Source organism: Bacillus timonensis, assembly GCF_000285535.1.
Lineage (GTDB): Bacteria > Bacillota > Bacilli > Bacillales > Bacillaceae_L > Ferdinandcohnia > Ferdinandcohnia timonensis.
In genome coordinates, this window is record NZ_HE610985.1 from 903,134 (window position 1) to 1,018,476 (window position 115,343).

A 115,343-nucleotide genomic window follows, 5' to 3' on the forward strand; every position below is an offset into this window, starting at 1 on the left:
CTAATTTATAAAAGAAGATGCAGCAAAAAACTGCATCTATAATAAACAAAAATTAGTACATTTTATCTAAGACTGCTTTAGCTGTCTGTTCAATTGATTTGAAGGTTTGACCCTTATCCTTTAATGCAATAACAGTTGTTAATATATCGAGTAAATGAAGTTGTGCAATCTTTGAAGCAAATGCACCGCCTTGGAGTGGAGACTCCTTGGACGCAGCTAATAAAATAACGTTTGCATACTTTGTGATGGGAGACCGTGCATGATTGGTTAAACAAATGACAAAGGCATTATTTTCCTTAGCAATTCGAATTGCGTCAACAACATCTTTTGTACTTCCTGAGGTGGATATGCCGAAAACCACATCATCCCTTGTTACGAGAGCAGCATTCATTGCCATCACGTGTGAATCGCTAGAATGGATCACGTTATATCCAAAACGCATAAACCGGTGATTTGCGTCCATTGCTGTGATACCTGATGAACCGATACCGAAGAAAAACAATCGATTTGCCGAGACAATTGCATTAGCAGCTTTCTCGAGTGCTTGTGTTTGTAATAAATTAAGCGTATTTTCAAGCGCATGCGTATTTTGGGTTGTTATTTTTCTAGAAACTACTTCAAGTGTGTCATTCTCTTCAATTTTTCCATGTACATGCTCTTCAGGACTAACAAGGTTTTGTGCAACAGCTAACTTAAACTCTTGATACCCACGAAATCCAAGCTTCCGACAAAATCGAATAACGGTTGTCTCTCCTACTCCTGATTTCTCTGCAAGATCTGTTACTGACGAATATACAGCTTCTTCCTTATCCATCATAACGAAATCTGCTACTTTTTGTTCAGCCTTTGTCAGTGATTTATAAATACTTGTTATCATTAATATTGGGTTCGATTTCGTCATCGTATTCAAATTCTACTCCTTCTTTTCGGCTTACAGGAAAAGTATAACATACATTCTATTATTCAATTATTATCGTAAGTAATATATTAAAACTGAATTTCTGTCCCCTTCTCACTAGATTCATAGATTCCACATAAGATTTTCATCATCTCGACTCCATCTTCAACAGGACTAATTGTTTCACTTCCGGTACGACAGCATTCAACAAAATAATCGATTTCGGATTGAAACGCCTTCACAAAATCAAAAGACAAATTGTCGATTTGTGGATTCAGATTCACAATTGTATCGTACTTTTCAGAAACAATGAGAAATTCAGGTTCTATTTCTGCTCCACCTTTTTCTCCAAATAATTTAACAGAAATCTCATCCTTCTTCGCATGAAGGGAAAAGCTTACATCAACAAATAATGATGCTCCGTTCTCAAATCGAATGAGAGCATTTGCAAGGTCCTCTACCGTATTTTTTGTTGCATCGAAATCTGATGCTTTGTAGTAAGATAAGTTTTCTACATTTGATCTATTTCCAAGTTTATGATAGGTATTACCAGTAATTGATTTCACTTTTGGCCGCCCCATTAGATACCAACATATATCTATCATATGAACACCTAAATCAATCAATGGTCCTCCACCTGAACGTTCTATATCAGAGAACCATCCTCCAGGATTTCCTAATCTTCGAATACAAGAGGCCTTCGCATAATAGATATCACCTAATTCATCATTCTGTATAAATTTTTGAAGAATTTGAGTGTTGCTTCCGTATCTTCGAACAAATCCAACCTGAAGAAGTTTACCCGTTTCCTTTACAGTTCTTTCAACTTCCAATGCTTCTTCAACCGTTTTACATAAAGGCTTTTCAACAAGTACATTCTTGCCAGCTTTAAGTGCAGCAATACTTATTTCAGCATGACTATTATTCCATGTACATATACTGACTGCATCAATTTCAGGATTCGCTAACAACTCATGGTAATCCGTGTATACATGTTTTGCACCATATGTCTTTGCTTTTTGCTCTGCTCTATCACGATTGAGATCACAAACCGCAACTATTTTGGCACGATCATTTTTGGCATAAGAACCAAAATGAAGATCAGAAATACTTCCTGCACCAATAACTCCAATATTTATCTTTTTCATTGTCGTCCTCCTCAATTTAACGATAAAATTGTAAACCAGTTTACTGTTTATTTACTTCTTTTATTACCTCTACATCAACTCCATACACCCATGGTTGAATGGCCGAACCTATTAATCCTGCATCATTACCGAGTTGGGTCCCTTTTATCTCAACTGGGTCCACTAGGGAACGGATACCCAATTCACCTACTCTCTCGCGTACCTTATTAATAAACCATTCCCCCTCTTGTAATACTCCACCACCTAGAATGATCAGTGTTGGATTAAAGGTATGTATCATGCTAACAATCGCAAATGAAAGGGCATTAATAGCGGTCCCTACCACTCTTTCTGCTACTTCATTTCCTGCACTCATTAATTCAAATACAAGTCTACTTGTTACTTCTTCGGGATGTTTTTGATAATATAGTAGTTCACTATTACCTTCGCTTTCATGATAAGTTATTAATGCCTCCCTCATCATTCTTGCGATTCCCGTTCCTGACGTGTACGTCTCAACGCACCCCTGAAATCCGCAGTTGCATAAAGGCCCATTCATATCCACTGTAATGTGGCCTAATTCAGCCCCGCCTCCCCATGCACCTCGAAGCAACTTACCTCCTGTGATTACCCCGCCGCCAACACCAGTTCCTAGAGCCAGGCATATCAGGTTTTCAACATTCCTTCCTACACCGAGTTGCTGTTCTGCAAGGGCAAGAACATTTACATCATTTTCTACAAAAATAGGCAAATCAGTTTTCTGTGAAAGAATATCCCTTAACGGAACATCATTCCAATCTTTGATATTTGCTGTTCCTGACAGAACTTTGCCTTTTTCAAAATCGATTTGCCCAGCAGTACCAATACCTATACCAACCAGCTTTTTCCCTTCCGTTTTCGCAGTCTCAGACAGGGAAAAAATAATATTCTCAAGTAACTGGATGATAGAATCTTTTGTTTCTTGAGGCGTTGAGAATGTTTTCTTGATTACGACACTCCCCATTTTGTTTATAATGCCCGCTGCAATCTTTGTACCGCCAATATCAATTCCAATTGAATATTCCATTATTATTACACCTCTACCCACAACTATTTATAAAGCTATTGAAAGAACTTCAATAATATCGTCACTTGAATATGAGGCAGTTAAACCGTCAATTCGTTTACTTCGTGTACCATCAAAATACCTTTGATCGAGTTGGTCTGTACTTAGAAATTTCATTACTAGTTCGTATGGTGCATCTAATGTAGTCGGCATCACATTTGTCCTAGTAGCAATTGATTCTTTTATCGACTCTTTTAATTCCCTGTATACTAACTTTGGTGGTTTAATCAAAGCTGCATGTCTTCCAAACCCTTCTTTTGTTTCGTATGTTCGTACGTTCGGAATTTCCTCAATTGCCTCTGCACACGTTTTTTTATCTCCCGTTACGATAAGGACGGGTACATTATGTAAACCAAATAAGAGGCTATCAATTCCGATTTCACCTATAGGTCTTCCATTGAGGTGAATGGATTGCCAACCGACTGATGTCATTGTATGGTCCCTAATTGCATATTCTGTTCCACCCATTGCGTGATACCCAATTAACATTGCACCGTCAAACGTTGAATCCAACCCTGGGAAGCGGTTGGATACATTTGTTGCCCCCATACAATATCTCGCCCCATGATGTAATTCAGAAGCGATAAAATTAAACCCTGTTCCATGAGCATCCTTTACATAGATGTCGTTAACACCAGCCTCAAGTAACCCCTCAATTACCACATTCACTTCAGTAGTTAAGAGTTTCCTTGCCTCTTCATAATACAATTCGCCTTTTTTCAACTGTTCAGGTAGTAAGATACCTGCGATTCCCTCCATATCGACACTTACATAAACTTTCATAACATGCCTACCTTACAAGTAAACTTCTTTTTGATTTTTAGAAGATTCGTAGATTGACAGGATTAAGTCAACAGCTTTTCTTGCTTCCTCGCCAGGTACCATAGGGTCTCGATCCTCGATAATTGCGTTCGCCATATCTTCTATAAAATTATAATGGCCAATTGACCTTACTCCTTCAATATTTTTCTGGTCAATTTTTATCTCTTTCGTAATGTCTCCTTTTTCCATGGTTATCCATTCCTGGATTCCATTATCGTCAAAGATAATTGTTCCCTTTTCCCCATAAAGCTCAATTCGTGTATTTCTCTCAGGAAAAACGGAGGTGGTACCCTCAATTACTCCAAAAGCTCCATTCTTACATTCTAAAACAGACACAGCAGTATCCTCGACCTCAATATTTCTTGATAATGCAGCTGTTCTTGCAAACACTTTCGAGACACCACCTGTTAGCCAAACAAATAGGTCAATCCCGTGAACACCTTGATTCATGAGAGCTCCTCCACCATCCATCTCCCATGTACCACGCCAACCAGCACTATCGTAATACGCTTGGTCACGGTAATATTTTAAGTAGGCATCACATAAAATCAGCTTTCCAATTTCACCAGTAGTGATGGCCTCTTTTACTGTTTGAACGATGCTTGTGGCCCTTCGTTGGTAGACACAACCTAATTTAACTCCTTGTTCACTACAGGTTTCTATCATTCGAGTCATAATGTCCGCTTTTATCTCGAGGGGTTTTTCGCAAAGTATATGCTTTTTAGCCAATGCAGCATCAATCGCAATTTGACCATGTGTTCCGCTAGGTGTACAGATTGAAACGACATCTATATCTTCCATAGCAAGAAGCTCTTTATAATCAGATACATAGGTAGAGACACTAAAGGTTTCCGCAAACTTCCTTGCTGTCTCCAATCGCAAATCAGAGACTGCAATGAGTTCAGTAAAAGGACATGCAATTATCGCCTCAGCATGTAAAGGAGAAATTACACCACAACCAATGATTCCATACCTAATCTTTCGACCCATTTTACCCTCCTCCTAAACTAGAAATTTAAATACTTCGAGTTTTTTAGAATCTACGACACAACCGATGCCATACCCTGACGGTAGTGAAATCGCTCCCGCTTCAATACTCTTTTTGTTTTGAATTGGATCATCCTCTAAGAAAAACGGGCCATTCAAATCAGATGGAATCTCGATTCCTAAATAATTGAACAAGTGAGCACTACTTGTAAGTCCTAAAGTCGATTCTGTTAACCCACCACCAAGTAATCCAAGATTGGCTTCTTTTGCAATTTCTCCTGCTAATTTAGCACCCGTAATTCCTCCCATTTTGGTGAGTTTAATCACCGCATAATCACAGGCCTCAAGTCGAATCGCTTGTAATACATCACTAGGACTCCAAATACTCTCGTCTAAAGCGATTGGAACTGACGTTTTTCGTCTCAATTCTCTAGCCCCAAGCAAATCGTTTGCTTTTAAAGGCTGTTCAAAAACGTCCACCCCTATGTTTTCCATTTTCTTCGCTGCCTTTATTGCTTCCGGAAGCGTATAACCTTGATTTGCATCCACTCTAAAAAATAAATTTGGTGCTTCTACTTTCACTGCTTCCAAAACTTCCATATCAGTATCAACATTGAATCCGATTTTTACATCAACCGCTTTATACCCATTATCATGGGCATATCTCGCTTTTTTGACAGCATCCTCAATGTTCCTTGTACTTATAAGATATGATAAATCAATGTTTTCTTTTGACTTTCCTAGCCAAATTTCTGATAAAGTTTTGTTAGAGTTTTTTCCAATTAGATCATAAAGGGCCATATCTACAGCTGCTTTACAAATGGGCTGACCCTTTGAGAAACCAGAGGAAATTTCCTTATCAATCAGTTCATGAATCGTTGTGAGATCATCAGCCTTTTTTCCAATGAGCATCGGTTTAATGTATTTTTGAATGGTTGAAACAACAGTCTCTATTGTTTCATAACTCCATCTATGACTTGGTCTAGCTTCTCCCCAGCCTTCGGAACCGTCTTCAGAAACGATTTTCACATAAACATGCGGCGCACCTTGATTACTGTCTCCTACTGTCCCACCTGAAATTTGAAAACTTTGTTTCATAGGCAATGACAAAGGAAAGACTTCGAGGTCCTTGATAATCATTTTTTATCACCTGTCATTTCTTTAGTTCTGCTTTTTGAATTCTTTCTACAAATCTCTTTGTTATGTCCTGTGGTCTTGTAATTGCAGAACCTACCACTATTGAATGTGCACCATTTTGAAAAGCTATAACTGCCTCGTCTGGTGTCGATATTCTACCTTCCGCAATAATTGGTACTTTACAAGTAGCGGTCAGGTCCTTAATTAGCTTAAAATCAGGTCCCTCCATTTTAGGACTATATGGTGTATATCCAGAGAGTGTGGTAGAGATAAGATCACATCCCTCTTCAACAGCAGCAATACCTTCTTCAACTGTAGATACGTCAGCCATGATTAGACTTGAACTATTTTTTCTGATGTACCATACCAACTCTTTAAACGTAACACCGGTTGGTCGATCCCGAAACGTTGCATCTAGTGTAATAACATCTGTTCCAGACTCAATTAGCTCAGAAATTTCCTTTAAGGTAGGTGTAATAAACACATCACTATCCGGGTAATCCCTTTTAATAATGCCAATCGTCGGCAATCCAGTTGCTTCCTGAATTGCAATGATATCTTCCTTTCCATTTGCCCGTATCGCAACAGCTCCACCCATTTTGGCAGCAAGACCCATTTTCGCCATATACATCGAACCATGTAATGGCTCATCCTCTAAAGCTTGACACGATACAATTAATTGTCTATATATTACGTCCAAAAACTCCTGTTTTTTCATCATTTCCCCTCTTTTTTATAATCGCACCAACGAAATGGAAGAATAATCCACCGGCTGAATAACAAAAAGGATTTTTTCTTCACCGCTATCCAAAAAAAATGGTAAATGAGGATCTTTTACATCATATTCTATGTGTGATTGGATACGATTTAGAATTTTTTTCTAAACTAAATTGGAATCATTACCCTTTTACGGCACTGCTATATGCACCTTTTATAAAGTAATTCTGAAATGCCACAAAAACAATTAATATTGGTATGAGGGCAATGATTGCACCTGCTGATACGAGTCGTGTATTCGTTACAAAGGCTCCTTTTAAGTCATACAAGCCTACTGTTAACGGATATGTGTTTGGATCTTGTAAAACAAGGAGTGGCCATAAGAAATTGTTCCAAGAACCTATGAAACTTAAAATCGCTAATGTCGCAAGCATCGGCTTTACCATCGGAATCATAATATACCACCAAATTTGCCAAGGTCTAGCACCATCAATAATGGCGGATTCATCAATTTCCTTAGGGATACCCATAAATGCTTGCCTCATTAAAAAGATACCAAATGCTGAAACAGCCCCAGGCAAGATAACACCAGAAAATGATCCGATTAAGTGTAGTTTTTCCAGGATCAAATATATCGGTATCATCGTTACTTCTCCAGGAATCATCATCGTTGACAGAATGACTAAGAACACAATATTTTTCCCTTTAAAATTCATTCGTGCTAACGGAAACGCAGCCAGCGAACAGAATAGTAATGGTAAGATAACTCCCCAGAAGGCTAAAATTGTACTATTCCATAAATAAAGAGGAATTGGGAGTGTATTCCATACTGTAATAAAATTATCTAAGGTAATATTTTCAGGAATAAACTTTGGAGGAAATGAAAAGATAGCTTCGTTTTGTCCCTTTAACGCAGTCGAAACTGACCACAAAAAAGGTACAATCATCACAACCATTACGACTATTAAAAAGAAATAGGATATAATCAGGCGAGTAATCTTCCTTTTACTTGGTAGATTCCGAAACTGCCCTTTTGGTTTAATGTCTGGCACTGTGCTTGTGTTTGTTTGTGTAGGCTGCATATATTACTCTACCTCCTTAAGACGGGTTATCCAGTGTTCGTTTATTTAATAAAGTCAAAATTAGGATGATAATAAATAGAATAAAAGAAATTGCACTAGCATATCCCATTTCCAGTTGTCTAAAAGCTTTTTCAAAAACAAGGAACACAACGGTTTTTGATGCCCCTATTGGTCCACCATCAGTCATTGTCAACATTAATGTAAACTCTTTGAAGGCTGACATCGTTGAGATTACGGCCGTAAAGAAAATAATCGGCTTTAACATAGGAAACGTGATATGAATATGTTTTTGCCAGAATCCGGCTCCATCTAGTTCAGCTGCTTCGTATAAATCTGTTGGGACAGATTGTAACCCGGCTAGATAAAAAAGCATATAATAACCCAAACCCTGCCATATCGTTACAATGGCAAGACTAATCATTACAAATCCCCTACTCGTTAACCAATCAATCGGATTAATTCCAATTAGGCTTAACAAGTAGTTAAAAATACCATCACTTGCAAACAACCAGTTCCACAAAATTGCTGTAATGACAACGGAAACGAGTGCCGGAAAATAATAAGTTAATCGAAACAATTTAATTCCTATTAACTGCTGATTAACAAGAATTGCCAGAAAGACTGGAAGAACAACGAGTGCAGGTGTGACTAAAACCCAATAATAAGCTGTATTTTTTAATGCATTCCAAAACTCTTCATCTTTAAATGCCCTAATGAAATTTTCTAACCCCACCCAATCTACCGTTCCCATAAATACATTGTATTCTGTAAAGCTTAGCCCCAGGGCTGCGAGGGCCGGCAGTAAGGTAAACGTGGTTAACAAAATACCGGTTGGTAAAAGAAACATCCAAGCGTGTCTTGCTTTATACATACAATCACCCCTACTATAGTCACGAATGCTAGTCTGGTTAAACATGCCATGAAGATCAACTACATTTGATAAAAGAAACTTCAACTAGTGGAGTTTTCTTTTCGAGACCCGTTTTTAGAAAAGAAGGCATTCACTATGCCTTAAGCAATCATGAATGCCATAGATAATTACTATCAATCTATTAATGAAATGCACTGTATCTTATTTTGTCTTGAGAAGCTCATTAATCTTCGCTTCAGCATCTTCAATCGCCTTCTGAGGATCTTTATCTTCTAATAAGACCTTGTGGAATTCTTCGTTAACAGCCTTATTAATCTCTGAAATATTCTCAACAGGAGCGAACATATCCTTCGCAATATCTAACTGTTTTGCCGCATAAAATTTACCTTTTTCTGCAGGATCATCCGAATTTTCACCTTGAGTGAAGAATTCATCAGCTGCAGCTTCTTTTACTGATGGGAGAATTGCAACAATCTTACTGAATGCTAGCTGGCTTTCAGCGTTTGTAACAAACTTAGCAAATTTAACAGCCTCATCAGGAGCCTTCGATTTCGCAGAAACCGCAATGTTCATAATTGATACATGTCTAAATCCTGACGAACCAACAATTGCTGGTGCTGCATCAGATTTATCATATACTTCTGGTGAAAGGTCTTTAACTTGGCGATAAAGTTGTGGACCAGTACCCCACCATGCCATTTTCTCTTGGGCATACCATTCGTTTGGTTTTGCTTGAGCTAACAAGATTTCTTTTGGAATCAAGCCTTTATCAAAACGCTCTTTAAAAGTCTTAAATACTTCAACTGCCTCAGGCGTATTAATGGCGGCACTCTTTAAGTCTTCTGAGACTAAAGGAATACCATTTTGCGGCAAGAATAAATGGATGTCAATTGGTGTATTTCCATATACCCCCAACTTTTCATAAAGAATCTCTGACATTTCCCAAGCTTCTTCCTCACTTGCAGGTGGATGGTCAATACCTGCCTTTTCTAATAATTCCTTATTGTATAAAAGACCACCAGTTGATAGATACCAAGGAAGGGCATATGTCTTGTCACCTAAATTTCCTGCTTCCCATACACCTTCAAAGAAATCATCCTTAACATCTGCCGCCTTTTCTGTAAGATCCATTACAGCTCCAACGGCCGCAAGTTTCTTAAGGTAGTCTGTGTTTAAGTTCATAACGTCAGCAAGCTGGCCAGATGCAGCAGCTGTTAACGTCTTTTGCTCAACAGTATCATATGGAATGTCTTCCCATACTACGGTAACTCCAGGATTTTCCTCTTCGAACTGGTCGACTAAACCGTTTATGTAATCATCAAATGTAGGGCTAAGTGAAATCGTCCAAAACTTAATTTCAACATTCTTTTTCTCATCTTTCTTACCTTCGTCATCATTACCTGCACTTTCATTGTTCGAACAGGCAGTTGCAACAAAAAGCATTAAAACGATCAATAACATTGAAAGCCTTTTCAATCTTTTCAATTCGATTTCCCCCTTTTTTAATTGAAGAAGATTTCACATCCGAGTGGAACTTTGCTCCTAAAACATAAGGCAATAGTGAATATATTCTTCAAATTTTATTCTATTGCAAGAAAATTACCTTGTCAATATAATTGTAGAAATTTTTAGAAATTTAAATCTACAACAATGGAGAGCACGAATCTATTGTCCTTTCAACCTTACATTATTTATAAGTTTTCTTTTATATAAGCAATTGTTCCATCGATATGCGAGATAATTCCTGGTGCATCATGTCCTGAGAATGGGTATGCAATGATAGATTTAGGTGCATCAATCTTGTTATACACCCCGTAAATGGATTGTGGAGGACAAATTAAATCCTTGAAGGCAACTGAAAGTCTCGTTTTACTCTTGATCTTCGGTGCTAAATTAAGATTGTCGAAATAGGAAAGAGTTTCAAATACCTGTTTACTTTTTTCAGGATATCTGTGCATAAAGTTTTCAACACTCATGAGAGATCCTTCGAATTTTTGCTGGATAGCAAGTTCGATATTGCACATATTTGGAACATCAGCAACTACTAATGAAGGTCGATTGTCAAGTGCAGCAACCGCTAGTGAAATTCCTCCACCTAAGCTTGCTCCGTGCAAGCAAATTCTGGATTTATCAATTTCCTCTCTCGTAAAAACAACATCGACCGCTCGTTTGCAATCCATATATATCTTTCTATAATAGTATTCATATTTATCAAGGATTCCTTGTGTAGCCCATGTTCCGGTAGCACTAACCGAATAATATGTGTCCTCGGCGCTTTCACCATGCCCTCGACAATCTACCGCCAAAACCGCATATCCTTGAATAATCCATTTCATGTAACTAGATATAGAACCTTTGTTACCACCATACCCATGAAAAGTAATGATACACGGCAGATTTCCACCTTGATTTTCAGGTAAAATGTAATAAGCATTTATGGGTGTTTGTGCAAATCCCCTATATATCAAACTGTAAGCTTCAATTTGACTGAGTGGATAATCAATCTTTTGCATTTGGATTTGGAGTGGAGTATCATTTAATTCCCTCAAGGTATCTTCCCAAAATTGTAGAAAATCCTTTTCTCTAGTCAGTTCAGGTTTATAGTTTTCAAATTCTTTGATTTGTTTTTCGTAGAATAGCATTGGCACCCTCGATTCCTTTGTTTTTCTTACCATTTTTTCAGTGATTAGATTACGTATTTTTCTTCCTGACCTATCTTGTTCTAGATAGATCTGAAACGTCAAACGTGAAGGGTTATTCCATCGTAGGCAACTTTTATACCACTAGAAGCAAAGATTTCTTCTAAATCATCGTGCATTAAGCCAATATTATGGGAAAAATGAGTTGCGATGATTTGACCTTCATTCGACATGATGTTTTTATCAAGAAATACTTTCTGTATATCCTTAACTGCCTCGATATTAAGATGATTTCTTCTCCCTGGTAAAAGCCCATTTGTACAATCCAAAATCGCTACATCGATTTTCTTAGTGGATAACCATTCCCATGTTTGTTCCGGAAACCACCCTGTGTCATGACCATGAAATATCTTTTTTCCATCCTTCTCAATGTAAAAGAGCAAACATGTTTCTAACGGGTTATGGTCTGCAGGCAACGGCGTCACCTTTGCTGTGCCAACTTCGTACGTAGTAAAGGGATGCATTAAATTAAATGTAAAATAATTTTCAGTGTGCCATAATACTTCTTTACACTTATAGATAGCTGCGTCATTTCCGTATATATGTAGTGGATACGAAAAATCATGTGCAAAGCCTGGTGTTCTCATTCCTAGGTCCTTCGGGTTAAAATGGTCCATGTGAGTATGAGTAAATAATAAGTTCTCTACTTTCGAAAGATCGAGATTATGTGTTAAGACATGGTGATAGGTGTCCGGTGGAAAATCAATTTTAATAGTATCATCGATAATAGTTGAAGAACGGGTTCTTATATTCTTTCCCCCTAGTTCTCTTGCCTTTTTACAATGTTTACAGTTACAAAATAACCCCGGAAACCCCTCTGCCGCTGCTGTACCTAAAATTTGTATTTTCATATAATCTCCCTTTCTTGTTAAAAAGTAAGAAATTTACCTCCATACTTACATGAAATGGAGATAATTTCCTGACTTTAGTATAAATTTACTTTTTATAAAATTCAATCTATTATCCAAGACAAAAGCGCCAGCGTATGATGCTCCCAACCACACGTTGGAACTAGACTTAGATACACTCATAAAACCATATCCATAGTGATAAATATTTATCATTTCCTAGACCATGAGAAAGGAGCAGGTTAATATAACCCGCTCCTCCTTCTGTATTACGTATCGCTTCGAACCATTTTTAAGAGTCCAGGAATATGATGCGGAGTTTCACTAGGCTCTGCAAATTCCTCTTCTAAAATATGCCACCAATCAAACCATTCTAGATACACTAAATCAAAGATCATCACACCATGTGTTAATTCGATATCTTTGCGAAGGGCCTTCCGGAACTGTTCTGGGTTATTCATATATTGATTGAGATATAGACTTCCGTATACAAATGTCGATTCATTAATAACATCCATCGCTAACTCAGCAGAGCCTTCGACACTATGCTCCGCAATTCTACCATTAGCAATAGCTTCTTCTTTTGTTACATGTTCAAAATACGTACCTGTCATGATGAAGTCTAATGTTTCGGCATAACCCGTTTTGTGATAATCCGGAGTAGTCCAGCTATAATCCGGTTGATACGTTTTACTTGCCCAGTTTACACCCTCACTGTAATAATCAGAATACCATGCACCGACATATGTGCTAAAATAAACATCTTCATTTAAATTATGGATTGTGTTCTCTGCCTTTTTAAAGAAGGATTGAATATTTCCTGCACGCCATTCAATCCATTTTTTGTACCAATGGCCTTCTTTCATACTTTGCTGACCATTCTCGTCAAATTTGATTTCAAAAATATCTTGTGGGAAATTCTCAACCTTTTGCCCAATATACTCTTCAAATTTTTCACGGCTTAATTCACTGAAATCTGCGTAAATATTATTGTATCTTGCACGGTCAAGAACAATACCATCCACGTCATAATTTGAAACTAATTCTTCAATGATACCTAATTCATAATTCTGGACATCGTCACGAATAGGGTTTACAAATGTTGAATGGCCAGCGGCTTGTGAGGAAGGTACAAGTTTTGTTTCAGTTGATGAAACGTCCAGCTTATCTCCAACCTTCACGTTTTCTAATAACCAAGTTCTTGCTGTACCGTGTCCAGAAAGAACGTAACCGTTTTTAGGAATTGTTAAAGCTGGAGTACCATATGTGTTACGGTCAGAAACTTGTGTGACAACACCATCTGTCACTTGAACTTCTGCACCCCAACGGTTGGCAGGTGAAACATCATACTTGTCTGGCGTATATAAAACAAGATAATTTGTATTTCTTGTTGTATTTGAACCGTCAATTTTTCTTGTTTCTCCATTTGATGCTGTTGCTACCCTTGAGCCTTCATAAATAACTGATTGCCATTCTGGATTCTCGTAAGCTGGTCCTTCTTGGAAAGTCGTGCTTCCTTCTGAGAACACATTGATGGCCGCATGTACCTTAATACCGTATTTATGTGCCTCTTCTATCACATTTTGTAATAAATCATAGTTCTCAGGGTATCCTTGAAATTTATCAATCTTTTTAGATGTACTTGCATGAGGAGCTAATTGACTATTATAAGCAACAAAACCTGTTGAATTTTTAATATCTAAAATAATCGTGTCTATATTTGCTTTTGCTGTCTTACCAACAATCTCTTTCACTTTTTCTTTCGTATTAAGGTACTCGATATTGGCTGACAAATCATACCAAAGAATTCTTCCTTTTTTATCAGGATCTTTTATGATGTTTTGTAATACATTCTTCCTGGCGGTATCATTACCGCCTTTAGCTGAAACTGGAATAACCGAAAAAGTTAACAATAAGAAAGCAGTGACAATCACAATTAATTTTTTCATAACTCGCTCCTTTTTCTCCTTTTCAATTATGGTTTCCTTTATGTATTTCAACGCTGAAAATCTGCTCGTCCTCCTTTTTTTAGAATTATCTAAATAATAGCACATTTATTGAGAATGGAGAATATTTTCTCCATTTTATTTAAATAAACAGGAAAAATTATCTAAAATTAGTAATGCTATTATAAATTTTAACAAAATTATCTACTACTAAAGACCCATCTTACTTTAGAAACTTGATTCTCCTACTCGTACTGTTTCCTAATTTCAGCACTCCCTTTTCTTTTGGTATAATATGAGCTAAGTAAGTATAGATGTTGAGGTGAATATGTCAATGGCTTTTGGGATTAAACGAAGAGAACTTCTTGAGTGGAAGAAAAAGGTTTCTGATGGAGAAATCGCTTTTCTTACACATTATTGGATTGACGAGCGTTTTCCAGGAATGACGACGGTAACAAAGGTTGGTTGTGCAGACCTTGAAAAACTCAAGAGTTGGGGTAAAAAATACAGGATTCCTTCCAAATACATCCATAACCGGGCTGGTTTTCCCCATTTTGACTTATTAGGAGACAGACAAATCGAAATACTAAAAAGTGAAAACCTACTCCATCAACTAGAAAAGTTCAAGAGTTAAGCCATTTGTACTATTTTCTTCTGATAGCTTTTCGGTAGAATAAGAAATGAATTTGAAAGGAGACAAACAATATGCTAAATGATTTTAAAAAGTTTGCCTTAAAAGGAAATGTAATTGACCTTGCTGTCGGGGTAATCATCGGAGGAGCATTTGGAAAAATCGTTACATCGCTAGTAAATGATATTATTATGCCGTTAGTTGGCTTTTTGTTAGGTGGAGTAGACATATCTAAGGCCTCTATCCCCTTTAACGGTGAGGAAATCATGTATGGTGCATTTCTGCAAACAGTTGTGGACTTTTTAATTATTTCTTTCTCTATTTTCCTCTTTATCCGCTTTTTCCAGCATTTTAAGAAAAAGGAAGAAGAAAAACCAGCTGCAGATCCAACTCCAACAAAAGAAGAACAACTTCTTACGGAAATACGTGATTTGTTAAAAGAACAACGTGGGTAATTGAAAAAAGGTTGTCCAAGTCATAATCGACTTTGGGCAACCTTTTTTTACACTTCCCATGGCAAAGCGAGGCTAAATTTCGATGCCATTTTTTCGTTTTCTTTTTTACGTCTTTTTCTATTTTCCGCACGCTCTTTTCCAGATTCGTGAAGCATCTTTTCTTCCTCAGACTTTGGTATAACTTTCGGAACGGGCTTTGATTTACCATTTTCGTCTAATGCGACAAAAGTTAAAAAGGATAAAGCACAAATATTCCGTTCTCCTGTATATAAGTCCTCAGCAATCACCTTTACAAAAACCTCCATTGATGATCGACCAGTATAAGTCACATAAGCTTCTAAACAAACCGAACTCCCTTCATGAATTGGATGAAGAAAGTCTACTGAATCCGTTGATGCTGTTACAACTGGTGAACGTGAATGGCGCGATGCTGAAATGGAAGCAACATCATCAATATACGCCATGAGTTTACCGCCAAACATTGTTCCATGGTAATTCGTATCAGGCGGAAATACATTGCTTGTCTTCACAACAAAAGATTCCCTACAATACTTTGCCTCTTCCATATGTATGTCCCCCAATCATTTTTCTTTTGTCTATTCTGCACGTTTTTCTTCAATTTCAAACTCATGAGTTTTCCCCACACAAAGTTGCGCTTACAGAAAGACCTCAACATATAATCCTAGTCGTTTGCACCATGAAATTCAATCTATTTTTTAAAAGAAAATACGCTAGCCAGTGGCTAACGCATGTTACGCAGTGAATTTTTGTTCAACGCGTTCGAACGAATATACACGGTCAACAAATAGAGCATAAATCGAAGCTAACACCTGCTGGAACAGCATTCCCACAACAACAGGAACAGCAACCTCGGATGGGAAGAATGTAATTGCAATGACAGCACCAGCACTAATATTTCGCATGCCCCCAGTAAAAATAAGGGCGATAATAATATCTGGATTTAATTTCATCAAGCGACCGATTCCCCACGCAATTAAATAGCCACAAAATGCAATAAAGAAAACGACCGCTCCTGTCATTATTAGTTTCATATTTACATTTTTTAAAAAGGGAGCAATTTCCGCACTATTGATCATGACCACCACACCAAGGCCAATTTTTGAAAAAGGGGCTAAGGTTGGACTAATTGTTTTTGTGCAATTTCCTTTTGTTAAATGATTAACAACCATACCGAGAATAGATGGAAGAACAACCATGAAAAAGAGACCTTGCATAATACTCATAACGTCCATTTCTACATTGCTTCCAACAAATAGTTTTAGGCTGTACGGTACGATAAAAGGTGATAATAAAGTATCAATCAAAATAATCGAAAGTGTCAGTGCGATGTTTCCGTGCTTCATCGCCACCCAGATAAAGCTTGAAACTCCTGTCGGAATAACTACTGCTAAAATCAAACCAGTAATTGTAAAAGTGTCACCCGGAAAGGTTAAATGGCCAACTATCCAAGCCCATGCGGGCATAATTAAATGTAATGTAAAAAGAGCAAGTATGATTGGGAATGGATTCGTGATTACTCTTTTTAATGAGCCGAAGCTTGAACTTAGCGCTCCAGAAAAAGTGATAAATGCAAAAATCCACGGTACCAAATACGAAAATGGAGCCAAGTATGCGGTCAGTAATACACCTATTACCACGCTTGTTGGTGTAATTAGTGGCATGAGCTTTTCTAATTTTTTGTTGAGTTTCTGTAACATTTCATCATTCTCCTAGTTTATGACTCTAACTCTATAAGACCATTATTCTAGTATACTACAATTTTATCATTTTTGAGGTTGTCTTATAAAGAAAATCAGAAAACTTGGGATTTTTTACCTAACAAAAAGAAGCAGTGCCACACGAAGTGACATGCCTCTTTTTTGTTTAACTCGGATCATTCTCGTCATATGCCAGGGTGGTAACTTGTGTGTAATCACCCTTCTCTATCTCTTCCATTGATGCATCCTCTCTTAGTTCGTCATCAATGTCCATTCCAACTGCAATTGTTGGGTCATCATGATTTTTACGTTTTTTCATCTAGAACCACTCCTTTCTTCTTTTTAGTATCCCCCATTATGATTTAGTTTTAGTTGGAAATGCTACAAAAAAGCAAGTAGAAATAACTGTCTTGTCAGAATAGTATTTTTATACGTTTGGAAGCATTTTTATTTAAAAATCACTCGCATTTTTATGCAAATTGTTATAAAGTATTCATTGTGACTTTTTCTGATTTAGTATTCGAGGTGAAACAACATGGAATTTCAAAAAACATCAAGAAAAACTAGCAATAGCTGATTATTTAAAATTTATTATTCCTTCCTTAATCGGAATTATTTTATTTATTGTTCCGTTTCACTATGATAATTCATTTACAATCCCCGTTGCCATTCTGGCAGGTATTGTACAAGATTTATTAGGTGGATCTATCCCTTATATAATGACTGGGTTAATTACGATTACTGGGATTATTTCTATTCTTTCAGTATTTATAAAACCTGCATTTATAACAAAGTCTCCCTTTTTATCTGGGTTATTTTATGTATCCCCAATTTGGGTCATTGCAAGAATTCTAGGGATGATTTTCGCAATTATGACTTTATTCGAACTTGGCCCATCTGCGATATGGTCAGATTCGACTGGTGGTACGTTATTATTTGATTTAATACCTGTTTTATTTTCCGTATTTTTATTTGCAGGACTCTTTTTACCCTTATTACTTGATTTCGGGCTCTTAGAGCTATTTGGTGCATTGTTGACGAAGGTGATGCGTCCCCTTTTTAGATTACCAGGACGTTCATCCGTGGATGCAATTGCTTCATGGTTAGGCGATGGAACGGTTGGGGTCCTCCTTACCAATAAACAATATGAAGATGGTTATTATACAAAGAGGGAAGCAGCGATAATTGGAACAACATTCTCAGTTGTTTCCATCACATTTACTGTTGTTATTTTAGCTCAAATGCGCTTGGAAAATATGTTTGGTCAGTTTTATTTTACGATTCTTTTCGCTGGCTTGGTTGCAGCAATCATTACACCGAGAATTCCGCCATTATCAAGGAAACCGGATACGTATTATGAAGGCACAACCCAAAAAGCAGACGAAAGCATTCCAGCGAATGTAAGTCGTTTCAAGTGGGGAATGAAACAAGCGGTAATTCAAGCGAAAAAAAGTGAAGGCTTTTCAAATGTGTTAAAAGGCGGCATGCAAAACGTACTTGATATGTGGATGGGTGTTGTTCCAGTCGTTATGGCAATTGGAACAATTGCACTTATTATTGCGGAGTTTACACCAATCTTCAAATATCTTGGGGCACCTTTTGTACCGATTCTATCCTTGTTGCAAGTTCCTGAAGCGGTTGCGGCATCTGAAACAATGGTGATAGGGTTTGCTGATATGTTCCTACCGTCCATTATTGGGGCTGATATACAAACTGATCTCACTCGATTTGTAATTGCAGGTGTATCCATTACCCAGTTAATTTACATGTCAGAGGTTGGAGGATTGTTACTCGGTTCAAAATTGCCAGTTTCCTTCTTAGACTTAGTTATTATCTTTCTAGAGCGGACACTTATTACATTACCAATTGTTGTTGGGATGGCGTATTTGTTTTTTTAAAATGTAAGTTTAATGCCCCGAAGCGAATTTCGGGGCATTTTTTATGCTAACAGCCATAAAAGCACGATTATCAGCCATAAAGTTAAAATAATGGCCATAAACCCTGAATAATCACCAAAAAACAAAAGATAACAGCCATAAAGACAAGTATTCCCCACGAGGCTATCCACCCGTGGGGCAAAACACAGTAAAATAATCAAATGCGACTTGGCGTAATTGTGCCCGATTTTTTTCGAGCAAGCTCGAAAAACTTCCCCTTAAAAATCGTGGCATCCGCCGGAGGCTTTGACTTTATTCAGCCGGTGTTTGGACCCTCTCTGGTTGGTTATTCTTATTGCATACATCCCCCACTTATTTAAGGTGGGGACTTCCGCTGAATAAAGTTAAATTTTCATCGGAACTTCTTCTTTTGTAAATCCTTCTTGATAAATCCGACTAATTATCGACTCGATTTCTGGCTCTTCTACAGTTAAATCTGTAATATTATGAGTCTTTGTGATTTGAGAAATCACATCTGAAGCCGAAAAATCATCTCGATTGAAGCGAATCCATTTTCGATTCCCTTCTTCTTTGCAAAGCTCCCCGTTTGATACATGTAAATCGATTCCATTTTCCTCAACATCGACGATTAATGTCCGCATTTTCCCGTATCGAGACTTAACCGCTGCAATATCACCATCATACACCTTTTGTCCATGATCAATCAGTACCATTCTTTTACAAAGCTTTTCAATATCCTCCATATCATGCGTTGTCAAAATAACCGTCACATTTCGAAGTTTATTGATTTCTTGTATAAACTCGCGCATCTTCTCTTTTGCCACCACATCTAGACCAATCGTCGGTTCATCCAAAAACAAGATGTCAGGGTCATGTAACAATGATGCCGCAATATCCGCTCTCATTCGCTGACCTAATGAAAGCTGCCGAACAGGTGTGTTTAAAAATTCCCCTAGGCCGAGAATATCAGTGAAGGTCTCCATGTTCTCTTTGTAACGGGCATCTGAAACGCGATAAATTTCTTTTAACAATTCAAATGATTCAATGGTCGGTAGATCCCACCAAAGCTGCGTTCGTTGACCAAATACAACACCAATACTTTTTGCGTTTTCCTTCCGATTTTCATATGGTATAATCCCGTTTACTCGAATCGAGCCACTTGATGGAACTAAAATTCCAGTGAGCATTTTTATTGTTGTTGATTTCCCAGCACCATTGGGCCCAATATATCCAACCATTTCTCCTTTTTCGATGGAAAATGAGATATCTTTAACCGCTTCTTTCGTGACAAATTGTCGGTTCACGACACTCTTTAAGGCTCCGACTAACCCTGTTTCTCTTTTTGCAATCTTAAATTCTTTCCTTAGATTTTTAACCTCAATAATGGCCATGACTGTCCCCCCCTACATCACGATCCGGCACTCTTATATCGACTCAAGCCAAGCATCCAAACATAATAAGCGATTATAAAAAATACGACTCCCACTAGCGGTGTTAAATACCCGATATAAGAAGGAAAATACGGTATGTCTTTATTTAAAATGAACGCTGCTGGAAAGTAGTTAACAAATCCAAAAGGAACGACAAATGCGGTTACCCACTGGACCACCTTAGGATAAATTGCTAGCGGATAGTTCGTTAAATTTCGGGCTGGGTACATGACAACCCAATAAAAACGCTCTGATTTTGTCGTCCAGAATGCTATCGCTGAAATAAATACAAGCAGTCCCCCTTGAATTAAAATTCCTCCGATAATGGCACCCAATAAAAACAGAATTTTACCGAACTGCCATTGAATTTCAAGGGCATTGCTCACCCAAATAAAGACAAGAATACTAAAAATAAATTGTCCGGCCGCCCCAATATCAAATTTCATTGCCATAAAATGAAAGAACGGGTTAATTGGCCGAACGAGAAACCGATCAAAGGTTCCGTTCACAATATACATATCCAAACTTCTGAAATGGAAAAAGAGGATAATACAAAATCCCCATGACAATACGGCAAGTGCAAATAGAAAGAGCAGCTCATAAAAGTTCCAATTTCCTAGCTCTTTAAATCGATAAAGCATCACCCACATTGTCACCGCAGTTCCAGTGTAGGCAGCCACCATCCCAACAATCCGCATAATGAACGCAAACCGATATTGCATCTGGGCACGGACACCTGCACCAACAAGGCGAAAATATAAACGAACATAGTCTACTACAGTTTTCATTTGTTTACCCTCCTTGCACAATTACCTTGTTGGACGCTTGATGCCAAACAAAACGGAGGATTGCATATGATACAGCTACCCAGAACAGCTGAATTCCAATTGATAGAATCACATCTTTTCCCGTCATTTCTTCTATAAAAATAGCATTTGGAATAAAATAGATTCCTTGAAATGGCAAATACCCCGCAAGCGTTTGCAACCACCCCGGGAAAAACCACAGCGGTATGACAGATCCTGATAAAAGTGAAACGGAAAAATAAAATATATCCTCAATTCCCCCTGTTTCAATGAGCCAAAACGTAAATAATCCAAATGTTAGCTCGATACAGTACCGAATTAGAAACCCTAAAAACCCTGAAATAATAAATAATACCCAGGTCATCCATGATGTTGGTAGGCTCAAATCAACAAAGAAAAATAATAGAATATATAAAGGCACGAGTGCCGTCAGCATGTAAAAAGCAACACTTCCAAAATCGGCAAATAAATAGCGTAATGGAACATCAAAAGGTCTCATTAGCTCTAGCGCGATGTCCCCTGTTCGAACTTTTTCCTGGAGTTCCCACAAAGGAGTTCCAGCACCATTTACGGCGGTTAAAAACTGGCTGACTACAACATATGTTAGCATTGCAGTTAATGAGATTCCACTTGCTTCTTCTTTTCCAGCGTAAAGTGCATACCAAATTGACATCCACATTAATAAAAAGATAATATTTGAAACCAACCTAGTCCACACGTCAAAGCGATAGGCAGCTGATTTCATAAAGGCTTTTTTCGTAAAAGCCATATACATTTTAACTGTATCCATCAGGTCACCTCTACTAAACTACGAAACGTTAGTTAAAAGCAAGGTATACGTAGGTACTTTGCTTTTAACAGATTTTTCTTTATAGTAGCACAGTTGTCTGCTTTACGACTAGGCTCTTTCTTTCTTTTTCGAACTCAACTTTGAAATAGTTTGTTCAATCAGAATAGCCACAACAGTACCAAGTACGAGACCATTATTTAAAATGGATGTTAAAATGGGGGGCACATTTTTAAATGCTTCTGATGGCACAAACATTGACCCTACCCCTACAAATAAAGAAAAAACAATGATCAACCGGGATCGGCTCTTGTTTTCTAGATTTTCAAACGCAGCCAATGCTGGTAGCATAAGGTTGGCGAAAATGATAAAAACGGTAGCGTAACCCACCGGTGCTGGTAAACCAGAAACGAAATTCATAATTCTTGGAAAGAAACTGATTCCTACCAAAATGAAACTACCAACAATGAACGGCAATCTTGTATTAATTTTTGTGGTTGCAATAAAACCCGCTGCGCCTGAGATTGGAACAGGTGCAACCGCAGAAAAGAGTCCCGCTAAAAGCTGATTAATCCCGGCCATAAATCCTGCGGGACGATACCGCGTTTTTTCTAAAGAAATATGTTGCGATTGAAGCACCTGTTCAACGACTCTCACACTGGCGATCAAGTTTGTAAGAAGCAACAGTGTAACGAGAATTGATGTTGCTATCATTCCACTATCAAAAATTGGATTCCCAAACACAAATAAGGTAGGAACTTCAATCCATTTATCCGAAGTAACTTTTGTTGGCTCAGTTAGTCCGAAGATAGCAAAAATAATCCACCCCAAGGCTAAACTAATTAACACGGAATATTGTCTAATCGCGCGTGGCCCTTTTTCTGCAAAAAGAAAGGTAAACAAAATAAGAAGAAGACAAATCACGAAGATTTTTAAGTTAACAGCTTCTACACCACGGTAACCAACACCAAAGATTCCTTTTAGAAAAGAACCGCTCAATTGTAGAGAAAGTAAAATTAAATAAGTACCTGTAACAACGGGAGTAAACAATTTTGAAAGACGATCAATAATACCGAAGATACTTAAAAGCATAAAAAGGATACCGCTCACCAAAATTCCCGCTTCTATTGCTCGGAGAGTTTCTTCACTTGATCCGTATAATGTCGGGCCCAATCCCGCATAAATAATAAACACTCCCCACCATAAACCAGCAGGTCCTTCATTGATTGGCAATCGATGTCCAAAATACACTTGTACCAAACAGGATAATCCCAACACAAGGAATGTCCGCTGGACAAAGCTAGCTGTTTGGGCTGGGTCCATGCCATAAATTGCTGCAATTGCGATGGGTGCCACAATCGAACTAGCGATAATAAAGGCTAGCCATTGTAATGAACTAAAAAAAACTTTCAATTTTCTCATCCCTATTCCATTTTGTTTGCTTTCCTATTTTAACATTTTTTTATAAATTTGCATGTTTGATATAATGATTAGATAGGATTACTTTTCACTAATGGAGGAAAATTATGATACGTTTTGGAGTTATTGGAACCAATTGGATTACAGATGCTTTTTTAAAAGCGACAAGTACGCTTGAAGATTTTACATTAACAGCCGTTTATTCACGGTCGGAGGAACGTGCCAAGGAATTCGCTGATAAGTATCAGGCACCCCATACCTTTACATCGATTGAAGTTATGGCTCAATCTGATGTGTTGGATGCAGTTTATATCGCAAGCCCTACTTCCTTTCATGCCTCGCAAGCAACTATTCTATTGAATCATGGTAAACATGTTCTTTGTGAGAAGCCGATTGCATCTAATACAAGAGAGCTAAAGGAAATGATTCAAGCTGCGAAGGCTAACAATGTCCTGTTAATGGAGGCTTTGAAGTCAGGGTTTCTCCCTTCTTATGCGAGTATTCGAGATAACATCGAAAAAATTGGCACTATCCGACGCTATTTTGCAAGTTTTTGTCAATATTCATCTCGTTATGACGCTTATAAGGAAGGAACCATATTAAATGCTTTCAAACCCGAATTTTCAAATGGTGCCCTAATGGATATAGGGGTGTACTGTATTTATCCGATGGTGCAATTATTTGGAAAACCTGAGTCGATAAAGGCAAGTGGACTTATGCTTGATTCCGGTGTTGATGGAGAAGGTGGAATTGTTGCCCACTACAAAGACATGGAGGGAATGGTGATGTTTTCGAAAATCACAAATTCCTATATCCCATCTGAAATACAAGGTGAAAAAGGCAGTATACTAATTGATAAAATTTCGGAACCAGAAAAAGTAGAAATTCGCTATCGTGATGGAAGTGTTGAAGATATTTCAATCCTCCCTGAGCACCACACCATGTACTATGAGGCAAAAGAATTTATTGACCTCATTAAAAAAGGCTTCCTCGAATCAACAATAAATACATATGAAAATTCGATTGTGGTGATGGAAATTCTAGATGAAGCACGAAACCAAATGGGGTTAGTATTCCCTGCAGACCGATGATGAAAAACGCTTGCGGGGATTTAACCGCAAGCGTTTTGTTTAATCCCTATAACTGTTTCAGTGCATCCTCAACCAGCACATCACCACTTACAAGGTCAAAAGATTGATTATATGTATGCTCCTCTGTTAAGGAAGCCACAATTACTTTTGCTACATCTTCACGAGGAATTGTGTTTCTAGTTATATTCTCTCCAAGCGAAACCTTCCCAGTACCTTCTTCATTTAACAGGCCGCCAGGTCGAACGATTGTATACGTTAAATCACTTTTTACAAGAATTCGATCAGCATAGTGTTTTGCAACATAGTATGGGCGAATTGCCTCATTCCATTTTTCTCGATTATTCGATCCTAGCGCACTTACCATAACAAACCGCTTTACATTTGTTTTTTCGGCAGCTTCAATTGTTTTCACAGCACCGTCAAGGTCAATTAACAGCGTTTGATCTGGACCCGTATGACCACCTGAACCCGCAGTAAACACAATTGCATCACAACCTGAAATAGCATCACTAATTTTATCAACACTATCAGCAATACTCGCCACAACGGTTTCTACACCTAAATTCTCAAAATAGGCTACTTGCTCTTGTTTACGTACCATTGCGAGTGGTGTATGTTCATTGCTTTCCTGTAAAAGCTTCACCACTTGTTTTCCAATTTGTCCATTAGCTCCGACTACACAAACTTTCATCAACCTAGCCCCTTTCTTTTCCATTTCTTTCATTATTACAAGTTAAGACAGAGATAGCAAATGAAAGGGCTTATGGTTCTATACGATAGATACAATCAACAAGATAAAAATTATATAAAACCGACATTTTTTGATGGGGGGTTCATACAATTCTTTTAGAGGTGATTAAAAATGCCAAGGATAAAATATACTGACAATGACGTTAATTTAATTGCAAGAATGATGAGGGCTGAAGCTGAGGGTGAAGGTCGCCAAGGGATGCTTATGGTTGGTAATGTCATTGTAAACCGGGTCAAAGCTAGCTGCTTAGATTTTAAAGATTTAAGGACAGTACGTGACGTAATTTTTCATGTTCAAGGAGGAAATTATTCTTTTGAAGCCGTCCAAAAAGGTAATTTGTTTTATAACCCAGCAAGAGAGGTTGAAAAAAGATTAGCAAAACAAACTTTAGACTACTGGAGAAATCATCCTTCCAAGTTTGCACTTTGGTATTTTAATCCATTTGGTCAATGTCCACCAACGTGGTACAGTCAACCATTTTCAGGACAATTTAAACAACATTGTTATTATGAACCACAGGCAAATACATGTGAGAGTGTTTATACTTATTAACCCCTATTCTTTGTGGGGTTTTTTTGTGTTTTCCAGATGTCAGGTAAAAAAGTTTTTAGGATATAGAAAAATCGATAAGCACTAAGTGCTCATCGATTATGAAAACTTTGTATCAACATTTCGTAAATGTTCAAGATCCTTTTCCTTAATTAGTAAACTAACCACAGTATAAGCAAGCAGTGAGAAAAGGATTGGTAAGACAACTGAATGCATACCAAATGCTTCTGGGTAAGTCGTATAGATGAGAATATAGCTTCCTACTCCAATTACGATAGAAGAAATTGCACCGTACTTATTTCCCCTTCGCCAGTACAAACCAAGCACAACTGTCCAAATAAATGCTGCCTCAAGTCCACCAAACGCAAACAAGTTTAACCAAATAAGCAGATCAGGTGGATGAATCGCAAGTAAGAAGACAAGAATTCCAATTAACCCTGTTACACTCATACTTATTCTTTTGACAACAGTTTCAGATGCATCAGGTTTAATGTAGTTCAGATACACATCCTTTACAATCGATGAGCCTACAATTAGTAATAAAGAGTTAACGGTGGACATGATTGCTGCCATCGGTGCAGATAGAACAATACCGGCTAACCATGGCGGTAATACCTCCATTGCAAGTAACGGCATAACTGTATCTGGAACTTCAATACCTGGAAGAATTACCCTTGCAAATACTCCTGATAAATGCATGCCAAGCATGATAAAACCAACAACTACGGTTCCTATAATCATCGCCTGATGCATTGCTTTTGCATGTCTATATGACATTGCTCGTACCGCAATCTGCGGCAAACCAACAACCCCCACCCCTACAAGAATCCAAAAGGAGGATAAATATAAGGGAGTGAGGGAACCATCATGTCCAAATGGAGATACGAGTTTTGGATTCTCTGCGATCAGCTCATTCATAATTGCTGGTACACCTCCACCAGCTATGATTGTTCCAATAAGAATGATAAGGGTACCCACAAACATGATAATCCCTTGGATAGTTTCTGTAAGAGCAACAGCGCGGAATCCACCAATTGTTACATAAATTAAGATAGAAACAGCAAAAATGAATAATGAACTCGTATAAGACAAGCCAGTTAACGACTCAATTAACCTGCCACCACCAACCCATTGGGCAGTCATCGAGGCAAATAAAAAGATGATAATGCTTACCGACGATAACAAAACAACCCACTTTGAATTATAACGCTCTTTTAAAAAATCTATGAGGGTAACTGCATTTATTTTACGCGCCACTATCGCAAACTTTTTTCCTAATACGGCTAGAACAAAATATCCAGTGACCACCTGAATCATCGCTAGCAATACCCAACCTAGGCCCATGTTATAGGCAGCACCAGGGCCACCAATGAAACTACTCGCACTTCCATAAGTAGCAACCATTGTCATCGCAAGAACAAATCCACCAAGTTCACGGCTCCCAAGAAAATAATCTTGGAGAAACCCTGAATTTTTCTTGATATGGCCAGCGGCATAAATGCCAACAAAAAAAATCACGACTAACAGTCCAAGGAAAGGAATCATAACTTCCCAATTCATAAGGAATCCCCTCCCTTTTCTTCTTCAAACGGAACCTCTTTAAATACATTTTTTACAAGAATAATCACTAATAAGACGACTACTAGAAAACCAACCACACAACTGTAAAAAAACCAACTTGGCAAACCAACAATATATGTATATTCATCAACAGGCTTTGATCCGAACCCATATGCAAAGCCAAACCACCATAAAAAGTTAAAGATTGCTAAACCTATTCCAATTAATGCTTCTTTTTTGGCAACCTTGTATCTACGGTCACCTTTCATTTTATTTTGATCCATTGTACTTCTCCTAACCAATGCAAATACGTTAAACATTTCCTTATTCTATATCCTACCCTAAAAATCCTTTAGTGAACACAAATGAAGGATAATCCGGGAAAGTGAAAATTGATAGCATCGTGACTACCCGTTGCCAAGACAAGTTAAGTTTTTTACTCCATCAAAAAAGCTACCTAAGAACCATGCTTAGGTAGCTTCCGTTTTTATTATTCCTCTGATTCGCCATCAATTAAATAATTGTAGTCTGAGCGATCAACCGGCTCAAATCCTGGTGGATTATAGAATCTCAACAAGTCACCATTAACCACTTTATCAGAAGTAGCCAATTTTTCTTCAACGATGTCCTGAAGCTTTTTCGCTGTGTCTAGCTGGTCTTCTGTAATTTCAGTACCAGTTGCTGAATTATAAAACTTCCCATCAACCGCAGAAATAGTTGGACTTACAAAATCACCATTACGGAATGGAACAACTTGATCATGTTGTTCAGATAGTAAATCAGATCCGAATTGCACATAATCCTTTGTATCGATTCCAAGCAAGTGTAAAAGTGTTGGAAGAAGATCGATTTGACCACCATATTGGTGACTTACCCCGCCTTCCATTCCTGGAACACGGATAAACAATGGTACTCTTTGAAGAGATGCACTATCAAATGGAGTAATTTCTTCTTTACCAAGAACTTGCGTCATGGCTTTATTATGGTTTTCAGAAATACCATAATGGTCACCATACATAATGATAATTGAATTATCGTATAAGCCTTTTTCTTTCAAGTCATTGAAGAATTGCTCTAATGCTTCATCTGCATATCGTGCAGTTTGGAAATATCTATCAACCGAACGATCACCTGTTGTATGAGGTTCTATCGTTGCATCCTCATCATCGATTCGATACGGATAGTGATGCGTAACAGTAATAAATTTTGAGTAAAATGGCTGTGGTAAAGTTTCTAATAAATCTGCTGATTGCTCATAAAAAGGTTTATCCATTAATCCATATTCAGCAAGATCTTCTGGGTTCATTTGATAATAACTTGAATCAAAGAAGTGGTTATAACCAAATGATTTATAAATTTCATTACGGTTCCAGAAGCTTCCAGAGTTACCATGGAATACAGCTGAAGTGTATCCTTCTTGGCCAAGGATTGCTGGTGCTGCTTGATATGTGTTCAAGCCTTTTGTTGTAAAAGCTGAACCCTGTGGTAAACCGTATAATGAGTTTTCAAGAATAAATTCCGCATCAGCCGTTTTACCTTGTGCTGTCTGATGGAAGAAATTATCAAAATAAAACGTACTACCTTCATTAACTAATGAATTTAAGAACGGTGTTACCTCTTCTCCATTCAACTTGTAATTAATTAGGAAGTTTTGCATGGATTCAAGATGAAGATAAATTACGTTCATACCTTTACCTGCTCCAAAATACTCTGGATTTGGTTCAGCATAATTCGCCTTCGTATAGTTAATAACTTCAATACTGTCATTACTGTCCGCTAACGCTCTTTGCGTTGACGCTTTTGTACTTTGAACAGCATCGTAAATTGTGTAGTTATACATACCTAAATATTTCACAATATAGTGGCGGTCAAATCCACGTGTTAACAACTGTGGACGATCAGCCTCTGCTAATGTAAGGTTAACTGCAGAAATTAAAATCGCAAACGCAAATAATGCAGCTACTTTTAAACCTCTCATACTTGTTGTCGTTTCAACCTTCACGACTTTAAATAGAACAAGTCCTACTAATACAAGAAAGTCAACAAAGAATAAGAAATCATATGGTTTTAAAAGTGAAACAACACTTCCACTAACATCACCAAAGTTTTGTGTTTGGAACAATGTTGGCAATGTGATAAAGTCACTAAAGAATCGGTAGTATAAAATATTCGCGTATAAAAGGAAAGACATTAGAAAATAGATAATAAGAAGTCTTCTATATCTCTTTTTTCCTTTACCTAAAAATGAAAAACCTAGAAAAAATAAAGCCGATCCCAATGGATTTAGCAATAATAAAAATGTCTGTAATGAGTTATCAATATTTAAGTTAAATTCGGTTGATTGCGAAATATATGTTTTTAACCATAAGAATACCACTGCTAATAAGTAAAAGCCAAAAAAGCCGGTGAAGATATTTTGACCACGTTTTAGAATGTTCTTTTTCATGATTGCACCTACCTTCAATCTAAACAAGAATTATTTCATTAACTAAAATCATAAAAACTATTTTACCAATCAAATATGAACAAATTATTAACAAACGTAATGAAATTTACATTTGCAACACATTCATTTACTTTACTACGTTTCTTAAAAATGTCAAGAGTCCTAGAAACCCCCGGAATTTTCTTGCAATTTTAGTATCCCTTTACATCCCTGCCTGTACACATTTTTCACAAACAATTATATGATACGTTTTAACGCTTCTAAATATGACAACTTATTTTTAGTATTGAGCAAATAAACAGACGAAATTAGGTATTCTCAATTATACTATTTTAATAGAAATGAACTTTATCAGAAAGGGCTATTGGGACTATGTTTTTTCTTGCAATTTTTTTATTTATTGCACTTTATGTCGGAATGTGTACTTTCTTTGGGTATATGGGCTGGCTCTGGCTAAAAAAGTCCTTTTCGTTCCCATATAGAAATACATACATATTAATTATTCTTGTCCTATCGTTATCCATATTTGTTGGATACTCTACTTCATCCACTATTTTACAAATTGTTGGATATTATTGGTTACTTCTAATCGGATATGGTCTAATCCTTCTACCACTTGCCTCTTTTTTCTTTTTTCTTTTTAAAAAGAAGGGAATTCGTATAATTGGATTTGGAGTGTTGTCGGTGTATGTACTTATTTTTAGCTTCGGGACTTTTTATGCATGGAGTCCTGTTTTGCGTACATTTGATATCTCCATCAACAAAAATACCAATCGGGATCATTTGAAGATTTTAATGGCTTCTGACCTTCACCTTGGGAATATTATTGGTAAAAACCACCTTGAAAAATTTGTCCATTTAATAGAAGAAACTAGGCCGGATATCATATTCATCCCTGGCGACTTAATTGATGATCACATTGAGCCATTTATGAAGGAAGAGATGGGCGACACGATGAAAAAAATGAACGCACCACTTGGTGTTTACGCTACTCTTGGAAATCATGATTACTACGGGAACGATGAGGTACGAATTGTTGAAGAAATGAAGAAGCTTGGAATCGAGGTTTTAACGGATGAAGTTACAAGGATCGAGAATGATTTCTATATTATAGGAAGGAATGATGATACAGATGAAAATCGCGCTGAAATTAAGGAGCTTGTTGCCTCTATTAATCATGCAAAACCGATAATCATGCTTGACCATCAACCAAATCAGTTAAATGAAGCAAAGGAATATGGAATCGACTTACTTCTGTCAGGACATACCCATCGAGGACAAGTCTTTCCAGGAAATCTGATTACCCACATGCTATATGAAAATGACTACGGCTTGTTGAAAAAAGGCGAATTACATTCCAAAGTATCATCTGGATTTGGTACATGGGGACCACCACTTCGAATTGGAACGAGGTCTGAGGTTGTCTTAATTAATGTAGAATTTAAAAAAGCATTACCAGATTAGGAGGTAATGCTTTCTCGGTTTATTGAACGGATGTAGTATTATTTTCGTTCCCTTTTCCAATAAACTGGTCAAGAGCAAAAGCCTTAGAACCAACAATAGCAAGCATTACGGCCATCGCAAGAAAAGCTAAGTCTAACTCATACCCTGCCATTTGACCATCCCCAAGAAAGCCTATTGGAAGTTTCACTTTTATAATTGCTCCAACCATTATGACAGCAAATAAGATTGAAACGATTCGAGTAAATAATCCAAGCACTAACATAATTCCCCCAACTAGCTCGACAGTCGCTACACCATATGCCAAAACACCTGGAATTCCAATGCTCTCAAACCAGCCAGCGGTATTCTCTACCCCACCTTGAAACTTCACAAGTCCATGAATAAAGAACGTAATACCTAAAACCACTCTAATAATGAAACTACCTAACTCAAATTTATTTTCCATTTCTATTTCCTCCATTTTTTAGATCATTCGTAATCCAATTCATAAAATCACGATAATTTTGTAATGAAACTGTATGTCCCTCCGGATACGAATGAAAACTCACATTCGCTCCTTGATTTTCGAAAAAATCTTTGCTCTCTTCTCCCCATTCAAATGGTAGAACAGGATCATATTCTCCATGGGAAATGAAGATTGAAAGGTTAGCGACTGACTGAATGTGATATTCCTCCTTTACAAAGAACGGAATATACCCACTTAATGCAACAATGCCCTTAATTCTTTCTCCTAATGTTAGCCCTAATGTCATCGAAACAATAGCTCCTTGGCTGAATCCTAATAAATAGATGTTCTCTTGATCGATTGGATAGCTTTGCGAAGCATACTCAAGAAAATTTGTGAGTTGACCAATGCTCCGGTCGAATACTTCTCTGTGGGGTTTGCCATATCCTTCAATTGTAAAAAACGCATAACCCGGTGGCTGTGCTATTGGACCACGAATACTAAAAACAAAAAATGTATCCTCCTTTCCCCTCACCAATGATAGAAGGTCCTGTTCATTGCTCCCCATACCATGCATTAAAAACAACGCAGGATATTTTCTATCAGGATCAATTGTGGAAGGAGTGCGTAGCTCATAAACAATAGGTGAATTCATGTTGTTCCTCCCTTCATCGAGTTTTTACTTATGCAGTAGTATCTCCACAGAGATTTATTTATATAAGAATAAAATATTCATACAAAGAGACTTCAAAGCAAAAAAAAAAGAAAACCTTTCGAGATTTGTTTTCTAATATGAATATTTGTTGTTTATAAGGTAACAAGATATACAGTAGATTGTCAACTCTTTTTTTGTTACTATAATCAAAGACACATTGGTTTTTTGGACCCAATTTTTTTCGAGCTTGTCTCAATAAACTTCATTTGAAAAATCGAGCATCCGCCTGAAGCTATAACTTTATTCGGTTTGGGTTTAAATTCCGCAACTAAATAAAGTTTAGTTTCCTACTAGAATACATGTGAGGTACAAATATGGATATCGGTACTAAAATTCGTGCAATACGAAATCGAAAAAAGATAACCATCGCCCAAATGTGCGAAGGTACAGGCCTATCAAAGGGATTTATTAGTAATGTTGAAAACAATAATACATCCCCATCAATCAATACGTTAAAAGCAATTGCTGATTTCCTTGAAGTCCCGCTTCCTTACCTATTATTAGAAAAGAAAGAACATATGCGGGTAGTTCGGAAGGATGAACGAACGATTACCTCTTTTAATAATTTAAAAGTGGAACATCTCACCTCAAAAGGTGGACTCCGCATGATGATTGTTGAATGTCCACCAGGCGCTTCAATGGGCGAACCAAATGCCCATGAAGGCGAAGAATGTCACTTAGTATTAAAAGGAAGCATTTTGGCTGAACAAGGGGAAGATTCCATTATTGTAAAAGAAGGAGATTCATTTAGCTGGAATGCTAGTGTCCCTCATTTTGTAAAAAACATTGGGGATACAACAGCGGTAATTTTGATTTCCGTGTATTCAGATGCAGAATTGAACGATATTTTATAGTTTCAGGCTTGCGGCAATCGCAGGCTTTTTTTCTTGGGTTAAAAACTGTTTCGAGGCAAATAATAAAAAAGCTTTGACTTACCTTTAAAAATCATGTACATTATCTAATGTACGAACATTATTAAACAACAAAGAAAATAATATTCGGTTTTAGGAGTGTTTTTAAATGGATAATGTATTTGATTATGAAGATATTCAGTTAATCCCTGCAAAATGTGTTGTAAACAGCCGTTCTGAGTGTGACACAACCGTTGAATTCGGTGGCCACACATTCAAACTTCCGGTTGTCCCAGCGAACATGCAGACAATTATAGATGAAAAAATCGCATTATTTTTAGCAGAAAATGGCTATTTCTATATCATGCACCGTTTTAACCCTGAAAAACGTGTTGATTTTATTAAGGATATGCAAGCTCGTGGATTAATTGCCTCAATTAGTGTTGGAGTTAAGCCTGAGGAATACACTTTCATCGAACAACTTGCTGAAGAAAACCTTGTCCCAGAATTCATCACAATTGATATCGCACATGGTCATGCAAACTCAGTTATTGAAATGATTAAGCATATTAAAAAGCATTTACCAAAGAGCTTCGTAATTGCTGGGAATGTTGGTACTCCAGAAGCTGTAAGAGAATTAGAAAATGCTGGAGCTGACGCAACAAAGGTTGGAATCGGACCAGGTAAAGTTTGTATCACAAAAATCAAAACTGGTTTCGGAACTGGTGGTTGGCAACTTGCTGCACTTCGTTGGTGTGCAAAGGCTGCAACAAAACCTATCATTGCTGACGGTGGTATCCGTACTCACGGTGATATCGCAAAATCCGTTCGCTTCGGTGCAAAAATGGTTATGATTGGATCGCTCTTCGCTGGACATGAAGAGTCACCTGGTGAAACAAAAGAGATTGAAGGAAAACTTGTGAAAGAATACTTCGGTTCAGCTTCTGAATTCCAAAAAGGTGAAAAGAAGAACGTTGAAGGAAAGAAAATCTACGTTGAGCACAAAGGTTCCTTAAAAGATACGTTAAAAGAAATGGAACAAGACCTTCAATCTGCTATTTCTTATTCAGGAGGAAACAAATTGGATTCCATCCGCCACGTTGACTATGTAGTAGTTAAAAACTCAATCTTTAATGGTGACAGAATCTTTTAATGAAAAAAGGATGAGCTGAAAATAAGCTCATCCTTCTTTATTTTTTAAAAACATATCAAGCATTCGCCTATTTTTCTTGATTACTTATCTTTTCTCTACTAACTCCTCGATGAACTGAAATTCAAGTGGTTTTCCAGTAGATGTGTAAAAGAATCCGTTATAACGAATTGTGTCGTTTGAATTAATAATTAATTCCTTCAAAGGTTCACCATTATGGTCATAAATTTTCGTGTTAAAACGATACCCCAAATACCCAGCAGAAAGCTTTCCTTTTTTAAAAGTAACTTCATTTAAGTTTGTAATGATGCGGTTGATCTCCTGTTTTGATGTAATTTCTAACTTATAACCCGAACTCCCATCAACAATTTGAATGCTTGACACATCTTCAACTTCAATATCAAAAATCTTGTGAGGTACATAGGTAAAACTGTATAGTAGAACAAGAAGTAAAGGGATTACAATTATTATGGTTTTTAATTTCATCATACTTCCACCTTTTTAGAATAGGAGTGTTTTCTATTGTTTATTAAGCTTACGAAAGAACAACAGCAAATGATGATTTCCGACATACAAGAATTTTTCTTGCAAGAAAGAGACGAGGAAATCAGTGAGTTTGCAGCCGAACAGGTATTTCATTTTGTAAAAGAAAAACTTGCACCACATATTTACAATGCTGCTGTCCACGATGTAAAAGCAGTGGTCGATCAACAATTTGCATCTCTTGACGACGAAATATTAACACTTGAAAGACCAGTAAGAAGGTAGATTAAATTTTCGTTTAGTTGCTTACACTACCTTTAAGGAGTGAAAGCAAATGAAAAAAGAAAAACATAATCTTTTCGACCCAAATGATACATATGGAGTATTAAAATCTGAGATGGAAGTTGATTCAGATGTCAATGAGGACATGAATCGCGAAAGATTACTAGATGACTCTGTTGAAGCGTTTATAAAATCAAAAAAGAACCTACCTCAATAGTTCTCTTTTAACTAGTGGGATTCCTTTTAGGGTGAAAGAAATTTTTCAATGGTTTCAGGGACAATTCAAGTACTGATTGTTTTCGAAAGTCATCGAGGTTTGTTCTCGCTGACATTTCGTTTCGATTCTGAGAAGGATTTGGCTCTGAGAACGGTTCTCGCGGACACATTGTTTGGCTATCTGGTATGATTTGTTTTCGAGACTCCTTCTCGCGGACACTTCGCTTCGCTATTGAGCAGGTTTTGGCTTTGAGACCTCTTCTCAAAGAAACTTTGCTTTGCTATTGAGTATGATTTGTCTCCGAGACCACTTCTCAAAGACACTTCGCTTCGCTATTGAGTATGATTTGTCTCTGAGACTCCTTCTCACGGACAAATCGTATAGTATTTTAACAAGTTGTGTCTCCGACGCCCCCTTTACAAAAAAACAAGCCATAATGCCCAGATAGCATTATGGCTTTTCCTTTACCATTGTTCCGTCCTCAACTTTTGATTTGTCACATAAAACATTCCAGGAATGATAACCAAAGAGACAGCCAACAAAATGAGGGTCATTGAATTTTTACTAGTGTCATTTAGGCCCCTTGCAAAAACAACACCATAAACGCTTGAGGCTAGAATATTTCCGATAAACCTTGAAGTCATTAACAAACCTGATGCAATTCCAGATTGAGCAACACTGATAAATGTATATAAAAGGTTTTGAAGGCTAATGTTCATCAGTCCGTTACTTATTCCAAACACCGCCAAAACCACGATGATCCATAATAGTGAAGAATTTTTCGTTGTTATAAAGAGGAATGCGACTCCTACTATTCCAAATAATGTTCCAAAAAGTAATGGAACTCGGTACCCCACTCTTTCCGCCCATCTTGTTGCAAGTGGTGTTGTCATCATCGCAAATACTGATAACGACAACATCATCAATCCTGTATATTCGGAACCTAACTCAATAACCTTCTGTAAGTAGGTAGGCGCAAACAGCAAGATTGAGAAAAATATCAATGTTGAAAGGATATACTGTGCGTAAACAACGGTAATAATCGGATTTTTTCTTAAAAACACAACATTAATCAATGGTTCGGCTTTCTTCTTTTCGTACATATAAAAAAGAACCGTCAAACCAATCGAAAGAATCAAGGACCATAAAGTAAATCCACCTTCCAATGATAGCAAAAAGAACATCCAACTTGTGATAAAAGCACTGAAAAGCAGCATTCCGATGACATCCCATGTAAAAACGGCATCTTTCGTTGGCTCATCTTTTGGGATATTAAACCATATTAAAAATGCTGACAGAAAAATAACCGGAAGATTGACATAAAAAATAACTGGCCAACCTCCATATTGAATCAGCAGTCCACTTATCGTGGGTCCAAATGCAGCGGAGGTTGTTGCAAACACCGCCAATGTACCAATGACACGATTTTGATTTTCTTTAATATACAAACGGACCATTCCTATCCCTGCTGGGTAAAGAGCGGATGTACCAATTGCTTGTATCAATCTCATGCTTAAAAGCATCAACATACTTTTCGACAATGGTGCAAGTACAGATGAAATCAAGACAAGGAATAGTCCGATGAGAAAAATCCTCTTCCTTCCATAATGGTCGCTAAGTCTTCCAACAATTGGTAAAAAAATAGCACTTACAATAAAGTAGGAAGCAATTAACCACGAAATATCAGTTGATGAAAGGTCGAAATCTTGTTGAATGGATGGTAAAGCTACTGTAATCATCGTTGTATTCAGTGGATTTAATATCGCCCCCAAGGCAATTGCCAGTATGACGAATGTTGGTTTTTTTATCGTATGAGACATTGTATATTCCCCTTTTATCTAAGTGTAATAAGTGTATCATACAAAGAATTAGGACGGAGAGAATATACAAATTCTATAAAAAAATGGATAATCTCATTCCTGTCGTAAAAGCTACAAATAGACTTTAGAAATGGGGGATTGGTATGTTAAGTAGAGCAACAAAAATTACTACACTGTTCTGGATTGCGATTCTAGGAGTTATTTTAACAACCATATACACGATTGTAATTATGATTCAGGGTAGTAAAACGATGAAGATGATTCGCTACATTTATAATCAAAATAAAAAACGTGGGGAACAAGAAAATCGCGAGGAATGACCCTCGCGATTTATTTCTCCTTTTTCATCTCCGTTTTTCGTGCATATATTTCATCCATTTTTTCTGTTTTTGAGTCACTATTATATAGCCCATTCCAGATAAAGCTGTGAGCCCAACCGCAAAGTTTACTAGCATTGAATGCAAAGTAAAAATACCTGCAGCAATTCCACCAAAACCGAGTAAGAATAACTCAAACAAATGCTTCTTATGACTTTCATAGATTCTAAATTGAAATTCTCTTCTTTGTTCAAGTTCCTTCAAATCCTCTAGTTTCTGGGGCAACTCTAAAAATTCTTGAACGGAATGAAAAATTTTAAATACGGGAAGCGCCTGAAACCATTTCCAGACAAATGACCATTTCTGATTGCCATCTTTGTTCAACCATTTTATAAACCCAGGCTTTACTGTATCTAATACCTCTTCTTCAGAAATTAGATTCAATATGATTCCTTCGACTGCTACGAAAGAGCGACCTAAAAAGACGAATCGTGTTGGGACCTGGATTGGGAGCGCTTGAACGATGTCATTCATTTCACGTTTAAAAGCAATCAGGTCAATTTCTTTTATTTGGGACAGATCAAATGACATGATTTGTCCAAGTAATTTCTCCATTGTACGATGATCAGCCTCAGGTAGTAAAAATCCTAATTGTGATAAACAATCAACCGTTCGCGAATAATTTTTTGTAAGAATACTTTCAACCAAACCTTGAAAATTCGCAGCATCTTTCTTCGAGAGTTCCCCAACCATACCGAAGTCAAGCAGAATAATTTTACCATCCTTTGATAAAAGAACATTACCTGGATGAGGGTCTGCATGAAACAAGCCTGGTTCCAGCCACTGTGGAAGGAAGAGCTCCATTAAATTCTGGGTTAACCTCTTTCGGTCAAAGAGTTCCACATCTTCAATATCCGAAATCTTAATTCCTTCTACCCATTCCATAACAAGGACATTCGTTGTACTGTACGTTGGGTACGTATTTGGAATTCTGACATTTTCCATTTCTCTAAATCGGTGCCTAAAGGACGCTAGGTTTTGAAGTTCCTTCGTATAATCCAGTTCCCGCTCAATCACTTGCTTGATTTCCTGAAACAAGACCTTAAAATTGATAAACCCCTTCGGAATCGGCGCAAAATGATCTGCAAACCAAATAATGATAGCTAATGTACGGAAATCCGTTTTAAGAATCGATTGAATATAGGGTCTTTGGACTTTTATCGCAACTGTTTCTCCGGTTTTTAATACCCCCTTATATACTTCCCCTATCGAGGCAGATGCAATTGCTTCTGTTTCAATTGAATCCAAAATTGCATAAATAGGAGACCCCCAGTTTTTCACGAGAATTTCCTCAATATCTTTCCAATTTGAAGGAGGTACCTTATCAGCAAGGTCTTGAATTTGCTTAATAAAGGGGGTAGGCAATAGGTCAGCCCTTGTTCCCAAAATTTGTCCGACTTTTATAAGTAAACCTTCCAATTCAAATAAGGTTTTACGAAACCTTGCACCGATTTCCTCCCAAAGTCTATCCCAATCAGCTTGAGGCTTTTTTCGTATTTTATACCAGTAGATTTTCATAAAAATTACAATAGCCAGCGAAAGAACCTTTGTCATCCGAACCAACTTATTTTTCGTTTTCATTTTTTAAATCACTCGTTTCACTAACGTTTCTATTACAAATACTTCAATACAAAAAGCATTTCTCCTTTAATAAAGAAATGCTTTTCGTGAACAGATTCTTTATGACGTTTTTTCTTTCTTCTGCAATAAAACAGCTGCGATTACGATAACACCTTTAAATGCTTCCCTTAAAAATGGAGGAACCCCGAAAAGGTTAAGGAGATTATTCATAACAGCTATAATTAACATACCGTAGACTGTTCCCAGGATAAATCCTCTTCCCCCCATCATATTTGTTCCACCAACAACTGCTGCAGCGATTGCATCCATTTCCATCCCTCTTCCTGCATTTGAAAAGTCCATTGAACCAATGCGAGAAACTTGGATAATTGCCGCAATCGAAACAAGCAGCCCCATTAATGCGTATACACGTAGTTTCACTTTTTCTACATTAATACCGGATAGTTTAGCGGCTCTTTCATTTGATCCAACTGCAATAATATGTCTTCCAAACGTTGTTCTTTTCGATACATAGTAAAGGATATAGGCAATGACCGCCCAATAAACAATTGGCATTATCATATAATTTCCGATTTTAAAGCTTGCAATCTGTAAAAACTCTACTGGAACAGTGGGATTATACCCTTGCATAAAGTGCTGGGTTACACTTCTAAATATCATCATTGCACCTAATGTAGCAATGAACGGGGGTACATTTCCCTTTGTAATACTAACTCCAATCAGTGAACCTAAAAGATAACCTGCTAGTAAAACCAATAGAATGGTAATGATAAATCCAGGAACACCCGTTATTCCAACTAACCCCAGGAATCCTTTTGTACCGGTATCTAGGAGCATCATTGAAAAGGCACCTGTAACGACCAGTGTAGAACCAACTGCTAAGTCAATTCCACCTGTCATAATAACAAACGTCATTCCTAAGGCAACAATGGCTGTACCTGCATTATTTCGTAAAATATTTATCCAGTTGTTGATCCACGATTGAAACCATTCCCCAAATGAATCATAATCGAAACCTAAAACAAAGGTTTGTAAAATAATCATAATGATTAACGCAATTGCGATACTAAACAATGGATCATTTGTCCATTTATATGTAAACCAACCAAAAAAGTTTTTCTTATTAGTAATCACTGTATTGTCGATACTCGGCTTCATATTAGCTTACCTCACCCTCACTTAAATCCCCACCCGTAGCAAGACTCATGATGGAATGCTCATTCATTTTCTCTCCCGTGACCTCTCCCTGTATAATCCCATGATACATAACAATTGCTCTGTCACATACGCGTATGATCTCATTCGCTTCACTGGAAAGTACTACAACTGCAATGTTTTCTTCAGCAAGCTTCAAAATGATATCATAGATGTCTTCCTTCGCTCCTACATCAACACCTTGGGTAGGATTATCCAGGATAAGAAGTTTTGGGTTAGCCGCCAACCATTTTGCGAGGACAACCTTTTGCTGATTTCCTCCAGAGAGACTTGTTATGCTGTCAGTAAGCTCCCCCATTTTTAATCGTAATGCTTTTCTTTGCTCTTCAAAAAGCTCCTGATGCTTTTTCGTGTTAATCGTTCCCCGTCTTGATAACATTGGCCACGTGACAATGGATGCATTGTCTAATATATTCATATCTTTAATAATCGCATTCTCTTTGCGATTTCGCGGCAAATAAGCTATGCCTTCCTTAATTGCTTTCGTCGTACTCGTTATTTTTACTTCTTTTCCATTTAGGAGAATTTTTCCGGACGTAGTCTGGTCTGCTCCAAAAATACATTGAAAGAGCTCACTTCGACCATCTCCGAGAAGACCTGTAAAACCTACAATTTCACCTGATTTAATTGAAAAACTAATATTTTTAAAGATATGACCAGAAGTTAACCCTTCTACACGGAGAATCTCATTTCCTAGTCTCTTTTCTCTTATTAAAGGTTCCGTTCTTACATCATGTCCCACCATATACCGAGCAAGATCTTTCGGAGTCACGTCACTCACATTTCCCTCTGAAACCAAATTACCATCTCGAAGCACAAGATAGCGGTTACAAATCTCCATAACCTCATTTAATTTATGTGAAATAAAAATGATACCGACATTATGCTCTTTAAGTGTTCTCATCATCGTAAACATTCGGTCAATTTCTTGATCTGTCAAGGAAGTAGTGGGTTCATCCATTATAATAAAGGAAGCATTTGTCATCATAGCGCGGCATATTTCAACAATTTGCTTATAAGAAGCATCAAGATCTCGTACCATTTTATTTGGATCCAAATCAATGTTCATTTTAGTAAACATCTCTTTTGTTTTGTGGTACATTTTTTCTAAATCAAGACTACCTCTTTTGGTCTTTAATTCACGTCCAAGGAACATATTTTCATAGATTGGTAAATCATTAATCAAGTTCAGCTCTTGATGAATGAAGGCAATTCCTGCATCCTGGGATTGTGCAGGTGTTGCAAATTCCACTTGTTTCCCATCTATGAGAATAGCTCCAGAATCCATCTGCAAAACCCCGCCTAAAATATTCATGAGAGTCGACTTACCTGCACCATTTTCACCAAGTAATGCACATATTTCCCCACCATTTAAGGTAAAAGAAACATCCTTGAGTACATCATTGCTTCCAAAGGATTTTCTTATATGTTGCATCCCAATTTCCATGTTATCACTTCCAAACCTTTAAAATCACTCCCAGTACTCACATAAAAACCTAAAAGAGAGAGGCTATAGCAGCATTGCCATAGCCCTCTAAAATTACGAGCACAAATCTTTAATAAGGTGAACCCTCATCAAGGAACTCTTCATAATTGTCTCTGTCAACGATGGTTGTAGGAATAATCGTTTCTAGTTCAACATCTTCACCTTTAAGAACCTTAACAGCAATATCTACAGCATCTTTCACCATGGCAGGGCTGTATAAAGCAGATTGAATCCAAATATCCTTATTTTCAGGCATCATGTTAAAATATTCCTGCATTCCACCACCACCGGTTACTACTTTAATATCTGTTCTTCCCGCTTCGTTGATTGCCTGTAATACCCCAATTGAAGTTTCATCATCCATGGAGTAAACAGCATCTATTTTATCTAGACTTGTTAAGATATCAGCAAAATCCTTTAAACCATCTTCTCTTGTAAATTGAGTTGCATATGTGTGAAGCTCCATATCTGGTGCAATCTCTTCAATTGTTTCAACAAAGCCTTTTTTACGTAGTTCGGAAACAGAACCGGCTGATGGAACTTCTAAAATAACAACATTTCCATCTTTACCAACTTTATCAACAATGTAATTTGCGCCTTGAACACCCATGTCCTCGTTATCCCCAGCAACACGATAAACACCGTCGACATCAATAGCGATATCAAAGTTAATGACTTTTATGCCCTCATCGATTGCTCTTTGAATTGGTACTTCCATACCTTCCCATTGCGGGAATGCAACAATTGCCTCTGCACCCCAAGTCATTAAATCATCTAATTGAGAAGTCATTTCAGCAGCATTACTACTTGTTTGAATTTGGTATTCAATGTCACTGGAAAGTTCTTTTGCACGTGCCTCCGCATGGTAAGCAACTGCAGCAACCCAACCATGTGTTACAGCTGGTGCTAAAATACCAATCTTATACTTATCACCTGATTCTTTTCCCGAATCCCCACTTGTTGAGTCTCCTGTTTGTTCTGAATTACTACATGCAGCCAGAACAGGAATTAGAAGTAGAACTAACAACGATAATAAACGTAAACCTTTTTTCATAAAAAAATAACCCCCTCGTTTTGAACTAGTAATCTATTACAAAATAGAATTGAAACCTAAGTTTTACACAATAAAACGCTTTCATTCAGGAGTTACAATCATGTTGTTATTTAGTTTTGGATCCCTGTTGATGTAATAATGTAGAATTTTTTCAGTATACTATTCCTTCATTTAGAATGTCGCTTTTATGAAACATGTAATTGATTACTAATAAAATTAAATAATTAGTACAACCTTTGAAATAATCACTTTTTATGATCAATAGCCTATTTGTAATCCGTTACATTCATAGTATAAGATAAATAATATTCAGTCAATTAATTTTAGGTATTTATTATCATATTTTCCAAATTAGGTATAATCTTTTATGTAACACTTATAGAGTATATGAAATCTATGCGTCAAGTAATTTCTCCACAACTCTTAGAGAAGCAACTGCCTGCTCACCAGTAACCAGAGGTTTTACGTTATTCATAATTGAATCAATAAATGCGTCAACAACACCTGTATTTGTTTGATTATCATTTGTCTGGATTGATTCTAATTCATACTTCACAATCGTGCCATCCCTCTTCTCTATTACAAGCTGCGCATCGGAATCATGGTAGATTTTCAAGACTCCTTTTTGACAGTAGATAATCGTGGAATTGTCTTCTGAACCGTAATACGTCCAGGAAAACGAAGCTGTTCCTAAACGACCTTTCTTCGTTTTGCATGCACACACAACATTATCACAAACCTCAATCGGGTTTCCATTACCATCAACTTTATCTAGAGCAGCATAGAAGGAATGAACTTCCTCGATTTCGTCATCTAATAAATAATGAATTAAATCAATTTTATGAATCCCTAAATCACCTGCTACACCTGAGTGAGAACGTTCTTTTTTAAAAAACCAAGTAGAGTTTGATTTGTTTACCCCCCAGCTCTCGGGTCCTTGATGACCAAAGGTAGTTTTAAAGGTTAATACCTCACCTAATTCCTTTTTATCCAAGATTTCCTTCGCTTTTTGATGTGCTTTAGTGAAACGTTGGTTATGATCAACCATTAATTTTTTCCCTGATTTCCTTTGTGCATCCAGGATTTTCTCAGCATACTTTACATTTATGGCTAGAGGCTTTTCACATAATACATGCTTTCCGCATAACAATGCGTTGGTAGTATTAATATGATGGGCTTCATTTGAAGAACAATCACTGATTGCAATAATTGATGGATCACCCAATAACTCCTCAACTGTTTTAACAGCGCGCCCACCAAATTCTTTCGCCAAAACTTCAGCTCGTTCGGGATTACGGTCATAAAAGATGATTTCCCCAACATGTGGATTTGCTTTATACTCTGGTGCATGTCTATACCTTGCAATGGAACCACATCCGATAATGCCCACTTTTATACCCATGGACAAAACCTCCCTCTTCCTTTTTCTTTAAAGAAAAACCTACCCCATAGTTGACTCACGTATAATAAGTTCATGTTCTAATACAACACTTTCTACTTTTTCTCCTTGAATACTATTTATTAACATGTCAGCTGCGACGCAGCCCATTTTATACATTGGCTGAGAAATTGTAGTCAGAGTGGGATTCGTCATGTTCGAAAAGCTAATATTATCAAAACCAACGATTGCTATATCATTCGGGACATGTAAACCACTTCCATTAATGCCTTTTAGCGCCCCGATAGCTAACGTATCAGAAACGGCAAAAATAGATGTCGGCTTTTCCTCTAATTTAAACAAGCTCCTCATTGCTTGAACACCATTTTGAAATTCAAGCTCTTTTGTGTGGTATATCCACTCTTCACGGATAGGAAGTTCAAATTCTTGTAAAGCTCGCTCAAACCCATTCCGACGCTGTCTAGCGTATAAATACTTTTCATCAGAATTGATGAGTGCAATTTTGTCATGACCTAATTTGATTAAATGCTTTACGGCTTGATAAGCTGCCAATTCATTATCTATCGTTACGTAGGGAATACATCCTCCTTCTTCGTACTCACTACAAAGAATGACAGAGTAATTTTCTGCTAATTCAGTAAGCTTTTGCATATTGACTGTCGGATCCATCGAAATGACACCATCGGCCAACTTATTCTTAACCATATTAAAATAAATGTTTTCTCGCTGTGGATTGGAGTCTGTTTCGCAAAGAAGAATATTATAGTGGTTGGATATTGCTGTATTTTGAATCCCGTTTATGATTTCTGTGTAAAAGGGATTTGAAATACTTGGAAGTAATACTAATAAAAGTCGACTTTCAGAGTTTCGAAGATTTCTTCCTAGCATACTAGGTTCATATTTAAGATCTTTTATTGCATGTTCAACTTTTAGTCTTGTTTTTGGACTTACAGACGTAGCATTATTAAGGACCCTTGAAACCGTTGCAACGGATACACCTGCTTTTTGTGCTACCTGTTGAATATTCGCCATATTTGGTCCCCACTTTCATTTCTATGATATTGTTTTGTAATCGATTACAAGTATGATTGTAAGTATTCTGAAAATTATTGTCAATATCTTACCGCAAGCCTAGTATTAAACAATATTGGAAGTTTGATTTTACCCTATTTATGGGTTAATTGGATGTAACGGATTACAAATTGAATTTTATTAACACTCTTCGTCTTTATGAATATGGTAATGTCTTAAGCATTGAGCAAAAGGTCGGGTTGCTGTCTATCGAAAAAGGTTTAATAAAAACTATTCAAAGCCTTAAACATGTATGGTGAAAGAATCTGTTGGGGTATATAGTAGAAGTTAACAGTAGCAAATTGAGGAAATGAATTTAAGGAGTGCATTGTCAATGAGGACGCACTCCTTGATGAACCATTTAAATTAATATCCCAGGTTTACACAATCCTTCAAATATATTTCATGGGTTTAGGTCCTTACTCGTATATACTATTTTTCCATGTTTGACAGTTTGCAGTATTTTATAGTTCATACCATCATCTTTTAATAAAATAAAATCAGCTACTCCATTTACACATAGTCCACCATTAGTTGGTAAATTCATTAATTTACTTGGTCTAATGGAAGCGGCTTCCCAAGCATCACTAAAAGAACATATCCCTTTTTGCACAAGATTTTTCACTCCGCTAATTAGCATTTGTACAGACCCTGCTAGCAAATTGGGATTATCAGCTAAATGAAGTTTGCCCTCTGCTGTTAATATAACATCTCCACCTATATGAGTTCGATACCTTCCAGGTTCTTTTCCGCTTAAAGAGACAGCATCGCTTACAAGCACAGCATGGTGTTCTTTCACCTTAAAGATCACCTTTAAAAAAGAATCAGGTAGATGGAATCCATCTGCTATACAAGAGGTCCATAAAGAATCTTGGGCTAACTGTTCCCAAATGTAATTTGGATGGCGGGGAAGGCTTAGATGAGCGCCATTTCCAAGATGTGTCGATAATGTAGCCCCTGCCTCAACTGCTTCTTTAATCTGTTCAGAAGACGCTGCTGTATGTCCAATAGAAACAACTATTCCACTAGATTTACATTTTTGAATAAACTCGAATGAGGCTGGCCACTCAGGGGATAAAGTAATGATCTTTATTCTTCCTTTAGCAGCATCCTGCCATCTCTCCAAAAGAGTCCAATCAGAGGGCTGCACATATTCTAACTGATGAGCACCTCTTGGACCATTTTCATTTGAAATAAACGGACCCTCTAAGTGAATTCCTTTGATGCAACTATTTAACCTATCATTTTCTTCACATGCACTTGCAATAATTGAAACGATTTTCTCAAGTGCTTCATTACTGTTTGTAATCACAGTAGGATAGAAAGTTGTTATTCCCTGACTCCATAACTTTTCAGCTATATCCTCTATATCCTGCCCAGTTAAGGGAAGTGTATTTAAATCAATCCCATAATATCCATTAATTTGAAGATCGACTAATCCAGGTGCAATTATGGGTAATGAGGAACAATCATTTTCATCTAAATTATCTATCCGAGCTATTCCTCCGTCTTGTACCCATACTTGGATGGGTTTCCCTGTTTTATAATGAATTCCTTTAAACATCCAAGCACCCATGATAAGCTTCGGAATCAACATACAAGGTACAGTTTGGATGCCGACGCAAAATGGTAGCAGGGCAATTCGTTGTGATGGTTTCTGTTAATGTTTCTTTTATGGCTTTTTGTTTTGTTTTTCCTGGGACTACACAAAACAAATTTGCTCCCGATAAAATGGTAGGGATTGTAAGTGTAATAGCGTGTGTTGGTACATCCTCGAATTGTTGAAAACAACCATCATTCACTTGTTGCCATCGGCATACTTCATCTAACTCAACAATTTTTGCAACCTCCTTATCTTGAAAGTCTGCAACAGGTGGATCATTGAAAGCGATATGACCATTTTCTCCGATGCCAAGGCAAATAATATCTATTGGTTCTTGGTTAATAAGCTTCCCATATCTCCTGCATTCATCTTCTGGTTTATTCGTACTGTCGATTAGAAAAACCTCACCAGGTTTTACGTGCTCAAATAAGTGCTCCATTAAAAAGGAACCGAACCTCTGAGAAGCATTTGGAGAGAGTCCAAGATATTCATCCATATGAAATACGGTAACTCGCTTCCAATCAATCTCTGGTTCTGCTATTAATGACTTTAACAATTCAATTTGCGAGGGTGCTGCTGCAAATACCATACGGACTCGTGCTTTTTTTGAGAGCAACTCTTTGATTGTTGATGCAACATCTATGGCAGCGGATGTTCCCATGTCTTCTCGATTTGCAAACACTTGAACATTCAGATGTTCTACCTGCTTCATTAAAATTACATTACTAGTTTTCACCTGGATTATTCTCTCCTTTCAAAGAATCTGAGCTTTACTCTTCAAATCATGTAAGAATGATACTTCTTTCCCAGTTGTTGAAGATTCATATGTTCCTAGAATAATTTCTAATGAATGTTTACCCTCAGTACCGGGTACGATTGGTGAACGTTGTTCTTGAACCGCAAGGGCCATATCTTTGATTTGAATTCGATGACCATCCGGAATAACTTTAAATGGTTCAAATGATGGAATTTCTATTTTTTCGCCTTCCACTTCAAGTACCGTAATTGTATCTTCTTGAATCACTAATGTACCTTTTTCACCATGAATAGAAAGAACCTGCCCTTTTCCTTCAAATGCAGTAGTTGTAATTTCTAATACACCCATTGCACCATTTTTAAATTCAAGAAGAGAGATAACGGTGTCTTCTACTTCAATATCTCGTAAGACTGCTTTGGCTTTTCCATACAAAGAGGCAACGGGTCCTACTAACCATTGGAGCATATCAACGGTATGTATGCCTTGGTTCATCATGGCACCACCTCCATCCATTTCCCACGTGCCTCTCCAGCCAGCACTATCATAATAATGCTGATCTCGATATATTTTTACATAACCAGAACATAAGCTTAATCTCCCTAACTTTCCTTCTTGAATGATTTTTCTAGCAAATTGCGCTTGAGGAGACATCCTTCTTGGGAAAACAGTTGAGATGAGAACATTATTTTCTTCGCAAGCCTCAACCATTCGACTATAATCGTCCATTTTAATTGCCATTGGCTTTTCTACTAATATATGTTTTTTAGCTTTGGCTACCTGTACCGTTTGTTCAGGGTGGATCCCGCTTGGTGTGCAAATGCAAATTACATCGATTTCATCATTATGTAGCATTTCTTCTAAACTGCTAAAGGAGATTACTTGATATTTTTTTGCAAAATCGACTGCCTTTGTCTGTATGGAGTCATAAACTCCAATTAGTCTGGCTTCATCGGTTTCAAGAATTCCTTTTGCATGCACCTCAGCAATAATCCCACAACCAATGATCCCAAATCCAGTGGTTTTAACAACTGACATCTCTATCATCCCTCTCTTTTCAATTTTCAAACATTCTCCACGTTTAATGCTCCAATTAACTCTGCCTTCTCATCTGCATCTATCGTTGCCGTTGTTGCAGCTAAAATATCATGATGTGTTACTAAGCCAACTTCTCCATTAATTCGATTGATAAAATCCCTTGTAATCGTTATCGGGGCACTCTCTTCCTTTATTTCTAGAAGGTGAGCATCATTCGTAACCTTATAACCAACTGAATCCTTACCTACTATTGGATCCCCTTCAAGTCGATATTCAGCCACTCCACTTGTTCCTACAATAAAAATGCGACCATCTCCCCAGGTCCAACTTTTATTCGGTGTGTGCCAATCTGCATATAGCTGGGCAGTTACTCCACCTTCCATTACAACATGAAGGCAAGCCACATCGTAAAAGGATGGATATTCCGGAAGGATATTTTTTGCCATATAACCCGAAATCAATTGAATCTCCTGTCCTGTTAACCATCTTAATAAATCAAAATCATGAATAAACAGGTCGACGATGATACCTCCTGATTGTTGTTTAAAAAAAGTGCCAAGACGGTCTATTTTTCCCATTCAGCAAGTGCGGCTTACGCATCGTAATACTTACAATCCGTCCAAGACTTCCTTCTGAAATTTGTTTTTGTAAAGTATAAAGGGACGAACGAAATCGTTCGGTTAAAAGCATTCCTACCTGTATCCTTCCTCTTGAAAAAAGTGCTTTAAGCCTCCCAAGGTCTTTACGATTCGTTACTGCTGGTTTATCCAGCATGACATGTTTACCATGCCTCTCACATATCTCCAAAACATCTATTTTTTCATTATTAATTGCGGCACAACCCACGATTTCTATCGAACTATCTAGTAGTATTTCCTCAACACTTTGTACGATGGGAATGGTATATGAAGCTGAGATCATTCCTGCAAGTGTGGTATTCTCTTTCTCATAAATCCCCGCACATGAATGCCCTAAGGCAAGCATTTCTTCAATAAAAATGGTAATATGGGCATGCTGACAACCTATTATTGAAAATCTCATGTTCCTCATTCCCTTTTGTATAAATGTGTTAGCTCATTTAATTGTTGTTTCACTACATGTAAATCATGAGCCATTCTTTCCTTAGCAGGGTATGGAGCTGCACATTCCAGAGTAATCCACTTATCATACCTAATTTCCTGTAGTGCTCCAAATAAAGGTTTATGATCCACCTCACCCTCGCCTAATAGACATTGCATAAAGCTTTCTTCTCCATGCCTTGTTCGGTTTGTAAACGTTCCAGCCATACCCGCTTGATTGATTCGTTTTTCATCCTTCACATGTATATGGAATAAACGATCTCCTAATCCAAAGACTGAATCCCTACCAAAATCTGTGTCTGTAATGTACATATTCCCTGCATCATGGATAAGTCCTACATTATCTTCTTCAATCATGGTGAGTATTCTTATTGCATCTTCTACTGTCTCAACTAAACTATTATTATGAATTTCTACAATTACTTTCTTATTAAATTGCTTGGCTAAGAGTGAGCACTTCTTTATCCAATAAGCGGCTTTTTCATAATGTTCGTCAATCGCAAGAAAAGCATTAGGTCCACCAGGAAAAACCCGTATCATATCCACATCAAGAATCGTAGCCGATTCCAGGATTTTTTCGAAATCAGTGAATTCTTTCTCACAATCGTAGTCACTTAAAGATGAAAAATGCCCCATATATCCTGCTAGTGCAGGTATTTCTAAATGATAGTAATTCGCAATTTGTTTTATTTCCTCCATTTGATGACGAGGTGTTTGTGCGGAGAGATGTGGTTCTCGACACGCGATTTCAATTCCATCAAACCCCAACTCCTTTGTCGTTTCCATTGCCTCTTGTAAACTAAACTCTATAAATGCCCCACTAAATGCAGCAAATTTCATTCGAAATTCTCCTTTTTTAGTTCCGCTAGAATCTGATTAAGGTCTTCTAAAAAGAGAGTATTCTCTTTTTAGAAGATTTATTTTATGTCTACTTTGGATTCAAGATTAAATATGGTTGGTTCTCTTCATTCTCACTACTATTTAGTTTTAAAACCACACTTTTTGTGTTCGGATCAACGATTCGGAAAGTAACTTTACCTGATGCGTTCTTTACAAATTGAGTTACATCAAAGCTATACCATCCCTCTTCTTTTACCAAAACCTTTCCTAAAGGAACTGCTACTCCAATATTTCTTGTATTCCACGTCAAGGTATTTTCATCCCAGTTGCCATTTTGATATCCTTCGAGCTGCATATCTAACCCATTAGCAAGACTTTCTAACACGTAAACATTAAGTCTTGCCTTTTCAATTTGCTGATTAAAGGGAGACGTTTCAAATTTTAAGTAAGCTAATCGGTCTCCACCTCCGCTTGATCGTGAAATATCCGCAACCTCTAGAACTTTTTCAGAACCAAAACCTCTATCTGGTTCATGCTCAAACACAAATGTATCGTCAGTTGCAAAGATGGTATTAACCAACGGCATTTTTTTCGTTACTTCAATTGAATACGTATCAGTAGCTCCGTCTCGATTTGTCACAATAATCGAGACACGATTTCCTCCTTCCGCTAATGGAATTTCCTGGGATACCATTCCATTTTCAACCTGTATTCCATTTACTGTAACAATACTTTCCTCATTTACCACTGTTGGTGTAACAGTTAGAGTATCTACGCGATTCGGCACGGTAATCGAATATGAAGTTTTGGAAGTAGAAAAATCAATTGTTCCTTTACTTACCCTAAGATCACGGAGCCCACTTTTTGGATAGAGTGTTGTAGTATGGGGTTGATCATAGGCAGATGCCCAATAATATCCACTTGCAATAACGCGTCGTGGCTCAAATCCTATTTGATGACCATTTGGAATATTTTCAGAAGAAAGACTTATCATTCCATTATTGTCAACTATTCCACTCGTATATTTACCACCTGCATAGGTGAATCTTCCATCGACTCGTGCTTCCGGAATAGGTTGTTTTGTTTCCATATCGATTAATTTCATTGAAACATTAGCTTTAGTTGATTGATAAGATATCCCCATCTGAGTAAGAATCATTGGTTTTAATGACGTTTTTTCAGTTGATGCATTAGTTTCTATGGATACTGGACCTATCTTTCCACTCATGTCCATTGCAGCAACCTTATAATAATAAGTCGTATTTGGTAATAACCCGACATCGGTAAATGACTGTCCCCTTGCAAGACCTGCAATATTTAGAGGGCTTGGTGTGAAATCTTTAGTGGTACTACGATACACTATGTACCTGTCGATTTCAGTATCATCATAGGCCATCCCAAAGGAGATGTTAATTTCATGATAATTTTTAGTGGTAGCTATGGGTGGAGAACTCACAACAGATGGATTTTCAAAATCATCTGGTGGTTGCCAGAAGATGCCTTCCTCTCCCCAAAACGTAGGCAAGGTACGAATTGAATCATAATGATGTACTGCAATACCTCCAAAATACGAATTATTTCCGAATGCAGAGTATACCTTGTCTAACTCACCTTCCATATATTCACGACCTTCTTCACGGAAGGTAATCGCCTCAGGATCCCCACTATTTGCTATATCAAGGGTTTCTACTCCTACAACAACTGAATTCTGTTTACCAATTGCTTCCGCATAGTCCATTTCCCCTTGAGCACCTGCAATAATACCCGCTGAACCATCAGCTGTATCACGGTAGTCCATAATTGATATATAATCACTAATATCTTGAACGTGTTCAGACAACCATTTCGTACTTCCGTTCCATGTAATTTCCTTTGTCTGCTCTGATGTGTCGTACCATTTTGGGATGGCAGGTCCAAAAGGGAGATTAATTCCAGCAACATTTCTGCGATTTATCATTTTCTGTAAACCATCAAGATATTGAATTTGGAGAGTTGGGTATTTCGTTTTGAAATCTTCCGAAATATATGGTTCAATATCCACATTTATTCCATCAAACCCTTCCTCATCTTCAGAAGCTAAATTATAATTAATCACACGTTCCATTTCTCTAATAGCAAAATCATGATAGACTTCATATGCTCCCATATAGGGTGGTGATGTTCCTCCAGAAATACAAGCATGTACTTGGTATCCTTTGTTATGTGCCCATTTAATAAAGTCTCGTAATTTCTCGGGTGCATCTTCAATTACATCCATGCCTGCATAAGGTCCTACTGCTAAATATAATGTTGTGACGGGATCGGAATCGAAAGTTTCTGTATCATTTGCAAATGCATCAAGTACGTTCCGAGAGTTTGGATTTAAAAGGAGCTTATAGCTTTCAGACTCCCAGATCCACATCGCACGGTCCTGCTTTTTTAACTCAAAGTTTTCATTTGTTCCTTTACCAACCTTAGCGTAGGTAGTTAATGATTCTCCAATGTTCCCATTTGAATCAATCGCTTTTGCTTCAATACTATATGTCTTATCTACTTTCTTTTGTGGACTCCAAATATATTGATAATGGTTTCCTGTTCGTTTCATCATCCTCCATGTTCCGCTATTAATTCTAACTAGTACCTTTTCTATTTGATTCTTTGAATTTACTTTAACTTTGACAGGGACGTTGCCATTAACTGTTTCTCCATCGTCTGGAGAAAGAATTGTTACTTTTGGAATGTTGCCTTTTGAATTGTTAATTGAGAGTGTAATAGTTGAGCTCCACACACCATAGCGGGTACCAATGTCTAATCCCCTCGCATTTAGAGTAATGTTGCCATCGTATTTTGTTGTATCAAGATCAAGATCATAGAACCATGAACCTGAATCATCACCATCAGAATCGTCGGTAATTACATCTACCTGTGTCTGTCCGTTAATATAAAGTTTAATGTCATAAGCATCTGTATAGGTTCCTGTAATTCGAATCGTTTTTTCAGTTATGGTTTCTAAATCATTTGGTGAATCAATGGTGATAGATGAGGCTGCATAACTCTGTATTGGCAACACTAGTAAAACTGAAAGCAAAACTAACACGGATAACATGGTAACGTTCAGCTGGTTTAACCTACTTTTGCTCTTATAAACCATCAAAGATAACCTCCATTCCACTTTTAATGAACAACCCTACTTTATACCGGAATTATTAAAGTTACTTACAAAGTATTTCTCAGCAAATAAGAAAACGATTAGAATTGGTACCAAGCTCATCAATGCGGCTGCGACCATAAATTGGCCATTTCCGAACCATTGACCCGCTAAAGATAATATACCAATAGGTAACGTGAAGTTCTCATTCGACGTTAGATAAATAACTGGCGCAAAAATCTCATTCCACTTTGTCATGAAGGTAAAAATAGCAAGAGTGGCAATGGTTGGTTTACACATAGGCATGAAAATTTTCAAATAAATTTGAAATGGATTACATCCATCAAGCTTTGCAGATTCTTCGTATTCCTTTGGTATACTCATAAATGCCTGCCTCATCAAGAAAATACCAAATGGTTGTGCTAACCATTCAATTATCCATAGAGGTGTCAAAGTATCTAGCATGTTAAGATTCTTAAAAATGATAAAATGTGGAATGATAATAACCACAGGTGGGATCATCATTGTCCCTAATACCATGACAAACAAAACATTCTTCAAAGGAAAGTTAAGTCTAGCAAATGCATAGCCAACCATTGAACAGGACAGAATCGCTCCAATCACCGACAAAAACGAAACTGTAATACTATTAAAGCTATAATCTATGAAGCTACCTAACTTAAATACCTCAGGGTAGTTGGACCATTGAAAAATTTCAGGAATCCACTTTGGAGGGACAGCAGTAAATTCCGTATATGTTTTGAGTGAATTAAATAGAGCTGTCACAAACGGTATAATCATAATAAGCGCACTAATCGTTATAATGATGTATCCACTGATTTTTCTACCTGTAAGATGTTTCACTTTCTTCCTCCTTTCATTTGCAATGCAAATTAATTATAATGAACCCATTTCTTTTGGATTCTCAATTGTACCAAGGTTAATATAAATAGGATGATAAATAGGACCCAAGCAATTGCTGAGGCATAGCCCATATGCAAAAAGGAGAATCCTTCGCGATATAGATAAAGCATTAATACTAAACTAGCATTATTAGGTCCACCTGCAGACGATGCATCTGCCGCCCCCCCAGTCATAACATATATTTGTTCAAATGCTTGGAAGGTCGAAATTGTACTCAAAATAAGGACTAAAAAAGTTGTAGGTGAAATTAATGGAATTGTGATTGAGGTAAACTTCTTAAAAGTGCCAGCCCCATCAATTTCAGCTGCTTCATACAAATCGTTTGGTACACTTTGTAAACCTGCCAAATAAATAATCATGATGTACCCCACTCCCTTCCAGACCGCAACAAGGACTAACAGTGGTATCACTAAATGCTCATCATTAAACCAGCTTTGTGGCTGAAATCCTAATTTCACTAGAAACGAATTAGCAAATCCAAACCTTGGGTTAAAAATGGCATCTGCAACATACATAATGACCGTCCAAGATGAAATGACCGGAATGAAATGTGCCATACGGAATAGTTTCAGACCCTTAAGCTTTTGATTAAGAGTAACTGCTAATACTAAGGCTAAAATAGTCTGCGCAGGGACAAATAGAATTGCAAAATATAACGTGTTCCAAAGCGATTTATAAAACAATGGCTCATTAAATAGCTTTTCATAGTTTTCCATACCAACCCATTGGGGAGGATTAATCATGTCATATTCTGATAAACTAAAATACAAAGATGCTAGGAGTGGCCCAACAACAAAAACAATAAAATGAACTAAATAAGGGGAGACTAGCAAAAGCCCCCATCTCCCCTCTTCCTTCAAAAATTTGCGTTTTTTTGTTGTTAGGATTGGTTTAGCCGGTGTAGTCGTAAAAGGAACATTTGAATTTTTCATATCACCAATCCCTACTTTCTGAAACTGAATTTTCTTTATTTATAGAAATCGTCCAGTACTTTTTGAATATCTTGATCCGCTTGCTTTAAAGAATCCTCAATAGAAGCTTCTTTTAAGAATGAACGGTTTGCATGTTCATTGAACTTAGAAACCCATTCCTCCCAAACTGCATTTGTATCAAGGGTTCCTGCAAAATCAAAGCTATCTAAAAAAGCTTGTTTATTTGATGGCTTATCACCTGCAGTTAAGAATATATCTGAATTTGCAACTGACTTCTTCACTGGGACTGCCTCACCTAATGCGGCCCATTCTTTCTGTACGTCGTCTTCTGTAGCCCAAAACTTAACCCATTCCCATGCTGCTTGTGCTTTTTCGTCGCTAACCCGACCATTTATGACCCAAGAGTTTGCAATAACTGGTGAAAATCTTTTTCCATCAGGACCTTTTGGCAATACTGTTACATCATAATCAAGGCCCGCCTCGTTTGCTGCAAGAACGCGTGCATAGATTCCAATTCTCATTGCTGCTGAACCACTTGGAAAAACGTCCATCGCACTTTGGAAACTTTTCAAATCAACCGGGTCAGTGAAAATTCCGCGTTCCATCCCATCAACCATCCATTCAAAAGCGGCTTTATTTTCTTTTGAGTTAACAATGGAATTTTGAGTTGATTCATCTAAAACGCCACCACCATAGGATTTAAGTACAGAGAACCAACCTTCTGTAATACTGAAGAATGTTAATCCAAATTGTTTAACACTGTCACCGTTGAATCCTCCATCCTCTGGAGTCTTATCGCTGGAGTCTAAAGTTAGTTTCTCTGCAGCACCCTTCAGATCTTCCCATGTCCAGTTCTCATTTGGATAATCCACATTTGCCTTATCGAACATGGCTTTGTTATAGTATAATGCTCCAATTTGAATTCCTTGTGGAACGCCCCAATACTTTCCTTCGGAGTCTTTATTAAAATCTAATCCATAGTACTCATCTTTATTTAAATCGCTATCAATCCACTCTGTTACATCCTTGATTGCTCCTCTTTCTGCATATTTCATTACAAGAACTCCATCAGAAAGCCAAACATCCGGGGCTGAATTCGCAGCTATTTGCGTATCTAACTTTTGATAAAATTGTCCATATGGAGCACTTTCTGTTTTGACTTTTATATTTGGATGTTTTTCCATAAACCTATCAATCAACTCTTGCATTTTTTCATCTGATTTACCGCCAGAATAATAACCTAACGTGATTTCAACTTGATTTTCTTCCCCGCCTTTGTTCCCATCATTCTTTGCATCTTTAGTTTGACTTGAATTGGATTGTTCGTTTGAACAACCTGTTGCAACTACTAAGATGAATGTAATCATTACGATTAGTACATTGAACCACTTTTTCTGCATTCTTTTCCCCCCTAATACACTTTAATGAATCCGTTTACATGATTAGTTTATCTTTTTACCAAAAGAAGAAAATGTTATTTTTTTATTTACTTGTGTTTTTTTGTTCCAGTTTAGTGAATATTTTGATTTTTTTGTTATAATAAATTCAATTATACTAGTTTTGTTGGTAGGAGGTGTTTAATTGAGAGAATCTATCAAGTGGAAATTATTTATGATTCTTTTTCTACTGGTTTGCCTTCCTGTTTTAATATTGGGGTGGATATGGTTTGAAGTTGCGACTAAAGATATGGAAGATGAAGTAATTGAATCGAATAAAAAATTAATTCAACAAACTAACGAGTATCTTGATCTATACATTACTAACCTAGAAAACTCAACAAACCCATTAGTAACAAATCCTCAAATACAACACTTCATCAACAGTAAAAAACTAACGCGATATGAGTACTTTAAGCTCTCAGAGACAATTGAAAAAGAGCTTTTTTCTCAAATGTTTGGAAGAACAGATATTATCGGCATTTCACTCATCGGTAAAAACAACATGCAAATTAATGATTATTCCAAAGTAAATGAATTATTGGATATGAATCAAGTACGAAAACAAAACCAACATTACTTAGAGCTATCGGAGAGCTTAAATAATTTTAATATCATTGGTTTGCAAAAATTGGGGTCGAGGTCTGTTGTAACGATAACGAGAAAAATTCATAGTAACTCAACGTATTTATATGAAGGCCTCTTAGTGGTTCATATAGACCTAAAACAAATATCAGATATTAGCCAAAACCTAATGATTGGAAACTCCAATGTTTGGATAATGGATTCTGAAGGACAGATTATTTTTCATCCTAATACTACACTTCTTGGAACCTATATATCCGGCAGTACCATTAAAAAAGATTATTCAGAACCAAGGGATGTTTTTAAAACTGAAATAAACCGGAATAAAACCATCGTCCTTTATGAACACTCCAACATATCAAATTGGTATCTCATTGCGGAATTACCGCGTGATCAAATCATTCATAATCTACTTCAATTAAGGGATATGACACTATCGATGGGTGCTCTCATAATCATCGTTGCATTATCTGTCATTGGAGGATTCTCCTTATCACTGACAAAATCATTACTTTACCTTCAGAAGCTAATGAATAGGGTTGAATCCGGAGATTTAACGGTTAAATCTTTAAAATATCAATTTAGAAAGGACGAAATAGGAGGACTCTTTAAGAGTTTTAATAAAATGGTGAGCGAATTGAAAAGACTCTATGATGAAGCTCATATGTCAAAACTGAAGGAACAAGAAATGCAGTTGAAACAAAAGGAATCTTCTTTGCAAGCCATGCAGTCTCAAATTAATCCACACTTCCTTTATAATACGTTAGAAATTATAAACTCTCATGCTATTATCGATAATAATATGATGATTAGTAAGATGACTACATCTCTTGCTCATATGTTTCGCTATAACATTGGAAATGCAGAACAGGTTGTTACCCTCGCAGAAGAAATAGGACATATTCGTTCCTATCTTGATATTCAACAAGCGCGCTTTAGGAAGCTCCAAGTAGACATTCGAGTAGATGAGGAAATCATGGATAAGATTTCAACGATACGCTTGACATTACAACCGTTAGTTGAAAATGCTTTTTTACATGGCTACCAATACCATAAATTAAGACCATGTTATATTGGGATAATTGGGGAAAAACATTCGACTTACTATAAATTGCGTATCATTGACAGAGGGTTTGGTATGGATCCTACAGTACGTGAAAAATACAATAAAGCTTTTTCTGATGACATAATATTTTTTAATGAGAAGAAACAATTTGAGAGTATTGGTTTGTGGAATGTTCATGAACGGTTACGTTTGGCTTTTGAAAAGCCTTACGGTTTATATATTGAAGATTTGATTAATGAAGCCGGAACCACTATAGAAATTAGATTACCTTATAAAGAGGGGGAGTATTCGTGTATCGTATCATGATTGTGGATGATGAATATATGATACATTTAAGTCTCAACAAATTGATACAATTAATGGATGATAAGTTTACAATCATATCAGAAGCTGAAGATGGTATGGAAGCGTATCAATTATTACTGAACTCTCCTCCAGATATTGTAATAACAGATATTCACATGCCAGAAATGGACGGGCTTGAATTTATCCAAAAAACGAAACGTATATACCCGTATATAAAATTCATTATCATTTCAGGGTATAATGATTTTGAATATGCACAAAAGGCGATTCGATTTGGCGTATCAGATTTTCTATTAAAACCAATCGAACCTGACCAGTTTATTAAAACAATGAAAAAGATCTATCACGAATTAAAGGGAACAGAGCAATCGATTGAAAAACATAACTCATGGATTCTGTCCCTTGAATCTTATCAACAAGAGTTAGTTTCACATATCTGGTCTGTTGATAAAGAAAAAACATTAGCATGCATAGATTGCATATTAACCCATTTTGAAAAGGAAAATATCAATCAGCCTCTTTCTCACTTTTTAGAAAATCTCTTACTCTATGTAAATCAGGAATTACTAAAGAGAAACGTTACCTTGTCTGATGAGATATTCTTACATACAGAATGGTCTACTGCCTTCGACAAAAACAGATTACGTATTCATTCCATCATCGAATTGATCATTCAGGAGGTACGGGGATTTCGGAACCTCGGTTCAAGGCAAAATATCCTGCGTGCAGCTCAGTATATGAAGGAAAACTTTTCTGAAGAAAACTTATCACTGCAAAAGGTTGCAACCCATATTGGAGTTTCGGAGGCTTATTTTAGTCGTACCTTTAAAGAAGAAATGAACATAAGCTTTATTAAGTACCTTATAACACTTCGATTAGAAAAGGCAAAAGAGTTGCTATTAGAAACAGATATAAAAACAATTGATATTGCTTTTAATGTGGGTTTTTCTGACTATCCACATTTTAGTAAAACATTTAAAAAATATTATGGTGTCACACCCTCTGAATTAAGGAAGCAATTAAAAGCTGGTAATGCCAAGGTGGTACTTGATCCTCAATAGGATAAGTTGGACGAAATTTTGGTTCGTATCCATCATACTTTAGTACAAACTTAAAAAGCTGAAAATGGAGAGAAGCTACCACTTCTCTCCATTTTAAATCATCTCAGCTGTAAAATTATTCTTTAACCGGCACGGGTGCGCCTGCCTTAACAAGTGCTTTGCTAGCTATAAGGAAGAAGGATAAGAAAACCATGAAAATCCCCGTACCAATTAGGAGCCATTCAATTTGTACCACATCGGCAATGGGTCCGAAAATCAACATACCTAGTGGCATCATTGAGGTTGAAATCATACCGAAGACCCCAAAAACCCTTCCTAAATAGTTTTCCTCAATTTTTTCTTGTAGTAACACGGTTGCTGGTGTATTAAAGATTGGCATCGCTACACCACATATCAGCATGACCACTAAATACAACCAGAAAATCGGCACAATACCAAGGCCAATCGTTGTAAGACCGAATATGATGCTTGCAAAGGTCATCGTATGAATTTTATTTTTAAAGCCACCCCAACCAGCAATCACTCCGCCTCCAACCATCATCCCGATAGAAAAGGCAATTTCTATTGCAGTTAAACGCCAAACATCATCCCCGAAGCTTCGGGTAACTTGTAATGGAGTAAGGAAGGCTGCAGGTGCCATAAGAATAAAAAAGATCGCGAAAAACATAAAAAATGGCTTTAAGAATTCATTTTCTTTAATATATTTAACCCCCAGTTTGAAATCTTCTAGGTAACCGATATGTTGCTGCTCATTAGCCTTTGCATGAGAAGGAATTTTAAGAAAGACCAGTAATGTAAAAATAGCAATCGCCGCTGTGATTACATCAATAAAGAAGATTATTTCAAGGGAGGCAACTGTTAACAATGCCGCACTTACCATCGGTGCAATCAACATAATTACAGCTTGAATACTTCCATTAGCCCCGTTTGTTTTCGTTAGTTTATCCTGCGGAACAATTTGCGGTAGGATTGCTCCGACTGCTGGCGTTTGTATTCCCGTTCCAAGACCCCTAATTGCTGAAATGACAAATAGTAAATAAATAGAGTCATATCCTATTAAGAATAAAATAGCTAATATCAAGGTAGAAAAAGCAATCAGTCCATCTGCAAGAATGATTAACACTTTTCGATTAAAACGATCCGCCCAAACACCGGCAAATGGCGAAAGGAAGAAGGTCGGCAAAAATCCACAGATAATCGCAATCGTCATCATAATGCCAGATTGTGTGTTCAACGTGATATGCCACATGATAGCGTATTGCACTAATGCCGAACCAAACAGAGAAATCGTTTGGCTTCCTAGAAAAAGAATGATATTCCTCTTCCAATGTTCAAAAACTCGTTCATTTGTTTTATTCATACATTCTCTCCCATCACAAAATAAGGAACCCCCTACAAGAGCTCCTTCTATCAAGAATAATATATCCTATTTTGGGCTAATATTCCATTTGAATTTTACTTTATGTATTTCAATGGGATTGGAAACATATATAACAAAAAGAGAATCCAGATAACCGATACTCCCAACGCAAGAAGAGGTTGTTTTTGATGTAGTCTTAGCATCATAAACATGACGAGATTAAAAAGAATAGACCAATACATACTCCAGCCATGGTGGTGCGTTATTAAATGAAAATACTGTAAACTGATATATTCCACTATTACGTATAGAAACACCCACAAACCAATCCAAAGTGGCTTTTTCCATTTTGTTTCTGGGAAGCGCCCTAGATAAATAAGTACGGTAGCAGGATAAGCAATGAACATGATTAATAAAGAAATAAAGGTATGATTCACAAGGATGTTTTTCGCAAACATTGTTTCATGAAATGTCCAAATCCAGTAATCATGAAACAAGACGTTTTTTAAGAGGTCTCCCATAATAAAGAACAAAATAGTTGGATAATATTCTCGCCATCCCCTCCAATCACCCCATTTAAAAGCAGCCAATAGGAGTACGACATTATAGACTAGGTGCATCAAATACACTCCTGATTATGTAATACACTTATAATACCCAATTTTTTACACAAAAATAAGACGAACCCTCTGCTTGATTCGCCTTTTTCAGATATAGAAATTGAGGATTTCCCCCAACATTTAAAATATGTGACTCTAAAATTTATAGTTCCTTGTTCTATTTTAAGAGTGGAATCCTTTTTAGCCTTTTCACAACCTTTACTAACGTTTCCTCATTTTGAACAAGACCAATTCGAACGTAGCCCTCACCACTTGGTCCAAATGCATGCCCAGGGGTGACTACAATTCCAGCTTCATCAATTAGCCGATATGTAAAATCAGTTGAAGTAAACCCAGCAGGTACCCTTGCCCAGACAAACATCGATGCTTTTGGCGAGTCAACTTGCCAGCCTACTTCACTAAGGCCTTTTACTAAAATATCGCGACGTTTTTTATAGACTGCTCGTAATTTCTCACTGAAACTTGAAGTATCCTTTAATGCAGCAACTGCAGCTTTTTGAATTGGCAAGAATACCCCATAATCGAGATTTGATTTAAGGCGACTCACCGCTCCAATGATTTCAGAGTTACCTACAATATATCCAATTCTACAGCCCGCCATGTTATAGCTTTTTGAAAGTGAATTAAATTCAACTCCGACTTCATTTGCACCCTCTACAGATAAAAAGCTAATTGGTTTCTCTTCATAATATAGTTCGGAGTATGCAAAATCATGGAGAACAAGAATCTTATACTTTTTCGCAAATTCGATGACCTTTTTAAAGAAAGGTTCGGTTGCAAGTGCGGGAACAGGATTGCCTGGAAAGTTAAGAATCATAATTTTAGCCTGCTCTCGTACATCCTCTGGAATTGCATCCAAATCAGGTAAAAACTGATTTTTCTCTATTAGTGGCATACCATATGGGATTGCCCCAGCAAGTGATATTCCTGCTGCATAAGCGGTGTACCCTGGATCTGGAACTAGAATAACGTCCCCCGGGTTTGCAAAAACCATGGGGAAATGAACAAGTCCATCCTGAGAGCCCATTACCATTAAGACTTCGTTTTCTTTTTTAACGGTAACATCAAACCTTCTTGAATAATAATCAGAAATAGCATTATGTAGTTCGTCTATTCCAGTTAAAGAATATCCATATAATGAAGGATTTTGAACATGACTAGTCAGTGCTTCAGTAACGCAAGGTGGTGGCGGCAAATCCGGACTTCCTACACTCAAGTCAATGATATCATGTCCTTCTCGAAGTTTTTGTTTCTTATAGTTTGCTAATTCATTAAAAATCGATTCCCCAAATTCTTTCATTTTCTGTGATAGTGTGATATTCAATGCTGTCACCTCTTTGTTAGAATTACTACCATTATAGCAAGATTTCGAAAGTTTTGGTTATACCTTACTAACATTCACTTTCTTCTAGAACGATTTATATTGTATCAAGCGGAATTTTTTGATTAATCAATATAATATAAGTGTTTTTAATAGACTTTTCCTATATACTAATATACTAACAGAACTTGTTAATTACTGACGAAATGAAAGAAAAGAGGATGTCAATTGCAAAATGTACAGAGCAAATCAGAAAAGTTATGGACGAAATACTATTGTTTAACATTTATTTATGCGATGACTACACAAATCGCCAACAATATGTTACTGACCGGACTTCCATTATACGCAATCCACCTTGGTGGCGATAATTCGATTTCAGGTATGCTGTTTGGTTTCTTTATGTTTGTTGCAATACTATTTAGACCTTATTTTGGTAAATTAAGTGATGAAAAGAATCGTAGAATTGTGCTGCTTATTGGTGCTTTAGTAACCGCATTCATTGCTCTTTCATATGTAGTAGCCTTTTCTATCAGTCTCCTACTAATTATGAGAAGTTTACATGGAATTGGATTCAGTGCAACGACCAATGCTTCAGGAACCGTTATTTCTGATATAGTTCCAAAGAAGCGGTTGGCAGAAGGCGTTGGTTATTTTGGATTATCCAATACCCTTGCCACAGCAATTGGACCTGCTTTAAGCATCTATTTGATTCAGCAATTTAATTATCAAACTCTATTCATCGTTGCCGGTGTGTTTGGCTTGATTTCAATTGTTTGTAGTCTATTTATTACTTATGAAAAAGGAAACCCAAAACCAGAGTTTATTTCAACAAAAGAGAAACGAAAAATCTCAGAACTGCTTTTTGAAAAAACAGCGATTCCAACTGGTATAGTAACTGCCTTTGTTTATGTTGGGATGGGTGCAGCGTTAACTTTTATTCCAACCTTCGCTCTATCATTAGGTATTGAAGACATCGGTTTATATTATACGGTTTATTCATTTGCCCTATTGTTCACGAGAATTATTGGAGGTAAATTAGCAGACAAATATGGAAGTTCCCTTGTTATCATCCCTGGTTTAGTGCTAATGTCACTATCCTTTGTGGTCTTAGCCTTTGCTAGTTCACTTGGAGGATTTATTATCTCTAGGCGTTCTCTTTGGTTTGGGACTAGGGTTTGTAGAACCAGCACTAAATGCCATTATGATAAAGCTTTGCCCACCTGATCGAAGAGGTGCAGGGAACTCAACGTTTTTTACAGCCAAAGATCTTGGCGGCGGAGCCGGTGCTATTTGTTTAGGTTTTATCTCCTTAAGTGCTGGATTTAAAACCGTCTTTTTATACAGTGCTTTAAGTATTATTATCGCTTTTTTTGCATATGTATTCATTCTACGAAGACAAATGAAAAATACGCAGATAGCCAAACAGTCACATTTAAAAGCAAATGTGAGTTAACTTTTTTAATTAATTCGAAAGCGAGAGAGGTTTATAAATGGCAACATTTCTGTTAATCATCATTTATTTGGCATTTATTAGCTTAGGTTTACCTGATTCTTTGTTGGGAGTAGCATGGCCTGTGATGCAATCGGATTTTGACGCTCCACTTGAAACTGCTGGATTGCTTTTTATGACAATTGCCGGCGGTACAATTATCTCGAGTTTAGCTAGTGGAAAAATCCTAAAACGCTTCGGAACTGGGAGACTAACATTTTTCAGTACATTATTAACGGCTGGTGCTTTATTCGGATTTTACTTTTCTCCATCCGTTGTTTGGTTATTTCTATGTGCCCTACCTCTCGGATTGGGTGCAGGTGCCATTGATGCGGGATTAAACGATTATGTAGCAACACACTACAAAGCACATCATATGAGTTGGCTACATAGTTTTTGGGGAGTCGGAGCTACGCTTGGTCCTGTGATCATGGCACAGTTCATTTCAACACAAAATTCTTGGAACAACGGTTATCTATCCATTTCAAGTATTCAACTTGTTTTAGCAATCATCCTTTTGTTCACATTGCCGTTATGGAGCAAAACAAACAACACTTCTACCTTAACCGAAGGGACAGAAGAGTTAAAAGCTGGATTAGATCATGATGTGGATCAAAGTGTAAAACCCCTACAAATTAAGGGAGTTAAATTGGCGTTGGCCTCCTTCCTGTTTTATTGTGGAGTGGAAGCTACAATGGGGCTTTGGGGGAGCAGCTTTTTAGTAAACATAAAGGATTTACCAGTCTCAGTTGCTGCAAAATGGGTTTCCTTTTATTATGCAGGAATCACAATCGGAAGATTTATAACAGGCTTTATTACTTTTAAAATAAATAATCGTTCCCTTATTCGGATGGGACAATTCCTAGCACTTGCTGGTGCCATATTTCTTATCCTTCCATTTCCACCTACTTTCTCGCTTGTCGGTTTTATTATGGTTGGTTTAGGATTGGCACCGATTTTTCCATGTATGCTGCACGAAACGCCAACTCGATTTGGTAAGAAACATTCCCAAACAATTATGGGCTATCAAATGGCTGTTGCTTATACAGGTAGTACCTTTTTGCCCCCTATTCTTGGGTTCATTGCATCTCAATCAACAATAGGCGTCTTTCCTGTTTATATCGTTCTTTTTGTTGCAGCCATGCTTTTAAGTTCGGAAAAATTAAATACCATACTGAAAATGCGAAAAATGGTAACAAAACAATCTACTAGTTCTGCAATTTAAGTATGTAAAAAGCAATGCGATTTTGATGTGAGCCCCAAATGTTAGAGTTTTATATTAGGCAGCGAATTGGATGGTATGGGTACGGTATTGAACTGGACTCATACCATCCAATTTTTTCTTTATACGCTTGTTATTATAGTAATTTATATATCTTTTTATTTTATCTTGTAATTCTTCAAATGAACACAGTTCTTTCCCATAATACATTTCTTGTTTCAATAATCCAAAAAAGTTTTCCATAGGTGAATTATCTAAACAGTTTCCTTTTCTTGACATACTTTGGAATATTTTATTTTCTTTAAGTGTTCTTACCCATTTGTTGTGTTGATATTGCCATCCTTGATCAGAATGTATGGTAGTTCTAAATTTTGAATTCTTTACAATTTCAAGAGTTTCTTCTAGAGGGTGGAGGACTAGATCTAAGGTCGGGTGCATATTTATCCCATACGAAAGAATTTCACCATTAAACATATCCATAATTGGGCTCAGATACAGTTTTACATCGTCTGTACACTTGAACTCTGTAATATCTGTTGTTAATTTCTGATGACACACATTTGTAGTAAAACGACGTTTAATAAGGTTCTTTGAGACAGTTCCAATTGTCCCTTTGTATGAACTATACTTTCGAGACTTTCTTACAAACTTATCTCCTTTAAGTCCTAGTTTCTTCATAATCCGTCGAACTTTCTTATGATTGACTTTAAAACCACGGTTCTTCAGTTCTAATCGAATACGACGATATCCGTAATTACCATTGTTTTCTTCGAAAATGGATTGAATGAGTTCCTCAAGCTCTTGATCTGGATTTTCTTTATTCATTATTTTTATATGATAATGGTAGGAAGATTCCGGTATACCAACTATAAATAATACATCTTTTAATTTGAATTTTTCTTTGAGTTCGAGTGATAGTGCTGCTTGTGCTTTTCTAGATAGCCCTCCGGATCCATCTGAAAAGCTCGTAACTTTTTTAAGTATTCGACCTCCAAACGTAGGAGTTCGTTTTCTCTTTTTAATTTTTGTTCATATGTCATTTCTTTTTCTTCAATACTCTCATTTTTCTTAGCTTTATCAGACATACGAGGCCGTCCCTTCGGTTTATTCAGGCCTTCTACACCCTTCTCAAGAAATGCTCTCTTCCAAGAAGCTATTAAAGGAGGATTTGTTAGCCCAAAGTGAAGGGCTGTATCCGTTTCTGAAGCACCTGTTCTCTTCATAAAGCTTAATACATCGAGCTTGAATTGAACAGAATAAGTTTCCTTGTTTTTCTTCCTTCTTAATCCTTCTTCTCCGAATTTCTCGTATGTTTTTACCCATCTTAATATGGGTGTACTATCTTTCATGTTATACTTCTTCGCTAGTAGACTATAGCTCAATTTACCTTCTTGATATTCCTTTACTAGTTTTAATTTAAATCGTTCACTATATTTAGCCATAAAAATACACCCCAATGGTTAGATTTGACTCTAACTTTTGGGGTGCAGTACATTTTCAGGTTCGCATTGCTTTTCTCCGTACATCTCTATTTTTCTACTACTCCAAGGTACTCTTCTAAAGTAAGTCCATGTTCGGTTATATACTTTGCATGTTCGGCACCAACATAGCGAATATGCCATGGTTCGTACATGTAGCCGGTGATGTCCTCTTTACCTTGTGGATAACGAATGATAAATCCAAAATCAGCTGCGTGCTCAGCAATCCATTTTCCTTCTACAGTTTCACCAAATTCTTGGACAAGTTGATTGTCGACACTAGCACTTGTTACATCCATTGTAAGACCTGTTTGATGCTCGCTTTGACCTGGTTTGGCACTAAATGTATTTGCTTCTTCTTCCCCATTTGCACGGACATACGATTCAAAAAGAGTTACCTGTGTACCATAAGAACGATAGCCAGATTGTGCATGTAACTCAATTCCGTCGCTACTTGCTTGAGCGAATAATTTTTCGAGCGCATCTGCAGCTTCTTTCACCATATTTTTCCGTTCTGAAGTAGAAGTTGAAAATGCAACATCCGGAACAGTAAGATGTGGTGGAACATAATTCTCGTCCAAAACTCCCACCTCTTTGTTCACCAGGATTAGAAATGGATTATTTGGATCAATGACTGGCTTCATATCCTCAGGTTCTACCACTTCTGCTTGATCTCCTGCTGTTTGCGTTTCAGGTGCATCTACTTTTTTCGTAACCTGCTCTCTGTCCTGTTCTTTACTAAACGCAATCTTTCCAACCACAACTTCCTTTATAGAAGTATAGCTCTCTTGTAAAACATCAGAAAATGCTTCCCTCGTAAAAAATAGAGAGGACGCCACTAACAAAAGTACCAACCCGATGATAACCTTCTTCAATCTAATTCCTCTTCCCTAATCAAATCTATTTTTTCTCCACCTATCATTCTACTATATATTACACAAATCGACATGAGAAATTAGTTGTAAGTTTCCCCCAGGGACCAGGAGGACGGTTCTAATGGTTCGTTTCACCTTTGTGCTTAACTCTATCTATCTTATTTTTTCGATTTCTGTCTGAATGAAGAACTGATTAGCACGACAAAAAAGGCATGTACCTTTAAAACAGGTTGCATGCCCAAATATTAATATTTACAAATACTAGAAACAATCTACCTTTTCCTCGAGAATGTTTTCCACAGTCCTTTCTGATTTTCAAAAAATCAGAGTGATATTACACCTATCACTCTAATTCCTGGAGATAGTCATTATTTCATTTGATCCAAGTAAACAAATTCATCCTTTTTATCCATTGCTTTAGTAGCCTGAAATACCTTCCAGCCTTTTAATCTACTTCCACATTGAAAATGTAAAGTTTCCCCTTCAGCCACTTTTACCTGAACCTCCTTGCTTTCACTCCAATCAACCATTACTTTCACCTTATAAGCTCCTGGTGCCACATCAATCTCTTTTCGTTCACCATTTTTTATTTCGGCAGTATCTTCATTGTTTAATAGAATTTTATATTTCCTTACTTTATTTACAAATTGGTTCTCTCGTTCAAAAATCAACTTAGACATACGTTTCTTCTATCCTCTCTTCTTGGATAAATTTACCTAATTTATTTTATCAGTATTGGACCTATTTTTAATGATACAAAAGTCACGAATTCACACTTACAAATAAGGGTAAATAGTATCATGGAGGAAGTATTACGACCATTGCCGCTTCCCCATCAATTCCCTAATAATTCTCTTGTTTTTTCCAATATCTCCTGATCCTTCAATCGGAACTTGAACTCGACTCTTCGTGAGGCCTGACCGTTGTAATTTCCTTCTGCATCCGTTCTGCCATCGGTAAAGGATCTACCATTCACGGTTAACTTAGTCTTTAAATGTTCCTGGATGTTTTTATAAGGAAAATCCTCACTCAAAATATATTCCGCGACACTATATGCCCGTTGCTGGGAAAGCTCCAAATTATACAAATAGGTTCCGTCTTTGTCCGCGTGACCTTCGACGATGATTTCTGAAATATACACCTCATAACCACCTTCCAACAGCACATCTAAATATGCCGGGACAAACTCATTCAAAAACGTAAAAGCTTCAGGCTTTAACACAGCGGAATCATACTCAAATAAGATATCGGTATTAAAAATTAACGCACCCGTTTTCTCATCAATTTCAATGCTCGAGTCGCTGAATTTCTCATTAAGGTCTTCAATAAGCCCTACCCTGACCCCCATGATTTGATCAATGGTTCGTTTCATTTCTTGAATTTGGAATGATTTAATCACCATCATGATGATAAAAATGAGGATAAAACACAGTAGAACTGATGTTAATAAGTCCGTAAATGACGGCCAAAACGTACTCTCCTCTTGCTCTCGATGAAAAAGCCTTTGGTATTTACTAATCATTGGTTCCAATCCTTACTCTGCTGTTTTCTTGAAAGGCACCTTGAGCAATCGATTGGAGTTGCCGATTCAACAGTTGAAACTCCTGTCCGATGTCCCCTAAAGTTTGCTGTAGCTGACGGGCATTTCTTTGGCCGACATCCCCTGTTATCTCACCGATTTGCTTAAACTCTCTTTTAACAGCTTCATTCATTTCAATCATATACTCATTCATATTTCGACTTACTTTATCAAGCTTTTCTCCAAGAGTACCCTCAAGATTTGTTACATATTTTGAAAGGGTATCCCGTAATGCGTTCACGCTCGTTTCAATCTGATCTTCTTTATAATTGAAGGAATCTCCCATTTGTGTTACAGTACGATTTATCTCATTTAAAAGCTTCATATACTTCATTCCCACTTGTTCACTTGAACGTGATGCCTCACTCAAGTAGCTTTCAATCGCTTGTGAATTTGTCAAATGTACTTGCAGGTGCGAGTTAAACTCATGGGTAAACTGTGTCAGTTCATCAAATCGATAGGATAAAAGATTTTTATATTCACTTTGCGCTTTGTTAATCGTGTCTAAGGCTTGTGGCAAGCGACCAATCGAATTTCCGAGAGCTTTAAAATCATTTCGCACATCGCGTAAAGAAGAAATAATATCCGTTAATTTGGAACTCACATCCGTCCCAAATACCCTCTCAAACTGTAGATTGTTTTCCTTCATTAATTTAATGGAATGCTCGCTTTGTTCATTCAACTTATCAAATGATCCATAAATTGATTCCTGTCTTTGGGCAATCGCGGAAAAATATTCCCTAATATCAACAACCGATTGCTGAAAATGATTCATCGTTTCCTTTTGATCTGTCGTTAATTCTGCAACTTTCTTGTACGTTTCTGTAAAAGCACTTCGCATCTTTTCATTACGCTGGTCCATGTTTTCAAAATACGTAAACATTTGATTAAAGTTCTGATTTAATTTTTTCACACCTTGATCAAATCCTTCTGTTAAATCCTTCGCACCATGAAATATTACTGAAAACTGTTTTAAGTTTTCCGTTAAGCCCTCATTAAATATCGCTAAATCCTTCGCGGATTGTTGCAAGCCAACTGTGTACTCCTGGAACCCTTTAAAAGAATTCACAATGCTTTGAAGGGACTCTTGATTCGTATTCTGTAGTTCAACAATCGAAGCCTGTATCGTTTCTGATACGGAAATGAGCCGCCCCATTCCATCTTGTTCATTCCCTTCCAATATCGACTCTGTTTTTAACATAATATCAGTAAGCATAAATTCCGTATTGGCAACACGGGTCACAACCGTCATGATTAGAGATAACCCCATCCCTGCAATACTTGTGTAAAAAGCAACATCAATTCCCGCAAGTACCAATGCGACATTCTCCACCATCTGGTCACCTGTCGCGTCAATGCTTCCCAATGACATTGCCAATCCAATAAAAGTCCCAAGTACCCCGATTAAAATAAAAATGGACACGGTCATCTGCACGAGTTTAATCAAATTCACAACAGGTACATTAAACACTCGCCAACCAGATACCTTATTTTGAACATATGTCTCGACCTTCACCGATTCCTTTTGTTTCATTTGTTCAAAATCAGCCTTCATACGATTCAACGGATCAATCTCCAACGAATTTGTATCACGGATAAAATTCCGAATTCTCCTTAGCTTACTGTACAACGTAAAATGAACCACAATTGCCATTGCAAACCCAACGAAAAGCGCCAAAAAAATGAATTCAACCAACGGACTCGTTAAAACAGCTTCTGCCTGCTGCTGACTCACAAATAACCTTAATATTGCTTCAACCATACTACGTCCCCCTTCATTGCACGTCCAAAATTCACCTTGCTTATAGCTATTCGAAAAATGGACAAATCATGCATCGAATGGTAAAAGAGACTACTCCTGATGGCTTTAAACATCTATTTAAAAATGTGAAAGCAATTTGAATTATCCGAAATTTAATGTATAATAACACTATAGTGAACAAAAATTATGTATAATATATATCAACCATAATTGAGGTGATCTCTTTGTTAGACGTAAAAAGACTTAGAAATAATTTGGACGGTGTAAAAGAAGCATTAGCAAACCGAGGAGAAAAACTAAATGAAATTGACAAGTTTGTTGAGTTAGATACTGAAAGAAGAAATCTTATCGTAAAAAGTGAGAGTCTCAAAGAACAAAGAAATAAAGTGTCTGACCAAATTGCAATCTTAAATCGGGACAAGCAGGATACGTCTCAGTTAATTTCAGAAATGAAACAAGTGTCAAGCCAGATCAAAGCATTTGATCAAAAAATTCGCGAGTTAGAATCAGAAATCGACCAAATTATGTACGCAATTCCTAATATTCCACATGACAGTGTGCCAAAAGGGTTAACAGAGGATGATAATGTTCTGGTACGTCAATGGGGATACAAACAGGAATTTTCATTTGAACCGAAGCCACATTGGGATGTTGCAAGTGAGTTAGGAATTTTGGATTTTGAATCAGCTGCAAAAGTAACAGGTAGTCGCTTCGTTTTTTATAAGGGGTTAGGTGCAAGATTAGAACGAGCATTAATTAGTTTTATGATTGATTTACATATCGAAGAACATGGGTATGAAGAAATCATTCCACCATATATCGTAAACAGAGACAGCCTTACAGCAACTGGACAACTACCTAAGTTCGAGGAAGACTTATTTAAAATAGAAGGAAAAGACTATTTTCTTATTCCTACAGCCGAAGTACCTTTAATTAATATTCATCGAGATGATATTTTAACGAATGACCAATTACCGATTAATTATGTTGGTCACAGCTCTTGCTTCCGTTCTGAAGCCGGGTCTGCTGGCAGAGATACCAGAGGACTAATCAGACAGCATCAATTCAATAAAGTTGAATTAGTGAAAATAACGAAACCTGAAGAATCATATAATGAATTAGAAAAACTAACAAATCAAGCTGAAAAAGTTCTTCAACTACTCGGATTGCCATATCAAGTTTTAAATATGTGTATGGGTGATTTAGGTTTTACAGCTGCTAAAAAATATGATGTTGAAGTGTGGATGCCAAGCTATAATACATACCGTGAGATTTCTTCATGTAGTAACCTAGAAGACTTCCAAGCACGTCGAGCCAATATTCGTTTCCGCCGAGAAGCAGGTGGTAAACTTGAATTCCCTCATACTCTGAACGGATCAGGTTTAGCGGTTGGACGAACAGTTGCAGCAATTTTAGAAAATTACCAACAAGAAGATGGAAGTGTTATCATTCCGGAAGTTCTACGTCCTTATATGAAAGGAATGGACAAATTAATAAATTTAACTAAATAATTTTTTATAGTAAGGAGGTAAACTATGTGAACCTTGGGGAAAAACTTAAAGAAATTCGAAAAGAAAAACGATTAACGATTGCTGATTTAGCTCAAAAAACGGGATTATCTAACGGCTATTTAAGTAATGTGGAACGAAATTTAAATAGCCCAACAATTGAATCTTTACGGAAAATAGTCGATGCGCTTTCCATTTCACTTGTGGAGTTGTTTCAAGATGAAGACGAAGGTACAGGTGTGGTTCGGAAAGATGAACGAGTTACCATTGTAAAATCCAATGATAATTCAATCATATATGAGCTTCTGTCTCCGTCACGTAACAAATCATTGGAAGCTATGTTATTAAAGCTACAACCAGGGGCTGAATCTGGCGAGTTCCCTCATACACATAAGGGGGAAGACTTCGGTTTTATTATAAGTGGAAAATTAATGTATAAAGTTGGGGACAATACCTATATTCTGGAAGAGGGTGACTCCATTTACTTTGACTCAACGATTCCACACCGTTATAAAAATATTGGGGATACAGAGTGTATCAGTATTTGGGTTGTAACTCCGCCATCATTCTAAATAAACCATAATAAAATGAGGAGGGGACGAATCCCCTCCTTTTTACATTGTCCTGGATAAACTAGACCTCACCCATTCCGCGGAAAGTACAGTGTTTTCCAGCAACATGGTAATGGTCATCGGTCCTACCCCCTTTGGAACAGGCGTAATGTAACTTGCCACTTTCAACACATCATCAAAATCTACGTCACCACATAGTTTTCCAGTCTCTAAGCGATTTACACCAACATCGATGACAACCGCCCCTTCTTTTACATAATCTGACGTTACAAACTTAGGGCGTCCAATCGCAACAACTAGGATATCTGCAAGTTTCGTTATCTCTTTCATGTTTTTCGTTTTAGAATGACAATACGTCACGGTTGCATTTTCTTTTAGAAATAGCTGCCCAGCAGGCTTACCGACAATATTACTTCGGCCAATAACAACAACATGTTTCCCATTCAATTCGATTTTCTTCTCTTTTAATAGTTCGATCATTCCATGGGGAGTACATGGAAGAAAAGTATCCTGTCCCGTCATCATCCTTCCAATACTAATGGGATGGAACCCGTCCACATCTTTTTCGGGAGATATGCTTTCAATCACAGACTCTTCATTAATATGTTTTGGTAAAGGCAGCTGCACAAGAATACCATGAATATTTTCATCGTGATTTAAACGTTCTATTTCCTGTAAAAGCTTTTGTTCATCAATCGTTTCAGGAAACTCAATTAATTCAAAATGTATTCCAGCTTCTTGACTCGCCTTTCCCTTTCCTGTTACATAGGAACGGGATGCAGGGTTATTTCCAACTAAAATGACAGCAAGGCCAGGTATCACTCCTTCAGCTTTTAACAACTCCACTTTTTCTTTGATCTGCTTACGTTTCTTCTGTGAAATTTCAAATCCATTAATTATTTTTTCGGTCATACGATGATTCCTCCTCTTCTTCTTAAACAGAAACTCTATTACAAAGGCAGTTTAGAGTTAATCTAAACTGCCCGTTTTAATCTTCTATTAGATAGTTACTGGATCAAAATCTTCTTGATACAATGGGAAATTACTTATTAAATCACTTGCTTCTTGTTTACACGCATCTAACACTTCTTGGTTCGTAATGTTCTCGGCTACTTTGTTCATAATAGCAGCGATTTGCTCGACCTCAGTTTCTTTTAATCCACGTTGTGAAATCGCTGTTGTACCGATACGAACTCCACTTGTGATTGATGGTTTTTCTGTATCAAATGGAATCATATTTTTGTTTACTGTGATTCCAACATAATCGAGCGCTTCTTGGAACTGTTTCCCATTAATCCCTTTAGGACGTAAATCTACCATTACAAGGTGATTGTCCGTTCCGCCGCTCACAATACGGAAACCATCTTTTTCTAAGCATGTAGCCAAATGTTTTGCATTTTTCACAGTTTGAATCATTAATTGTTTAAATTCTTCTGTAGCTGCACGCTTAAATACATACGTCTTCGCCGCCATTACATGTACATGAATCGAACCAAGTGTTCTAGGGAAAACACCTCGATCTAATGCTTTTGCGTGCTCTGCTTTGCACATGACCATTCCCCCACGTGGACCACAAATTGTCTTGGTAGTGGAAGATGAAACGAAATCTGTGTGTGGAATTGGACTCGGAATAATCCCAGCAGCAACCAAACCAGAGACATGGGCAATATCTGCCATTGAATAGGCACCTACTTTTTTTGCAATATCACTGATTCTCTCATAATCAATTAGTCTCGGATATGAGCTGCCCCCAGAGATAATAAGTTTTGGTTTATGCTTAATCGCAAGCTCCTCTAATTCTTCATAATTAATTTGCTCTGTATCTGCATGAACTCCATAATGGATAAAATTATAATATTTACTTGTTTGACTTACAGTACTCCCATGGGTTAAATGACCACCTTGGTCAAGACGCATGGATAGGACAGTATCACCAGGTTTAAGTACAGCTGCATATACACTATAGTTGGCCGTAGACCCTGAGATGGGTTGAATATTTGCATGGTCTGCTTTAAAAAGAGCCTTACATCTTTCAACACCTAGAATTTCCATCTTATCTGCAAATTCTGCTCCTGATTGATAACGAGCACCAGGATACCCTTCAAGTGTTTTGTTTGTAAAAACGGATCCTGATAATTCTAGTGCTGGTATTGGCGCCGTACTTTCTGATGCAATCATTTCAATATTATTTTCTTGTCGTTTTAATTCCCCTACTACAATGTTATATAACTCTTCATCTACTAATTTAGTTGCTTTTAACATAGCTACCACCTTTTCTTTTTTGTTATATTATTATTCTGATAATTCAAGAAAAAATTATAGTTTTATTATTGTGAACAATGACTCTGTCTTCAACATGCCATGAAACAGCCTGAGCGAGAACATCTTTCTCTATGTGACTTCCAATCACTTTTAAATCTTTTGCAGTGTGACGATGGGTAACACGCTGTACATCTTGCTGAATAATAGGTCCTGCGTCAAGGTCATTTGTTACATAGTGAGCCGTTGCACCGATGAATTTAACTCCACGTTCATAAGCTCGATCATACGGTCTCGCACCAACAAATGCTGGTAAAAATGAATGGTGGATGTTAATAATCTTATTTTCATAGTGCGAGATAAATTCCGGACTAATAATTTGCATATATCTTGCTAGTACAATAAAGTCTACTTTTCCCTCTATAAGCTGAAGCGCTTGCTTTTCCGCTTCTGCTTTAGTTTCTTTCGAAATCGGAATATAGTAGAAAGGTATACCATGTTGTTCAACTGATTCTCTCAAATCTGGGTGGTTACTAATGACCATCACAATTTCAGCCTGAATTTCTTTGTTCTTTGTTCGATAAATGAGTTCTAGTACATGTTGATCCATCTTGGATACAAAAACAGCCATTCGCTTACGCTCTTTTTTCGTCTCCAACTTCCAATTCATGTGATATTTAACCGCAAGTGCATCTAAATCTTCCTTAAATCCTACTAAATGCTTCTCAGATGAATCCAATTCCACTTCAAAACGAACAAACAGCATTCCGTCTTCATAATTTGTTGTATGTTGCCCCATTTCAATAATTTTTGCTTGGTTGTAAACGAAACAATTGACAACTGCTGAAATCACTTCAGGATTCTCCGGGCATGATATCAATACTACCGCCCGTTCCTTTACTACTTTATTCTTTTTTTCCTCGACATCATGAAATTTTCGTAAAACTGTAGACATTTTCTCTCCCCCAATACGTTCTGACTCCTCCTGAAGAAAGTTGTTCCTTAGTTTTTGTTGACTGAGTCAATTCCAAATTCCTGATATTTTCGCTTGCCTCTTTCGTAGTAAGATTGCCATACTTCATCTGGAACCATGTTTCCTCCTGTACTCCATGCAATGTGAGTAGCATTTTTCATTATGGATATGACATTGGTTTTTGATAAGTAATGGTGTTGGTTTTTACATAATCCAACTGGTCCAATAATGCCGGCCACTGCTGAAGGCTCAAGCTTCATTCCCTCTTGATCGGCTAAGGCACTGAGTAGGACAAATAATTGATCGTCAGATACGGTGTATACTCCGCTAATTAACTCATTGATTACTTTTCCTACAAAACCTGATGCTCTTCCTACAGCTAATCCGTCTGCTTCTGTTTTATTATCGAGTCCAAAATCTCGAACTGAAATTTGATCATGCTCTTTCGTCATAAGACCTAATAACATACAAGGGGAATGCGTTGGTTCTGCAAAGAAACAATGAACATAATCCCCAAAAACAAGCTTAAGCCCGAAAGTAATCCCACCAGGTCCCCCACCGACACCACATGGTAAGTAAACAAAAAGTGGGTGATCTCCATTGACAGTAATTCCCTGTTCATTTAATTGTTCTTTTAAGCGTATAGCTGCAACAGCATATCCGAGAAAAAGAGTGATGGAATTTTCGTCATCAATAAAATAACTATTTGGATCGGCAAGAGATTCCTTTCTCCCCTCTTCTACCGCTTTGCTATAATCATCCGCATGTTCAACAACAACCACTCCTTTACTTCGAAGTAAATCTTTTTTCCATTGTTTTGCATCCTCCGACATATGTATGGTAACCTTGAAGCCAATCATTGCACTCATGATCCCGATACTTAAACCAAGGTTTCCAGTTGAGCCGCATACAACTGAGTAGTTTGAAAAGAATTCTTTAAAATCATTACTCGCAAATTTACGATAGTCATCGGAATGATTGATGATTCCAGCTGCAATCGCCAAGTCTTCGGCTCGCTTTAAAACTTCGTAAATTCCCCCCCTGGCTTTAACAGAACCTGAAATCGGTAACCGATTATCAGCTTTCAATAACATTTTTCCTTCTATAGGAGTTTGATAGATATTTTCTAATTCCCTTTTCATAGAAGGAATTTGCTCAAGGGGCGATTCAATAATGCCGCCATTCTTGTTAGTTGCGGGAAAAACCTCTGCAATATAGGGGGCAAACCGTTTTAACCTTTCTTCAGCTTCTAATACATCATTTAACCCTAAAGGTAAACTCCCTATTACTCGATTTACCTCTGTATAAGCATCATTTTCCCAAAAAACTTCATCATAATTAATGATGCTTTGAATAAGGGGACACTCTTGCTTCCATGCCTCTATCGACTTGTTCTTAGCCACTTTTCTAACTCCCCCTTAGGCTTAATATGTGATTTATAAAAAGTTTTTCATGTCATTTTACATTCACTATGTTGATTTAATTTTTATTATAATGATTAAATAATTGAGTGTCAATTCAAAAAATTCATTAAAGTGATTTTTTATTTTTTAAAACTATTTTGTTATGGTATTCGTTTCTATTTATTTTTGAGGGTTTGATCATTTGGCAAAAAATATAGAATTTTATAAAAACATTTGAAATTCCCAATCATTTCTGTATAATCATATTATATAGTGACTTTATCATCACTATAGTGGCTCTCCTTTCTATTCTTTTTATAAATCAGGTTTGAAAGCGTTATCACATTTTTGAATGAAGAATTGGAAGAAACCATTAATCAATAGTAAGGAGGTGAAAAATGATAACAGACAGTGATTGTTAAGCATTATCAATATACACAAATTCCAGATTTTGTCTCAAAAATGTATGAAACGTATCCCGAATTCTAGCACTTCCTCATAGTTAAGTCACCACTATTTTGAGCTACAGAAATTAGTCGAAAAAGATATCACTGTTTCATATTTCCAATCTATTAATCTAATAATACATAAGGGGGATCTTATGGAGGCAATTGTAAACGGTATTAATGCGGTCTTGTGGTCGAATCCAGTCATTTATATTTTATTAGGGGTAGGTTTATTATTTTCTATTGTAACTCGATTTCTCCAAGTAAGATATTTTAAAGAAATGATTCGACTCTTATTCGATGGGAAAAGTTCACAAGCTGGGGTATCCTCGTTCCAAGCTTTATCGATTGCACTCGGTGGGCGTGTTGGGACAGGAAATATTGCAGGGGTAGCGACTGCCATTGCATTTGGAGGTCCTGGGGCAATTTTTTGGATGTGTGTAATTGCCTTCTTAGGTGCTGCAAGTGCGTTTGTTGAATCAACTCTTTCTCAAATTTATAAAGTAAAAGTTGATGGTGAATATAGAGGTGGACCAGCCTACTATATTGAAAAAGGAATCGGCTGGAAGTGGTTCGCAGTGCTATTTGCCATTTCAGGAATCATTGGAATGGGCTTCCTATTACCGACAACACAATCTAATACAACTGTAAATGCAATTGAAAATGCTTTTGGTGCAAATCCTTATATTTCAGGCGCCATCTATGTAGCGTTATTTGCTGTTATTATTTTTGGGGGAATTAAACGAATAGCGTCATTTGCCCAAATCATTGTTCCATTTATGGCACTTGGCTATATCATTATGGCTTTTATCATTATGATCATGAATATTTCTGAACTTCCAAATGTAATTTCATTGATTCTAAAAAGCGCTTTTGCATTAGACTCTACATTTGGTGGTATTCTTGGTATGGCTGTCATGTGGGGAGTAAAACGTGGGATTTTCTCCAATGAAGCTGGTCAAGGTTCAGGTGCACATGCATCTGCGGCTGCTGAAGTTTCCCATCCGGCAAAACAAGGGTTTGTTCAAGCATTTTCCGTTTATGTTGATACATTACTCGTTTGTGTTGCCACTGGATTTATGATCATTAGTACTGGAATGTATAATACGCAAGCACCTGATGGATCTTATGTTGTTAATAATATAGGAGATGTAGAAATCGGCCCGGCTTATACACAACTGGCAATTGACTCGATATTCCCTGGATTCGGTGCCGGTTTTGTAGCGGTTGCGCTAATCCTCTTTACATTCACGACTCTTATTGCCTATTATTATATCGCTGAGACGAACCTTGTTTATCTACTTAACGGAACAAAGAAAAGATGGGCATTCCATCTACTAAAGCTAGGAATGATTGCAATTACCTATTACGGTGCTCTTAGATCAGCCGAATTAGCGTGGGGATTTGGAGATATCGGTGTAGGAATCATGGTTTGGGTTAACGTCATCGCGATATTAATCCTTGCAAAACCAGCGTTAATTGCCTTAAAAGACTACGAGACCCAGAAAAAGCAAGGTATTGAACCAGTCTTCAATCCTAAAGCTTTAGGCATTAAGAATGCTGATTTTTGGGAAGAAAGATATGAAGAACAACAGAATTCTCCACAGAAAAAAACGGTTTAATTACACCGTATAATGAAAAAGGAAAAAGACATCCACTGCGTTAGAGTGATGTCTTTTTCCTTTGGTAACAATCTATCTATTTGGTATGTACTAACAATTTCGTATAAACTCTAGGTATCCGCTTCCCAATTAAACACACAACCTCATAATTAATTGTTCCCATCATGGAAGCTATCTCATCAACCGAATAAAAATATCCCTCATCGTTATATCCAAAAAGCGTTACTTCATCTCCAATAGTAATATTCGGGACGCGGCTTACATCAATCATGGTTTGATCCATACAAACACGCCCTTTAACAGGTGCAATCGAATTGCGGATAACTACATTTCCACGATTAGATAGAAGACGTGAAAACCCATCTGCATAACCAATAGGTAAAGTTCCTATTAAACAATCATCCTGCGGTACAAAAGTACATCCATATCCAATTGGTTGGGATGCTTGAACCTTTTTTAAGGCTACAATTTTCGTTTTCAAACTCATTGCCTGCTTTAGTTCGATTGAATGTCTCTTCAAGGAAGAGTCCGGATATAAGCCATAGAGAGCAATTCCAACCCGAACCATATCTAAATGCATTTCTGGAAAATTCATCGTTCCAGCACTATTACAACAGTGTTTTAGTGGTATGTGTATTTGATTCTGTTCAAGATATTCAACAAACGACATAAACTTGGTAAATTGCTCACGTGTATAAGGATTATCTTTTTGATCAGCAATGGCAAAATGCGTAAATATCCCTTCAAGATTTACAAAAGGTGTATTTATTGCTTTTTTAGCCAACTCTAATGCCTCTGTTTTCGAAGTAAGACCAATTCTTGTCATTCCACTATCAATTTTCAAATGAACACGAGCCGTTTGATGAAGCTTCCCTGCTTGATGAATAACTTCATTTAGCACTTCATGACTAAACACAGTTAGAGATACATGATTCATTATCGCCATTTTAACTGAATGCACAGGGGTATATCCCAACACCAAAATCGGAACAGTAATACCGGCATTTCTTAATTCTAATGCTTCGTCTAAAATGGCCACAGCGAGGTAATCAGCACCAGCTTCAACCGCCGTCTTAGAAACTTCAATTGCACCGTGTCCGTATCCATCAGCTTTTACAACTGCCATTAATTTCGTAGAGGGTTTTATAAAGTTTTTAAACTGCTTGACATTTTCATCAATAGCAGAAAGTGAAACATCCGCCCAAGTATCGCGGTAGCTTAGATTATTCATGTTTTCCCCCTCCCCTCTCTTTCAAAAATCCCCCAAGCCTTAACTTGAGGGATTACTGGTACGAGACATTCAATTAGTACGTGATTGTTTCTCTTTTAAAAGCTTTTTCGACCGATACAAAATCATATCCAAGATCCCTTGCAACTGCTTCATTTGTAATTTCATTATGTGCTACGTTAACACCGAGTTTTAATGGCTCACTCTCAGCAATTGCCTTTACAACACCTTTGTTTGCAATTTGTAGTGCGTAAGGAACCGTTACATTTGTTAAGGCAAGTGTAGATGTTCTCGGAACAGCCCCAGGCATATTAGCTACAGAATAATGGACAACTCCATGTTTGACGAAGGTTGGATCATCATGTGTTGTGACATGGTCACACGTTACAATACTTCCTCCTTGATCAATTGCAACATCAACGATAACAGAGCCAGGCTTCATTGTTTTTACCATTTCTTCTGTTACTAGTTTAGGTGCTTTAGCACCTGGGATTAAAACAGCACCAATTAACAAGTCAGCTTCTGCAACTGCTTGTGCAATATTGAATGGATTCGACATTAAGGTTTTTATTTGACTGCCAAAGATGTCATCCAACTGGCGTAAACGATCCGCACTAATATCCAGGATGGTGACGTCTGCTCCTAAACCTATACCCATTTTCGCAGCATTCGTACCAACAATACCGCCACCAATGATTGTAATTTTGCCACGACTCACACCTGGTACACCAGCAAGGAGAATTCCTTTTCCACCATTTGTTTTTTGTAGGAATTGAGCACCGATTTGAACAGCCATACGTCCAGCTACTTCACTCATAGGAGTAAGAAGTGGAAGTGAACGTCCAACTGAGATAGTCTCATAGGCAATTGCAATTACTCCCTTTTCTTTAAGGGCTTTTGTTAAGTCAGGTTCAGCTGCTAAATGCAAGTATGTAAACAAGATCAAACCTTCTCGGAAATACTTATATTCACTTTCTAGAGGTTCTTTTACCTTCATAATCATTTCTGCATTTGCCCATACATCATTTGCTTTTTCAATAATCTCGGCACCCGCATTCAGATAATCTTCATTCGTAAATCCACTACCAAGCCCTGCATCTTTCTCAACTAATACTTGATGACCATTCTTTTTAAAAGAAAGTACTCCTGATGGTGTTAGCCCAACACGGTTCTCATTATTTTTAATTTCTTTTGGTAGTCCTATAATCATTTTCCATTCCTCCCCGTTCTTGCTTTTTCAATCAATATTTCTTAAGTAAATATTCTTTAAACCATTCCAAGGTTTGAGTAAGCAATGCGGACTCGCCTTCTTGATCGTTGAAAAGATGTCCTGATTCAGAATAAGCTTTTAATTGGCTTAAAGGATGTTGAACAGCCTCTTTGTAAGCGATTCCATTTGATAATAAAACATCTTGATCCTGTTCACCATGGATTATTAAAACTGGATTTTCATATTTTTTTATACATTCCAATGGATGAAGTTCTAGCAGTTCCTCGAAAAATGGGGTACCTATCTGTTCGCCATCAAAATAAACAGGTTTACCTACCAATCCATTCACAACTCTATCCTCACCTAAGAGATGAATCAAGTTCCAATATGGATTTGAGACAGGAGCCCACAAAACAATACTTGAGATTTCCATAGGTAGCTTTGACTGGGCTATAGAGGCAATACATCCACCTAAACTGTAACCAATTAGTCCATAGTTCGTAACGTTGAAACGATTTACATGGAAAACAGATGAAAATACATCTTCCAAATCCGCTATCTGACTTGAAATAGTGGATTCACAAAATTCACCTTCTGAATCCCCACTTCCAAAATAGTCAAAACGCAATGCAGCAATTCCATGTGAAGCAAGTTTTCGAGCCATTTTCGTAAATATGCGATGTGGAGCTGATTTTGTTCCTTGAAAACCATGTGCAAACACAACCATAGGGCCTGAAGAACAAGAATCAGGCGTATGAAGGATTCCGATTAATCTCTTACCATTTCTATTTTGTATGACTATTGGTTCTTCCACAACGACCACCCTTCACTATAAAGAATATTTAATCACTATAATGTAATTATACAACAGATTAATTCATAATCAATAAGTATTTTGAATCTTTTAAATTTTGGGTAGGATGCACATCTTTGTAATCGATATAGGGAAGTAGTTTCAATTGAATTATAAAGTACGGCTGTAAATTCGTTTGTAAAATTATTTAAAAAATATTGACTATTAAAAATATATAAAATAATATCATAATTAAAGTGATGAATAAATCATTATAATGATTTAAATGACGCAATAGGTGATGAATTCATCTTTTTATCAAAAAGGAGGTTTGGAAAAGGAAAGTAAAAAATGTAAGTGTTATCAATTATTTACTTACTCCAGTGAAATGGACATATTATTTTTATTTAGTTAAGGAGGAACAAAATGGAGCAATTTGTTAATGGGATTAACAGTATTTTATGGAGTACCCCTGTTATTTATATTTTGTTAGGTGTAGGTTTACTATTTACAATTTTGACCCGCCTGCTTCAAGTTCGGCATCTTAAAGAAATGACTAGATTAATGTTTGAACGGAAAAGTTCAGAAGCCGGAGTATCTCCTTTTCAGGCATTAAACATAGCAGTTGGAGGACGTGTTGGAACAGGCAATATCGCTGGAGTTGCGACAGCAATCGCTTTTGGTGGCCCTGGAGCTGTCTTTTGGATGTGGGTTATTTCTTTTATTGGTTCGGCAAGCGCATTCGTAGAATCAACACTTGCGCAAATATATAAAGACAAACGTGATGGACAATATCGAGGTGGACCAGCCTACTATATTGAAAAAGGAATAGGCTGGAAATGGTTTGCTATTCTCTTTGCCATCGCCGCGATAATAGCATTAGCCATCCTCTTACCTGGAATTCAATCAAATACTACTGCTTCTACAGTTGAAAATGCATTCGGATTAAGCCCAACTGCTACAGGAATTATATATGTCGTGTTGCTTGGTGTAGTGATTTTCGGTGGCGTTAAGCGAATTGCTAGTACATCCCAAGTAATCGTTCCGATTATGGCAATTGGTTATATCTTGATGTCTATTATTATATTGGCTATGAATATATCAGAATTACCGAAAGTCGTTGCATTAATATTTAAAAGTGCCTTTGCATTGGACTCAACTTTTGGGGGAATAATTGGTGCAGCAATTTCATGGGGGGTAAAACGAGGAATTTATTCAAATGAAGCTGGTATGGGTACAGGAGCTCACCATGCGGCAGCTGCTGAAGTATCCCATCCTGTAAAACAAGGTTTAGTTCAATCCTTTTCTGTATATATAGATACATTGGTATGTACGGCAACAGCATTTATGATTCTCTTTACAGGCATGTATAACACACAGGCTCCAGATGGTTCTTTTATTGTCAATAATCTTGGGGATATAGAAGCTGGTCCGCTTTATGCACAAGAAGCGATTGATTCGATGTTTCCTGGATTTGGAGCGGCCTTCCTAGCGATTTCATTACTCTTTTTCACATTTACTTCCGTTGTTGCCTTCTTTTACATCGCGGAAACAAACCTCGCATTCTTAATACGAGGGAAAAATTTCAAATGGGCTGTACATATACTTAAACTTGTTATTATGATATCAACCTATTACGGTGCAGTTAAAACGGCGGGAATGGTATGGGCTGTCGGGGATGTCGGAATGGGATTAATTATTTGGATCAATATTATCGCTATCGTACTACTTGCAAAACCGGCATTAATTGCCTTAAAAGACTATGAAACTCAAAAAAGACAAGGTATTGAACCAGTCTTCAATCCAAAAGCTTTGGGTATCAAGAATGCACATTATTGGGAAGAAAGATATGAAAAAGAGCATGTTGCTCCACACAAAAAAACAGTATAATCTCACATTCTTATAGAATAATTAGTGGTAAAGAAAGCAAAATAGACTAGGATATTGATATCTTAGTCTTTTACAATTTCCCGAGTGAATCCCTTTGCAATTATGTGAATTTTACGTTACTTTATATGTAGAATTAACTATTGGGGATGATACAGATGGAACAATATGACTTATTAAATATTTATAAAAATTTACATGAAGTAATCGGAAATCAAAAGAAACACTTGTGTTCTCGATTAAATCATAGTTTAAAGCAAATTCCTACCTTTATTGACTGCATTAGAGAAGTCTTGTTACCAGAATACTATTGTACAAGTAAAGAGCGTAACATTGAGTACGAATTAAAAAATCTGACAAAGCTTCAACACTTATTACAGGAAATATTATCCCATAAAAGCGACGAGCAAGTCGTAAACCAAGATACATTCACATTTCTTGAATTATTGCCGTCGTTACGATCAATCATCATGAAGGATGTCGATGCAGCATTTCGAAAAGATCCCGCAGCAAAAAGCTATGAGGAAATTGCGCTTACTTATCCGGGTGTCTTTTCAATCATCGTTCATCGGATTTCTCATGAACTACATAAAATGGGTTATACCTTAGTGTCTCGGGGTATTTCTGAATATGCACATAGCAAAACAGGCATTGACATCCACCCTGGTGCCACAATCGGACATAGCTTTTTTATGGACCATGGTACCGGAATTGTTGTAGGTGAAACCACGATTATTGGAAATGATGTAACCCTCTATCAAGGTGTAACTCTTGGTGCATTTTCATTTGATCGAGATAAAAATGGAGAAATCATCAAAGGTGGAAAAAGACGTCATCCCGTTATTGAGGATAATGTAACCATTTACGCAGGTGCTACCATTCTCGGTGGAGAAACAGTAATTGGGAGAGATTCTATAGTTGGCGGTAATGTTTGGCTTACGAATAGCATTCCTGCAGGAAGCAAGGTTGTGACGGTAATTCAAAATAAAATGCTTTAAGAGATTTCAGAAGGAAATTGTTTACAAAAACAATTTCCTTTATTATTTCCCCCTCACATCCCCGTTCTGTTAAGAATACGATATGGAAAAAAGGAATGTGACAAATGCCTATTTCATTTCCAGTGAGTATTCGAACAGAAGCTTTTCGTTTCGGTCCTCAAAAAAGAGTCTATTATCCTCAAGCGTATCAAATGAAAAACCAACAACTTCAACACTTGATTAATCAATCTATTATTCACCAAGCAAGCAATTTAATTGCTTCTCAAATAGGAAACATGCCCTCTACTGTCCAGGAAATGCTTGGTTCTTATGAAATAAAAAACAACCAGAGGCAGGTTCTAAGTCTTACACAAACGAACTACACCTATCATGAAAAAGCTGCGCACGGAATGACATACATCCGTTCATTAACTTTCGATTTAAAACGAGGAACACGCTGTGACCTGAAGGATCTCTTTAAACCTGATAGTGATTACGTAAATAGACTGTCTACCATCATCCAGGAGCAAATTAAGGAACGTAATATAGAGTTAATTTCTGATTTTACTACAATTAGCCCGAACCAGGAATTTTATATAGCCGATAAAACCTTAGTTATTTATTTTCAACTCTATGACTTGACTCCTTATGTATTTGGCTTCCCGATGTTTTCAATCTCCGTCTATGACATACAGGACATCATTGATGAAAAAGGACCGTTGGCGAGAATGGCGACGAATGATTAAAGCTTCCATTGAAAAAAGTTAAAAAGAAGAAAGCGGTCCTGAAGACCGCTTTCTTCTGAAATAAAACTATTTGACGGCTCTATTCTATCAACCCTTCTTCTTTAAGAAAATCAATCGCCACATCTTCATACCCCTCTTTATCAAGGTCTACACGTGCGTTTAATTCTTGCATTTTTTCATTATCGATCCTACCAACAAGCATTCCTAATACTTCTTCTAATTCTGGATATTTTTCCAAGGTGTCTCCCCTAATGACAGGAGTTGCGAAATACGGTGGAAAGTAATTTTTATCGTCATCAAGCACTTGTAAGTTAAAGGCTGGAATCCGTCCATCAGTGGCAAAGGCATCAATAACATCTACTTCACCATTTTTAATTGCACTATACATAATCCCAGAATCCATTGCCTGTGTTTCAGCAAAATTCATTCCGTAAGCTTCCACTAGTCCGGGTAGCCCATCCGGTCTTTCAAGGAATTCTGGCTCTGCCCCAAGTGCCAATTCTGAAGCTTTTCCTTTTAAGTCTGAAATCGTTTTAACTCCCCAATTCGCTGCATCTTCTTTGCGGATCGTCAGGGTGTACGTATTATTAAAATCAAGTGGTTCTAACCAAACCAAATTATAATCTTCTTTAAACCTTTTTTTAACAATATCGTAAACCTTATTTGGATCGTTAACCATTTCTTCCTTCAAAATGCTTAACAATGCGGTTCCCGTATACTCGATATACAAATCGTACTCTCCGTTATTAACCCCTTCAAATGTTGGGGCAGTTCCACCCAAGAACGATTCGTACTCCACGTTTAAATCCGTATGCTCTTCAATTAAATGTCCCATGACATAAACCATGATTTCCTGTTCAGTAAAGTTTTTACCCGTTATCGTAATTGTGTCTTTTCCCGCGGTATTACTACCAAGTTGACTAATAAACGCAGTTATAGGGAGAATTAATATCAATGCAATAACCAGCCATTTACGAATACGTCTGAACTTAGAACTTGTTTTATTACCGTTTTGAAACCCTCTCGGAGTAGCATCCGTTTCTAACAATTTCAATAAATAGTCAAAAATAATCGCTAACAGTGCAGATGGAATGGCTCCTGCCAAAATTAACCCGGTATTATATGTTTGTAATCCACGAAAAATTAAATCCCCTAGACCGCCTGCTCCGATAAGGCCAGCGATAGTTGCGACACCGATAATTAAGACTGTCGCCGTGCGAATACCACCCATAATTACTCCTAAAGATAATGGCAACTCCACCATCCATAATACTTGGCGGCTCGTCATCCCCATACCGACTCCTGCTTCAATTGCGGAACGCTCAACGCCTGTAATTCCTAAGTATGTATTGCGTAAAATCGGCAGTAGTCCATAAACTGTCAAGGCCACAATTGCTGGAGCTTCTCCAGTACCGATAAAAGGTACCAAAAATACAAGCAACGCAAGACTCGGAATTGTTTGGAATACGCCAGCAATTCCAATGATGCCATCTGCAATTTTTCTGTGTCGGGTTAAATAAATCCCCAATGGAACAGAAATCAAAATGGCAATCGCAATTGAGATAAGCGACAGATACAAATGTTCTAAAATCAAGCTCCAAATCATTGACCAACGATTAACAAAAACATCTACTGTATTTGAAATAATATTTGGAATCGTCCACACCCCCTTTACGCTTCTTCTTCCACTTCTCCAATTTTTTCAGCAATGTACTCAACAAGGCTTGAACGGGTTACAATGCCCTTAATAATTCCTTGTTCAATTACCGGAACGTACCCATATTTTGATTCACTAACAAGTTGAACAGCTTTTTCAGAGGAATCGTTTACTTGTAGTGTCTCGACACTTGAATCCATAATATCCATTAACGTTAGTTCCTCTTCTTTATAACGTTTTGTTACCTCCCAAACTGTTGCAATACCAAGGAAGTTGTCTTTATTGTCAACGACCACCAGACTATCAACGCGTTTTCGCCTCATAAGTTTTAAAGATTCAGCCAATCCTCTGAAGTGTAGGGCTGTTACAGGAGCCACTACCAATTTTCTCAGTTTGGGAAGAGAAAAATCGTTATTATCAATTTCATTTAAGCGATCTTCTCCAATAAAATTCCTTACAAATTCATTTGCTGGGTGGCGCAATATATTTTCTGGTCGGTCAAGTTGAACAATTTCTCCATCTTTCATGATGCAAATTCGATCCGCTATTTTTAGTGCTTCATCCATATCATGAGTTACAAATACAATGGTTTTACGAATTTCCTGCTGTAAGCGGATTAATTCATCCTGCAATTGCTCCCTGCTTATCGGGTCTAGTGCACTAAAGGGCTCGTCAAACAGGATAATTTTTGGCTCAGCGGCCAATGCCCGAATCACCCCAATCCGCTGCTGCTGCCCACCACTTAATTCTGTAGGAAAACGATCTCCAAATGTACCTGGATCCAAGCCGACCATTTCCATCAATTCATTCACCTTATCCATGTACTGCTCAGGCTTCCATTTTTTCAGACGTGGAACTAGCGATACATTCTCTTTAATTGTCATGTGAGGCAGTAAACCAATGTGCTGAATAACATAACCGATGGAACGTCGCAACTGTACCGGATCCTCTTTGGCGATATTCTTCCCCTCAATTTCAACGACTCCATTTGTCGGTTCAATAAGCCGGTTAATCATCTTCATTGTCGTGGATTTTCCTGAACCACTGGGACCAATAAGAACTAGTAATTCTCCTTCTTCCACCTTAAAAGTGATTTTTTTCAATGCTTTAAAACCATCCTGAAACGTTTTCGATACCTCTTTGAACTCAATCAATTTCCCTCACACTCCTTGTTAATTCATTCACTTAACCATTTGATTTGTTATGCCTTGGCTATTTGCGCATTTTATTTTTACCCTATGGGGCTATTTATATTATTTGAATGCAATAATTCCTCTAAATTCGAAACCTGAATAAAAAAACAAAACCCCCAAATTGAAACATGAGATTTCAATCTGAGAGTAATATGTTATTTTAATCTTTAATTGGAAACTAGCCAGGTCTTTTGACACTTCCTTGCCAAAGCGGATTTTGGCACATGAAGATAATCAAGCTCTTTACTTACGAACGCATTAACTAAGGTAAGAGTCTCGGCCTTTGTAATTCCCACTGTTTCAGGTTCCTCTGGGGAAAATCTATCCCCAACGATGAATGGTTGTTTCTTATTCCCAGCAAGTACCTTTTTTACTTTATCGACAACAGCCATTGGAAATGTTAAGCTCTTTTCCAAACTACCACCGTATGTATCATCACGTCGGTTGATATAAGTCGAAAAGAATTGCATGAATATTTTGGATTCATCATTCTTCCCCCGCACATTTTTAAGTGAACCCTTTAATCATACTATTCCAATTTGAAAAATGCACTAAATATGCTTTAGGTCGTATTTGTAATTTGTCCAATAATTGAGCTAACTAATCTTCAACAAACTAAAAAAAACTGTAGGCAAACCCGATTATAATTGAGTTTGTCTACAGTCCAGAGACTATACTATTAGCCTCTTACCAGTTAATTTGATACTATTTTCTTATCATTTGTATGTTGAATCTGATGAAGGATAATGGCTCCTATTCCCTGAATAATTGTTTTAACTAATACCTGACCAATTATTGCCGCAGGAACAGCCTCCCATGGGAGCATGTTCGCACCAAGAGGACTTAAACCAATCACAACAAATACTGCTGAATCGAGTAGACCACCAACTAGGCCACTATAAAATACTCTCCAACTCATTGGTAACTTGAGTCGAGTATATATTTCTGTGTCTGTAGTTTCCGCAAGTAAAAAAGAAATGGCGGAAGCAAACACGATAAGCAATGTATCACCCAATAAATACGATACAAGAGCTGATAATAACAAAGCAGTTACTATAAATAAATAAGTCAACTTTCGACCATATCGATTTTGAACAAAATCCCTAAAAATAAACGTTGCACCAATTAAGAGTGTACCCATCGGCACGATGAAAACACCTAATGTCAATGGTTGAAATGCTGCTGTTATAACATTTGCTAGAATGATAGATAAAAGATATAAAATGACTCGCATGTTAATCCCCCTAAGATGAATTTCAATTTATTCATTATAAATTTATTATTCAAACTCCCCTTTATTCAGCCCTTTCACGGGATTCAAGGTAAAGAGTTAATCCATTTTTTCTTAATTTACAGGACGGGCATTCACCACAACCTTCTCCAATAATACCTTCATAACAAGTTAATGTTTTTTCACGAACAAAATCCAAGACACCAAGGTCATCAGCTAGTTTCCAAGTTTGTGCCTTATCCAACCACATTAATGGTGTATGGATGACAAACTCTTTGTCCATTGCTAAATTAATGGAGACATTGAGCGATTTGACAAACGCATCTTTGCAATCTGGATATCCACTAAAATCAGTTTCACAAACACCCGTAATAATGTGTTTTGCACCTATTTGACTTGCTAAAACAGCGGCAAATGATAAAAAGATTAGATTACGACCAGGAACAAAAGTAGATGGTAATTCTCCATCTTCGCCATCTTTAATTTCAATATCATTTCGCGTCAATGCATTGGGAGCAAGTTGATTCAATAGTTGCATATCTAACAAGTGGTGTTTTACATGTAATTCTTCCGCTATGGCAATTGCACAATCGATTTCTAATTTATGCCTTTGGTTATAATTAAATGTAACAACCTCAACTTCCCTGAATGTCTCTAAGGCCCAAAATAAACATGTCGTGCTGTCTTGTCCTCCACTAAAAACCACGACCGCTTTTTCATCCTTTAACATTATAAAAAAGACTCCTTCCAAAAAAGAAAAAACAGTACTCCAAGAGAAGTACTGCTTCATCTTAGTTTTTTTAAAGAGGGGTGCTAGAACCTCTACCGTCAAAAAACGGATTTATATACTCAATGAAAATTATAGTAACACAAATTTCGAAAAAGTGGTATAAGAACATGCTTTAAATTTTTTAAATTCAAAAAGGGAACTACCTAATATGAGTCACAAAAAAGTTTTTTCAAGATTGTTTAGGTATGAATAATAATCCAAAACCCTTTATCATCTTAACTTGCTTACAATCTTATATAAAAAAGCACCCAAAAGCAGTGCTGACAATTGGAATTCAACTTCTCTATATAAGGGCGCTGCTTGTCAAAGCTTTATTGAACCAATTATGCCTCGATTTCTTTATAACGATTCATTACTTTAGGCTTTTCTACCTCTTTAAACGTGAACCCAGTAATACCGTAAGCTAGGGTAAACAATGGAGTAATCATAGCTAAGAAACAGAAAGGAATATACACTAACGGTGAAACTCCTAAAGCTGCTGCGGTAAATAGGCCGCTTGCCGTCCATGGTGGAAGTGAACAACTTTGAGTTGAACAGTCTTCAATAATTCTAGACAAATTTTCTGGACGCAAATCAAATTTTTCGAATAACGGTTTCATTAATGTACCTGTCATAACAGCAGAGAAAGAGAATGATCCTCCAATTCCCAATGTAAAATAGGCAGTAATGATCGTAACAAAGACTAACATTCCCTTACTTTTTATTCTGCTTGTAATGGATACCACAATGGTCTCGAGTATCCCCGCTTTTTGTAACAATCCACCTATTCCAAGTGCGAATAAGAAAAGAGCAACTAATGGCAGCATACTTGTAAGCCCCCCACGTTGAAGTAGGGTATCAATGATATCAATCCCTGACTCAACATAATAGCCATCATAAAATACATTCAAAACGTCACTAATCGTTGAACCTTGATAGAATATGGCTATGAGTGCACCTGCAAGAGCACCTAAAAAAATGGATGTTATCGCTGGTTGCTTTGAGATGAGTAAAATAAAGAGAATTACAACTGGAATGAATGGTATAATTCCCAAATGGAAATGTTCAGCTAAATAGCTAGTAAGAGTACTGACATCGGCTGAACTGACAGATTCTTTCCCATACCTCAATCCCATGAGTGTAAAGATAAGAGCTGTAATGATATAGGCGGGTACAGTGGTCCATAACATATGCTTAATATGAGTTATTAGGTCCGCTCCAACGACTGCTGCTGATAAATTGGTACTATCTGATAATGGCGACAATTTATCTCCAAAATATGCACCACTAATAATCGCACCTGCAGTCACTCCTACAGGAATCCCTAAACTATGACCAACCCCCATCATCGCGATTCCAGCTGTTCCTAGTGTAGCCCAAGATGAACCTGTTGCCAGAGAAACGACGGAACAAAAGACAAGAGTTGTTACGAGGAAAAACTGTGGAGAAATCGCTTGTATCCCATAATAGATTAACGCGGGTACAGTACCAGATGACATCCATGAACCAATTAAAATACCAACAGCTAAAAGAATCATTGATGGCTGCAAAGCCTTCAGCATCGAAGAAAATATACTCTTTTCTATGCTGTCATAGGAATAACCTAATCGAATGACGAAAGGAATCATCGTTACTAATGTAATAAACATCATGATCTGAATAGAGGCTCCAAAAGCTAACATCCCTGTTGCGATGATGACAATGACCAGTAATAATATCAGCAATGAATATGCTAATGTAGGTTGTTTTATATTTTCATTATTCATCCAAACACTCCTTAAAATAAAAATTCCAACACATATACGAATCTTTTACAAAGGAGTACTCCATTAGAAATTTTTAAACTAACATTATAGAATACTGGGCCGGCCCCCGCTTGTTTCAATATGCATAGTAAAATTATAACAAGTTTTTGTTTATACATAAAATTCTGTATATTTAAATAACGAGGACCCTCATTGGATATAAAGGGATTTGATAAAGGCTACCTCATGAATACTTACATTTTATGTAACAATCCTCGAGATACCTCCTGAATACTAATGATTGGTGCATCTGTAAAACCAAACACCGATATAACCATTAAGAGAAGCCATCACGATTTCACGCCTAAATTCAATCTTATTATAGAATACTTGTATATGCGTCAGGTGTCTTCCTCGTTTCTACATTATGCATAATTTGGAATCACAAACAAATCCTAACACTAGTGGCAATCTATTTGGTGGTGTTGGAATGAATTTCTCTCGTACTCAGTTAATTTTTGTTCTCATACTTTTTATTGGAATATCGAACCATGTCCTTATCATGCCTCATCTACTGTCAGCAGGAAAACGCGATGCATGGGTATGCGTCTTTTTTGCATATGCGTTTTTGCTAGTTTGGGGATTTATTCTTTATTTAATTATGCAAAAAAACAACAGCGATTATCTCTTTATGACTGGATTAGCTCCCGTGCAGGGGTTGCGACTTCACGTATTCTTATTGCCATCCTTGCTACTTACGTTTTCGCAATTAGTGCGATATCGTTTTATGATTTAATTCAATCCGTTAATATATATTTTCTACCAAGAACACCACCCTTTGTCGTCATGCTCCCTTTCCTATTAATTTGTATTTGGTCAGCTTATAGGGGTTTAAAATCAATTGTCTATACTTCTGCGGTATTATTGCCGATTGTATGGATGTTTGGGATTTTTGTAGCTTTGTTTACTTTAAAAGAGAAGGATTATTCCTACCTATTCCCTGTTCTTGTTGAGGGTTATCAACCCGTTTTAAAAGGGACAATCATCATACTTGGAGGAAGCGCCGATTTCCTTGTGTTGTTGCTTCTTCAGCATCACTTAAAAAAATCGTTTACGTACTTTAATCTTTTCATTCTGATTACCATTTTAGTTGGTCTAATTCTCGGACCCACGATGGGTTCTCTATCTTCGTTTGGTCCAGCAGTAGCATCAGATATGCGGTTCCCCGCTTTTGAACAATGGAGACTGATTACGTTGGGGAATTATATTTCTCATGTCGATTTTTTGGCGGTGTTTCAATTATTAAGTGGTGAGCTCATTCGGGTTTCATTAGGACTCTACCTACTTGGAGATATGGTAAAAGGTCATACACAGCCAGTTAAGAAAAAGCACGTATTTTTAGTTGCATCGATTCTTTTAGGATTATTGACAGTCATTCCGTTAAGTGACATCTGGGTGCAAACCTTGATAAGAAGATACTTTTATCCAAGTGCATTAGTAATTGCTATAATCTTTTCTTTAGCATTATTGATGATTAGCTACTTGCCATTGAAGAAAGGAACCCAAAATATATGAACATGGTAAGATTCGATCAGCTATTAGCCAATAGAAACTTGACTTGTGACGAGATAAAACGTTTTTTTTGTCATTATGCGGATATTGAATTTATTCCAATTGAAAAAGACGAGAATCTTCAAGCTTTTTATTGTAAAGGAATGCTTGATACTACACAATTAAATGAATATTTTAATCGCATTCTATTGAGTATTGATAAAGAAAAACCACGCGATTATTCTGAAGAACTCCCACCTGTCCGACATATAGATAGTATGAAGGAAATGATGAATCTTGTGTTTTCAGGTTCACTCATCATTTTTCAAGAAGGTACTCCATTCTTTCATGGGTTCGATATTAGCAAGGTGCCAAAACGAGACCCTCAAGAATCGACCACAGAGGTTTCAATTAAGGGACCGAAGGATAGTTTTACCGAAGAAATGAATGTAAACATTTCCTTGATTCGGAAACGAATGAAATCGGAACAACTATATTCCGAGTGTTTTACATTAGGTTCACTAAGTAAAACAGAGGTTTCACTACTTTACTTACATGATAAAGCCGATCAGAGAATCATAGAGGAAGTTAGGAAGAGACTGAATGACTTTCAAGGAGAAAGTGTTGTAAGTAGTGGTCAGTTAGAGCAATGGCTTTCCGATCGTACGTTTTCGTTGTTCCCCTTATTTGATTATGTGACACGACCAGATTTTACGATTGAATGCATGTTGCGTGGTCGGTTTATTTTAATTGTGAATGGTTCTCCCTCTGTATTAATTGGGCCAATCAATGTTTTTGAGCTTATAAAATCTCCTGAGGATGTTCATTTTCCTTACTACCTTGTTCTGTTTGGGCGGTTCATTCGGATTATCGGCTTACTGGTTGCGATTTTCCTACCAGGTTTTTGGGTCTCGCTTTCTTCTGTTAATATTGATCAGCTGCCGTTTGCTTTATTAGCTACCGTCGTTGTGTCGCGTGAAGGATTGCCATTACCATTAGGACTTGAGGCTATTTTTATTCTAGGATTGTTTGAATTATTAAGAGAAGCAGGAGTTCGCATGCCAACCGTTCTTGGACAAACCGTTTCCATTGTTGGAGGTATCATTATCGGAGATGCTGCGATTCGAGCAGGTCTTGCTTCTCCAACGATGATTGTGGTCATCGCGTTAACAGCGGTCGCAAGCTATACACTTGTGAATCAATCACTGGTTGGAACAGTTAGTATCCTCCGTGTTTATAATTTATTTCTATCTATATTTTTAGGAGTATACGGCCTTTTTATTGGATTCTTTAGCATTCTTATTTATCTGTCTACATTGGAGTCTTTCAAAGTGGCATATCTTGAACCCGTTGCTTCCTTAACATTCAAAGAATATCTAGCGGCCATGTTCATAGACCCATTTAAGCGAAAAAAATTCGGAATATCATTTATTCAGAAGTGGAGAAAGTAGTATGAAACGTAGAAAGATACTGATCTGTTCAATCAACCTTATGCTATGTCTCCTCCTCGTCACAGCTTGTGAAAATGACATTGGTGAAATCGAAAATCAAAACTTTGCTACCGCTATTGGAGTCGACTACCGAGATGGGAAATATTATGTCGCCATTCAAATGATTGGATTGACCTCAGTTGCAAAAAGGGAAGGTGGTGATAAAGGCCCAACTGAAGTATATGTTTCCGAAACGAGTGGAAAAACATTTATCGATGCATTTTTTAAAGCGTATCATACTGCGCAAGAACGGATTCTTTGGGCACATGTCACAGCAATCGTTTTAAGTGAAAGTGCACTAGAAGAAGGGCTGGGTAGTATTTTTGATGGGTTGACACGATATTATGAGTTCCGCCCAACGCCTTGGATTTTTGGAACAAAAAACTCTATACTTGATATCTTATCGACTACTGGATTTTTTAATCAAAGCTCATTGAATACCATTCTGCATAGTCCAAAAAGTTCATATGAACAAAGCTCGACCATCAGGCCGGTAAAGTTAAATCAATTTGCACGTGAATTCTTTGACCCTGGTCGCACTACATATATTCCTTCTCTCACAATTGACGATAATCAATGGAAGAAAAATAAAAAGAACGAGGCGAAATTAGCAATTGACGGAGCTTTTTTTCTAGATAACCACCAATACAAAGGCTATTTTCCTTATGAGAATATAAAAGGTTTACGCTGGTTAACTCCGGAAACAAGACGTGCTTCGTTACTATTGCCAAGTGAAGAAAAACCTGAATTTATTGCGGTACTTGAAGATCAAATGGTAAAAATCAATCCTGTAAAACAAGGCGGGAATTTTCATTTTACTATTCTTTACCACGCCAAGGGGAATTGTAAGTAACCGTATAAAGAACAACACAATTAATGGTAGTGTCATGGAGGAGTTCGTTAAGAAAGGAATCATTTCTGAAATCAAGCAACTATATCAACTAGGTTTAGAGCACAATATCGATTTTTTAAACTTGGAACATCAACTTTTCAGAAAAGATTATGAAGATTGGAAAAAGCTAAAAAATCAAGAAACCCTGTTACGAGAAAACAGTATCTTATCCATTGAAGCACACATCACGATGGAACATTCAGGATCATTTAAAAATCGTAAAATTGAGATTAAAGAATGATACATCTGAAAAATACACCTGACGTATTCCGCCAGGTGTGTTCTTTATTAGGAAATACTTTTCTTTACTTCATAGTGAATAGTTGCGTAATATAACGTAGATTTCAGGTGTTTACCCTGGGTTATTTTTTTCTATCATCGAATTACCCGTATCCGCCACTATCCATCCTCGAAAAAGCCTTTAGTTGATAAATTGTTACATCATATCAAACATAAATATGAAGGATATGTGAACCTTTTCACAGCTATATTTTAAAACTACTAAATGGAGGTATACTGCAAGTAGGTTTAAAATAAATCTTCTAAGGAAGGTGTTCGGTAATGAAGGGTACAGCATTATTAATCAATAAGGACCACTCTGTCACAGTATTAGAAAACGTTGAACATAATGTGTATGAAGATCTAGTAAGTCTTGAAGATTCTACGAATATGAAATGTACCATTAATGATAAAGAGGTTCAATTTGATCCTATTGATAAAGTCGTTTGGTATGAAGAAACAATTGACTGGGAATACGGTTATTAATAATGATAGACATATTTTGTCCATGAAAACAAAAGGGAGCTTGATTAAAATCAAGCCCTCTTTTTATAAAGCCTTACAACACATTCTTATTCGCCCTACTCACCAAATACGAAGGCATTTCCTCCCGTAACTTCCACACAAAGCTCATTGGTTTATTTCCTTCATGTTTTACGTAGTCGGCTTTCCCGAGAAATACAAAGGGGGCGGTGTGGCCATTTTCTTGTTTGTATTCCCTGACAAAAAGTGCGATTTGGTGATTGTTTTCTCTGTGATGAATATAGCGCTGAGCCGTTGGGCTGTGTTCAGCTACTTTACTTTGTGTTTGCCAGTGAAATAGCTTTTCATTAATTGCATAGTCTTCATATAAGGTTGAAGGCGAGAAATCCTTTTCCGATTTATTTAATGTAATGAAGAAAATGTCTAGATTTTTATCTTGGAAATGCTTGACACCTTCTCTAAATGCCGGTGTTTTTTCTTCATTATAGTATTCGAGTGCAGCCATTACCTGAGCGGTTGAATAGCTGCAGTGTACGCGTAATGGTGAAATGAATGATAAGTCATTTTTGATTTCCATTGTTTCAATTGAGTTGAACTGATAGAGCAAAATTTCCTGTATTTCTTCACGGAAGTTCTTATTCGATAATATTTTTGAAACTCCATCCTCAATTGAAGTTAATCCCTCTTTTTCTGGATAGGCTTTATAAAAGGAATAATAAAACATGTTTAACATGATGCGTTCTTCTTCGTTCTGGACCGTACTCTCATCCAAATAGCGAAGTAGGAATTTTAACAACGTACTTGAATTTAAGAAAAACAGATTCTGTAAACGGCTTGTTACAAAGTTCTCAAAATCCCAATGGAATTCATCATTCAGCCCCGCTTCAACCATCATTCTTGAAAAACTGCGATTGCGATTTCTACCATAGAAATCGTAGATGGACATATGATGATGCTTCAAGAAATTACGTAAAGTTAGGCGTTCATTTGTATCTTCCTCAAAATACTTTAGCTTAGAAATGAGATTTGCCTTTGTATTACTACTTGTTTTAATATTTCGAAGGATGTATTCTTTTGCCTGCTTCTCTAACTGAATAAAGCTACCTTTAGGGACATTTAAAAAGCCGTTTTCTACATAATAAGTTACGGAATGCTTAGTTTTACCAATTAAGGCCCGAAACTTATCTTCAAAATTATAGTTTTTGTGGGCTTGTCCTACAAAATCAAGCACCGTTAAGCATTCTTTCCCGTCAGCAAGCCTCAACCCACGACCCAATTGCTGGAGAAAAACCGTTAATGACTCAGTAGGACGTAAAAATAAAATCGTGTTAACCTCAGGAATATCGATTCCCTCATTGTATAAATCGACAACGAAGATAAACTTTAATTCTCCGTTTACTAGCTGTTCCTGGGCATCACTTCTTACGTTAGGATCTACATTTCCATATAGTGCAACTGAAGGAATCCCCACCTCATTAAAAAACGCAGCCATGTATTTTGCATGTTCAATCGACACACAGAAACCAAGACCTTTTACCTCTTCTATATCAGTCACATAGTTGTAAAGGCTTTTTACGATTTGATTGCTACGGATTGAATTCGATGTATAGACATTTTCTAGTTCCTTAATTTCATATCCTTTACGGCTCCATTTTAGTTTTGAAAGATCCACAGTATCTGTCACACAAAAGTATTGAAACGGGCTTAAAAGCTTTCGATTAATAGCTTCGGTCAATCTCATTTCTGCTGAAATCGCGTCCTCAAAATACGTTAGTATATCCTTTCCGTCCATCCTTTCCGGGGTCGCCGTTAACCCCAGTAAGATTCTTGGATGGTAATGATTTAATAGCTTCTGATAAGAGTTGGCAGCCGCATGGTGGAATTCATCTACAATGATAAAATCATAGTAATCACTGGTTGTATGTTTGAAAAGCTCTTTACTGTTAAAGCTGTGGATGCTGATAAATAAATGGTCCAATGAGCCTGGGTGGTGCTTACCCACTAAAAGCTCTCCAAAGTTAGGATCTTTTAAGATGACACGAAATGTATCTAAGCTTTGTTTTAAAATTTCTTCCCTGTGCGCAACAAATAACAGTCTCGCGGAATGTGTGTTTTTCTTCTTGAATCGTTTATAGTCGAATGCAGAAATAACGGTTTTTCCAACGCCTGTTGCTGCGACAAGCAAATTTCTATATCGTCCGAACACTTCTCTCTCAACCTGCAGCTTTTCAAGGATTTCCTTCTGGTATAAATAAGGTTGGATATCAAACAGGATTGGAAAATTATTTTGATTTTGTATTTTCGATTTTGATAGTGCAATCTTTAGTCGGTCTTGATCCTCTTGTTTTTCTGCATGAAACGGCACAAACTCATGATCGTTCCAATAGCTTTCAAAGGTCGCCTCAAACTTTTTGACGATATCAAATGAATCCTTTTCTGTAACCTTGATATTCCATTCTAATCCCGATGTTAGAGCTGGATTTGAGATATTTGAAGAACCAATATAAGCTGTACTAAAGCCTGTTTCCCTTTTAAACAAATAAGCTTTCGCGTGTAGTCTAGTTCGATCAACATCATAGGAAATTTTGACTTCTGTATTAGGAAGTTTGCTTAGTTCATGTATGGCCTTGTAATCACTCGCTTCCATATAAGATGTTGTGATGACTCGAAGCTTTTTTCCCGGTTGCTCAGTGAATTCCTTCAGTTCGTTTATCAGAATTCTTAGACCGCTCCATTTTATAAAAGATACGAGCATATCAATAGAATCTGCGGTCAAAATTTCCTTTTTCAGTTCGCCAAGCAAATTGGGCTCATAGTTTGACCCTGTAAAAAGTGAACTTTGCGAAATAGGGGTTACTGGTCGAATGACCTCCCCGTTACGAATGCTGCGAATTGAATTTATCTTTGTATAAATTGAAGTTAGGACTTCTCCTTCCTCCTCAATTTTTAGGCCTCGAAATTCTTCTTCGTCTAGTCTCTCGCTTAAAACGTTAATGATTTCATTACAGGTACGTATTTGATCAAGCAAGGCTTGTTTATCATCGTTTTGATTATCCCTGACAAATTTGAGTGCCCGTCTTGTAACTGTAGAAATATATGTGGAAAGTATCTTTCTAGCTTCTTCTGTATCAATCATTTCCTTGCCAATGTCATATTCTTTTATATCTAGGTCAGCAAGATCTTTTTTTAATTTTCGAGAAATAATTTCTTCATATATCCCCTGCTTCAACATTGGTGTCACCTCGACATTTTTTAATCTATTAGTAAATACTTTCCATTTAGCTGTCGAAAAATCCTTCTTTTCACCTAAGAAAGTAATGTAATGGTAGTATTAAAATAAAAAAACTAGCTCATAGGTACGTGAACTAGTTTTAACTCATTAATTTACTTACACAATTAGGGGATTTATTTATTTGTAACTCGTTCGTATTTATAATCAAAACAAATTTGGTATAATTCAATAATTTCTTCCTCTGTCGGGATTCTTGGATTGTTTCCAGGACTTCCACTTGCAATTGCATCTTTCGCCATTTTCCCAACCACTTTATCTAATTCTTGTTTTTCTATCCCCCACTCCTTCATGTTAGGGATATTCAAATTCAAACATAGTTTCTTTATATCATGTACAACCATATTTGCTATTTCTTCATTAGAAGAACCACTTAACTCTGGTTTAATAATCCGTCCGATACTGGCCAATCGATCAATGCAATTCGGTTTACTATATTCCAAAATTGCTGGTAATAACATCGCATTTGATACACCATGTGGGACATGAAATATGGCTCCTATTGGTCTTGACATTCCATGAACTAAACAAACAGATGCATTTGAAAATGCGATGCCAGCCTTTAAAGCTCCTAAAGACATTTTTTCTCTTGCTTCTATATTACTACCATTCTTATAAACTTCTTCAATGTTATCGAAGATCAATTTAATCGCGGATAATGCAAGTGTATCTGTAAATGGATGTGAACGTCTTGAGATATATGCTTCGATTGCATGTGTTAAGGCATCTACACCAGTTGCTGCTGTGATACTTTTGGGAGATGAAAGTATTAATTTAGGGTCAACAATTGCAACTTCTGGAATAAACATAGGTTGTTTAATCATCATTTTTACATCATTTCTTGTATTCGTTATAACTGTAACATCAGTTGCTTCTGAGCCGGTACCTGCAGTGGTAGGAATTGCAATCAGTGGGATAGCCTTTTTATCTGCCATTTTTATATTCCCCATAAAATCACTAATATCTCCGCCATTTGTAGCAAGTACGGCAACAGCTTTGGCGGTGTCAATGCAACTTCCTCCACCTAATGCAATAATAACGTCACAATTATTTTGTTTGAGTACTTCGAGGGCTTCGTCTACGAATATATCAGTCGGTTCGGAAGTTATACCCAAATAGGTGGAATAACGAATTTCTTCTTTATTACACATATTTTGGCATTCATTAACATAACCAAGATTCTCCATAACTTTGTCACTTATGATCAGAGCGTTAGTTCCTTGTTTACTTGTTTCCAATCCTACTTGTTTAAAAGAATTAGTTCCATACAAAATAGCTTTAGGCATATAGACACTTGATATTGAACTCATAACTTCCTCCCCCAGATTTTTTTAAAAAAAGTAAACCTCCATTTTCAACAACGCCCATACAATGCTCTGAAATCGACGCTAGTTCCTAGTAAGTATTTTATTCAGTAATCATTTTTAAAGACTACTGATTTTAAGATTGTGCTAGTTTTTACGTAGAAATATGAGAAGAAAGAAACACATAAAAAAACTCAAGTTTAATCACTTGAGTTTTCATTTGAGACTAATTGTATGCTACTGATAGCCTTATAGATTTATAGTTTCTGATCCTCTACATTTACACTTCAATATTCCTGTTCCATTAATTTTCGAACCGTCGGTAGATCGGCTGGTGCCCAATCCAAACTTGGAAGTTCGGATGATGATAACCATTTTAGCGCGGCATGCTCTGTGAGCGTTGGTGTTCCTTTTACTAATTTGCATGAATAAGTTGATAAATGAACAATGCCAAAATCATATTCATAAACGGTTTCATCAATTTGGGAGCCAACATCAATCTCACAAAGCATTTCTTCTTTTATTTCGCGTTGAAGTGCTTCTTCGGAGGTTTCATCCTTTTCGATTTTCCCACCTGGGAATTCCCATTTTAAAGCTAGTAAGTTGTTTGGCCCTCTTTGGACACATAGTATTTTTTCTTTATCGGTGATTACACCGGCTACTACATAGATATGCTTGGGCATCTTGTCCTCCTGTTTTTACCAGCCAAAGTCGTCGGGGTACTCGGTTTGTTCTGTTGTCCAATACGGAGAAGCTATACATCCTTTCCAGTTCCTGTACACCTTCCTTACAATCATCGTAATCTGTATAAAATTCAGCAATCCATTTTGCACATACAATCTTATTCTTTTCCACTTTCTTTATCTTTATTATAACGGACCTGCAAGTAGTCAACAACATGACATCTTAAGTACATCCGATTTTATGCAAGAAAAAAGAAGAGCCTCCAAAAGGAAGCTCCTTGAAAAAAATTTTCGGGAAATATAGTCGCACTGTTATTGGCCAAGAATCCCCTTTTTATCCTTTAATACATCTTAAATGTCGTTGAAGCTGTACTTGTGGTATACCCGCTCTTTGATGCTGTGGCATCAACTTGATATGTGCCTGTTGCTGTGTAATAGTTTGTTCCAATTGACCAAGTGGCAACACCAGACGAATTTGTGGTTCCAGTTGATGTAACACTTGTGCCATTTGGACGTGTTATTTTAAAGGTAACTGTTGCGTTTGCAATAGCTGCACCATTTTTATCTTTAACCGTACTCGTTACATAAATCGTTTCCCCACGGTAATAGTAGCTATAGTTTGTTGAAACAGTGGTGACAGTATCTGTTGATGTTGGTGGTGGAGGTGTTGTACCACCGCCTCCTCCTGAAGCGGCTACAACTGCGGCATGTGCATCGACGATACCATATCCATACTGCGTAAAGCTTCCAGCCTCTTGTGCAGTATCGCGTAATATTTGTCTGGCTTCCGCTACTGAAATATCAGGATTTGCTGCTCGTAGTAAACCTGCTACCCCCGCTACATGTGGAGTCGCCATTGATGTTCCAGACAAGGTTGTATACCGACTGTTTGGATATGTGCTATAAATGCTAGAACCTGGTGCCATTAGTTCTAAGCCTGAGCCATAGTTTGAAAAACTTGACCGGGTTCTGTTTGATGTCACAGATCCGACTGCAATCACACTGTCATAAGCCGCAGGATAGGAAATACTTGAAGCACCATCATTTCCACTTGCCGCAACGACAATTGTTCCTTGGGCAACAGCAGTTTGGACGGCTTCATCCATACTTTGGTTATACCCCCCGCCACCTAATGACATATTGATGACATCAGCATCAATATCAGCAGCGTAGAGAATTCCTTGTGTGATTCCATATAAAGAACCTGAACCATCATCACCCAATACCTTTACAGGGATCAGGGTTGCATTTTGCATGACCCCCGAAACAGTTCCATAGCTTGCTATCGTGCCCGAAACATGCGTACCGTGTCCTTGAACATCCATCGTAGTTCCACCAACGAAGCTTTTACCTAAGCTTGTGTTCACGAAATTGGCTAGACTAGGATGGTTATGGTCAATCCCCGTATCCAATACAGCTACCTTAACAGCATTCGAACCATTGGTAATTGTCCACGCCTCTGGTGCTTTAATCATGTCATAATGCCATTTTTGATTTTGATGCACAGCTTGGATTGTTGCAGTCCCTTCAATCGCCATCATTTTATAGTTTTCGGAAATATAACGGAGCTTGAAACCTAGATTCTTTAATTCGTTACGTAATTCCTTTTTTGCTATGTTACTAGATTTGTATTGGTCTGGGGAGTACTTTACCAAGTAGACTAAGCCCATTTTTTCGACTACTTTTTTGTTGAAACTTTTACTTACGAGTGGTTTTACAGAAGATTCTTCTACATGGAGTGTGTCGATAATTGTAAATCCTTTGCTATTTAGAACATCTTCCTGTGCTTTTATACTTTGTTCGCTCTGTATCGTGATATCCGACTTACCATTTTTCGGTTCAACAGATACAATCAGCTCTCCCTCAATAAAGTCTTGATTTCCTTTTGCTTGATCTGGCTGATTCGCAAATGAAGTTCCTGCAAACATCGTGAATACTAGTAACACAACAATTGCAATACGAAACCATTTTCTCATCCACATACCTCCAAAAAGAATTTTTACTGATAGTCAGTGTGGTTATGATATTTGCGGTGTTACACTCCCTTCTATGTACTTTTTATACAGATAAAAAAGCAAAAAAGGATTCTTCGAAACCTTTTTACTTTTTAGCTGTCAGGAATAAACAAAGTAGGTACGGGTTCTTATGCAGTGTTTGAACTGTTGAGGAATTGTTGAGTAGAAGTAATTATTGTGTTAGAAACGTAATATTGTCTTACCTCCATTACACTACTATTTTTCTACAACCGCGGTCAATATATTTTGTAAATTCAGTTATTTATTACCATAATGGTGTTTGACACTTGAATCTGGTACGGGCCTAAGTATCTAAAATGATAGACAATCTTATAGTAGGTTAGTCTTTTACGGAGATTCACCGCTTTGGTGCGATAAATTATCATTAAAAATTTAGAGCCTATAGAACAGACTGGGTGGGAAATGAACAATTACTCGAAAAACTTTGAAAAATATCAAAAAGAGCCTCTTAAAAAGAGGCTCTTTGATAGTCTGGTAAATAACAATAAGAGTGTTTTTTAATCATAGTTCATATTTCAAGTTCCTGTACTCAATACTAGGACAACGAACCTGTCCCAGCCTTCCAATGATGACATGCCACAAAGTGACCTTGATTTGTTTCATTGAGTGAAGGCATAGTTTCTTTACACACGTCAGTTGCCAATGGACAACGATGGGCAAATGGACAGCCTAGTCTGCCTTCAGTCAAATCCGGTGGTTCATTTGACATATCTGTTAAGTTGATTTGAGATTCACTTCCAGGTGTTGCGGCAAGTAATAATTGGGTATATGGATTTAACGGTTTTTTTATGAGTTGTTTTGATTCCGCAATTTCCATCACCTTACCGCCATATAAAACCATAATTCTGTCTCCAAAATAGCGAGCAGAGGCCAAATCATGCGTAATGTATAAATAAGATAAATTGAGCTCTCTCTTCAATACATTCATTAATTGAAGAATTCCGGCTCGTATTGATACATCCAACATTGATGTGGGTTCATCTGCCACGATAAATTGTGGATTAACCGCTAATGCCCGAGCAATAGCAAGACGTTGTCTTTGCCCACCCGATAATTCATGTGGATATTTTTTTCTTATCTCATTTACAGGTGTTAAACCAACCTGAACAAGTAATTCGGAAATTTTCTCACTTAATTCCTTCCCCTTAAATCCTTGATGCTTTTTCAAAGGAAATGTAACATGACTTTCAATTGTTTTAACAGGATTCAAAGATCCAAATGGATCTTGGAAAATCATTTGAGCAACTTGTCTATAATTCTTAAGTTCCTTCCCTTTATAATCGTTAATTTCATTACCATTAACAACGATATTGCCTTCTGTTGGTTTTAAAAGTCTTACTAAGGCTCTTCCAATTGTTGTTTTCCCACTACCTGATTCGCCAACTAATGCGAGAACTTCACCTTTTTTAATTTGGAGAGAAACCTTATCAACAGGTGTGATAAACTTCTTTTCCCTATGACCACGCACAGGAAATTTTATAACTAAATCCTTAACATCCACTAGAATCGAGGAATCATGTAAGACTGCTTCCTTCATGACTTTTGCACCTCTTTTCTCACCACTTCATAGAGATGGCACTCAATTTCCCTATTTACTACCTTACTTATTGCTGGGCGCTCCGTCATACATCGATCATGCACATAGGGACACCGTGGATGGTAGGCACACCCGCTTGGCAATTCCACAAGGTCGGGTGGATTTCCAGGTATACCTTCAATTGTTACATCATCTGCGGTCAGGTGTGGAATCGCCTTCATTAAACCTTCCGTGTAGGGATGGTGTTTTTGTTCCGATTGGCTTAGTGATTGACTATCGGTAATTTCAACGAATCTACCTGCATACATGATGGCTACCCTTGAAGCTAGCTCTGATACCAAACTAAAATCATGACTGATAAACAAAATCGCGAACTTTTTCACCTTTTGGATTTCTTTGATTTTATCTAGAATGGAACGCTGTACAACAACATCTAATGCTGTTGTTGGTTCATCCATAATAACTAATTTAGGATCAAGTGCAATGGCAATCGCAATGACAACCCTCTGCCTCATTCCGCCTGACAATTCATGTGGGTAGCTTTTTAAATGGGCTGGATCAATACTAACAATTTTCATTAACTCGGCTGCTTTCACTCTTGCTTCTTTCTTTGACATATTTTTGTTATGACTAAGAAATACATCAAGAAATTGTTCTTCTATTGTTAATACAGGATTTAAGGCATTCATGGCACTTTGAAAAACCATTGACATTTGACTCCAGCGGAATCTACGCAGTTCTTCTCTACCCATACTGTATATGTTTTTACCCATTACTTTTATTTCACCATTTGTTATAACAGCATTATTTTTTAATAGATGCATAATTGCATTCCCAAGAGTCGATTTTCCTGAACCCGATTCCCCTATTAAACCAACGATCGAATTTTCATAGATTGTAAGGGATACATCATTAACCGCTTGAACCATCCCCGCTTGTGAATCATAACCAACTGAAACATTTTCTAGCTCAAGCACTGGTATTTTTTCTTCCATGATTCTTCCTCCTTTTTTGTGCCTTTAAACGAGGATTGGTTATCTGATCAACCGCAAAATTCATGAGTACCAAACTAAGTCCAACTAACCCGATTCCTAATCCAGGAGGAATGAACCACCACCAAGCTCCTCTAAGCATGGCACTATTATTACTCGCCCAGTAGAGCATTGTACCCCAGCTAATGGAATTAATGTCTTGGAAACCAAGGAAAGCTAGACCAGCTTCAGCTAGAATTGCTCCCAATGTTGCGAACATCATATTACCAGCAATAATAGACATCATATTTGGGCAAATTTGTGTAACCATTATTCGGAATGAAGACATCCCTGACATTTTTGCTGCTGAAATAAAATCACGGTTGGCAAGTGTCATCGTTTGAGAACGGAAGACACGTGCTCCCCACGCCCACCCTGTAAGGGCAATGATTAAACCCGTTAAAAAAGGTGTAGAAGCTTGTAAATAAGCTTGAATAACAATCAACAAGGCTAATCCAGGCATGACTAAAAAGAGGTTTGTAAAAAAGCTTAAGATTGAATCCGTTAAACCACCGCGATACCCACCCACAACTCCAACAAGCAATCCAATGATGGTGCATAGAAAACCTGCACCAAATCCGACAATCATTGTATTCCTAGCACTGAAAATAAACTGTGAATAGATATCCTGTCCGGTATTCGTTGTTCCAAACCAGTGATCAGCAGTTGGTGCTAAATTTGGCACATGAATGGCTGCACTCGGTGAATATGGCGCAATCAGTGGTGCAAAAATTGCAATGAAAAGAAAGAGTAAAAAGATAATAAAACCTGTTGCTGACTTTGCATTGGTAAAGAAAGGTTTTAATACACCTAATACGGTAAAAAAATTGCTTCGCCTTGGGGCTACCTTTTGTTGTGATGATGGTGCTAATTCCGTTTTCACTGTTCAATCCCCCCTGAACGAATCCTTGGATCCAGACGACTGTATAATAGATCAACAATTAAGTTAGCAACAAGGACAGCTACAGCTATTAATAGAAAGGAAGACTGAATCATAGGAAAGTCCTGTGAACGTACTGCACTTGTTAGTTGATTGCCAATCCCAGGATAAGAGAAGACCTGCTCTGTTAAAATAGCTCCACTGACCACATTCCCCATCGCAATAGCGAAACTGGTTAATTGAGGTAAAATAGCATTTCGTGCTGCATATGTAAACATTAGTCTTGATGTTTTGACACCTTTTGCTTCAGCAAATGTGACGTAGTCTTCGCCAAGTGTATACATCATATTATTACGCATCCCTACAATCCAACCACTTAATCCTCCAAGTATTAATGTAATACCAGGTAAAAATGCGTGGTTTAACACACTTGAAATATATTCCCTAGTAAAGCCAGGTGTGATACCAGGATCATAGCCGTGGTACATTGGAAACCAGTTGAGTTTAAAACCAAAAACAAATACAAATAGTAAAGCAACCCAAAAGTAAGGCAATGCCTGAAAAATCATCGATACCACCGGTAAAGTATTGTCAAGAAATCCTTTTCTTTTCCAGGATATATATACACCTAATGCAGTACCTAGAAAAACAGAAATCAACGTACAAATACCAACAAGGCCAATTGTCCATGGGATACTTGCTTGAATCATATCGCTTACAGGTGTTGGATATTGCATGAATGACAAGCCCCAATTAAATGTCAATAATCCTTGGAGATAATCAATGTATTGCTGCCATAAACTAGCTTGCCCAATACCATAAGCTTCCTTCATCGCGTCTAACGCGGCAGTTGTCAATTGCCCTTGGAACTTTGCAAACATTGCATCAGCTGGATTTCCTGGCATCATACGGGGTAATAGAAAGTTTAATGTAACGGCAGCCCATAGGGATAGGATAAAAAAACCGATGCGATTAAGCACGTAGCGCATTGTTTCCCCTCCAATTTTACTTAGTATAATGAAGGGAAAAGGCCAAAGCCTTCTCCCCATAGACGTATTAGTTTGCAGGTTCCAATTTTGAAATGACAATAGCAGGTGCAGGCCAGTTAAATGGTGCTGGATTTACATAAGGATCCTCTTCTGTTGGCCAGCCTACCCAGTTTTCAGTTCTGTATTCGTACCATACTGGACCATTAACCAAAGGAATTGTTGGTAAGTGTTCAAGCATTACATTCTGAAGATAATGAACTGCTTTCATTTGTTCTGCTTCATCTGTTGTGCCTTGATAAATTTGTAATGCCTCATCTGTTTTGGGGTCATTCCATTGCTGTAGGTTCCAGCTACCATTACTATTCAACATATCTTGATATTGAAGGTAAGGTGTCGGACCTGCATTCGTCCAAGAAATGGCCAAGTCGTACTCGCCACCTTGGATATTCGTTGAATAAGTTGCAAATTCAGGCATTTGTACGGTTACTTCAATTCCAATACTAGTCAAAGATTGGGAAATCAACTGTGCCATTGTTGCCCAGTCCGTCCAACCAGATACAGTTTGTAATGTGAAGGATAATTTCTCACCATCCGGTGAAACAAATATTCCATCCTTTCCTTTTTTATAACCAGCGTCTTCTAACATTTCGACAGCCTTATCTACATTATATTCGTAGCTTAGTTGGTCTTCTGGTATTTTAGGATCAATCCACTTTTCATCTCTTGGTAGGATTAAAGCAGTTGTACTAGGAAGTGGGTCATATCCAGATGCTGCTTGATCAGAAAGCTTTTGACGATCAATTGCAAGACTTATTGCCTTACGAACAACAACATCACTTAAAATTGGGTTCTTTAAGTTAGGATATAGCGTAACGTTATTACTTGCAGGGAACCAAAAATGGTTGTGCTCTGGATTTTGTGCTACATACACATTTTCAGCATCCGGTATAAAAATACCTGCCCAATCAAGCTCACCTTTAATTAAAGCTAATTGTTCACTGTCATTTCCAGTAAATGCTGGGAAATGAATTTCTTCTACAGTATAATCATCAGCATTATAATGACTTTTGTTTTTAACCATTTTGTAAAGTTGTGGATCGAAGGATTCTAGTACATATGGTCCTGTACCAACAGGATCTGTTATTTGAGCTTTTGAAGGATCTCCGAGGTCTGCAAAGATATGTTCAGGTACAATTAATGCTCCTAAAACATAAGATTGAAATGGAACATTTGGTTTATCGAAGTTGAATGCGACTGTTAAATCGTCTTGTTTTTCCACAGATGTTACTTGAGCCCAGATACCTGATGTATCTGCAGCAGGATATTCCTTAAGTAAATTAAACGTAAATACAACATCATCAGCATTGAAAGCTTCTCCATCTGACCAAGTAACGCCTTCACGAAGTTTTGCTATTAACGTTTTGTTATCATTAGTCCACTCATATTCAGTTGCTAGCATCGCATACTCATCACCACTGACACTATCAAAGAACCAAAGTGACTGATAAATTAAACCATTTGTACCACCCATCGCTGTAGATGAAAATGGGTTAAAGTTTTCCTGCCATTGACCTGCAGGTGAAAGACCAACTATCAAAGGTTTTAATTCTGCATTACTATCTTTGTTTCCAGTATCTCCCGTTTCCTCTTGACTTTGGTTATCAGATGAACCTTTATCCGTACATCCCGCTAAAACTAGAGCAAAAGCAAAAAGCAACATCAACAAAAGCAAACCATGTTTTTTTACATTCATTCATTTTGCCCCTTTCTTTTTTTGTGAGAAAACGTGTCTTAAAATAAAACTGTAAGATGTATACATTCGATGCACTTAAGTAACCGTTTTCAATAATCTTAATGAAAAATTACTTACTTTTACACTTTATTCCACCCCCTTAAATGCTCATCCTTTTACGTATTTTGAAACTGTGTCCCGTATGATTAACTCTGTATCAATGGTAAAGGGACTCGCTTGATAATTACTATCATCCATAAGTTTTAATAATTCCGCAGCGGCTGTTTCCCCCATAATTTCCTTTTTTTGGCGAACTGTTGTTAGACTTGGAGATACATAGGATAATAGACTCAAATCATCAAAACCAATTACAGAAATGTCTGTACCAACTTCTAATCCCTTATTTTGGATAGCCTTCATAGCTCCTATCGCCATCATATCCCCTGCGCAAAAAATCGCAGAAGGGGATTGGCTATCCTCTAGCAGCTCCATGGTTGATTGATAACCACCCTTCTCCGTGAAATCACTACGTTTAATCCATTTTTTTTCAATTGGGAGTTTGTGCTTTTCCATCGCTTGGTTGTAGCCTAGTAATCTATCTTGTCCCGGCTTGGTGGAGAAAAAATCTGTTATAAAAGCAATTTTTTTATGACCCATACTAACTAAATAATCAACAGCGCTTACGGCCCCACCAATGTTATCCGAACAAAGATAATTCGCACGCGGTCCGATTAAATCCAAATCAACTGACATACAAGGGATTCCACTACGTACTAAGGTATCAAGATTTTTATCTGTTCTTGGAACACCTAGCAAAAATAAGCCATCAACATTTCGGTGTCTTGCACGTGCCTCAAAAGTTTCCACTTGGTTATCTGGATGATTATTTGTAAAAAAGATTAAATCATAACCATGTTCACCAACTACATCCTTAAAGCTTGCTAAAATATCTTGCAAGAATGGGTGTCGAAACCCAGTATTCAAATGGTCTCTAAAAAATACACCAACTGTTTTGGATTTCTTCGTTGCTAAACCTCTCGCGATAGAATTCGGGTAATAACCTAACTCTTCTGTAATTCTCTTGACCTTCTCAACCGTCTTTTTTCCGACATCTGAACGTCCATTAAGGACTTTTGACACAGTTGAAGCAGAGACTCCTGCCTTTTTTGCGATATCGTAGATAGTTGGAAACATAAAACTTCTCCTTTACTTATTCACAAATGCAACGTCGAAAGCGGTTTCGTTACTCCCATTTAACACCATTTTTTCCCAAATGTAAAGGCTTACATTTAGATATAATAACAGAAAAAACGACATGAAAATCCATTATTAATGTTCTTTTTTATGTCGAAGATCCAAAATGAAACAGCCAAACCGTTCTTCATAAATTTCACAAGAAGGAAAAAATAATAGATTTCTCTGTTTAGTAGATTATTTAAAAATAATGAGGTTAAACCTCTCTTGCTAGTATCGTATCACGGTAAAATTTCGCACTATCCTTTAACATTCTTTGCTGACTTTCGAAATCTACATACACAATACCGAATCGTTTCTCATACCCGAATGCCCACTCAAAGTTATCCATGAACGACCATAAATAGTAACCTGAAATGTTCACCCCCTGTTCATTCAATTCCGCAATTGCTTGTAAATGCTTCCGAATATAGCTTGTTCTCTCTGTATCATGGATTTCGAGGGTTTTCTGATAATTCATCATGGTAGGAAGCTCCATTCTCAGTAATAATAATTGGTAAATCTGTATACTCTTTTCGTAAACGGCGAATTAGGTCCTGAAATTCCAACGGTGACACGTCCCAACCCATTCCTGTTTTCTCATAATCAGAATATGCATGCTTATACATAAAGTCATTTGCACTATTAAATTCCGTAATGGTACGGCTATAATAATTAATACCAAAGAAGTCACACTTTGTAGATATTACTTCCATATCTCCATCGTGGACAAAAGAAAAATCATGGACATATTTGGAAAATAGATTGACCATGTCATAAGGATATTTCCCCTTAAATATGGGATCTAAAAACCAACGATTTGAATAGCCATCTGCATTGTTAGCCGCAATTTTATCGTTAAAACTATTGCTAGCTGGATAAACCGGACTTAAATTTAATGTAATCCCAATTGGTGTAGTAGACTGTAATTCTTGTTTTAATAGATTAACAGTCTGACCATGTGAAACTAAAATATGATGAGCTGCTTTTAAAGCCTCTTCCAAATTTGAATGACCTGGTGCATGTACTCCTTGATGATAACCGAGGAAAGCTGCACACCAAGGCTCGTTTTGTGTGATCCAAGAATCCACTTCACCATCCAGCTCTTCAAATACCTTCTTTACATAGGTACGAAACCAATTAAGTGATTTTCGAGATGCCCAACCACCTTGGTCTTGAACCCATTGGGGTAAATCCCAGTGATATAAAGTAACGACAGGCTTTATCCCATTTGCTTTTAACTCATTAATTAGGTTTTTATAAAACTTCATACCTGCTTCGTTGTACATTCCTTCATGTGGGAAGATTCTCGGCCAGGCAATCGAAAATCGATAACTTTCCACACCAAGACTTTTAATTATTTGAACATCTTCTTTATAACGATTATAGTGGTCACAAGCAACTGCACCAGTGTCACCTCGTAGCACTTTCCCTGGAGTCTCTGCAAATGTATCCCATATCGATGGTGACCGACCATCTTGAGTAACCGCCCCTTCAACTTGATAGGATGAAGTAGCCGTTCCAAACGTAAAATGCTGATCAAATTTTCGCAACCTTTCCCCCCCTAAGAACACTATACCTTCTTTGTAAAACTAGATGTCATACACACCACTATCAAAACAATTAATGCATTTGGCAAAGGCAATTCCTACAGTATGAACAAGAATTCCACAAAACGAAACCGCTTTCGTATTATATTAGCAGTAATGGAAACTTATGTCAATATCTGAAAATTTAGATAGAACAAGAAACAAAAGAAGGCATATTGAAAAGTTAACACCATTCAAAATGCCTTCTTTTGTAAAGGTTCATGTGTCTTCTTTTAGAACCATCTTCTTGTCTTATGTTTGTGTTTTACAATAGTT

At 37.1% G+C, this 115,343-nt stretch carries 106 protein-coding genes (1 of these 106 cut by a window edge); 27 read left to right on the forward strand and 79 right to left on the reverse strand.

Annotated elements, in window-relative coordinates; translation table 11 throughout:
- Positions 1–52: 52 nt before the first annotated feature.
- The 13 genes from BTHG_RS04810 to BTHG_RS25690 all read right to left on the reverse strand — a co-directional run bounded on the left by BTHG_RS04810 (position 53) and on the right by BTHG_RS25690 (position 14,242).
- On the reverse strand, positions 53–901 hold the full coding sequence (locus tag BTHG_RS04810; RefSeq protein ID WP_010282942.1) for a MurR/RpiR family transcriptional regulator: 849 nt from the start codon (positions 899–901) through the stop codon (positions 53–55).
- A gap of 86 nt (positions 902–987) precedes the next feature.
- A complete protein-coding gene (locus tag BTHG_RS04815; protein WP_010282943.1) occupies positions 988–2,046 on the reverse strand; it encodes a Gfo/Idh/MocA family protein in 1,059 nt (352 codons plus the stop codon).
- A 40-nt stretch (positions 2,047–2,086) separates the two neighbouring features.
- The gene (locus BTHG_RS24275) at positions 2,087–3,091 is read right to left on the reverse strand and encodes an ROK family protein (protein WP_010282944.1); all 1,005 of its coding nucleotides are present in this window, start codon (positions 3,089–3,091) and stop codon (positions 2,087–2,089) included.
- A 27-nt stretch (positions 3,092–3,118) separates the two neighbouring features.
- Positions 3,119–3,913 (reverse strand): M55 family metallopeptidase, encoded by a 795-nt coding sequence (locus BTHG_RS04825; protein WP_010282945.1) that lies wholly within the window; start codon positions 3,911–3,913, stop codon positions 3,119–3,121.
- 12 nt (positions 3,914–3,925) lie between these two features.
- Entirely contained in the window at positions 3,926–4,942 is a 1,017-nt protein-coding gene (locus BTHG_RS04830; protein ID WP_010282946.1) for a Gfo/Idh/MocA family protein, read from the reverse strand.
- Between the two features lie 12 nt (positions 4,943–4,954).
- A complete protein-coding gene (locus BTHG_RS04835) occupies positions 4,955–6,079 on the reverse strand; it encodes a mandelate racemase/muconate lactonizing enzyme family protein (protein WP_010282947.1) in 1,125 nt (374 codons plus the stop codon).
- A gap of 13 nt (positions 6,080–6,092) precedes the next feature.
- Positions 6,093–6,794, reverse strand: a complete 702-nt coding sequence (locus tag BTHG_RS04840) for an N-acetylmannosamine-6-phosphate 2-epimerase (protein ID WP_010282948.1) — start codon at positions 6,792–6,794, stop codon at positions 6,093–6,095.
- Positions 6,795–6,975: 181 nt separating this feature from the next.
- A complete protein-coding gene (locus tag BTHG_RS04845; protein WP_010282950.1) occupies positions 6,976–7,875 on the reverse strand; it encodes a carbohydrate ABC transporter permease in 900 nt (299 codons plus the stop codon).
- 16 nt (positions 7,876–7,891) lie between these two features.
- The gene (locus BTHG_RS04850) at positions 7,892–8,746 is read right to left on the reverse strand and encodes a carbohydrate ABC transporter permease (protein WP_010282952.1); all 855 of its coding nucleotides are present in this window, start codon (positions 8,744–8,746) and stop codon (positions 7,892–7,894) included.
- Positions 8,747–8,947: 201 nt separating this feature from the next.
- Complete coding sequence (locus tag BTHG_RS04855; RefSeq protein WP_010282955.1) at positions 8,948–10,231, reverse strand: ABC transporter substrate-binding protein; 1,284 nt, start codon at positions 10,229–10,231, stop codon at positions 8,948–8,950.
- Between the two features lie 206 nt (positions 10,232–10,437).
- A complete protein-coding gene (locus BTHG_RS04860; RefSeq protein WP_026021694.1) occupies positions 10,438–11,388 on the reverse strand; it encodes an acetylxylan esterase in 951 nt (316 codons plus the stop codon).
- Positions 11,389–11,486: 98 nt separating this feature from the next.
- On the reverse strand, positions 11,487–12,296 hold the full coding sequence (locus BTHG_RS04865; protein WP_010282958.1) for an MBL fold metallo-hydrolase: 810 nt from the start codon (positions 12,294–12,296) through the stop codon (positions 11,487–11,489).
- Positions 12,297–12,562: 266 nt separating this feature from the next.
- On the reverse strand, positions 12,563–14,242 hold the full coding sequence (locus tag BTHG_RS25690) for an alpha amylase family protein (RefSeq protein WP_187370751.1): 1,680 nt from the start codon (positions 14,240–14,242) through the stop codon (positions 12,563–12,565).
- 331 nt (positions 14,243–14,573) lie between these two features.
- Here BTHG_RS25690 and BTHG_RS04875 point away from each other — a divergent pair, with 331 nt between their 5' ends.
- Both BTHG_RS04875 and mscL read left to right on the forward strand, forming a co-directional pair.
- Positions 14,574–14,873, forward strand: a complete 300-nt coding sequence (locus tag BTHG_RS04875; protein ID WP_010282962.1) for a hypothetical protein — start codon at positions 14,574–14,576, stop codon at positions 14,871–14,873.
- 71 nt (positions 14,874–14,944) lie between these two features.
- Entirely contained in the window at positions 14,945–15,325 is a 381-nt protein-coding gene (mscL, locus tag BTHG_RS04880) for a large conductance mechanosensitive channel protein MscL (protein WP_010282964.1), read from the forward strand.
- Between the two features lie 47 nt (positions 15,326–15,372).
- Here the strand turns inward: mscL and BTHG_RS04885 are convergent, their stop codons facing one another.
- From BTHG_RS04885 to BTHG_RS27000, 3 genes are all read right to left on the reverse strand, one after another.
- Positions 15,373–15,891: an acyl-CoA thioesterase gene (locus tag BTHG_RS04885; protein ID WP_010282966.1), complete on the reverse strand. Its 519-nt coding sequence runs from the start codon at positions 15,889–15,891 to the stop codon at positions 15,373–15,375.
- Positions 15,892–16,077: 186 nt separating this feature from the next.
- Positions 16,078–17,043 carry a bile acid:sodium symporter family protein gene (locus BTHG_RS04890; RefSeq protein ID WP_010282968.1) on the reverse strand — a complete coding sequence of 322 codons (966 nt, stop codon included), beginning with the start codon at positions 17,041–17,043 and terminating at the stop codon, positions 16,078–16,080.
- Between the two features lie 166 nt (positions 17,044–17,209).
- Entirely contained in the window at positions 17,210–17,362 is a 153-nt protein-coding gene (locus BTHG_RS27000) for a hypothetical protein (RefSeq protein ID WP_010282973.1), read from the reverse strand.
- 400 nt (positions 17,363–17,762) lie between these two features.
- Here BTHG_RS27000 and BTHG_RS04900 point away from each other — a divergent pair, with 400 nt between their 5' ends.
- Positions 17,763–18,941: a YjiH family protein gene (locus BTHG_RS04900; RefSeq protein ID WP_010282975.1), complete on the forward strand. Its 1,179-nt coding sequence runs from the start codon at positions 17,763–17,765 to the stop codon at positions 18,939–18,941.
- A 383-nt stretch (positions 18,942–19,324) separates the two neighbouring features.
- Here the strand turns inward: BTHG_RS04900 and BTHG_RS04905 are convergent, their stop codons facing one another.
- The 4 genes from BTHG_RS04905 to BTHG_RS04920 all read right to left on the reverse strand — a co-directional run bounded on the left by BTHG_RS04905 (position 19,325) and on the right by BTHG_RS04920 (position 23,377).
- Positions 19,325–20,332: an ABC transporter ATP-binding protein gene (locus BTHG_RS04905; protein ID WP_010282977.1), complete on the reverse strand. Its 1,008-nt coding sequence runs from the start codon at positions 20,330–20,332 to the stop codon at positions 19,325–19,327.
- Positions 20,333–20,349: 17 nt separating this feature from the next.
- Positions 20,350–21,159: an ABC transporter permease gene (locus tag BTHG_RS04910; protein WP_010282979.1), complete on the reverse strand. Its 810-nt coding sequence runs from the start codon at positions 21,157–21,159 to the stop codon at positions 20,350–20,352.
- Between the two features lie 4 nt (positions 21,160–21,163).
- Positions 21,164–21,967 (reverse strand): ABC transporter permease, encoded by an 804-nt coding sequence (locus BTHG_RS04915; RefSeq protein WP_010282981.1) that lies wholly within the window; start codon positions 21,965–21,967, stop codon positions 21,164–21,166.
- 108 nt (positions 21,968–22,075) lie between these two features.
- A complete protein-coding gene (locus tag BTHG_RS04920; protein ID WP_010282983.1) occupies positions 22,076–23,377 on the reverse strand; it encodes a purine/pyrimidine permease in 1,302 nt (433 codons plus the stop codon).
- Positions 23,378–23,490: 113 nt separating this feature from the next.
- Between BTHG_RS04920 and BTHG_RS04925 the strand changes: the two genes are divergently transcribed.
- Complete coding sequence (locus BTHG_RS04925) at positions 23,491–24,474, forward strand: Gfo/Idh/MocA family protein (RefSeq protein ID WP_010282984.1); 984 nt, start codon at positions 23,491–23,493, stop codon at positions 24,472–24,474.
- A gap of 46 nt (positions 24,475–24,520) precedes the next feature.
- On the opposite strand, the gene BTHG_RS04930 is transcribed toward BTHG_RS04925, so the two are convergent.
- A complete protein-coding gene (locus BTHG_RS04930; protein WP_010282985.1) occupies positions 24,521–25,165 on the reverse strand; it encodes an SDR family oxidoreductase in 645 nt (214 codons plus the stop codon).
- Positions 25,166–25,336: 171 nt separating this feature from the next.
- Between BTHG_RS04930 and BTHG_RS04935 the strand changes: the two genes are divergently transcribed.
- On the forward strand, positions 25,337–25,777 hold the full coding sequence (locus BTHG_RS04935; RefSeq protein ID WP_010282986.1) for a cell wall hydrolase: 441 nt from the start codon (positions 25,337–25,339) through the stop codon (positions 25,775–25,777).
- A 96-nt stretch (positions 25,778–25,873) separates the two neighbouring features.
- Here BTHG_RS04935 and panF read toward each other — a convergent pair whose 3' ends face one another.
- From panF to BTHG_RS04950, 3 genes are all read right to left on the reverse strand, one after another.
- Entirely contained in the window at positions 25,874–27,334 is a 1,461-nt protein-coding gene (gene panF, locus BTHG_RS04940; RefSeq protein ID WP_010282987.1) for a sodium/pantothenate symporter, read from the reverse strand.
- On the reverse strand, positions 27,331–27,618 hold the full coding sequence (locus BTHG_RS04945) for a YhdT family protein (RefSeq protein WP_010282989.1): 288 nt from the start codon (positions 27,616–27,618) through the stop codon (positions 27,331–27,333). The genes panF and BTHG_RS04945 overlap by 4 nt, the downstream gene beginning before the upstream one ends.
- Before the next feature lie 206 nt (positions 27,619–27,824).
- A complete protein-coding gene (locus tag BTHG_RS04950; RefSeq protein ID WP_010282990.1) occupies positions 27,825–29,780 on the reverse strand; it encodes an LTA synthase family protein in 1,956 nt (651 codons plus the stop codon).
- 372 nt (positions 29,781–30,152) lie between these two features.
- Here BTHG_RS04950 and BTHG_RS04955 point away from each other — a divergent pair, with 372 nt between their 5' ends.
- Positions 30,153–31,244 carry a metallophosphoesterase gene (locus BTHG_RS04955; RefSeq protein WP_010282992.1) on the forward strand — a complete coding sequence of 364 codons (1,092 nt, stop codon included), beginning with the start codon at positions 30,153–30,155 and terminating at the stop codon, positions 31,242–31,244.
- Positions 31,245–31,263: 19 nt separating this feature from the next.
- Here the strand turns inward: BTHG_RS04955 and BTHG_RS04960 are convergent, their stop codons facing one another.
- Entirely contained in the window at positions 31,264–31,689 is a 426-nt protein-coding gene (locus BTHG_RS04960; RefSeq protein WP_010282993.1) for a DoxX family protein, read from the reverse strand.
- Entirely contained in the window at positions 31,679–32,344 is a 666-nt protein-coding gene (locus BTHG_RS04965; protein ID WP_010282996.1) for an alpha/beta hydrolase, read from the reverse strand. Before BTHG_RS04965 ends, BTHG_RS04960 begins: the two co-directional genes overlap by 11 nt.
- 374 nt (positions 32,345–32,718) lie before the next feature.
- Here BTHG_RS04965 and BTHG_RS04970 point away from each other — a divergent pair, with 374 nt between their 5' ends.
- Positions 32,719–33,258 carry a helix-turn-helix domain-containing protein gene (locus BTHG_RS04970; protein ID WP_010282997.1) on the forward strand — a complete coding sequence of 180 codons (540 nt, stop codon included), beginning with the start codon at positions 32,719–32,721 and terminating at the stop codon, positions 33,256–33,258.
- 166 nt (positions 33,259–33,424) lie between these two features.
- Entirely contained in the window at positions 33,425–34,408 is a 984-nt protein-coding gene (guaC, locus tag BTHG_RS04975) for a GMP reductase (RefSeq protein ID WP_010282998.1), read from the forward strand.
- Positions 34,409–34,492: 84 nt separating this feature from the next.
- Here the strand turns inward: guaC and BTHG_RS04980 are convergent, their stop codons facing one another.
- A complete protein-coding gene (locus tag BTHG_RS04980; protein ID WP_010283000.1) occupies positions 34,493–34,891 on the reverse strand; it encodes a hypothetical protein in 399 nt (132 codons plus the stop codon).
- Positions 34,892–34,927: 36 nt separating this feature from the next.
- Between BTHG_RS04980 and BTHG_RS04985 the strand changes: the two genes are divergently transcribed.
- Together BTHG_RS04985 and BTHG_RS26660 are read left to right on the forward strand one after the other, a co-directional pair.
- A complete protein-coding gene (locus BTHG_RS04985; protein WP_010283003.1) occupies positions 34,928–35,173 on the forward strand; it encodes a DUF2164 domain-containing protein in 246 nt (81 codons plus the stop codon).
- 49 nt (positions 35,174–35,222) lie between these two features.
- The gene (locus BTHG_RS26660; protein ID WP_157256115.1) at positions 35,223–35,387 is read left to right on the forward strand and encodes a hypothetical protein; all 165 of its coding nucleotides are present in this window, start codon (positions 35,223–35,225) and stop codon (positions 35,385–35,387) included.
- A gap of 464 nt (positions 35,388–35,851) precedes the next feature.
- On the opposite strand, the gene BTHG_RS04995 is transcribed toward BTHG_RS26660, so the two are convergent.
- Positions 35,852–37,207 (reverse strand): MFS transporter, encoded by a 1,356-nt coding sequence (locus BTHG_RS04995; protein ID WP_010283005.1) that lies wholly within the window; start codon positions 37,205–37,207, stop codon positions 35,852–35,854.
- A 143-nt stretch (positions 37,208–37,350) separates the two neighbouring features.
- On the opposite strand from BTHG_RS04995, the gene BTHG_RS26665 reads away from it, so the two are divergent.
- The gene (locus BTHG_RS26665; protein ID WP_157256117.1) at positions 37,351–37,527 is read left to right on the forward strand and encodes a hypothetical protein; all 177 of its coding nucleotides are present in this window, start codon (positions 37,351–37,353) and stop codon (positions 37,525–37,527) included.
- 24 nt (positions 37,528–37,551) lie between these two features.
- Here the strand turns inward: BTHG_RS26665 and BTHG_RS05005 are convergent, their stop codons facing one another.
- The 16 genes from BTHG_RS05005 to BTHG_RS05075 all read right to left on the reverse strand — a co-directional run bounded on the left by BTHG_RS05005 (position 37,552) and on the right by BTHG_RS05075 (position 57,087).
- Positions 37,552–39,165: an ABC1 kinase family protein gene (locus tag BTHG_RS05005; protein WP_010283016.1), complete on the reverse strand. Its 1,614-nt coding sequence runs from the start codon at positions 39,163–39,165 to the stop codon at positions 37,552–37,554.
- Positions 39,166–39,264: 99 nt separating this feature from the next.
- Positions 39,265–40,323, reverse strand: coding sequence for an ABC transporter permease (locus tag BTHG_RS05010; protein ID WP_010283017.1), 1,059 nt, complete (start codon positions 40,321–40,323; stop codon positions 39,265–39,267).
- 1 nt (position 40,324) lies between these two features.
- The gene (locus tag BTHG_RS05015; RefSeq protein WP_010283018.1) at positions 40,325–41,827 is read right to left on the reverse strand and encodes a sugar ABC transporter ATP-binding protein; all 1,503 of its coding nucleotides are present in this window, start codon (positions 41,825–41,827) and stop codon (positions 40,325–40,327) included.
- 109 nt (positions 41,828–41,936) lie between these two features.
- Positions 41,937–42,920 carry an ABC transporter substrate-binding protein gene (locus tag BTHG_RS05020; RefSeq protein ID WP_010283019.1) on the reverse strand — a complete coding sequence of 328 codons (984 nt, stop codon included), beginning with the start codon at positions 42,918–42,920 and terminating at the stop codon, positions 41,937–41,939.
- Positions 42,921–43,314: 394 nt separating this feature from the next.
- A complete protein-coding gene (locus tag BTHG_RS05025; protein ID WP_010283020.1) occupies positions 43,315–44,322 on the reverse strand; it encodes a Gfo/Idh/MocA family protein in 1,008 nt (335 codons plus the stop codon).
- A 39-nt stretch (positions 44,323–44,361) separates the two neighbouring features.
- Positions 44,362–45,351, reverse strand: a complete 990-nt coding sequence (locus BTHG_RS05030) for a LacI family DNA-binding transcriptional regulator (RefSeq protein ID WP_010283021.1) — start codon at positions 45,349–45,351, stop codon at positions 44,362–44,364.
- 442 nt (positions 45,352–45,793) lie between these two features.
- The gene (locus BTHG_RS05035) at positions 45,794–46,954 is read right to left on the reverse strand and encodes an N-acetylglucosamine-6-phosphate deacetylase (protein ID WP_010283022.1); all 1,161 of its coding nucleotides are present in this window, start codon (positions 46,952–46,954) and stop codon (positions 45,794–45,796) included.
- The gene (locus BTHG_RS05040; protein ID WP_010283023.1) at positions 46,947–47,729 is read right to left on the reverse strand and encodes a glucosamine-6-phosphate deaminase; all 783 of its coding nucleotides are present in this window, start codon (positions 47,727–47,729) and stop codon (positions 46,947–46,949) included. The genes BTHG_RS05035 and BTHG_RS05040 overlap by 8 nt, the downstream gene beginning before the upstream one ends.
- Before the next feature lie 18 nt (positions 47,730–47,747).
- Positions 47,748–48,785 carry a Gfo/Idh/MocA family protein gene (locus tag BTHG_RS05045; RefSeq protein ID WP_010283024.1) on the reverse strand — a complete coding sequence of 346 codons (1,038 nt, stop codon included), beginning with the start codon at positions 48,783–48,785 and terminating at the stop codon, positions 47,748–47,750.
- A gap of 26 nt (positions 48,786–48,811) precedes the next feature.
- Positions 48,812–49,363, reverse strand: a complete 552-nt coding sequence (locus BTHG_RS27260; protein WP_232284418.1) for a Gfo/Idh/MocA family protein — start codon at positions 49,361–49,363, stop codon at positions 48,812–48,814.
- The gene (locus BTHG_RS27265; protein ID WP_010283028.1) at positions 49,329–49,826 is read right to left on the reverse strand and encodes a Gfo/Idh/MocA family oxidoreductase; all 498 of its coding nucleotides are present in this window, start codon (positions 49,824–49,826) and stop codon (positions 49,329–49,331) included. Before BTHG_RS27265 ends, BTHG_RS27260 begins: the two co-directional genes overlap by 35 nt.
- Before the next feature lie 5 nt (positions 49,827–49,831).
- Complete coding sequence (locus BTHG_RS05055) at positions 49,832–50,704, reverse strand: sugar phosphate isomerase/epimerase family protein (RefSeq protein WP_010283029.1); 873 nt, start codon at positions 50,702–50,704, stop codon at positions 49,832–49,834.
- 88 nt (positions 50,705–50,792) lie between these two features.
- On the reverse strand, positions 50,793–53,834 hold the full coding sequence (locus tag BTHG_RS05060) for a CBM96 family carbohydrate-binding protein (RefSeq protein ID WP_010283030.1): 3,042 nt from the start codon (positions 53,832–53,834) through the stop codon (positions 50,793–50,795).
- 36 nt (positions 53,835–53,870) lie between these two features.
- Positions 53,871–54,632 carry a carbohydrate ABC transporter permease gene (locus BTHG_RS05065; protein WP_083849063.1) on the reverse strand — a complete coding sequence of 254 codons (762 nt, stop codon included), beginning with the start codon at positions 54,630–54,632 and terminating at the stop codon, positions 53,871–53,873.
- 92 nt (positions 54,633–54,724) lie between these two features.
- Positions 54,725–55,687 (reverse strand): carbohydrate ABC transporter permease, encoded by a 963-nt coding sequence (locus BTHG_RS05070; RefSeq protein WP_010283034.1) that lies wholly within the window; start codon positions 55,685–55,687, stop codon positions 54,725–54,727.
- A 35-nt stretch (positions 55,688–55,722) separates the two neighbouring features.
- Complete coding sequence (locus BTHG_RS05075; RefSeq protein WP_010283035.1) at positions 55,723–57,087, reverse strand: ABC transporter substrate-binding protein; 1,365 nt, start codon at positions 57,085–57,087, stop codon at positions 55,723–55,725.
- Positions 57,088–57,268: 181 nt separating this feature from the next.
- On the opposite strand from BTHG_RS05075, the gene BTHG_RS05080 reads away from it, so the two are divergent.
- Together BTHG_RS05080 and BTHG_RS05085 are read left to right on the forward strand one after the other, a co-directional pair.
- Entirely contained in the window at positions 57,269–59,080 is a 1,812-nt protein-coding gene (locus BTHG_RS05080) for a cache domain-containing sensor histidine kinase (protein WP_010283038.1), read from the forward strand.
- Positions 59,065–60,141: a response regulator transcription factor gene (locus BTHG_RS05085; RefSeq protein WP_010283040.1), complete on the forward strand. Its 1,077-nt coding sequence runs from the start codon at positions 59,065–59,067 to the stop codon at positions 60,139–60,141. Before BTHG_RS05080 ends, BTHG_RS05085 begins: the two co-directional genes overlap by 16 nt.
- 115 nt (positions 60,142–60,256) lie before the next feature.
- Here the strand turns inward: BTHG_RS05085 and BTHG_RS05090 are convergent, their stop codons facing one another.
- The 3 genes from BTHG_RS05090 to BTHG_RS05100 all read right to left on the reverse strand — a co-directional run bounded on the left by BTHG_RS05090 (position 60,257) and on the right by BTHG_RS05100 (position 63,445).
- A complete protein-coding gene (locus tag BTHG_RS05090) occupies positions 60,257–61,501 on the reverse strand; it encodes an MFS transporter (protein ID WP_010283041.1) in 1,245 nt (414 codons plus the stop codon).
- Between the two features lie 95 nt (positions 61,502–61,596).
- Positions 61,597–62,121 carry a CBO0543 family protein gene (locus BTHG_RS05095; protein ID WP_010283042.1) on the reverse strand — a complete coding sequence of 175 codons (525 nt, stop codon included), beginning with the start codon at positions 62,119–62,121 and terminating at the stop codon, positions 61,597–61,599.
- Positions 62,122–62,278: 157 nt separating this feature from the next.
- Positions 62,279–63,445, reverse strand: coding sequence for an LL-diaminopimelate aminotransferase (locus BTHG_RS05100; RefSeq protein ID WP_010283043.1), 1,167 nt, complete (start codon positions 63,443–63,445; stop codon positions 62,279–62,281).
- 225 nt (positions 63,446–63,670) lie between these two features.
- Here BTHG_RS05100 and BTHG_RS05105 point away from each other — a divergent pair, with 225 nt between their 5' ends.
- From BTHG_RS05105 to BTHG_RS05115, 3 genes are read left to right on the forward strand one after another with little or no spacing between them, the layout of a single operon-like run.
- The gene (locus tag BTHG_RS05105) at positions 63,671–64,669 is read left to right on the forward strand and encodes an MFS transporter (RefSeq protein ID WP_010283044.1); all 999 of its coding nucleotides are present in this window, start codon (positions 63,671–63,673) and stop codon (positions 64,667–64,669) included.
- Positions 64,608–64,898 carry an MFS transporter gene (locus BTHG_RS05110; RefSeq protein WP_157256123.1) on the forward strand — a complete coding sequence of 97 codons (291 nt, stop codon included), beginning with the start codon at positions 64,608–64,610 and terminating at the stop codon, positions 64,896–64,898. The genes BTHG_RS05105 and BTHG_RS05110 overlap by 62 nt, the downstream gene beginning before the upstream one ends.
- 37 nt (positions 64,899–64,935) lie before the next feature.
- Positions 64,936–66,159, forward strand: a complete 1,224-nt coding sequence (locus BTHG_RS05115) for an MFS transporter (RefSeq protein ID WP_010283049.1) — start codon at positions 64,936–64,938, stop codon at positions 66,157–66,159.
- A gap of 54 nt (positions 66,160–66,213) precedes the next feature.
- Here BTHG_RS05115 and BTHG_RS05120 read toward each other — a convergent pair whose 3' ends face one another.
- The 6 genes from BTHG_RS05120 to BTHG_RS05145 all read right to left on the reverse strand — a co-directional run bounded on the left by BTHG_RS05120 (position 66,214) and on the right by BTHG_RS05145 (position 71,850).
- Positions 66,214–67,140, reverse strand: coding sequence for an IS3 family transposase (locus BTHG_RS05120; RefSeq protein ID WP_232284434.1), 927 nt, complete (start codon positions 67,138–67,140; stop codon positions 66,214–66,216).
- Positions 67,041–67,598, reverse strand: coding sequence for a helix-turn-helix domain-containing protein (locus BTHG_RS05125; protein ID WP_010283051.1), 558 nt, complete (start codon positions 67,596–67,598; stop codon positions 67,041–67,043). Before BTHG_RS05125 ends, BTHG_RS05120 begins: the two co-directional genes overlap by 100 nt.
- A gap of 86 nt (positions 67,599–67,684) precedes the next feature.
- Positions 67,685–68,509: a M15 family metallopeptidase gene (locus BTHG_RS05130; protein WP_010283052.1), complete on the reverse strand. Its 825-nt coding sequence runs from the start codon at positions 68,507–68,509 to the stop codon at positions 67,685–67,687.
- 368 nt (positions 68,510–68,877) lie between these two features.
- A complete protein-coding gene (locus BTHG_RS05135) occupies positions 68,878–69,189 on the reverse strand; it encodes a hypothetical protein (protein WP_010283053.1) in 312 nt (103 codons plus the stop codon).
- 155 nt (positions 69,190–69,344) lie between these two features.
- Positions 69,345–70,031 (reverse strand): OmpA family protein, encoded by a 687-nt coding sequence (locus tag BTHG_RS05140; protein WP_010283054.1) that lies wholly within the window; start codon positions 70,029–70,031, stop codon positions 69,345–69,347.
- Positions 70,024–71,850 (reverse strand): MotA/TolQ/ExbB proton channel family protein, encoded by a 1,827-nt coding sequence (locus BTHG_RS05145; RefSeq protein ID WP_010283055.1) that lies wholly within the window; start codon positions 71,848–71,850, stop codon positions 70,024–70,026. The genes BTHG_RS05140 and BTHG_RS05145 overlap by 8 nt, the downstream gene beginning before the upstream one ends.
- A gap of 224 nt (positions 71,851–72,074) precedes the next feature.
- On the opposite strand from BTHG_RS05145, the gene serS reads away from it, so the two are divergent.
- Positions 72,075–73,361, forward strand: a complete 1,287-nt coding sequence (serS, locus tag BTHG_RS05150) for a serine--tRNA ligase (RefSeq protein WP_010283056.1) — start codon at positions 72,075–72,077, stop codon at positions 73,359–73,361.
- 26 nt (positions 73,362–73,387) lie between these two features.
- Positions 73,388–73,930 (forward strand): helix-turn-helix domain-containing protein, encoded by a 543-nt coding sequence (locus BTHG_RS05155; protein ID WP_010283057.1) that lies wholly within the window; start codon positions 73,388–73,390, stop codon positions 73,928–73,930.
- 42 nt (positions 73,931–73,972) lie between these two features.
- Here BTHG_RS05155 and folD read toward each other — a convergent pair whose 3' ends face one another.
- From folD to BTHG_RS05175, 4 genes are all read right to left on the reverse strand, one after another.
- Positions 73,973–74,842: a bifunctional methylenetetrahydrofolate dehydrogenase/methenyltetrahydrofolate cyclohydrolase FolD gene (gene folD, locus BTHG_RS05160; RefSeq protein WP_010283058.1), complete on the reverse strand. Its 870-nt coding sequence runs from the start codon at positions 74,840–74,842 to the stop codon at positions 73,973–73,975.
- A gap of 87 nt (positions 74,843–74,929) precedes the next feature.
- Positions 74,930–76,192 (reverse strand): serine hydroxymethyltransferase, encoded by a 1,263-nt coding sequence (locus tag BTHG_RS05165; protein WP_010283059.1) that lies wholly within the window; start codon positions 76,190–76,192, stop codon positions 74,930–74,932.
- Positions 76,193–76,235: 43 nt separating this feature from the next.
- Complete coding sequence (purU, locus tag BTHG_RS05170) at positions 76,236–77,144, reverse strand: formyltetrahydrofolate deformylase (protein WP_010283060.1); 909 nt, start codon at positions 77,142–77,144, stop codon at positions 76,236–76,238.
- 47 nt (positions 77,145–77,191) lie between these two features.
- A complete protein-coding gene (locus tag BTHG_RS05175; RefSeq protein ID WP_010283062.1) occupies positions 77,192–78,565 on the reverse strand; it encodes a D-serine ammonia-lyase in 1,374 nt (457 codons plus the stop codon).
- A gap of 601 nt (positions 78,566–79,166) precedes the next feature.
- Between BTHG_RS05175 and BTHG_RS05180 the strand changes: the two genes are divergently transcribed.
- Positions 79,167–80,633, forward strand: a complete 1,467-nt coding sequence (locus tag BTHG_RS05180; protein WP_010283064.1) for an alanine/glycine:cation symporter family protein — start codon at positions 79,167–79,169, stop codon at positions 80,631–80,633.
- Positions 80,634–80,709: 76 nt separating this feature from the next.
- On the opposite strand, the gene alr is transcribed toward BTHG_RS05180, so the two are convergent.
- The 3 genes from alr to BTHG_RS05195 form a co-directional block, all read right to left on the reverse strand.
- Positions 80,710–81,864 (reverse strand): alanine racemase, encoded by a 1,155-nt coding sequence (alr, locus tag BTHG_RS05185; RefSeq protein WP_010283066.1) that lies wholly within the window; start codon positions 81,862–81,864, stop codon positions 80,710–80,712.
- A gap of 73 nt (positions 81,865–81,937) precedes the next feature.
- The gene (gene ald / locus BTHG_RS05190; protein WP_010283068.1) at positions 81,938–83,071 is read right to left on the reverse strand and encodes an alanine dehydrogenase; all 1,134 of its coding nucleotides are present in this window, start codon (positions 83,069–83,071) and stop codon (positions 81,938–81,940) included.
- 31 nt (positions 83,072–83,102) lie between these two features.
- Positions 83,103–83,885: an alpha/beta hydrolase family protein gene (locus BTHG_RS05195; RefSeq protein WP_010283070.1), complete on the reverse strand. Its 783-nt coding sequence runs from the start codon at positions 83,883–83,885 to the stop codon at positions 83,103–83,105.
- Positions 83,886–84,290: 405 nt separating this feature from the next.
- Between BTHG_RS05195 and BTHG_RS05200 the strand changes: the two genes are divergently transcribed.
- The 3 genes from BTHG_RS05200 (at position 84,291) to BTHG_RS05210 (ending at position 87,474) form a co-directional block, all read left to right on the forward strand.
- Positions 84,291–85,754, forward strand: coding sequence for an alanine/glycine:cation symporter family protein (locus BTHG_RS05200; protein ID WP_010283079.1), 1,464 nt, complete (start codon positions 84,291–84,293; stop codon positions 85,752–85,754).
- Positions 85,755–85,909: 155 nt separating this feature from the next.
- On the forward strand, positions 85,910–86,749 hold the full coding sequence (locus BTHG_RS24290) for a serine O-acetyltransferase (protein WP_010283081.1): 840 nt from the start codon (positions 85,910–85,912) through the stop codon (positions 86,747–86,749).
- Positions 86,750–86,853: 104 nt separating this feature from the next.
- Positions 86,854–87,474, forward strand: a complete 621-nt coding sequence (locus tag BTHG_RS05210; RefSeq protein WP_010283083.1) for a DUF3298 and DUF4163 domain-containing protein — start codon at positions 86,854–86,856, stop codon at positions 87,472–87,474.
- Positions 87,475–87,553: 79 nt separating this feature from the next.
- Here BTHG_RS05210 and BTHG_RS27615 read toward each other — a convergent pair whose 3' ends face one another.
- The 6 genes from BTHG_RS27615 to nhaC form a co-directional block, all read right to left on the reverse strand.
- Complete coding sequence (locus tag BTHG_RS27615) at positions 87,554–89,140, reverse strand: glycine betaine ABC transporter substrate-binding protein (RefSeq protein ID WP_010283085.1); 1,587 nt, start codon at positions 89,138–89,140, stop codon at positions 87,554–87,556.
- Between the two features lie 5 nt (positions 89,141–89,145).
- The gene (locus BTHG_RS05220) at positions 89,146–90,285 is read right to left on the reverse strand and encodes an ABC transporter ATP-binding protein (RefSeq protein WP_010283087.1); all 1,140 of its coding nucleotides are present in this window, start codon (positions 90,283–90,285) and stop codon (positions 89,146–89,148) included.
- A 206-nt stretch (positions 90,286–90,491) separates the two neighbouring features.
- A complete protein-coding gene (locus BTHG_RS05225; protein WP_010283089.1) occupies positions 90,492–90,794 on the reverse strand; it encodes an oxidoreductase in 303 nt (100 codons plus the stop codon).
- Between the two features lie 224 nt (positions 90,795–91,018).
- Entirely contained in the window at positions 91,019–91,558 is a 540-nt protein-coding gene (locus tag BTHG_RS05230; protein ID WP_010283090.1) for a VUT family protein, read from the reverse strand.
- A 61-nt stretch (positions 91,559–91,619) separates the two neighbouring features.
- A complete protein-coding gene (queC, locus tag BTHG_RS05235; RefSeq protein ID WP_010283092.1) occupies positions 91,620–92,285 on the reverse strand; it encodes a 7-cyano-7-deazaguanine synthase QueC in 666 nt (221 codons plus the stop codon).
- A 383-nt stretch (positions 92,286–92,668) separates the two neighbouring features.
- The gene (gene nhaC / locus BTHG_RS05240) at positions 92,669–94,090 is read right to left on the reverse strand and encodes a Na+/H+ antiporter NhaC (RefSeq protein ID WP_010283094.1); all 1,422 of its coding nucleotides are present in this window, start codon (positions 94,088–94,090) and stop codon (positions 92,669–92,671) included.
- Positions 94,091–94,666: 576 nt separating this feature from the next.
- Here nhaC and BTHG_RS24295 point away from each other — a divergent pair.
- The 5 genes from BTHG_RS24295 (at position 94,667) to BTHG_RS05265 (ending at position 98,767) form a co-directional block, all read left to right on the forward strand.
- Positions 94,667–95,644: an endospore germination permease gene (locus BTHG_RS24295; protein ID WP_010283096.1), complete on the forward strand. Its 978-nt coding sequence runs from the start codon at positions 94,667–94,669 to the stop codon at positions 95,642–95,644.
- Complete coding sequence (locus BTHG_RS05250) at positions 95,641–97,071, forward strand: spore germination protein (RefSeq protein WP_010283097.1); 1,431 nt, start codon at positions 95,641–95,643, stop codon at positions 97,069–97,071. Before BTHG_RS24295 ends, BTHG_RS05250 begins: the two co-directional genes overlap by 4 nt.
- A gap of 1 nt (position 97,072) precedes the next feature.
- The gene (locus BTHG_RS05255; protein WP_026021702.1) at positions 97,073–97,963 is read left to right on the forward strand and encodes a Ger(x)C family spore germination protein; all 891 of its coding nucleotides are present in this window, start codon (positions 97,073–97,075) and stop codon (positions 97,961–97,963) included.
- A 34-nt stretch (positions 97,964–97,997) separates the two neighbouring features.
- Positions 97,998–98,243, forward strand: coding sequence for a Ger(x)C family spore germination C-terminal domain-containing protein (locus BTHG_RS05260; protein ID WP_026021703.1), 246 nt, complete (start codon positions 97,998–98,000; stop codon positions 98,241–98,243).
- Between the two features lie 320 nt (positions 98,244–98,563).
- Entirely contained in the window at positions 98,564–98,767 is a 204-nt protein-coding gene (locus BTHG_RS05265; protein ID WP_010283099.1) for a hypothetical protein, read from the forward strand.
- A gap of 73 nt (positions 98,768–98,840) precedes the next feature.
- Here the strand turns inward: BTHG_RS05265 and BTHG_RS05270 are convergent, their stop codons facing one another.
- From BTHG_RS05270 to BTHG_RS05325, 13 genes are all read right to left on the reverse strand, one after another.
- Positions 98,841–101,996, reverse strand: a complete 3,156-nt coding sequence (locus BTHG_RS05270) for a DEAD/DEAH box helicase (RefSeq protein WP_042341424.1) — start codon at positions 101,994–101,996, stop codon at positions 98,841–98,843.
- A gap of 173 nt (positions 101,997–102,169) precedes the next feature.
- On the reverse strand, positions 102,170–103,363 hold the full coding sequence (locus BTHG_RS05275) for an iron-containing alcohol dehydrogenase (RefSeq protein WP_010283102.1): 1,194 nt from the start codon (positions 103,361–103,363) through the stop codon (positions 102,170–102,172).
- A gap of 281 nt (positions 103,364–103,644) precedes the next feature.
- Positions 103,645–104,040 carry a (deoxy)nucleoside triphosphate pyrophosphohydrolase gene (locus tag BTHG_RS05280; protein ID WP_010283104.1) on the reverse strand — a complete coding sequence of 132 codons (396 nt, stop codon included), beginning with the start codon at positions 104,038–104,040 and terminating at the stop codon, positions 103,645–103,647.
- 341 nt (positions 104,041–104,381) lie between these two features.
- A complete protein-coding gene (locus tag BTHG_RS05285; RefSeq protein WP_010283106.1) occupies positions 104,382–106,016 on the reverse strand; it encodes a S8 family peptidase in 1,635 nt (544 codons plus the stop codon).
- A 595-nt stretch (positions 106,017–106,611) separates the two neighbouring features.
- Positions 106,612–107,613, reverse strand: coding sequence for an ABC transporter ATP-binding protein (locus BTHG_RS05290; RefSeq protein ID WP_010283108.1), 1,002 nt, complete (start codon positions 107,611–107,613; stop codon positions 106,612–106,614).
- A complete protein-coding gene (locus BTHG_RS05295) occupies positions 107,610–108,608 on the reverse strand; it encodes an ABC transporter ATP-binding protein (RefSeq protein ID WP_010283110.1) in 999 nt (332 codons plus the stop codon). The genes BTHG_RS05290 and BTHG_RS05295 overlap by 4 nt, the downstream gene beginning before the upstream one ends.
- Positions 108,583–109,527, reverse strand: coding sequence for an ABC transporter permease (locus tag BTHG_RS05300; protein WP_010283112.1), 945 nt, complete (start codon positions 109,525–109,527; stop codon positions 108,583–108,585). The genes BTHG_RS05295 and BTHG_RS05300 overlap by 26 nt, the downstream gene beginning before the upstream one ends.
- Positions 109,524–110,513 carry an ABC transporter permease gene (locus BTHG_RS05305; RefSeq protein ID WP_010283114.1) on the reverse strand — a complete coding sequence of 330 codons (990 nt, stop codon included), beginning with the start codon at positions 110,511–110,513 and terminating at the stop codon, positions 109,524–109,526. The genes BTHG_RS05300 and BTHG_RS05305 overlap by 4 nt, the downstream gene beginning before the upstream one ends.
- Positions 110,514–110,580: 67 nt before the next feature.
- Positions 110,581–112,266, reverse strand: a complete 1,686-nt coding sequence (locus BTHG_RS05310) for an ABC transporter substrate-binding protein (RefSeq protein WP_010283116.1) — start codon at positions 112,264–112,266, stop codon at positions 110,581–110,583.
- Between the two features lie 147 nt (positions 112,267–112,413).
- The gene (locus BTHG_RS05315) at positions 112,414–113,439 is read right to left on the reverse strand and encodes a LacI family DNA-binding transcriptional regulator (protein ID WP_010283118.1); all 1,026 of its coding nucleotides are present in this window, start codon (positions 113,437–113,439) and stop codon (positions 112,414–112,416) included.
- Between the two features lie 256 nt (positions 113,440–113,695).
- Positions 113,696–113,962 carry a family 1 glycosylhydrolase gene (locus tag BTHG_RS27790; RefSeq protein WP_010283121.1) on the reverse strand — a complete coding sequence of 89 codons (267 nt, stop codon included), beginning with the start codon at positions 113,960–113,962 and terminating at the stop codon, positions 113,696–113,698.
- A complete protein-coding gene (locus BTHG_RS24300) occupies positions 113,928–115,031 on the reverse strand; it encodes a family 1 glycosylhydrolase (RefSeq protein WP_010283123.1) in 1,104 nt (367 codons plus the stop codon). The genes BTHG_RS27790 and BTHG_RS24300 overlap by 35 nt, the downstream gene beginning before the upstream one ends.
- A 311-nt stretch (positions 115,032–115,342) precedes the next feature.
- Position 115,343, reverse strand: partial view of an aldo/keto reductase gene (locus BTHG_RS05325; protein ID WP_010283125.1) — a 1-nt sliver only. The gene runs 842 nt beyond the window's last position; just 1 of its 843 coding nucleotides falls inside the window; the start codon falls outside the window, past its right edge; only part of the stop codon is in view: it crosses the right edge, with 1 base visible at position 115,343.

Excerpts from the sequence above, each read along its gene's own strand:
- BTHG_RS04810 (WP_010282942.1), bottom strand. The coding sequence starts at position 901 with ATGACGAAATCGAACCCAATATTAATGATAACAAGTATTTATAAATCA.
- BTHG_RS04815 (WP_010282943.1), bottom strand. The coding sequence starts at position 2,046 with ATGAAAAAGATAAATATTGGAGTTATTGGTGCAGGAAGTATTTCTGAT.
- BTHG_RS24275 (WP_010282944.1), bottom strand. The coding sequence starts at position 3,091 with ATGGAATATTCAATTGGAATTGATATTGGCGGTACAAAGATTGCAGCG.
- BTHG_RS04825 (WP_010282945.1), bottom strand. The coding sequence starts at position 3,913 with ATGAAAGTTTATGTAAGTGTCGATATGGAGGGAATCGCAGGTATCTTA.
- BTHG_RS04830 (WP_010282946.1), bottom strand. The coding sequence starts at position 4,942 with ATGGGTCGAAAGATTAGGTATGGAATCATTGGTTGTGGTGTAATTTCT.
- BTHG_RS04835 (WP_010282947.1), bottom strand. The coding sequence starts at position 6,079 with ATGATTATCAAGGACCTCGAAGTCTTTCCTTTGTCATTGCCTATGAAA.
- BTHG_RS04840 (WP_010282948.1), bottom strand. The coding sequence starts at position 6,794 with ATGAAAAAACAGGAGTTTTTGGACGTAATATATAGACAATTAATTGTA.
- BTHG_RS04845 (WP_010282950.1), bottom strand. The coding sequence starts at position 7,875 with ATGCAGCCTACACAAACAAACACAAGCACAGTGCCAGACATTAAACCA.
- BTHG_RS04850 (WP_010282952.1), bottom strand. The coding sequence starts at position 8,746 with ATGTATAAAGCAAGACACGCTTGGATGTTTCTTTTACCAACCGGTATT.
- BTHG_RS04860 (WP_026021694.1), bottom strand. The coding sequence starts at position 11,388 with ATGCTATTCTACGAAAAACAAATCAAAGAATTTGAAAACTATAAACCT.
- BTHG_RS04865 (WP_010282958.1), bottom strand. The coding sequence starts at position 12,296 with ATGAAAATACAAATTTTAGGTACAGCAGCGGCAGAGGGGTTTCCGGGG.
- BTHG_RS25690 (WP_187370751.1), bottom strand. The coding sequence starts at position 14,242 with ATGAAAAAATTAATTGTGATTGTCACTGCTTTCTTATTGTTAACTTTT.
- BTHG_RS04875 (WP_010282962.1), top strand. The coding sequence starts at position 14,574 with ATGGCTTTTGGGATTAAACGAAGAGAACTTCTTGAGTGGAAGAAAAAG.
- mscL (WP_010282964.1), top strand. The coding sequence starts at position 14,945 with ATGCTAAATGATTTTAAAAAGTTTGCCTTAAAAGGAAATGTAATTGAC.
- BTHG_RS04885 (WP_010282966.1), bottom strand. The coding sequence starts at position 15,891 with ATGGAAGAGGCAAAGTATTGTAGGGAATCTTTTGTTGTGAAGACAAGC.
- BTHG_RS04890 (WP_010282968.1), bottom strand. The coding sequence starts at position 17,043 with ATGTTACAGAAACTCAACAAAAAATTAGAAAAGCTCATGCCACTAATT.
- BTHG_RS27000 (WP_010282973.1), bottom strand. The coding sequence starts at position 17,362 with ATGAAAAAACGTAAAAATCATGATGACCCAACAATTGCAGTTGGAATG.
- BTHG_RS04900 (WP_010282975.1), top strand. The coding sequence starts at position 17,763 with ATGACTGGGTTAATTACGATTACTGGGATTATTTCTATTCTTTCAGTA.
- BTHG_RS04905 (WP_010282977.1), bottom strand. The coding sequence starts at position 20,332 with ATGGCCATTATTGAGGTTAAAAATCTAAGGAAAGAATTTAAGATTGCA.
- BTHG_RS04910 (WP_010282979.1), bottom strand. The coding sequence starts at position 21,159 with ATGAAAACTGTAGTAGACTATGTTCGTTTATATTTTCGCCTTGTTGGT.
- BTHG_RS04915 (WP_010282981.1), bottom strand. The coding sequence starts at position 21,967 with ATGGATACAGTTAAAATGTATATGGCTTTTACGAAAAAAGCCTTTATG.
- BTHG_RS04925 (WP_010282984.1), top strand. The coding sequence starts at position 23,491 with ATGATACGTTTTGGAGTTATTGGAACCAATTGGATTACAGATGCTTTT.
- BTHG_RS04930 (WP_010282985.1), bottom strand. The coding sequence starts at position 25,165 with ATGAAAGTTTGTGTAGTCGGAGCTAATGGACAAATTGGAAAACAAGTG.
- BTHG_RS04935 (WP_010282986.1), top strand. The coding sequence starts at position 25,337 with ATGCCAAGGATAAAATATACTGACAATGACGTTAATTTAATTGCAAGA.
- panF (WP_010282987.1), bottom strand. The coding sequence starts at position 27,334 with ATGAATTGGGAAGTTATGATTCCTTTCCTTGGACTGTTAGTCGTGATT.
- BTHG_RS04945 (WP_010282989.1), bottom strand. The coding sequence starts at position 27,618 with ATGGATCAAAATAAAATGAAAGGTGACCGTAGATACAAGGTTGCCAAA.
- BTHG_RS04950 (WP_010282990.1), bottom strand. The coding sequence starts at position 29,780 with ATGAAAAAGAACATTCTAAAACGTGGTCAAAATATCTTCACCGGCTTT.
- BTHG_RS04955 (WP_010282992.1), top strand. The coding sequence starts at position 30,153 with ATGTTTTTTCTTGCAATTTTTTTATTTATTGCACTTTATGTCGGAATG.
- BTHG_RS04960 (WP_010282993.1), bottom strand. The coding sequence starts at position 31,689 with ATGGAAAATAAATTTGAGTTAGGTAGTTTCATTATTAGAGTGGTTTTA.
- BTHG_RS04965 (WP_010282996.1), bottom strand. The coding sequence starts at position 32,344 with ATGAATTCACCTATTGTTTATGAGCTACGCACTCCTTCCACAATTGAT.
- BTHG_RS04970 (WP_010282997.1), top strand. The coding sequence starts at position 32,719 with ATGGATATCGGTACTAAAATTCGTGCAATACGAAATCGAAAAAAGATA.
- guaC (WP_010282998.1), top strand. The coding sequence starts at position 33,425 with ATGGATAATGTATTTGATTATGAAGATATTCAGTTAATCCCTGCAAAA.
- BTHG_RS04980 (WP_010283000.1), bottom strand. The coding sequence starts at position 34,891 with ATGAAATTAAAAACCATAATAATTGTAATCCCTTTACTTCTTGTTCTA.
- BTHG_RS26660 (WP_157256115.1), top strand. The coding sequence starts at position 35,223 with ATGAAAAAAGAAAAACATAATCTTTTCGACCCAAATGATACATATGGA.
- BTHG_RS04995 (WP_010283005.1), bottom strand. The coding sequence starts at position 37,207 with ATGTCTCATACGATAAAAAAACCAACATTCGTCATACTGGCAATTGCC.
- BTHG_RS26665 (WP_157256117.1), top strand. The coding sequence starts at position 37,351 with ATGTTAAGTAGAGCAACAAAAATTACTACACTGTTCTGGATTGCGATT.
- BTHG_RS05005 (WP_010283016.1), bottom strand. The coding sequence starts at position 39,165 with ATGAAAACGAAAAATAAGTTGGTTCGGATGACAAAGGTTCTTTCGCTG.
- BTHG_RS05010 (WP_010283017.1), bottom strand. The coding sequence starts at position 40,323 with ATGAAGCCGAGTATCGACAATACAGTGATTACTAATAAGAAAAACTTT.
- BTHG_RS05015 (WP_010283018.1), bottom strand. The coding sequence starts at position 41,827 with ATGGAAATTGGGATGCAACATATAAGAAAATCCTTTGGAAGCAATGAT.
- BTHG_RS05020 (WP_010283019.1), bottom strand. The coding sequence starts at position 42,920 with ATGAAAAAAGGTTTACGTTTATTATCGTTGTTAGTTCTACTTCTAATT.
- BTHG_RS05025 (WP_010283020.1), bottom strand. The coding sequence starts at position 44,322 with ATGGGTATAAAAGTGGGCATTATCGGATGTGGTTCCATTGCAAGGTAT.
- BTHG_RS05030 (WP_010283021.1), bottom strand. The coding sequence starts at position 45,351 with ATGGCGAATATTCAACAGGTAGCACAAAAAGCAGGTGTATCCGTTGCA.
- BTHG_RS05035 (WP_010283022.1), bottom strand. The coding sequence starts at position 46,954 with ATGTTTAAAGGAATTCATTATAAAACAGGGAAACCCATCCAAGTATGG.
- BTHG_RS05045 (WP_010283024.1), bottom strand. The coding sequence starts at position 48,785 with ATGTCAGTTGTTAAAACCACTGGATTTGGGATCATTGGTTGTGGGATT.
- BTHG_RS27260 (WP_232284418.1), bottom strand. The coding sequence starts at position 49,363 with ATGGGAAAAATAGACCGTCTTGGCACTTTTTTTAAACAACAATCAGGA.
- BTHG_RS27265 (WP_010283028.1), bottom strand. The coding sequence starts at position 49,826 with ATGAGATTTTCAATAATAGGTTGTCAGCATGCCCATATTACCATTTTT.
- BTHG_RS05055 (WP_010283029.1), bottom strand. The coding sequence starts at position 50,704 with ATGAAATTTGCTGCATTTAGTGGGGCATTTATAGAGTTTAGTTTACAA.
- BTHG_RS05060 (WP_010283030.1), bottom strand. The coding sequence starts at position 53,834 with ATGGTTTATAAGAGCAAAAGTAGGTTAAACCAGCTGAACGTTACCATG.
- BTHG_RS05065 (WP_083849063.1), bottom strand. The coding sequence starts at position 54,632 with ATGATTATACCGTTTGTGACAGCTCTATTTAATTCACTCAAAACATAT.
- BTHG_RS05070 (WP_010283034.1), bottom strand. The coding sequence starts at position 55,687 with ATGAAAAATTCAAATGTTCCTTTTACGACTACACCGGCTAAACCAATC.
- BTHG_RS05075 (WP_010283035.1), bottom strand. The coding sequence starts at position 57,087 with ATGCAGAAAAAGTGGTTCAATGTACTAATCGTAATGATTACATTCATC.
- BTHG_RS05090 (WP_010283041.1), bottom strand. The coding sequence starts at position 61,501 with ATGAATAAAACAAATGAACGAGTTTTTGAACATTGGAAGAGGAATATC.
- BTHG_RS05095 (WP_010283042.1), bottom strand. The coding sequence starts at position 62,121 with ATGCACCTAGTCTATAATGTCGTACTCCTATTGGCTGCTTTTAAATGG.
- BTHG_RS05115 (WP_010283049.1), top strand. The coding sequence starts at position 64,936 with ATGGCAACATTTCTGTTAATCATCATTTATTTGGCATTTATTAGCTTA.
- BTHG_RS05125 (WP_010283051.1), bottom strand. The coding sequence starts at position 67,598 with ATGGCTAAATATAGTGAACGATTTAAATTAAAACTAGTAAAGGAATAT.
- BTHG_RS05135 (WP_010283053.1), bottom strand. The coding sequence starts at position 69,189 with ATGTCTAAGTTGATTTTTGAACGAGAGAACCAATTTGTAAATAAAGTA.
- BTHG_RS05140 (WP_010283054.1), bottom strand. The coding sequence starts at position 70,031 with ATGATTAGTAAATACCAAAGGCTTTTTCATCGAGAGCAAGAGGAGAGT.
- BTHG_RS05145 (WP_010283055.1), bottom strand. The coding sequence starts at position 71,850 with ATGGTTGAAGCAATATTAAGGTTATTTGTGAGTCAGCAGCAGGCAGAA.
- folD (WP_010283058.1), bottom strand. The coding sequence starts at position 74,842 with ATGACCGAAAAAATAATTAATGGATTTGAAATTTCACAGAAGAAACGT.
- BTHG_RS05165 (WP_010283059.1), bottom strand. The coding sequence starts at position 76,192 with ATGTTAAAAGCAACTAAATTAGTAGATGAAGAGTTATATAACATTGTA.
- purU (WP_010283060.1), bottom strand. The coding sequence starts at position 77,144 with ATGTCTACAGTTTTACGAAAATTTCATGATGTCGAGGAAAAAAAGAAT.
- BTHG_RS05180 (WP_010283064.1), top strand. The coding sequence starts at position 79,167 with ATGGAGGCAATTGTAAACGGTATTAATGCGGTCTTGTGGTCGAATCCA.
- alr (WP_010283066.1), bottom strand. The coding sequence starts at position 81,864 with ATGAATAATCTAAGCTACCGCGATACTTGGGCGGATGTTTCACTTTCT.
- ald (WP_010283068.1), bottom strand. The coding sequence starts at position 83,071 with ATGATTATAGGACTACCAAAAGAAATTAAAAATAATGAGAACCGTGTT.
- BTHG_RS05200 (WP_010283079.1), top strand. The coding sequence starts at position 84,291 with ATGGAGCAATTTGTTAATGGGATTAACAGTATTTTATGGAGTACCCCT.
- BTHG_RS24290 (WP_010283081.1), top strand. The coding sequence starts at position 85,910 with ATGGAACAATATGACTTATTAAATATTTATAAAAATTTACATGAAGTA.
- BTHG_RS05210 (WP_010283083.1), top strand. The coding sequence starts at position 86,854 with ATGCCTATTTCATTTCCAGTGAGTATTCGAACAGAAGCTTTTCGTTTC.
- BTHG_RS05225 (WP_010283089.1), bottom strand. The coding sequence starts at position 90,794 with ATGCAATTCTTTTCGACTTATATCAACCGACGTGATGATACATACGGT.
- BTHG_RS05230 (WP_010283090.1), bottom strand. The coding sequence starts at position 91,558 with ATGCGAGTCATTTTATATCTTTTATCTATCATTCTAGCAAATGTTATA.
- queC (WP_010283092.1), bottom strand. The coding sequence starts at position 92,285 with ATGTTAAAGGATGAAAAAGCGGTCGTGGTTTTTAGTGGAGGACAAGAC.
- nhaC (WP_010283094.1), bottom strand. The coding sequence starts at position 94,090 with ATGAATAATGAAAATATAAAACAACCTACATTAGCATATTCATTGCTG.
- BTHG_RS24295 (WP_010283096.1), top strand. The coding sequence starts at position 94,667 with ATGGGTATGCGTCTTTTTTGCATATGCGTTTTTGCTAGTTTGGGGATT.
- BTHG_RS05250 (WP_010283097.1), top strand. The coding sequence starts at position 95,641 with ATGAACATGGTAAGATTCGATCAGCTATTAGCCAATAGAAACTTGACT.
- BTHG_RS05255 (WP_026021702.1), top strand. The coding sequence starts at position 97,073 with ATGAAACGTAGAAAGATACTGATCTGTTCAATCAACCTTATGCTATGT.
- BTHG_RS05260 (WP_026021703.1), top strand. The coding sequence starts at position 97,998 with ATGGAGGAGTTCGTTAAGAAAGGAATCATTTCTGAAATCAAGCAACTA.
- BTHG_RS05265 (WP_010283099.1), top strand. The coding sequence starts at position 98,564 with ATGAAGGGTACAGCATTATTAATCAATAAGGACCACTCTGTCACAGTA.
- BTHG_RS05270 (WP_042341424.1), bottom strand. The coding sequence starts at position 101,996 with ATGTTGAAGCAGGGGATATATGAAGAAATTATTTCTCGAAAATTAAAA.
- BTHG_RS05275 (WP_010283102.1), bottom strand. The coding sequence starts at position 103,363 with ATGAGTTCAATATCAAGTGTCTATATGCCTAAAGCTATTTTGTATGGA.
- BTHG_RS05280 (WP_010283104.1), bottom strand. The coding sequence starts at position 104,040 with ATGCCCAAGCATATCTATGTAGTAGCCGGTGTAATCACCGATAAAGAA.
- BTHG_RS05285 (WP_010283106.1), bottom strand. The coding sequence starts at position 106,016 with ATGAGAAAATGGTTTCGTATTGCAATTGTTGTGTTACTAGTATTCACG.
- BTHG_RS05290 (WP_010283108.1), bottom strand. The coding sequence starts at position 107,613 with ATGAAGGAAGCAGTCTTACATGATTCCTCGATTCTAGTGGATGTTAAG.
- BTHG_RS05295 (WP_010283110.1), bottom strand. The coding sequence starts at position 108,608 with ATGGAAGAAAAAATACCAGTGCTTGAGCTAGAAAATGTTTCAGTTGGT.
- BTHG_RS05305 (WP_010283114.1), bottom strand. The coding sequence starts at position 110,513 with ATGCGCTACGTGCTTAATCGCATCGGTTTTTTTATCCTATCCCTATGG.
- BTHG_RS05310 (WP_010283116.1), bottom strand. The coding sequence starts at position 112,266 with ATGAATGTAAAAAAACATGGTTTGCTTTTGTTGATGTTGCTTTTTGCT.
- BTHG_RS05315 (WP_010283118.1), bottom strand. The coding sequence starts at position 113,439 with ATGTTTCCAACTATCTACGATATCGCAAAAAAGGCAGGAGTCTCTGCT.
- BTHG_RS27790 (WP_010283121.1), bottom strand. The coding sequence starts at position 113,962 with ATGATGAATTATCAGAAAACCCTCGAAATCCATGATACAGAGAGAACA.